The sequence below is a fragment of the Pseudomonas sp. UBA7500 genome (genome assembly GCF_002478435.1).
In the GTDB taxonomy this organism is placed as follows: domain Bacteria; phylum Pseudomonadota; class Gammaproteobacteria; order Pseudomonadales; family Pseudomonadaceae; genus Aquipseudomonas; species Aquipseudomonas palmensis.
On the sequence record NZ_DLNW01000031.1, the window covers coordinates 3436 to 92803 of the forward strand.

The following is an 89368-nucleotide window of genomic DNA, read 5'->3' on the forward strand; positions in this document are numbered from 1 at the left end:
CAGGCGCTGCTGCTCAGGCCCGCTCAGGCGCTGAAGGCGCCCGTGCTGGATCAGGCCCTGCAAGCGCTGCTGACCCACCACGATGCCCTGCGCCTGCGCTACACCCGGCAGGCCGATGGCGCGTGGGCGGCAGAGTATGGCGCTCCGACCGCAGCAGGTGAGGCGCTGTGGACCCGGACATTGGATGATGTCGATGCGCTGCAGGCACTGTGCGACACGGCCCAGCGCAGCCTTGACCTTGAGCGCGGCGAGCTGCTGCGCGCGGTACTCGCGACGCTGCCCGATGGCAGCCAGCGCCTGTTGCTGGCCATCCACCACCTGGTGGTGGATGGCGTGTCGTGGCGCATTCTGCTCGAAGACCTGCAGAGCGCCTACACCCAACTGGCCGCCGGCCAGGTGGTGAACCTGCCACCCAAGACCAGCTCGACCCAGGCCTGGGCGCAGCGCCTGCAGGCGCACGCGGCCGACCTGCAAGGTGAACTGGCCTACTGGAGCAGCGAACTGGCGGGCGCCAGTGCCGACCTGCCCTGCGACAACCCGCAGGGATCGCTGCAGAACGTGCATATGGCCCGGGCGCAGACGCGGCTTGATCAGGCCACCACCCGCCAGTTGCTGCAGCAGGCCCCGGCCGCCTATCGCACCCAGGTCAACGACCTGCTGCTGACCGCCCTGGCGCGGGTGATCGCGCGCTGGACCGGGCGCGATGAGGTGCTGATCCAGCTTGAAGGCCACGGTCGCGAAGAACTGTTCGACGACATCGACCTGACCCGCACGGTGGGTTGGTTCACCAGCATGTTCCCGGTCAGGCTCAGCCCCGTCGACAGCCTCGACGGCTCGATCAAACGCATCAAGGAGCAACTGCGCGCGGTACCCGACAAGGGCATCGGTTTCGGCGCACTGCGCTACCTGGGCGACGCGCAGGCCCGTGAAGCCCTGGCCGCACTGCCGCTACCGCGCATCACCTTCAACTACCTGGGCCAGTTCGACGCCAGCTTTGCCGACGAGCAGGGGGAGGGCGGGTTCTTCACCCCGGCCCGCGAGTCTGCCGGTGACAGCCAGAGCTCCGAAGCACCGCTGGGCAACTGGTTGTCGATCAACGGCCAGGTGTATGGCGGCGAGTTGACCCTGAGCTGGAGTTTCAGCCATCGGATGTTCGCCGAATCCAGCATCCAGACTCTGGCCCAGGCCTATACCGCTGAACTCCAGGCGCTGATTGCGCATTGCATTGCACACGATACGGCTGGCGTGACGCCTTCGGACTTCCCGCTGGCCAGGCTGACCCAGGCACAACTGGACAGCCTGCCGGTAGCGCTGGGCGATGTCGAAGACATCTACCCGCTGTCGCCGATGCAACAGGGCATGCTGTTCCATACCCTGCAGGCCCCCGAGACGGCGCTGTACATCAACCAGATCGCGGTATCGGTCGATGGCCTGGACAGTGCCCGGTTCATTGCGGCCTGGGGCAGCGTGCTGGCTCGTCACGAGACTCTGCGCACCGGCTTCTGCGCCGCGTCACAACTGGCCGAGCCGTTGCAGGTGGTGTATCGCCACGCCGAGCTGCCTGTGCGTCTGCTCGACTGGCGCGACCGCCAGGTGGCTCCGTCGGACCTCGAGGCGCTGGCTGCGGCGGACGCTGGCGAAGGCTTCGACCTGGCCACGGCACCCTTGCTGCGCCTGACCCTGGTCAGGCTCGACGCGCAGCGTAGTCACCTGCTGTGGACCTGCCACCATATCCTGATGGATGGCTGGAGCAGCTCCCGGCTGTTCGCCGAGGTGTTCATGGCGTACCACGGCCGTGCGAGCGACACCGGGGTGGGACGCTACCGTGACTACATCGAGTGGCTGGGACGCCAGTCGCAAGGGCAACTGGAGCAGTTCTGGCGCGCCCACCTGGCCGAGCTGGAAGGCCCCACGTTGCTGGCCGACAACGTGGCCCCGCAGCCGGACGCGGGGCTGGGCGGCCACGCGGCGCTGTACCTGCGCTGGGACCAGGCACGCACCGAGCACCTGCGCACCCAGGCCCAGCACCTGCGGGTGACCCCGAACACCCTGGTGCAGGCTGCATGGCTGCTGCTGTTGCAGCGCTATACCGGGCAGCGCACCGTGTGCTTCGGCGCCACCGTTGCCGGGCGCCCGGCGACGCTGGCGGGTGCCGACGAGATGCTTGGGCTGTTCATCAATACCCTGCCGGTAGTGCAGACCCCGCAGCCGCACCAGCGCGTCAGCGACTGGCTCTCCCAGTTGCAGGGGCACAACCTGGAACTGCGTGATCACGAGCATGCGGCACTGGCCGATGTGCAGCGCTGGGCCGGGCGACCGGGCCAGGCGCTGTTCGACAGCATCGTGGTGTTCGAGAACTACCCGGTGGACGAGCGCCTGCAGGAAACCAGCAACAACGACCTGCAGTTCGGCCAGGCCAGTACCCGTGACGTGACCAACTACGCCATGGACCTTGCGGTGAACCTGGGCCAGACCCTGACAGTCGAGTTCCTGTACCTGCAGAACCGGTTTACCGAGGCGGCCACCGCAGCCATTCTGGGCAACTTCGAACGCCTGCTCGGGGCAATGCTGGACAACCCGCAGGCCACGCTGGGCAGCCTGGACATGCTGACCCCGGCGCAGGCGCGGCTTCTGCAGAGGCGCAACGAGCTGGCAGCACTGCCTGTCGCGGCCCCTGGGTTGCTGGCAGACGATATCGCGGCCCACGCCGGTCGGCGCCCCGACGCTATTGCGGTGATCTGCGCCGACCAGCAACTGAGCTATGCCCAGCTCGATGAGCGGGCCAACCGTCTGGCGCAGTACCTGCTGGCACAGGGTGCGGGTGCCGAAACCTGCGTAGGCATCGCCCTCGAGCGTTCGGTGCACACGCTGGTTGCCTTCCTGGCGGTGATGAAGAGTGGCGCGGCCTATGTGCCGCTGGATATCGACTACCCGCAGGAGCGTCTGGCCTGGATCGTCGAGGACTCGGGCATGCACCTGCTGCTGACCCACAGCTCGCTGAGCCAGCGCTTCGCCGGCGTGGCCTGCACCCTGGAACTGGACCGCCTGGACCTGCATGGCCAGGCGGGCGGTTGCCCGCAGGTGGTAGTGCAGCCGGACAACCTGGCGTACCTGATCTACACCTCCGGCTCGACCGGCAAGCCCAAGGGGGTAGCGGTCAGCCACGGGCAGATCCGCATGCACTGCCGCGCGATTGCCGAGCGCTACGAAATGAGCGAGAAGACCCGCGAACTGCTGTTCATGTCGTTTGCCTTCGACGGCGCGCAGGAGCGCTGGCTGTCGACCCTGCAGGCCGGTGGCTGCCTGGTGGTGCGTGACAACCACCTGTGGACCGCCGAGCAAACCTTGCAGGTGCTTGGGGCACAGCGCATCGATATCGCGTGCTTCCCGCCGGCCTACCTGCAGCAGTTGGTGGAGTGCGCCGAGCGTCAGCACCTGCCGGCGCCACCGGTGCGCGTCTATTGCTTTGGCGGCGATGCCGTGCCGCAAGCGCTGTTCGAAGACGTCAAGCGGGTGCTGCGTCCGCAGTGGCTGGTCAATGGTTACGGGCCGACCGAGACGGTGGTCACGCCGATGTTGTGGAAGGTGCCGGCCAGCGGGCAGTGCGAGGCGGTGTATGCACCGATCGGCGAGCGGGTGGGCCAGCGCACGCTGTATGTGCTGGACGAAGACCTCAACCCGCTGCCCGATGGCGTGGCCGGTGAGTTGTACATCGGCGGCCTGGGGGTTGCGCGCGGCTACTACCGCCGCGCGGCCCTGACGGCCGAGCGCTTCGTGGCCGATCCGTTCGCCGCCGGTGCCCGTCTGTACCGCAGCGGTGATCGTGTGCGTCGGCGCGCCGACGGGGTGATCGATTACCTGGGGCGCCTGGACAACCAAGTCAAGATTCGCGGTTTTCGTATCGAGCCGGGCGAAGTTGAAGCGCGCTTGCGCAATCAGCCGGGGGTGCGTGAAGCGGTGGTGATTGCACGTGACACCCAGGGCAGCAAGCAACTGCTGGCCTACGTCGTGACCACGGCCCAGGCCGCTGGCGTGGAGCAACTGCGCGAGGCGCTGCGCAGCGAGTTGCCCGACTACATGGTGCCGGCCCATGTCATGCTGCTGCCGGCCCTGCCGTTGACGCCCAATGGCAAGCTCGATCGCAATGCCTTGCCGGCCCCGCAATTGGCCAGCCGGCCCCGGAGTGCACCGCGCAATGCGCTGGAGCGCACGCTGGCGAGCATCTGGCAGGACGTGCTGGAAGTGGACAACGTGGGTATCGACGATAACTTCTTCGAGCTGGGGGGCGACTCGCTGCGTGTGCTGAAGATGCTGTCCAGGGTGCGCGCCTGCGCCGACCTGGACATCGAACTCAAGCTGCGCGATGTGATGGCCGGGCCGACGATTGGCGAGTTGTCCGGCTATTCGACACTGCAGGAGCAGAACCTCGACCCGCTGCTGTTGCTCAACACCCCGGTCGAGCACGGACCTGCGTTGTTCTGCCTGCATGCCGGCTTCGGTACGGTGTTCGACTACGAGCCGCTGGCGCGCCGCCTGGAGGGGCGCTGCAGCGTCTACGGCCTGCAGTGCCGCATGCTGCTGGACCCTGGCTGGGTGGACGAATCGCTGCAGTCGATGGCCATCGACTATGCCCAGTACATTCGCCAGAAACAGCCCGAGGGCCCGTACCGGCTGCTGGGCTGGTCGTTGGGCGGTGCGCTGGCGAGTCTGGTGACCCAGGAGCTGGAAAGCCAGGGGCAGCAGGTGACGTTCCTTGGCCTGGTCGACAGCTTCATCCCGACGTCCTCGCCGGCGCAGCCGGACACTGACTGGGGCGAGGATCTGCGAAGCTTCCTGGGCGTGGTGCTGCAGGCAGCGAAGGCGGATCTGGCATTGCCCGCAGTGCCGGCCGGTGCGCAGGTGGCAACCTTGCACGCGCTGATCGACAGCGTGCGTGCAGGGCTGCCCAGCTCGGCATTTGCCGAGGTCGAGAGCGCGGAGCTGGCGCACACCTTTGCCGTGGCCATGCACCTGAAGGCGCTGTCGACGCGCTTGAACCAGCTGCCGCTGACAGCCGCGGGTGCCTGCTGCTGGTGGGCCGGTGCTCGTGCCGAGGGGGTACGCATCGACGGCAGCGTCGAGGACCTGGCCATCGCCGCCGGCCACTACGACATCCTCAGGCATCCGGACTGGCTGGCCAGCCTGGGCCGACGACTGACCGACGACCTGACTGTTGCTGGCTGAGCCCTGCCGCCCCTCGATCGGGGCGGTTTTTCATTTCTGTTCACTGATTGGCAAGGATAAAAGAAGATGGCCCTGGACCCTGACCTGGAAGGTTTCCTCGAGCTGGTTCAACTGGGACGCCTGAGCGGCAAGACCCGGCCCATGCATGAACTGCAGGTAGCGCAGGCGCGCAGCGACTTCGCCTCGGCCTCGGGCATCCTGGACCCTGCGCCGCCAGGCGACCTGCAGGTGGTCGAGCTGAGTGTACCGAGCCGCGATGCCCAGGCGGTGCCGCTGCGCCTGTACCGGCATGCTCGACGTGGCCCCGGCCTGCAACCGGCGATCCTGTACTTTCATGGTGGTGGCAATGTGGTTGGCAGCCTGGACTCGCATGATGCGGTGTGCCGGCGCCTGGCCAGCAGCGGTACCCATGCGGTGCTGGCGCTGGGGTATCGGCTGGCGCCGGAGCACCCTTACCCTACGGCGGTCAACGATGCGCTGGATGCCGCCGACTGGCTGGCGGCGCAGGCGACATCACTGGCTATCGACAGCCGGCGGATCAGTGTGGCGGGCGACAGCGCCGGTGCTACCCTGGCCACGGTGCTGGCACTGAGCGCACAGCAAGGCCTGTGCCGGCTTGCGCCCAGTGCGCAGTTGCTGTTCTACCCGGTCACGGACATTACCCGCGAGCGTGATTCGCATCGGCGCTATGCCGAGGACTACCTGCTCGAGAGCCAGACCCTGCGCTGGTTCTACGCCCACTACTGCCCCGACCCGGCCCTGCGCGGCGACTGGCGCGCCTCGCCGTTGCTGGCCGGGCACGCCGAGCCGATGATCCGTACCTATGTCAGCCTGGCCGAATACGACCCGCTGTTCGACGAGGGGCAGGCCTATGCCCAGCGCCTTCAGGCCTCGGGCACCGACGTGACGCTACGGGTGGAACAGGGCCTGACCCACGATTTCCTGCGCATGGGAGGGATTTCGTCGCGGGTCGCGGGGATCTATGCCGAGGTCGAGCACTGGCTGCAATCGGCCTGAGGTCCGCGGGCTGCTCAACGCAAAAAGGCGCCGAGGCGCCTTTTTTCGTGGGTGTCGATTTACCAGTCGTAGGTCAGGTTGGCGGTCACCGTGCGGCCCTGGCCGTAGGTGCACTCGAACATGCCGCTGCAGCGGGTGACATACAGTTTGTTGTCCAGGTTCTCCACGTTGGCCTGCACTTTCACGCCCTTGATGTGCAACGGGGAGCGTTCCAGGTCGTAGGAGATCATGCCGTCGTACACGTTGAACGACGGGACGTTGAATTCGCTCCAGGCATAGCTGGTGCCCGGGCTGCTGCGCACATAACGCACTCCGACGCCAAAGCCGAGGCCGACCAGGGCGGTGTCTGCCGGCATCTGGTAGTCGACCCAGGCCGAGGCGGTCAGCGGCGATACGCCGACCGGATGACGACCTTTGAGGCCATCGTTGTCCTTGGTGAACTCGGCGTCGACCCGTGATACCGAGGCGATCAGGTTGAGGTTGTCGGTCAGCGCCGCCTTGCCTTCGAGTTCAAAGCCCACCGAACGCATGGCGCCGGCCTGGTTGTTGAAGCCGGGGTTGGCCGGGTCGCTGGTCAGCACGTTCTTCTTGTCGATCTGGTAGGCCGAGAGCTGGATGAAACTGTCAGAACCTGGCGGCTGGTATTTGATGCCCACTTCGTACTGCTTGCCGGTGGAAGGCTCGAATGTCTTGCCGTCCACGTTGGCGGTGCCGGCCACCGGCTGGAACGATTCGGAGTAGCTGAAGTAGGGCGTGATGCCGTTGTCGAACAGGTAGCCAAAGCCTGCGCGGCCGGAGAACTGCTGATCGCGGGTGGTGGAGGGCTTGACGTACAGCGGGTGGTCGTAATCGATCTTGGCCCAGTCGAAGCGCCCGCCCAGGGTAAGGAACCAGCGGTTCCATTTCAGCTGGTCCTGAACGTAGACGCCGGTCTGGGTGATGGTGTCGTCCCAGGGGTTGGCGGCTGCCTGGCTGAAGTCCAGCGGCTGGCCGTAGTGCGGGTCGTAGAGGTCGATGCCTGGCGGGTTGCGGTCGTAGCGGCCGAGGAACTTGGAGTTGAAGTGGTAGTAGTCCAGGCCCAGCAGCACGGTGTGGTTGACGTCGCCGGTGTTGAACACGGCCTGGGCCGAGTTGTCGATGCCAAAGACCTTGTTGGTCTGCTTCCAGTCGATGGCGTAGCGGTCGGTGTAGCGCTGGTTGTTGACCCCCGTGGCGGGGTTGGCGATGAAGCTGTAGCCGTGCAGCACTGCGGCGAAGCGGTCATCGACGTAGGCGTAGCGCGCGTTCTGGCGCAGGCTCCAGACATCGTCGATCTGGTGGGTCAGCTCGTAGCCGAAGACGTACTGTTCACGGTCGTAGGCGTTGAGCCCGGGCTCGCCGATGAAGGTGTTGCGATCGAGCTTGCCGTTGGGGTTCTTGAATACCGTGCCCACTGCCGGCAGGCCCTGGGGCTCGGGCACGTCGTTGTCTTTCTGGTACTGGCCGTAGAAGGTCAGGCTGGTGTCGTCGTTGATGTTCCAGGTGAAGCTGGGGGCCAGCAGCATGCGCTTCTGTTCGGCATAGTCGACTTCGGAGTTGCTGTCGTTGGCCAGGCCGGTGAGGCGGTACAGGAAGGTGCCTTGCTCGTCGAGCTTGCCGCCGAAGTCGAATGCGCCGTAGCGCCGATCATAGCTGCCAGTACCCAGCACCACCTGGTGGATGGGCTCGACACCGGGGCGCTTGGAGACCATGTTGACGATGCCGCCGGGCTGGTTCTGGCCGTACAGCACCGAGGCGGGGCCCTTGAGAACCTCGACCCGTTCGAGCAGGTAGGGGTCGACCTGCAGCGCACCGCCGGTACTGCCGCCGCCATAGGGCAGGTGCAGGCCGTCCAGATACATCGGCGTGGGGCTGAAACCGCGGGAGGTGGGTTCATCGAAGGCCTTGACCCGTGCCGAGAAGCCCTCGACCTGGATGCCGGGGGTATAGCGCAGTGCCTGGGTGACGGACAGGGCGCCGCGGGCGGTCATCTCGTCCTGGGTGACCACGTTGATGGTCTGCGGGGTTTCCAGGATCGAGGTGTCGGTCTTGGTTCCGGTGGCGCTGCGTTTGGCGACATATCCCTGTACCGGCCCCCACGCCGATTCAGTGAACTTGCCTGACACCAGCGACGGTTCCAGGTTGATCTGGTCGGCATCGGCCCCCGAGCGTGCGCCGCTGAAGTAGATGGCGTTGTCCTGCACGCTGTAGCGCACACCGGTGCCTTGAAGCATGATCTGCAGCGTTTCTTCAAGCGGGTAGCGACCCTTGACGGCGTGCGCGTGCAGGCCGTTGATCTCTTCGGGGTTGAACAGGATCTGCAGGCCGGTCTGATGGCTCAGTTCCTGGATCGAGCGGCCAAGCGGGCCGGCGGGGATGTCCAGCTGCCACTCCTGGGTCTGCGCCTGTGCGGCCAGGGTGAACGCCATGCCCAGCCCGACCGCGGGCAACGTGGCTTTGAAGGCGTGGCGCAGGCGCAACGCAGTGGTCAGGGGCTGCAAGCAGTGTCGTGTTGGCATGGCGATGCTCTTGTCTTGGTTGGCTCAAGTGGTTGGGAAGGTAAGTGTCAGCAGTTTTTTTCGAATGTGGGTAAGACGCGTGACCGCTGAAAAACCGGAAATAAAAAAACTTCTCATTGCCTTTCAGGCGATGGCATCTAGCTGTCAGACGAAGTGGGCGGGGCGGGATTTAGCGCAGGGGGGTGGCAGCGCTGGTTTCAGGCCGTGGCGCGTTGCAACCGATGTGGGAGCCGGCAAGGCCGGCTTCTCCACCTGCTGCAACGCACCTGGCCTGTGGCAGGCAGGTTTGCTCAGGCCGGCTGCAGTTCGCTCACGACCTTGCCGGCGTGCAAACGGATCAGCTGGTCGGCAATGTCGAAGTAACGGTCGTCGTGGGAGATGACGATGATGGTCTTGCCCAGGCGCTTGAGGTCAGGCAACAGCTCGGTGTAGAAAATTCGCCGGAAGGTCGGGTCCTGGTCGGCCGCCCATTCGTCGAACACCAGCACCGGTCGCTCTTCCAGCCAGGCACTGACCAGCGCCAGGCGCTTGCGCTGCCCGGTGGACAGATCGGTGGTGCTGAACACGCCATCGCGAATGCTGACCTTGTGGTCGATCTCCAGTCGTCTGAGGTAGCGCGCAGCATCCTCGGGCACCGGCTTGTCACCCTGGATCACGTCGTCGAACAGGTAGTAGTCGGCAAAGATGGTGGTGAAGATCTGCCGATAATCATCGCGGTTGGCCGCCGTCACCGCCTGGCCATTGAGCTCGATGCTGCCCGACTGCGGCGCGTATAGGCCCAGCAGCAACTTGATCAGGGTGGTCTTGCCACACCCGTTCTCGCCGACGATGAACACGATGTCGCCCTGCTGGATGCTTACGTTCACCGGGCCCAGGCGGAATGGCTCGCTGCCCGGCACCGGGGCGAAACTGTAGCTCACCTGATTCAGGACCAGGCTATGCAGCGGCGTGGCCGGCTGGCTCTGGTCGTCGAGCAGCAGGTGGGGCTCGGGGGAGGAGAACTGCTTGGACAGCTCGGCAATGCGGCGGAAGGCGATCTGTGCCTTGCTGATGATCGGCAGGGTGCCGATCAGGTGCTCCAGCGGGCCCTTCATGTACAGCAGCACCAGCACAAAGCCGCTCATCACCGTCTTGTCGGCGCTGGGCCACCAGGACTGCAAGGCCAGCGCCAGGCCGATGACCACGAAGAACAGCATCGAGCCCAGGCTCTTGGCGATCACGAAGGTGTTGATGGAGCGGATCTGCGTGTCGCAGATGCGGTTGGCGGTGTTGCGGATGCCGTGCAGGAACATGCGCTGGCGGCGCGGGCGGTGGATGCGCAGTTCCTTGGCACCCTCGGCAATGGCGTTGTAGTGCTTTTGCAGGTCGTCCTCGGCTTCACGCGCGGCCTCGAAACCGCGCATGCCCCAGGCGCGGGCGACGAACTGCATCGTGGTGCCCAGCCCGATGGCCACCAGCATCACCAGGAACATCGGCCACGACAGACTCGCCAGGTAGCCCAGGCAGCCCAGGGTCACGGTGAGGGACACCGCCAGTGGCGCGAAGGCGAAGGCGAAGTCGCTGATGGTGTCGACGTCGTGGGTCAGTACCGGGATCAGCCGATGGCTGCGGTAGCGTTCGATCTGGTCGATGGGCGCAGCCAGGACCTTTTCGCCCAGTTCGCGGCGCAGCCTGGCGATGATGTGCTGGCCCACGTAGTTGCTGCCGATATCGGACAGGATGGTGCTGAGCAGGGCCATCAGGCACAGCCCGGCAAAGCCCAGCACCAGCCCCTGGGTGAGGCCGCTTTCGTTGTGCAGGGCGCTGTTGATGGTGGCCAGCAGCGCGGTGACGCTGAGGCCGCCGAGCATGCCCAGGCCGATCGACAGGCTTACCAGCGGCCAGAAGGGTTTGAGCAGGCCGAACAGTTCACTGATGGCCCCGCGAGGTTTGCTGGTCATTCGAGTCTCCCGAATCACACGTGGTTGAGGGGGCGGTCAGAGCTCGCGGGCAACGCGAAAACCCAGGTAGTCGCCGCGTACATCGGGGGCGCGGCTGTTGCGGTTGCCCGAGCGCGAGAACACCGGCGCCTCGCCCCAGTCATTGCCGCGCATGATGCGGATGTCGCAGTTGCCGGTCAGCCACGCGCTGCCGTCGGCGGGGGCGCCTTCATAGCTGGTGTTGAGGCAGTCGGCGACCCACTCGTAGACGTTGCCGTGCATGTCGTACACGCCGAAGGCATTGGGCGGGAAACTGCCTGCCGGGGAGGTGTACGAGTAGCCGTCGGCAGGCCCGTAGGTGTTGGCGTGCCGGGCGATGCTGTACTTTTTTTCGTCGTTGTCATCGAACGGGAACGGTCCGCGCGAGCCGGCGCGTGCGCCGTACTCACGCTCGGCCTCGCTGAGCATGCGGTAGGTGTGGCCGGTCTTTTTCGACAGCCACCGGGCGTAGTCCTGCACGTCGAAGTAGCTGACGCACACCGCTGGCTGGCGCGGACCCTGTTTGTAGGTCGGCTTGCTGGCGGTGCAGGCGCGCCCGGGTCGGGTGTCGCCGTCGGCGATCTTCACCCCGGTTTCGCGGATGTAGGCGTCCAGCTCGCCGGCAGTGACCTGGTAGCGGCTGATGGCAAAGGGCCTGGCGAAGGTCACGGTGTGCAGCGGCCCTTCGTCGTCCTCACGGCCGGTCTCGCCGGGCTCGGTGCCCATGGTGAAGCTGCCGGCGGGCAGTACCACCATTTCGGGGCAGTCCTTGCAGTCGGTGAATACCTGGCCCGGCTGGCGAGGGGAATCTGCCGCCTGGGCGCCCGCGCACAGTGCCAGGCCGAGCGCGGCACTGCACGACAGCTGTGCAAGGGTGCGCGACATGCGCGGGTACGGGGTTGAACGATGGTGAGGCATGGCAGGTTCCGTCAGCTGTTGGCTACAAGATGAAAGGGCGCGATCAGGCACGCAGGCGTTGGCCCAGCACGCTGATCAGGCGATCGATTTCGGCTTCGGTGTTGAGCAGGCCGGGCGCAGCGCGCACCACCGGGCCCACGTCGCGGGACACCGCATCCACCACGATGCGGTGGCGAGTCAGATACGCGGCCACCTCGTCGGCGTCCTGGCCCTTGACCCGGAAGAAGGTGAAGCCTGACGAGTGACGCGGGCTGCGCGGGGTGACCAGTTCGATCGCCTTGTACTCGGCCAGGCGTTGCTTGAGGTAGTCGTTCAGCCCGTGGATGCGCGCCTGAATCGGCGCCTTGCCTACCTGCAGGTGCAACTCGAAGGCCTTGCCCAGGGCCCAGCGGTGCTCGAAGGCGTGGTAGCCGCCGGGGCTCATGATGGTGGCGAAGTCCTCGTTCTCGGAGAACGTGGCGAAGGTCGGCACCAGGTACTTGAGCTCGGTGGAGGCAGCGCAGATGATGCCGGTGCCCCGCGGGCCGAATATCCATTTGTGGGTACCGGAGATGAAGTAGTCGCACTTTAGGTCGGCAAAGCGCATGTCTTCCACGCCAAAACCGTGCACGCCGTCGACCACATAGAGGATGCGGTCCTGCTCGTCGCGGTTGCGGTTGTGTTCGCGTACCAGCTCGCCGATGGCTCCGATGGGCAGCTTGACGCCGCTGCCCGAGTGCACCCAGGTCATGCCCAGTACCCGCGTGGACGGGCGGATCGCGGCGGCGATGTTGCCCAGTACCTCGTCGTCCGAGACCCGCTGCGGGTCGCGGAACAGGCGGATCTTGCGCACCTGGGTGCCCTCGCGGGTGGCGCGGTAGGCGAGGCTGTTGCGGGTGGAGTAATGCTCGTGTTCGGTGGTCAGGATCTCCTGGTGGGCGGCCACCTTAAGGCCGCCGTAGATCAGGCCCAGGCCCTCGGTGGTGCTGCCGGTGAGGGCGATCTGGCGTGGCTTGACCTCCAGGTAGCGGGCGGCCCAGTCGCGCACTTCGCCTTCGCGCTTCCATTCGGCCTGGGTTTCCCAGTCGACCCATTGCGCGGGGTGGCGGTCGAGTTTTGCGCGATAGTCTTCGATGGCATCGCGCACGGGCTTGGGATGGGAGGTGATCAGGAAGTTGGCGAAATGAGCGTAATCGGGGTCGAGCTCGAACAGGCTGCGAAAGCCGGCCCAGGCATCGCTGCCGTTGCCGGGCAGTGACGGGCCGGCGAGGGCGCCGGGCAACAGCTGGCTGCCCAGCGGCAGGCTGGCGGCCAGCAGGCCGGCGTACTTGAGAAGGGTGCGGCGATCGGTCATGACGGGGCTCGCTGGCGAGTCAACGGGAAGAGGCGGCTACAGGGCGGGCGGCGTTTTGCGCCTGTTCCCACACCCGCAGGAAGTTGCCGCCCCAGAGCTTGGCGATATCGGCCTCGGAGTAGCCGCGTGAGAGCAGTTCGGCGGTGACGTTGCGGGTTTCGCCCACATCGCGCCAGCCGTCCACGCCACCGCCCTCGTTGAAGTCCGAGCTGATGCCAACGTGATCGATGCCGACCTTGCGCACGGTGTAGTCGATGGCGTCACCGAACTCCTTGAGCGAGGCCGGCGGCTCTTCTTCGAGAATGCCGTACAGCTCGCTGGCGTACTGGCCGAAGCGCTGCTCGGGCCAGGCGGCGATGATCGGGTCGCCGGGCATCAGGGCCACCGCCAGGTTGGGCAGCGGCAGCAGGTCGAAGCGCGCACGCAGGGCGTTGAGCTTGTCCTGGGTCTTCTGGCTCAGGGGCTTGAGGTAGGTGGAGAAGGCCACCACCTGGATCACGCCGCCGCTGTCCTTGATCAGTTGCATCTCCTTGTCGCTGAGGTTGCGCGGGATGTCGACCATCGCCCGTGGAGCGGAGTTGGACGCCACCAGCGGCGTGCGGCTGAGCCGGGCCACCTGCTCCAGGGCCTTTGTGGACATCTGCGAGACGTCGATGATCACGCCCAGGTCGTTGAGCCGCTGTACCGCCTGGCGGCCCAGGGGCGACAGCCCGTCAAGGGCGTCGGCGGTGTCGTTGAAGAACGGCAGCGGGCGTGAGGAGTCGGCCCAGGCGTTGTTACCCACGTAGCTGAAGCCGAACATGCGCATGCCGCGCGAAGCCCACAGGTCGAGCAGGTCGAGGTCGGTACCCAGCGGGTAGGCATTGAGCATGCTGATGAACACCGCGAACTTGCCTTCGCCGTGCAGGCGCCGCATGTCCTGTGGGGTGTAGGCAACGGCCACCTGGTTGGGGTAGTCGCGCACCATCGCCATGATCGACTTGTAGCGCACCTCCTGCAGGTTGCGTGCTTCCTGCACGAAGCCTTCGGTGGGCCGGTGCGGACCGTTGGGGCCGTTCCACATTTCGGGCCAGGCAAAAATGGTCAGCGCGGCGCCGGACAGGCGCCCGCGGGCGGTCTTGACGAGGTCGAAGCGTCCGCTGCCTTCCTTGTCGGCTTCATTGCCTTCCATGCCGAAGTTGGCCGGCAGGGTGATGTGGCTGTCGAACGAGAGCAGGCGATCCTGCAGTTCATTGGCCTGCTTGACCACCTCGCGGGGGTAGCCGGCGCTGGGGCCGAAGTAGGTCCAGGCGGCCACCCCGGCACCGGCGGTGAGCGCGGTGGCCAGGCTGATGTACAAGGCTTTTTTCCAGCGTGGTGTGGTCATCGTGGTCTCAGTCAGGTTCACCGTCGAGGTTCAGGCACGAGGCCTTTGCTATCTGGTGAGGACGAGCGCAATCGGCAGAAATTTAGCCGTCGCCTGCGCCCTGTGCGGGCCGCCCGGGGCCGCTTGCTGGCTAAATTTCCCTGTGTGCACAACGTTCTAGCTTCGACAACGCCATGCTCCATGGCGCAACGCGAGACACACAGGTAGGTCAATGACGATTTCTCGACGAGGGTTCATTGCGGGTGTTGCACTGACGGGCGTGGCGGTGCCTGGGGCGCTGTACGCGCACCGCGAGCTGACACGCGAGGAATTTCCGATCACCCCCGGGGAGGCCACCGTCGACTTGCCCGATACCGCCGGCCAGCAGTTGGCCGATACCCTGCGTGGCATCTGGCAGCTGGAAGGCGGCAATGTCGGCCTGGAAGGGCTTGAACACACGTCCCTGGAGTTGTTGCTGGATATTGCTCCGCGTGGCCGCGGCCTGCGCGGATGCCTGGACACGCCCGAGCGCCTGCGCAGTGACGCCGAGCCCCGCTACCGGGTGGTGGGCGACCTGATGCCGGGTGCACCGAATGTGTTGAGCTGGCGGCTGATACCCACAGCGGACACTGCGGGGCTGGCGCGCTATGAGTGTCGCGTGCTGCTCGATGAGGTATGGGGCGATTTCGGTAACGCCGGCACTGCCACGCTCACCGGCCAGGTGCTGGACCTGCAGCGCCCGCTGGCCCTGCCCGAGCAGAACCACCGCTTTGTGGCGCGCAAGCGGACCTTCCCCGAAGCTCGCGAGCGCACCGCGCTGAACCCGACGTTGCTGGCGTGGCTGATCTCCCCCGAGCATCGCCTGTTCCACCAGTTGTGGCATGCCTCGCGGGACAAGTGGCACAAGCTGGCACCCAAGCAGCACGAGGCGTTGCGTGCCATCGGCTGGCAGCCCGGTCCGCGTGACCATGAGCGCGATGCCCGCGGCCCGCGCAAGGATCGCAACGGTTCGGGCGAGGACTTCTTTTTCATGCACCGGCACATGCTCGGTACCGCACGTTCGATGCAGGACCTGCCGTCCTGGCCGCGCTTTCCGATGCCGCAACCGGAACTGGCGCGTGACCGCGCAGGCTTTTTGCGCTACTTCGACAACCAGGATGGCAACGCCTTGCCGCCCACCTGGCTGGCGCAGGGCGATGACGAATACACCCAGTGGGTCAAGGACATCAAGAGCAGTGAGGTTTTCCATGCCAACTTCGAGCTGTGGGAGTCACGCTACAGCGACCCGCATTATCTTTCGCGCCTGACCCTGGGGCAGTTCGGCTCGGAGGTGGAACTGGGGTTGCACGACTGGCTGCACATGCGCTGGGCGTCGGTGCCGCGTGACCCGGTCAACGGTGCACCGGTGCCCTATGCGCGCACCCCGAGCGATTTTGCGCCGCGCTGGTACGGGCCCGAAAACGATTTTCTCGGCGACCCGTTCTCGTCCCACGTCAACCCGGTGTTCTGGCGCTTCCATGGCTGGATCGATGACCGTATCGAGGACTGGTACCGCGCCCATGAGCGCTTTCACCCCGGCCAGGTGGTGCGGCGCGAGGTCAACGGGGTGGCGTGGTTCGCGCCCGGGCGCTGGGTGGAGGTGGCCGACCCCTGGCTGGGCCCGATCACCCACGGTTGCAGCACGGTGCCGGGCCTGCAGGTGGGCAAGAGCGTGGAGATGGACCCGGAGACCATGAAGCTGGCGTTGCGCATCACCTACAGCGACGAAGACGGGCTGGCCAGCCTGGTTCGCCGGGTGCCGCAGCGTCCGTGGTACGCCCGTCACCTGAAGGTCAGGCAGCGCCAGGTGTAAGGCGCTGCCTGCCGGTGTGCCCTAGCGTACCTGGGGGGTTGCCTGCCAGCCGCCGCCCAGCGCCTTGTACAGCGCGATGCTGGCCTGCAGGCGCGAGCGGCGCAATTGCACGTTGTCGTCCTGGGCAGCGAACAGCGTGCGCTGGGTTTCCAGCACGGTGAGCAGGTCTTCGGCACCTGCCTGGTAGCGGCTCTGGGCAATCTGGAAGGCGCGTTGCGCCTGGGCCAGCTCTTCGCTTTGCCACTGGCGCTGCTGGTCCAGCCCGCGAATGCTGTTCAGGGCCTTCTCTACGTCGGCAAAGCCATTGATGATCGCGCCGCGGTAGGTTTCCAGCAGTTCCTGCTGGCGTGCCGTGGCCTTGTCGCGCTCGGCCTTCAGGCGCCCGCCGTTGAAGATCGGTGCCACCAGCCCGGCACCCAGGTTGTACACCGGGTTGCGCAGCATGTCGTCGACGTGGGAGGCGCCTGAACCGACGGCAGCAGTCAGGGTCAGTGCTGGCAGCATGTTGGCCCGCGCCACCTGCACATCGGCTTGCGCTGCGGCCAGCTGGGCTTCGGCGCTGGCGATGTCGGGGCGGCGGGTAAGCAGCTCGCTCGGCAGGCTGGCGGCAATGTCCGGCCAGCTCAGCCGGGCGAAGGCTTCACGATCCAGCTGCAGTTGCTGGCGCGGTTGGCCAAGCAGGGCGGCCAGGCTGATCAATGTCTGCTCGGCGTCCTGGGCCAGCAGTGGCAGCTGGCGCTGTTGCGCGGCCACCAGGCTCTTCTGCTGGGCCAGTTCCAGTGCGGTGGCGGAACCCGAGTCGTAGCGGCTCTGCACCAGGTGCAGCACGCTCTGGGCGTTGTCCAGGTTCTGTTCGGCAATGCGCTGCTGTTCGACCAGGGCCAGCCAGCGCGTGTAGTGGTCGGCCACGCCGCTGAGCAGGGTCAGCTCGACGGTGTCGCGCTCGAACTCGCTGGCTTGCAGGCTGAAGCGGGCACTGTCGCGACCGGCGCGCTTGCCGCCCCAGAAGTCCACCTCGTAGGTGGCGCTCAGGGTGGCCTGGTAACTGTTGGTGGCCTTGTTGGCGGTGCTGTTGTCCAGGGTGCTGGAGCGGTAGGCGTACATGCGCTTCTGGCGCGTGGCGTTGAGGCCCGCATTGAGTTCGGGCAGCAGCGCGGCGCCTGCGATCACGGCACTGGCCTGGGCCTGGCGCACACGGGCGACGGCACCGGCCAGGTCATGGCTGCCCACCCGCGCCTGGTCGATCAACTGGTCGAGTTCGCGGCTGCCGAAGGTGGTCCACCATTGCCGGTCGAGGGTGCCGGCCGCGTCCAGGTGTTCGGTATGCCAGCGTGGCGGTAGCTGCAGGCCGCTGTCCGGGCGCGGCGCCTGGCTGGCGCAGGCCGCGAGCAACAGGCTGGCGGCAAGTAGGGTCAATGGCGCTTTCATAGTGTGTTCATTCGCTGGTAAGGGCTGCCACCGGGTCGAGCCGGGCGGCCTTGCGGGCAGGCATGAAGCCGAAGATGACGCCGGTGACCAGGGCGCAGGCAAATGCACCGAGCACGGCGGTCAGGGAAAACGCCACGGCCACCTCGCTGAGCAGCAGCGCCCCCCCCACCAGCAGGGCCAGGCCGATGCCGGTGAGGCCGCCGACCACAGAAAGCATCACCGCCTCGGTCAGGAACTGGCGCAGGATGTCGCGCTGGCGGGCACCGGTGGCCATGCGGATGCCGATCTCGCGGGTACGCTCGCGCACGGTCATGAGCATGATGTTCATCACGCCGATGCCGCCCACCAGCAGCGAGATGGCGGCAATCGCGCCGAGCATCAGCGACAGGGTGCCCTGGGTGCGGGCTTCGGCCTGGATCATGGCGGCGTTGTTGGTCAGCTCGTAGTCGCGCTTGCCGTTGTGCAGGCGCAGCATCAACTGGTCGATGGCCTTTTCGGCCTCGTTGACGCGGCGTGCATCGGCGGCGGCAATGGCCACGTACTCTGGGTTCTGGCTGCCGAACAGGCGGATGCTGGCGGCCGAATAGGGCACCGCGATACGGTCGTCGCTGTCCTGGTCGCCTGAACTTGCGCCTTTTTCGGCGAGCACACCCACCACCTGGAAGGGCACGTTCTCGATCAGGATGTATTCGCCAATGGGGTTGGCGGCGTCCTTGAGCAGCTTTTCGCGCACCTTGTGGCCGATGACCGCGACGGCGCTGGCGTTGCGCTCGTCGGCTTCGGTGAAATAGCTGCCTTGCACCACCGGCCAGTTGAAGATGGCCGGGAAGTTGGTGTCGTTGCCGCCTACGTAGCTGGTGTAGTCGGCATTACCGTAGCGCACGCCGGCGGTGGAGCCGTTGACCGGCATGATGCGCTGGACCTGCGGCAGCCTGCCCACGGCGGCGACGTCTTCCAGGGTGATGACCCCAGGCGGTGTACGCGGGTTGGGAGCGTGGCCGCTGAGGTAGATGATGTTGGAACCGAACGCGCCCATCTGCGCCATCACCTGGCGCTTGCTGCCTTCGCCCACCGCCAGCATCACCACCACCGAGGCCACGCCGATGACGATGCCGAGCAGGGTGAGGGCAGTGCGAAAACGGTTGATCCACATGACGCGCCAGGCGGCCTGCACGGCATCGACCAGCTCGCCCTTCCAGGCCCCGGCATATTCGCTGCCGTCGGCCATGCGTTCGCGCAGGTCGACGGCCTGCAGGGCGCCCGGCGGGGCGTCCACCGGCTGGTCCAGCAGGACCGGCGCCGAGTCGCTGATGATCCGGCCGTCGCTGATCTCGATGATGCGCCTGGCGCGAGCAGCCACCGCACGGTCGTGGGTGATGAGGATGACCACGTGGCCCTGGCTGGCCAGTTCGTCCAGCAGCTTCATGACCTCTACGCCGCTGTGGCTGTCCAGCGCCCCGGTGGGCTCGTCGGCGAGGATGATGTGGCCGCCGTTCATCAGTGCGCGGGCGATCGACACCCGCTGTTGCTGGCCGCCGGACAGTTGGTGCGGGCGGTTGGCGGTACGCTGGCCCAGGCCCAGGCGCTCGAGCAGCGCAGCGGCGCGCGCGTGTCGCTCCGGCGCCGGGGTGCCGGCGTAGATCGCGGGCATCTCGACGTTCTCCTGGGCCGAGCAGGAGGGGATCAGGTGGTAGCCCTGGAACACGAAACCGAAGGCCTCGCGGCGCAGCCAGGCCAGGGCGTCGCTGTCGAGGTGGGCGACGTCCTCGCCGGCGAACAGGTAGTGGCCGCTGGTGGGGCGGTCGAGGCAGCCGAGGATGTTCATCAGGGTCGACTTGCCAGAGCCCGAGGCGCCGACGATGGCGAGGAACTCACCGGCATGGATGGACAGGTCGATGCCATGCAGGACGTCGACCCGCGGCGTGCCTGCGCCGCCGTAAGACTTGCTGATGGATTTGAGCTGGATCAGTGGCGTCTGCATTCAACCCTCGCTGCCTTCGAGGGGGCCGATCAGCAGGCGGTCGCCTTCGCTCAGGCCATCGAGGATCTCGATGTGCAGGCGGTCGCTGATGCCGGTGCGTACCTGACGTTCCTCGACGCGGCCGTTGCTGGCCACCACCCTGGCCATCTGCGTGGTGTCCCTGAGCCCGCCGTGCAGGGCGGCGATGGGGGCGGTGAGGACATTGCTGGCCTGGCTGGCCACGAAGAATACCTGGGCGGTCATCTCGGCCATCAGTGCGCTGTCGGCGTTGTCGACGTCCAGCAGTACGGTGTAGAGCACCACGCGGCCACTGCCGCTTTTGCTCGAGGTGTTCGGGCTGCCGCCGCCCTGGCCGCTTTCCCCCAGCGGCTTGGGCGGGATCGGCAGGATCTGGCGCACGGTGCTGGCCCAGCGCCGGCTACCGCCGCTGAGGGTGGTGAAGTAGGCGTTCATGCCCGGCTTGACGTGGCCGATGTCGGCTTCGGAGACCTCGGCCCACACGGTCATCGGCGAGAGCTTGGCGATGCGCAGGATCAGCGGGGTCTGCTGCTGTGCGTTGAGGGTCTGGCCTTCGCGGGCATCGACGGCCACCACGGTACCGGACATCGGCGCGTAGATGCGCGTGTAGCCCAGTTCTGCCTGGTCGCTGCGCAGGGTGGCCTGGGCCTGGCGGATCTGCGCCTGGTACATGTCGATGCGGGCCTGGGTGGCCTTGAGTTCGGCGCGCGCGGTCTGTACGTCTTCCTCGCGGGTGGCGCCATTGGCCACCAGGCTCTGCTGGCGCTGGTACTTCTGGCGGGCCAGTTCGTTCTGGGCGCGCTGTTCCTGGAGCTGGGCCTGCAGGTTCTCGATGGCGAAGCGGCTGGCATCGAGCTTGGCCTGCTGGGTGGAGGGGTCGATCTCGACCAGCAACTGGCCTTCCTCGATCGAGTCGCCGGCTTCGACGTGGATCTTGCGGATCTGCCCGGAAGCCTGGGCACCGACATCGACGTAGCGTCTGGGTTGCAGGGTGCCCAGCGCGGTGACGCTGCTTTCGATGTTGGCGCGGGTGACCGCCACGGTGGCCAGTTGGTCGTTGCCAGGCAGGGTTTTCCAGGCGACCAGCGTGCCCAGGGCGAGCAGGCCGAGGCAGCACACGAGCAGGCGGCGTTTGTTTTTCGGGCGTTTCATGCGGGCTTCCAACCAGGGGTTGATCCATGCCAGGAGGTGACGAACACGCGCTCGGCAGGCATGGAAGGCTGCAAGTTAAACGAGCGGTATTCGAGGTAATTTAGACCGGTGCGTGGCTGGGCCAGCCCGCACCAGGGCAACATGGGCGAGAGTATGACCGAGTCGCTTGATGAGAATAATATTAATTAGTGTTATTGTGTCGAGCCATACGACCCAGCGGGTTCAACCTCGGCAACGTCGCGCACAGGTACTGTTGTGGAACACTACTATCGAGAGCTGGTGAGCTTTCTGATGTCGCGCCTGGGCAGCCGCCACGCGGCCGAAGACGTCGCCCATGACGCCTACCTGCGGGTGCTGGAGCGGGCTGATTCGCAACCTATCGAGCACCCTCGCGCGTTTCTCTACCGTACTGCACTGAACCTGGTGGTGGATGGCCATCGACGCGAGCGGATCCGCCAGGTCGAACCCCTGGAGGTGCTCGATACCGACGAGCGCTGGCACAGCCCGACCCCCTTGCACGCCATGCATGGCGATCAGCGCCTGGCATTGATGCAGCGTGCGCTGGCCGAACTCAGCCCGACATGCCGCGACAGCTTCATATTGCGCAAGCTCGATGGCCTGTCGCATCAGCAGATCGCCTTGCGCCTGGGCATTTCCCGCAGCCTGGTGGAGAAGCACATCGTCAATGCGATGAAGCACTGCCGCGTGCGCATGCGCGAGTGGGAATCCTGAGCGCGGGGCTGCGATCCAGGGTGAAAGTTCGGGTTGTTCCTTGATTTATGCGCGATTCCCTACAAGTATCAGTGGCAGACCTCTGTTCAGGCGCGATGTTTGCAGCAACTTGCAGTCGTGGATTGTCGCTGTAGGGTCAAGGACGCTAACTCCCTTTACCTTCTGCCAGGTCCGGACGATGCCAAACAAATCGATGCGCATCCTGATCGCCGACGAGCACCCCAGCCAGTTGCTGCAACTGGAGAAGATGCTCAATGGACTGGGCTATTACCGCATTGCCCCGGTCGAGAGTTTCGATGAGCTGCAGCGCCTGGTGCAGGCGGCCCTGCAGCCCTTCAATCTGCTGATCGGCAACATCGATCTGGCCAGCCACGCGGGCGTGGACATGGCGCGCTTCTGCAAGGCGAGCCTGCCGATCCAGCATGCCTTGCTGTATCACTCTCAGCACCTGAAGGTACCTGCAGTACCGGTGTCACAGCGCCAGGCGGTGAGCCTGAGCCTGCCCAAGGTGCCAGACAGCGAGGCGCTGGAGTCCTTCATGGCGATCATCGATGCGCCGGTGGTAATCGATCAGATGGAACTGAGCGGTGGTCTGGGCGCCCGTACGGGCCACCTGCCGCGGCGTACCAATTTTGCCCAGACCGTGTTCTGTCGACCGTCCTGAAGCTTGTCGGGCCATTGGCCGCAGCGTTTTGCTATCCTCTTGCGTTTGCCGATTTGCGGAAACGCCCATGAGTGCCATCGCTACCCCCCGACCGTCGTTGTCACGCGCAGACCACAAGACCCTGGGCCTGGCGGCGCTGGGCGGTGCGCTGGAGATCTACGATTTCATCATCTTCGTGTTCTTCGCGCTGACCCTGAGCCAGCTGTTCTTCCCGCCCGAGATGCCGGAGTGGCTGCGTCTGCTGCAGAGCTTCGGGATCTTCGTCACCGGGTACCTGGCGCGGCCGCTGGGCGGCATCCTGATGGCGCATTTTGCCGATCACCTGGGGCGCAAGAAGGTGTTCAGCCTGAGCATCCTGATGATGGCGCTGCCGTGCCTGCTGATCGGGGTGATGCCGACCTATGCCGACATCGGTTACGCGGCGCCGCTGATCCTGCTGGGCCTGCGCATTCTGCAGGGCGCGGCGGTGGGCGGTGAGGTGCCAAGCGCCTGGACCTTCGTCGCCGAGCATGCGCCGGCCGGGCGGCGGGGCTATGCGCTGGGTTTTCTGCAGGCCGGGCTGACGTTCGGCTACCTGCTGGGCGCGCTGACCGCCACGGCGCTGGCCCAGGTGTTCACCGCCCAGGAGATTCTGGACTACGCCTGGCGCTATCCATTCTTGCTGGGCGGGGTGTTCGGCGTGATCGGGGTGTGGCTGCGCCGCTGGCTGAGCGAGACGCCGGTGTTCCTGGCGCTGCGCGAGCGGCGTGAACAACCGGTGGCCTTCCCGCTGCGCACGGTGCTGCGCGAGCACCGCCGCGCGCTGGTGCCGGCGGCCCTGCTGACCTGCGTGCTGACCTCGGCGGTGGTGGTGCTGGTGGTGATTACCCCGACGGTGATGCAGCAGCGCTTCGGCATGAGCGCGGCCGACACCTTCGCCCTGAGCGCGCTGGGTATCGTGTTCTTGAACATCGGTTGCGTGCTGGCCGGCTTGCTGGTGGACCGGGTAGGTGCCTGGCGCGCGCTGATGGTCTACAGCCTGTTGCTGCCGTTGGGAGTGGGGGCGCTGTATGCCAGCCTGATCGGCGGCTGGGGCTGGACCGGGGTGGCCTATGCGCTGGCAGGGCTGGCCTGTGGTGTAGTGGGGGTGGTGCCGTCGGTGATGGTCGGGCTGTTTCCGCCGGCCATTCGCGTGTCGGGGATTTCCTTTACCTACAACCTGGCCTATGCGCTGTGGGCCAGCACCACGCCGCTTATGCTGATTGCGCTGATGCCGTGGAGCCCATGGGTGTGTGTGGGGTTCTGCCTGCTGATGGGCACGGTGGGCCTGCTCACGGCGGTGTACTTCAGTGCGCGGGAGGACCTGCGGGCCGGGGATGAACTGGTGTTGGCGAAGGTGTGAGACCGTTTGCTCGAACGCCTTCACGAAAAAGCCCCCAGCGCCGCAAGGCGTGGGGGCTTTTTTTGTGGGCGGTACTTACATGTTCGGGTAAGTCGGGCCGCCAGCACCTTCCGGGGTCACCCAGGTGATGTTCTGCGAAGGGTCCTTGATGTCACAGGTCTTGCAGTGCACGCAGTTCTGGGCGTTGATCTGGAAGCGCTTGCTACCGTCTTCCTGGCTGATCACCTCGTATACGCCGGCCGGGCAGTAGCGCTGCGCCGGTTCGTCGTACAACGGCAGGTTGGTGCCGATCGGGATGCTCGGGTCGGTCAGCTTCAGGTGGCACGGCTGCTCTTCTTCATGGTTGGTGCTGGAGAGGAACACCGAGCTCAGCTTGTCGAAGCTCAACTTGCCATCGGGCTTGGGGTAATCGATCTTCTTCGAGTCGGCCGCCAGTTTGAGGCAGGCGTAGTCCGGCTTGGTGTCGTGCAGGGTGAACGGCAGCTTGCCGCCGAACCAGTTCTGGTCGACATAGTTGAATGCCGCGCCGAGCATCGGGCCGAACTTGTGCATCGCCGGGCCGAAGTTGCGGCTGGCGAACAGTTCTTCGTACAGCCAGCTGGCCTTGAAGCCGTCGACGTAGGCGGTCAGTTCGTCGCCACCCTCGCTACCGGCCAGCAGCGCATCGGCCACCGCTTCGGCTGCGAGCATGCCGGACTTCATGGCGGTGTGGCTGCCCTTGATCTTGGCCACGTTCATGGTGCCCAGGTCGCAGCCGATCAGCGCGCCGCCCTTGAACACCATTTTCGGCAGCGAGTTCAGGCCGCCCTTGGCCAGGGCACGGGCGCCATAGCTGATGCGCTTGCCACCCTCCAGGTACTGGGCGAGCACCGGGTGGTGCTTGAGGCGCTGGAACTCGTCGAACGGGGAGAGGTAGGCGTTGGCATACGACAGGTCGACGATCAGGCCGACCACCACCTGGTTGTTTTCCAGGTGATACAGGAACGAGCCGCCGGTGTTCTCGGTGCTCATCACGTCCAGCGGCCAGCCGGCGGTGTGGATCACCAGTCCTTGCTGGTGCTTGGCCGGGTCGATTTCCCAGATTTCCTTGAGGCCGATGCCGTAGTGCTGCACGTCGCTGGCGTTGTCCAGGTCGAAGCGCTTGATCAGTTGCTTGCCGATATGCCCACGGCAGCCTTCGGCGAACAGCGTGTACTTGCCGCGCAGTTCCATGCCGGGGGTGTATACGCCTTCCTTGGGGTTGCCTTCGCGGTCGACACCCAGGTCGCCGGTGATGATCCCGCGGACCACGCCGTTTTCATCGAACAGCGCTTCCTGGGCAGCGAAGCCTGGGTAGACTTCCACGCCCAGGTTCTCGGCCTGCTGGGCCAGCCAGCGGCACAGGTTGCCCAGCGAGATGATGTAGTTGCCTTCGTTGTGCATGGTCTTGGGCACGAACAGATCGGGCACCTTGACCGAGCTGCTGGCGTCGCGCAGCACGTAGATGTCGTCGCGCTTGACCTCGGTGTTCAGTGGCGCGCCGAGTTCTTTCCAGTCCGGGAACAGTTCGTTCAGGGCACGCGGCTCGAACACCGCACCGGAGAGAATGTGTGCACCGACCTCGGAGCCTTTCTCGACCACGCAGACGCTGATTTCATTACCGGCTTCGGCGGCCTTCTGCTTCAGTCGGCAGGCGGCGGACAGGCCTGCCGGGCCAGCGCCGACGATGACCACGTCGAATTCCATGTATTCGCGTTCCACAGGTTCTCTCCTACTCAAGGCTCATCGGTTTTTCTTTGTTGGCGGGTGTCAGGCGGTCATTTCGAAGTACCCGGGCGTGTAGCTCGGGTGATGACGGACTACACCGCTTTCTCTTGGCCGCGCATTATATCTACACCACTTGCGAGGTCCAATACAAACGTTTGTTTGAATTTGCCGCAGCCCAGTAAAATCAAAGACGCACGGCTTGAAGCTGGCTGGTTTGCCGTATTGACCGGATTGGGCGTTACGGTCAAGATACGGGCGGTTTTACGCTCGCCGTAGGCTGACCGTCGGATGCAGGAGCACCCCTAAAAACCAGGCAAAAAGCAGGGCAGTTACGCCAGGACCCGCCTTTGTAGTGGAGTTTACACGCCACGACAAACAATGACCCACGGGTTTTGCGCGCAAGCGTCGAGAACAGACTGCACAGTCAGTTGAATTTCACCTGCTCGCGTTCGTTTTTGGAGGTGCCCTTGTACCCACGCGCAATCGCCCGGTTCTGCCCAGGCGACATTCTTTTCACCGGAGAGTAACGAGGAATCCATGAAGGTTCTTGTAGCTGTCAAACGAGTGGTCGACTATAACGTCAAGGTTCGCGTCAAGGCGGACAACTCCGGCGTAGACCTTGCTAACGTCAAGATGTCCATGAACCCCTTCTGCGAAATCGCCGTAGAAGAAGCCGTGCGCCTGAAAGAGAAGGGCGTGGCGAGCGAAATCGTCGTCGTTACCGTCGGCCCGGCCACTGCCCAGGAGCAGCTGCGTACCGCCCTGGCACTGGGTGCCGACCGCGCCGTGCTGGTCGAGTCGGCTGAAGAGCTGACCTCGCTGGCCGTGGCCAAGCTGCTCAAGGCTGTGGTCGACAAGGAGCAGCCGCAGCTGGTCATCCTTGGCAAGCAGGCCATCGACAGCGACAACAACCAGACCGGCCAGATGCTGGCTGCGCTGACCGGTTATGCCCAGGGTACTTTCGCCTCCAAGGTGGAAGTGGCCGGCGACAAGGTCAACGTCACCCGTGAAATCGATGGCGGCCTGCAGACCGTTGCTCTGAACCTGCCGGCGATCGTGACCACCGACCTGCGTCTGAACGAGCCGCGCTATGCGTCGCTGCCGAACATCATGAAGGCCAAGAAGAAGCCGCTGGAGACTGTGACTCCGGACGCGCTGGGCGTTTCCACCGCCTCTACCAACAAGACCCTGAAAGTCGAAGCGCCAGCTGCACGCAGCGCTGGTATCAAGGTCAAGTCGGTGGCTGAACTGGTCGAGAAACTGAAGAACGAGGCGAAGGTAATCTAAATGACTATCCTGGTTATCGCTGAACACGAAAACGGCGCCGTTGCCCCGGCGACCCTGAACACCGTTGCTGCCGCCGCGAAAATCGGTGGCGATATCCACGTACTGGTCGCTGGCCAGAACGTGGGTGGCGTTGCCGAAGCTGCCGCGAAAATCGCTGGCGTGGCCAAGGTGCTGGTAGCCGACAACGCTGCCTATGCGCACCAGCTGCCGGAAAACGTCGCGCCGCTGGTGGCCGAGCTTGGCAAGGCCTACAGCCACGTGCTGGCACCAGCCACCTCCAACGGCAAGAACATCCTGCCGCGCGTTGCCGCGCTGCTGGACGTCGACCAGATCTCCGAGATCATCGCGGTCGAGTCGGCGGACACCTTCAAGCGTCCGATCTACGCCGGTAACGCCATTGCCACCGTGCAATCGAGCGCTGCGGTCAAGGTCATCACCGTGCGTGCCACCGGCTTCGACGCCGTTGCCGCCGAAGGTGGTTCGGCTGCTGTCGAAGCGGTTGGCGCTGCCCACGATGCGGGCAAGTCGGCATTTGTCGGCGAAGAGCTGGCCAAGTCCGATCGTCCTGAGCTGACCGCTGCCAAGATCGTCGTTTCCGGCGGTCGCGGCATGCAGAACGGTGACAACTTCAAGCACCTGTACGCGCTGGCCGACAAGCTCGGCGCCGCCGTGGGTGCTTCGCGCGCCGCGGTCGACGCAGGCTTCGTGCCCAACGACATGCAGGTCGGCCAGACCGGCAAGATCGTTGCGCCGCAGCTGTACATCGCCGTCGGTATCTCCGGCGCGATCCAGCACCTGGCCGGCATGAAGGACTCCAAGGTGATCGTTGCGATCAACAAGGACGAAGAGGCGCCGATCTTCCAGGTGGCCGACTACGGCCTGGTCGCCGACCTGTTCGAAGCCGTACCTGAGCTGGAGAAGCTGGTTTAATCCAGCCGCTTCACTTATAAAGAGCCCGGTCTTTTGATCGGGCTTTTTTATTTCGCGACGCAAGGGAGGCATGTGCATGGGGTGGCTTGGCCGAATGGCGATGGCGGGATTGCTGGGGTTTGCCTGCTTGCCCACGGCGGCGCTGGCGGTGGGCAAGTGCGAGCGTCTGGTGGCGACCGGCAGCCCCGATGCGCCGCCCTATGCCTGGCGCGACCCGCAGGACCCCAGGCACCTGATTGGCGCCAACGTCGACCTGCTCAAGCAGGTGGCGACGGAGCTTGGGCTGAAGGTCGAGGTGCTGTACGCAGGCAAGCGCAACGAGGCGCAGGATGAAGTGCGCAGCGGACGCATGGACCTGCTGGTGGATGCGCCGCTGGCCACTGAAGACTTGACCCGTGTCGACTTCATCCACCCGGCGCTGCTGCAGAACGACTACCTGGTGTGGACCCGGCACGACTCCACGCTGGCCTACGACGGCCTGGCCGATCTGCACCAGCACCAGGGCGCGATCTCGGAGAAGGCCAGGCTGACCCCGGCGTTCGCCCAGTTTGCCAAGGACCAGTTGAAGCTGGCGCCGGCGCAGAACCTGACCCAGGCATTCCAGAAGCTTTTGCTTGGCCAGGTCGACTATGTGCTGGCCGGGCGGTACGCCGGCATGGCCATGGCGCAGACCCTTGGCATGGCCAACGACCTGATCGCCCGCGGCCTGCCGTTGGATCGCCCCGGGCTGTACCTGGCGCTGTCGCACAATTCGGCGTGCAATGACGCCTGGTTGCGCGGACAGCTGGCCAAAAAACTGACAGAATTGCCGGCCTCAGGCGTGCCTCAGGCAGTACTGCAACGCAATGTCGAGCGCTGGAAGGCGCAGCTGCAGCAACCGCTCGACGCCCCCAAACAGTAGGAAGATTGTGTGAGAACTCAACCGCTTTTCGCTGCCATGGCGTTACTGGCCCTGGCCGGTTGCGCTGCCGACCCGGCGCCCCACGAGCAGATGCGCCTGTCCGAACAGGCGCTGGAGCAGGCCAAGGCCGTCGGTGCCACCGACGAAGTGGCCGAACTGAAGCTGGCCGAAGACAAGCTTGCCCGCGCCCGCAGCAACATGGCCAGCGAGTCGTACCGTGATGCGCGGCTGCGCGCCGAGCAGGCCGAGCTTGATGCGCGGCTGGCCGAAGCCCGGGTGCTGACCCTCAAGAGTCAGGAGCAGCTGTCGCTGCTGCAATCGCGGGTCAATCGTCTGCGCAAGCAGTTGGGGGAGCAACAGTGAGTTCGATCAAGCCCTTGGTGGCCGTGTTGTGTGCAGGTGTGCTGGGGTTGCAGGGCTGCGCCAGCGAGCGCAGCGAAACCGCCCTCGACCAGGCCGCCGCCAGTTTCCAGGCAGTGAAGGACGATTCCAATGTGCTACGCAGTGCGCCGCGTGACGTGATCCGCGCCGGCGAGTCGCTGGCCCGTGCCGAGCGGTTGTCCAGCTACGTGGGCAGTGGTGCGGACGTGCGCCATTACGCCTACCTGAGTCAGCGCTACAGCGAGATTGCCCGCGAGCACAGCAACCTGGTGCTCAATCAGGAGCGCCTGGCCAAGCTCGAACTGGAGCGCCAGCGCCTGCAGCTGGCCCTGCGCGAGGCCAAGCTGGTCAGCGTGCAGCAGCAGGGCAAATGGCTGGAGGCACAGATCGTCAGCCTGGCCACGACCCAGAGCGACCGTGGCCTGGTGATGACCCTGGGTGACGTGCTGTTCGATACCGGGCAGGCCGAATTGAAGAACTCCGCCAGCCGTACCGTGCTCAAGCTGGTGCAGTTTCTGCAGCTCAACCCCCGGCGCGTTGTGCGCATCGAGGGGTATACCGACAGCACCGGCACTCCCGAGGACAACCTGACGCTGTCGCGTGATCGTGCGCAGGCCGTGGCGGACATGCTGGTCGACCTGGGCGTCGACGAAAAACGCATCCAGGTCGAAGGCTATGGCGACCAGTACCCGATCGAGGCCAATGCCTCGGAGCGGGGCAGGGCGCAGAACCGTCGGGTGGAGATCGTGTTTTCCGACGAGAAAGGCCACCTGGGCGCGCCGCGCTGAGGTCGAGGTAAACAAAAAACCGGTGATAGTCACCGGTTTTTTTATGCCGCAAAGCTTGAAAAAGCCGCTGTCACACAACTGTGTAGTCGACTATTCTGGCATCTGTGCCCGTACACTTATGCACTGTTCCGGTATTCTTCGCCGACTGTACAAGAACAATTAGATAGCCCGCGTTTCGAGATCCGTCCCATGACCAATCTGTTGCTCTACCAGCGCATCGCCCAGCAACTGGCGGAAGACATCCGCCGCGGCGTCTATCAGCCCGGTGAGCGCGTACCGTCGGTACGCAAGATGAGCTCGCAGCTCAATGTCAGCCATGCCACCGTGCTGCAGGCCTATGCCAACCTCGAGGACCAGGGGCTGATTCGCGCGCGGCCGCAATCGGGCTACTACGTCCACCAGACCCCGGCCCTGACTGCGCAGACCCCGGACATCGCGCGGGTCGAGCGTCCAGGGCTGGTCACGCGCAGTAGCATCATCCAGCAGGTACTGACCGAAGCCCGGCGTGATGGGGTGTTCCCGCTGGGGGCGGCGGTTCCGCATGTGGACTACCTGCCGGTGCGCGCGCTGCACCAGCAACTGGCCAAGGTCACGCGGTTCCAGAGCCCGCGCGCGTTCAGCTACATGTTCAGCCCGGGTTTCGAGCCGCTGCGCCGGCAGATCGCCATTCGCATGCGCGACGCCGGGGTGGTGGTCGACCCGTCCGAAGTGGTGGTGACCCACGGTTGCGTCGATGCGCTGCAGATGTCGTTGCGGGTGCTGACCCGGCCAGGCGACCTGATCGCCGCCGAGTCGCCCACCTATTACGGGCTGCTGCAACTGGCGGACCTGCTGGGGCTCAAGGTGATCGAGATTCCCAGCGACCCGGCCACCGGCATCAGCCTGGAGGCCCTGCAACTGGCGGCCAACCAGTGGTCGATCAAGGCGCTGGTGCTGACTGCGCGGTTGAGCAACCCGTTGGGCGGCACCATTCCCGAGGAACGCCAGAAGCAGTTGCTGCGCCTGGCCTCGGATTTCAACATCCAGATCGTCGAGGACGATATCTACGGCGAGCTGATGTTCGAGCAAGGGCGCACCAAGGCGCTCAAGGCCTTCGACCGGCTGGGGCGGGTGATCTATTGCTCGAGCTTTTCCAAGACCCTGTCGCCGGGGGTGCGTATCGGCTGGATGATCGCGGGCAACTATCAGCAGGAAATCCAGCGACTGCAGACCTTTACCACGCACTCGGCGTGCAGTGTGACGCAGATGGGGGTGGCGGCCTACCTTGAAAATGGTGGCTATGACCGCCATCTGCGCTACATTCGCCAGGAATATCGCAAGAACCTCAGTGCCTACCAGCTGGCGGTACAGCAGCACTTTCCGGAAGGCACCCAGATGAGCCGGCCTACCGGGGGCTTCATCCTGTGGGTCAGCCTGCCGGGGCGGGTCAACACCCAGGAGTTGCATGTACGTGCCTTGCAGCAGGGCATCAGCATCGCGCCCGGGCTGATCTTCAGTAACACGGAGCAGTTCAACCACTGCATTCGTCTCAACTGCGGCATTCCGTGGAACCGCGAGGCTGAGCGGGCGCTGCTGACATTGGGGATGCTGGCCCATCAGCTTTGCCAGGAAACCGTCTCGGGCGGATACCTCTAGATCGCGGGCTTGCCAGCGACTGCAGGAACAGGGAGCATGTGCGACTCATGAATACGTCTCGTTGCCTATGAAAGCGTTGAGCTGTGCTGCCGTGATGTTGTGTGCGCTGGGCCTGTGTGCAACGGGCCCGGCACTGGCTGTGCCCGGACCGGGGCCGATACTGCTGGCACAGGCGTCGGCTGCCCCGGCACCGGACCGGAAGCCTTCGACCCAGGCCCCGGTAAAAGCGAGTGCCAAGCCACAGGCCAAGCCCAAGGCGCAACCCAAGACCAAGGCTGGCGACCCCAGGAAGACGCCGGCCAAGGCGGTAAAGTCGGGCAAGCGCAAGGCCTCCGAGGTGATTGCCGCGCCCTTGCCCAAGGCGCGCCTGGATCTGAGCCTGCCCCCGGAGATGGTCAAGGACCTGCAGCCGAGCAGTCAGGAGGAAGTCCGTGTGCGACGTCCGCTGCTGCCGTCGTTGTTCGAAGAAAAGCCTGCCGCGGACAGCCCGTTCCAGCTCAATGGCCGCTTGATCAGCAACGAAATGCAATTGCAGTTGCGCAATGATGCCCGTCAGGACATCGAGGGTGCAGCCATCGATTTCGAGTTCAAGCAATAAACGCTGCTCGACCTGCCGGTCACATTCTGCGCGGCGATATTTCATCTGAGCGGTAATTTCAAACACCTGTTTTAGCGGTTACTATCCCCATTCACCCATCATTTGTTAGGCCGAGGTCCATGTCGTCATGAACTGCCGTGAAGGCTGTGGCGCTTGCTGCATTGCCCCTTCCATCAGCTCGCCCATTCCTGGCATGCCGCACGGCAAGCCGGCTGGCGAACGCTGTGTGCAACTGTCCGAGCACAACCTCTGCAGCCTGTTCGGCCAGCCCGAACGGCCGGCGGTGTGCTCGGGCTTCCAGGCGGAGGTGGACACCTGCGGCAATGATCGCGACGAGGCGATCAGGATCATCGGTTGGCTGGAGCAAGTGACGGCGGCTTGAGTGAGTGGAACTTCGCAAACAAGGAAAACAACACGATGGGTTCGATGAAGCGGGTAGCGGTGATTTGTGGTCTGAGTGCGATGTTCATGTCGGTGGCGCAGGCTGAAGACTGGAAGGTTGCCAAGGAAGCGGATGGCATCAAGGTATCGCTGAGCGAAGTGAGTGGTTCGAACTACAAGGCCTATCAGGGCGTGACGACCATCAAGGCGCCGCTGGCCAAGGTCCGGGCGCTGCAGGAAGACGTGGCCGGGGCCTGTGCCTGGATTCACGAGTGCAAGAGCCAGAAGCTGCTCAAGCACGAGGGTGACCAGAGCTGGACCTACACCCAGTTCAATACGCCGTGGCCGGTCACCCCGCGCGATTCGATCATCCATGTAACCACCAGCGAAGGCGCCGACGGCAGCCTGACCCGCAAGCTGGAGGGTGTGCCCAAGTACCTGCCGGAAGAAAAAGGCTATGTGCGGGTGGCTGAAGTGCAGGGTTTCTGGAAGCTGGTGCCCAAGGGTGACACTACCGAGGTGACATACCAGGTGCACACCGAGCCAGGCGGCAGTGTGCCAGCGATGGTGGCGAACAAGTTCGTGGTGGATGCGCCGTTCAATACGCTCAAGGCGTTGAAGGAGCGGGCGGAGAAACCGTAACAGTTTTACTGTTGGCTGGAATATGCTTCAACTGTAGGGGCCGCCAAGGCAGGCTCCTCCTGCATGAAGCGTTACGCAACAAAAAAGGCTGCCCGAGGGCAGCCTTTCTTGTTGTTGCAGGCGAGCCGTTTGGCTTACTTGCGGTCTTCCAGTTTGACGATGTCACGCGACTCGTAGCCGGTGTACAGCTGGCGCGGACGGCCAATCTTGTACGGGCTGGAGAGCATTTCCTTCCAGTGCGAGATCCAGCCGACGGTCCGCGCCAGGGCGAAGATCACGGTGAACATGCTGGTAGGGATGCCGATCGCCTTGAGGATGATCCCCGAGTAAAAGTCGACGTTCGGGTACAGCGAGCGCTCGATGAAGTACGGATCGGTCAGGGCGATCTCTTCCAGGCGCATGGCCAGTTCCAGCTGCGGATCGTTGGTGATGCCCAGCTCGCGCAGCACTTCGTCGCAGGTCTGCTTCATCACGGTGGCGCGCGGGTCGCGGTTCTTGTAGACGCGGTGACCGAAGCCCATCAGCTTGAACGGGTCGTTCTTGTCCTTGGCCTTGGCGATGAAGGTGTCGATGTTCGAGACATCGCCAATTTCGTCGAGCATGGTCAGCACGGCTTCGTTGGCGCCGCCGTGGGCAGGGCCCCACAGTGCAGCGATGCCGGCAGCGATACAGGCGAACGGATTGGCGCCCGAGGAGCCTGCCAGGCGTACGGTGGAGGTCGACGCATTCTGTTCGTGGTCGGCGTGGAGGATGAAGATCCGGTCCATTGCCTTGGCCAGCACCGGGCTGATCGGTTTGATCTCGCACGGGGTGTTGAACATCATGTGCAGGAAGTTTTCGGCGTAGGTCAGGTCGTTGCGCGGGTACATCATGGGCTGGCCCATGGAGTACTTGTAGACCATCGCGGCCAGGGTCGGCATCTTGGCGACCAGGCGCACGGCCGAGATTTCCCGGTGCTGCGGGTTATTGATGTCCAGCGAGTCGTGATAGAACGCCGACAGGGCGCCAACCACGCCGCACATGACGGCCATCGGGTGGGCGTCGCGGCGGAAGCCGTTGAAGAACGACTTCAACTGCTCGTGCACCATGGTGTGATTTTTGACGGTGCTGACGAACTGAGCCTTCTGCTCGGCATTCGGCAGTTCGCCGTTGAGCAGCAGGTAGCAGGTTTCCAGGTAGTCGGATTGCTCGGCGAGCTGTTCGATCGGGTAGCCGCGATGCAGCAGGATGCCCTTGTCGCCGTCAATGTAGGTGATCTTGGACTCGCACGATGCGGTCGCCATGAAACCAGGGTCGAAAGTGAAGTGACCCGTGGCCCCCAACCCTCTAACGTCGATAACATCGGGACCAACGGTGCCGGTTAAAATGGGCAGCTCGACGGGGGCTGCGCCCTCGATGACCAACTGCGCTTTTTTGTCAGCCATGTGGCCTCCTATTAATGCTTGAAATCATCAGACAGACCCCCCACGCAGGGCCCGCACCACTATAGTGAGATAAATTCGAATGTCAATTTGCCTAAAGCACGGTTGTAAAGGGCTTTGGGCGCTGTTTTTCCGCGAAATTGCGGCCCGTTTACGCCTTTTGTTCGCCAAAGGCAATGCGCTATTTGGGCTAGGGCTTCACGTTGTCATTAGTAGCCTAACTGTCTATACTCGGCACCCGACCGCCAGGGGCTTTAAAGCCCGCTTTTCTGGGGTCGTCACTCCCTGGGTGGTGGGTACCTGACCAGTACACTTACCAACAACTTTGCCCTGCTTGCTAGGGGCTCTTCAGTGTGAAAAAAGCCGTGAAAAGCCAACGACCTGTAAACCTAGACCTAAGGACCATCAAACTCCCCATTACCGGCGTTACGTCATTTCTTCACCGTGTTTCCGGCATCATCCTCTTTCTGGGCCTGGGCATCATGCTGTACGCATTGAGCCAATCCCTGAGTTCCGAGGAAGGTTTTGCCGAGGTGAAGGCATGCCTGACCAGTCCGCTGGCCAAATTCGTGGCGTGGGGCCTTCTGTCCGCCTTGCTGTATCACCTGGTTGCCGGTGTGCGCCATCTGATTATGGACATGGGCATCGGTGAGACGCTGGAAGGCGGCAAACTGGGCTCGAAAATCGTTATCGCCATTTCCGTGGTGGTGATCGTTCTGGCGGGAGTTTGGATATGGTAACTAATGTCACGAACCTGTCGCGTTCGGGCCTCTATGACTGGATGGCGCAGCGCGTTTCTGCGGTCGTTCTCGCGGCTTACTTCATTTTTCTGATCGGCTACCTGGTGGCGCACCCTGGCATCGACTATGCCCAGTGGCACGCCCTGTTCTCCCATAACGCGATGCGGATCTTCAGTCTGCTGGCCCTCGTTGCCCTGGGCGCTCACGCCTGGGTCGGCATGTGGACCATTGCCACCGACTACCTGACGCCGATGGCGCTGGGCAAGTCGGCGACTGCAGTTCGTTTCCTGTTCCAGGCGGTATGTGGTGTCGCGATGTTCGCGTACTTCGTCTGGGGTGTGCAGATTCTCTGGGGTATCTGATTCATGGCTAACATTCCAACGATTTCCTTCGACGCCATCATCATTGGTGGTGGCGGTGCCGGCATGCGCGCTGCGCTGCAGCTGGCTCAAGGCGGCCACAAGACCGCCGTGATCACCAAGGTGTTCCCGACCCGTTCGCACACCGTATCGGCCCAGGGTGGCATCACCTGCGCCATCGCTTCGGCCGACCCGAACGATGACTGGCGCTGGCACATGTACGATACCGTCAAGGGTTCCGACTACATCGGTGACCAGGACGCTATCGAATACATGTGTCAGGAAGGCCCGGCTGCGGTGTTCGAGCTGGACCACATGGGTCTGCCGTTCTCGCGTACCGAAACCGGCCGTATCTACCAGCGTCCGTTCGGTGGCCAGTCCAAGGACTACGGTAAAGGTGGCCAGGCCGCCCGTACCTGCGCCGCTTCCGACCGTACCGGTCACGCGCTGCTGCACACCCTCTATCAGGGCAACCTGAAAGCCGGCACCACCTTCCTCAACGAGTGGTACGCGGTTGACCTGGTCAAGAACCAGGACGGCGCCTTCGTCGGCGTGATCGCGATCTGCATCGAAACCGGCGAGACCGTCTACATTCGCGCCAAGGCCACCGTACTGGCCACCGGCGGTGCAGGGCGTATCTACGCCTCCACCACCAACGCCCTGATCAATACCGGCGACGGTATCGGCATGGCCCTGCGTGCCGGCGTGCCGGTGCAGGACATCGAGATGTGGCAGTTCCACCCGACCGGCATCGCCGGCGCAGGTGTACTGGTTACCGAAGGCTGCCGTGGTGAAGGTGGTTACCTGATCAACAAGCACGGCGAGCGTTTCATGGAGCGCTACGCGCCAAACGCCAAGGACCTCGCCGGTCGCGACGTTGTGGCCCGCTCCATGGTCAAAGAGATCATCGCCGGCAACGGCTGTGGCCCGAACGGCGACCACGTGATGCTCAAGCTCGACCACTTGGGCGAGGAAGTGCTGCACAGCCGCCTGCCAGGCATCTGCGAGCTGTCCAAGACCTTCGCGCACGTCGACCCGGTCGTTGCACCCGTACCCGTCGTTCCAACCTGCCACTACATGATGGGCGGCGTTGCCACCAACATTCATGGCCAGGCGATCTCGCAGAACGCCGACGGCGAAGACACCATCATCGAAGGGCTGTTCGCGGTCGGTGAAGTGGCTTGCGTATCGGTTCACGGCGCCAACCGCCTGGGCGGCAACTCGCTGCTCGACCTGGTGGTGTTCGGCCGTGCGGCCGGCCTGCACCTGGAAAAGGCCCTGAGCGACGGTATCGAATACCGCGACGCCAGCGACACCGACGTGGAAGTCGCGCTGAACCGTCTGAACAAGCTCAACGAGCGTACCGACGGCGAAGACGTGGCAACCCTGCGTCGCGAGCTGCAAAGCTGCATGCAGAACTACTTCGGCGTGTTCCGCACCGGCGAATACATGCAGAAGGGTATCGAACAGCTGGCTGGCCTACGCGAGCGTATCGCCAACGTCAAGATCAACGACAAGTCCCAGGCCTTCAACACCGCGCGTATCGAAGCGCTGGAGCTGCAGAACCTGCTGGAAGTCGCTGAAGCCACTGCAATCGCTGCTGAAGTGCGCAAAGAGTCCCGCGGTGCCCACGCCCGTGAAGACTTCGAAGACCGTGACGACGAAAACTGGCTGTGCCACACCCTGTACTTCCCGGGTGAAAAGCGGGTTGCCAAGCGTGCAGTCAACTTCTCGCCGAAAACCGTTCCGACGTTCGAGCCTAAAGTCCGGACTTACTAAGGGTGGCCACTATGTTGAAAGTCGAAGTTTATCGCTACAACCCCGACACCGACTCGGCACCTAAGACCCAGGTGTTCGAAGTCGATACCGGCGGCAAGGACCTGATGGTTCTGGATGTGCTGGCACTGATCAAGGAACAGGACGAAGGTTTCTCCTATCGTCGTTCGTGCCGCGAAGGCGTGTGCGGTTCCGATGGCATGAACATCAACGGCAAGAACGGCCTGGCCTGCATCACCCCGCTTTCGGCGGTGGTGAAGAAGAACAAGCTGGTCGTGCGTCCGCTGCCCGGCCTGCCGGTCATCCGTGACCTGGTCGTTGATATGAGCATCTTCTACAAGCAGTACGAGAAGGTGAAGCCGTTCCTGCAGAACGATACCCCGGCGCCGGCGATCGAACGCCTGCAGTCCCCGGAAGAACGCGAGAAGCTGGACGGTCTGTACGAGTGCATCCTGTGCGCTTGCTGCTCGACTTCCTGCCCGTCGTTCTGGTGGAACCCGGACAAGTTCCTGGGCCCGGCCGCTCTGCTTCAAGCTTATCGCTTCCTGGCCGATAGCCGTGACACCAAGACCCAGGAGCGCCTGGCGTCCCTGGATGATCCGTTCAGCGTATTCCGCTGCCGCGGGATCATGAACTGCGTAAACGTTTGCCCCAAAGGTCTGAACCCGACCAAGGCAATCGGCCACGTACGTAACATGCTGCTGCAAAGCGGCACCTGATTCAAAAGTGTTGTACCCGTAGCACACCGAAGTGCGGGCCCTTGCCCGCACCGAGGTGCAACTTGAGCAAAGGCCAAAAGCCCGAGCTTTTACCTATGAAGATATGAGACCAGCAGGGGCGTCCGGGCTGGTACCCGGTAAATCTGCGGAACTCTCGGTGGCTTGGTTCAGTCGCTGCATACGGACTCAACTCAGCTTGCTGTGGTTCTTGCCGATCGAGGCCCCTAACCGAGGGTGACCAAGCATGCAAGAAAGCGTGATGCAGCGCATGTGGAACAGCGCCCACCTTTCAGGTGGTAACGCTGCCTATGTGGAAGAGCTCTACGAGCTCTACCTGCACGACCCTAACGCTGTGCCAGAAGAGTGGCGCACTTACTTTCAGAAGTTGCCCGCCGAAGGCAGCACTGCCACCGATGTATCGCACTCGACGATCCGCGACCATTTCGTACTGCTGGCAAAGAACCAGCGCCGCGCCCAACCGGTTTCCGCCGGTAGCGTGAGCAGTGAACACGAGAAGAAGCAGGTTGAAGTGCTGCGACTGATCCAGGCCTACCGTATGCGCGGCCACCAAGCCGCGAAGCTCGACCCCCTGGGGTTGTGGCAGCGCCCTGCGCCAGTAGACCTGTCGATCAATCATTACGGCTTGACCAATGCCGATCTTGATACGACCTTCCGTGCCGGCGACCTGTTCATCGGCAAAGAGGAAGCGAGCCTACGCGAAATCTTCGAGGCGTTGCAGCAGACATATTGCCGCACCATCGGCGCCGAGTTCACCCACATCGTCGACTCCGAGCAGCGCAGCTGGTTCCAGCAGCGTCTGGAGAGCGTGCGTGGGCGTCCTGAATTTTCCGCAGACATCCAGAGCCACCTGCTCGAGCGCGTTACCGCGGCAGAAGGCCTGGAGAAATACCTGGGTACCAAATACCCGGGCACCAAACGTTTCGGCCTGGAAGGCGGCGAAAGCCTGATTCCGATGCTGGACGAGCTGATCCAGCGCTCCGGTTCCTATGGCACCAAGGAAGTCGTGATCGGCATGGCCCACCGTGGTCGCCTGAACGTACTGGTCAACACCTTCGGCAAGAACCCGCGCGAGCTGTTCGACGAGTTCGAAGGCAAGAAGAAGGTCGAGCTGGGTTCCGGTGACGTGAAGTATCACCAGGGCTTCTCGTCCAACGTGATGACCGCCGGCGGTGAAGTTCACCTGGCCATGGCGTTCAACCCTTCGCACCTGGAAATTGTCTCGCCAGTGGTGGAAGGTTCGGTGCGTGCCCGTCAGGACCGCCGCAACGACAGCGTTGGCGACAAGGTACTGCCGATCTCGATCCACGGCGACGCGGCCTTCGCTGGCCAGGGCGTGGTCATGGAAACCTTCCAGATGTCGCAGACCCGCGGTTTCAAGACCGGCGGCACCGTGCACATCGTGATCAACAACCAGGTTGGTTTCACCATCAGCAACCCGCTGGACTCGCGTTCCACCGAGTACTGCACCGACGTCGCCAAGATGATCCAGGCGCCGATCCTGCACGTCAACGGCGACGATCCGGAAGCGGTGCTGTTCGTGACCCAGCTGGCGGTCGACTACCGCATGCAGTTCAAGCGTGACGTGGTCATCGACCTGGTCTGCTACCGTCGTCGCGGCCACAACGAGGCCGACGAGCCGAACGGCACCCAGCCGCTGATGTACCAGCAGATCAGCAAGCAGCGCACCACCCGTGAGCTGTACGCCGATGCGCTGACCCAGGCCGGTCGTCTGGATGCCGAGCGCGTCCAGGCCAAGGTCGACGAGTACCGCAATGCGCTGGACAACGGCCTGCATGTTGTGAAAAGTCTGGTCAAGGAGCCGAACAAGGAGCTGTTCGTCGACTGGCGTCCATACCTGGGCCACGCCTGGACCGCGCGTCACGACACCCGCTTCGACCTCAAGACCCTGCAGGAGCTCTCGGCCAAGTTGCTGGAGCTGCCGGAAGGCTTCGTGGTTCAGCGCCAGGTCTCGAAGATCTACGAAGATCGCCAGAAGATGCAGGCCGGTGGCTTGCCGATCAACTGGGGTTACGCCGAAACCATGGCGTACGCCACCCTGGCCTTCGAAGGTCACCCGATCCGCATGACGGGTCAGGATATCGGTCGCGGCACCTTCTCTCACCGCCATGCGGTGTTGCACAACCAGAAGGACGCCAGCACCTATATCCCGCTGCAGAACCTGTTCCCGGGCCAGCCACGTTTCGACCTGTACGATTCGTTCCTGTCCGAAGAGGCGGTACTGGCGTTCGAATACGGCTACTCGACCACCCAGCCCAATGCGCTGGTGATCTGGGAAGCCCAGTTCGGCGACTTCGCCAACGGTGCCCAGGTGGTTGTCGACCAGTTCATCACCAGCGGCGAGCACAAGTGGGGCCGTCTGTGCGGTCTGACCATGCTGCTGCCACACGGTTATGAAGGGCAGGGGCCTGAGCACTCCTCGGCGCGTCTGGAGCGTTACCTGCAACTGTGTGCCGAGCACAACGTTCAGGTCTGCGTACCGACCACGCCGGCTCAGATCTACCACCTGCTGCGTCGTCAGGTCATCCGTCCGCTGCGCAAGCCGCTGATCGTGCTGACACCCAAGTCGCTGCTGCGCCACAAGCTGGCCATCTCGACCCTGGAAGAACTGGCCGAAGGCTCGTTCCAGACCGTCATTCCGGAAATCGACAGCCTCGATCCGGCCAAGGTGACGCGCCTGGTGCTGTGCAGCGGCAAGGTCTACTACGATCTGCTGGAAAAACGCCGTGCCGAAGGTCGTGAAGACATCGCTATCGTGCGTATCGAGCAACTGTATCCGTTCCCTGAAGACGATCTGGTTGAAATCCTTGCGCCTTACACCGGTCTGAAGGACGTGGTGTGGTGTCAGGAAGAGCCGATGAACCAGGGCGCGTGGTACAGCAGCCAGCACCACATGCGTCGCATCCTGAGCCGTCACAACAAGGACCTGGTCCTTGAGTACGCCGGTCGTGACGCCTCGGCAGCACCTGCCTGTGGTTACGCTTCGATGCACGCCGAACAGCAGGAAAAACTGCTGCAAGCTGCCTTCACCGTTTAATGCCATCGCGCACCAGAAACCGAATTTAAGGAACCACTGATAATGGCTATCGAGATCAAAGCCCCTACTTTCCCGGAATCGGTTGCCGATGGCACCGTTGCCACCTGGCACAAGAAACCGGGCGAAGCCGTCAAGCGTGACGAGCTGATCGTCGACATCGAGACCGACAAGGTCGTCCTGGAAGTGCTGGCCACCGCCGATGGCGTGCTGGGCGACATCGTCAAGGGCGAAGGCGAGACCGTGCTGTCCGACGAAGTGCTGGGTTCGATCAATGAAGGCGCTGCACCAGCTGCTGCTCCGGCCGCCGCTGCCGCTGCACCTGCCCAGGCTGCCGCTCCGGCCGACGCTGGCGAAGACGACCCGATTGCTGCGCCTGCCGCACGCAAGCTGGCCGAAGAAAACGCCATCGACCTGGCCAGCGTCGCTGGCACCGGCAAAGGCGGTCGCATCACCAAGGAAGACGTCGTCGCTGCCGTCGCCAACAAGAAGGCCGCTCCGGCTGCCGCTGCTGCCAAGCCGGCCGCTGCTGCCGCTGCCCCGGTTGTCGCCACTGGCGACCGTACCGAGAAGCGTGTGCCGATGACCCGCGTGCGTGCCACCGTGGCCAAGCGTCTGGTCGAAGCACAGTCGAACATGGCGATGCTGACCACCTTCAACGAAGTCGACATGACCGAAGTCATGGCACTGCGTTCGAAGTACAAGGACCTGTTCGAGAAGTCCCACAACGGCGTGCGCCTGGGCTTCATGTCGTTCTTCGTCAAGGCTGCCACCGAAGCGCTGAAACGCTTCCCGGCCGTCAACGCCTCGATCGACGGCAGCGACATCGTCTACCACGGCTACGCCGACATCGGTGTTGCCGTGTCCAGCGACCGCGGCCTGGTGGTACCGGTACTGCGTAACGCCGAGCAGATGAGCCTGGCCGAAATCGAAGGCGGCATCGCCACCTTCGGCAAGAAGGCCCGTGACGGCAAACTGTCGATCGACGAGATGACCGGCGGTACCTTCACCATCACCAACGGTGGTACCTTCGGTTCGATGATGTCGACCCCGATCGTCAACCCGCCGCAGGCTGCAATCCTGGGCATGCACAACATCATCCAGCGTCCGATGGCCGTCAACGGCCAGGTCGTGATCCGTCCGATGATGTACCTGGCACTGTCCTACGATCACCGCCTGATCGATGGCAAAGAAGCCGTGACGTTCCTGGTGACCATCAAGAACCTGCTGGAAGACCCGGCTCGTCTGCTGCTGGACATCTGATAAACAGCTGCAGGCTGCAAGCGACAAGCTTCGAGCAGAAGCGTGTTCGCCTTGCCGCCTGCAGCTTGCCGCTTGACGCTAAAAGGAATCTTTTATGACCCAGAAATTCGACGTGGTAGTGATTGGTGCAGGTCCTGGCGGCTATGTAGCCGCGATCAAGGCTGCCCAGCTCGGCCTGAGCACTGCCTGTATCGAGAAGTACGTTGACGGCGAAGGCAAACTGGCCCTCGGCGGTACCTGCCTGAACGTGGGTTGCATTCCGTCCAAGGCGCTGCTGGACAGCTCCTGGAAGTACAAGGAAGCCAAAGAGAGCTTCAACGTGCACGGCATCTCCACTGGCGAAGTGAAGATGGACGTGGCTGCGATGGTTGGCCGCAAGGCTGGCATCGTCAAGAACCTGACCGGCGGCGTTGCCACCCTGTTCAAGGCCAACGGCGTCACTTCGATCCAGGGCCACGGCAAACTGCTGGCCGGCAAGAAAGTCGAAGTCACCAAGCCTGACGGCAGCACCGAAATCATCGAAGCCGAGAACGTGATCCTGGCCTCCGGTTCGCGTCCGATCGACATTCCGCCGGCTCCGGTCGACCAGAAAGTCATCGTCGACTCCACCGGCGCCCTGGAATTCCAGACCGTGCCAAAACGCCTGGGCGTGATCGGCGCCGGCGTCATCGGCCTGGAGCTGGGTTCGGTATGGTCGCGCCTGGGTGCCCAGGTGACCGTGCTCGAAGCCCTGGACACCTTCCTGATGGCAGCCGACACCGCTGTTGCCAAGGAAGGCCTGAAGACCCTGACCAAGCAAGGTCTGGACATCAAGCTGGGCGCTCGCGTGACCGGCTCGAAGGTCAACGGCGACGAAGTCGAAGTGACCTACACCGACGCCAACGGCGAGCAGAAGATCACCTTCGACAGGCTGATCGTTGCAGTCGGCCGTCGCCCTGTGACCACCGACCTGCTGGCTGCCGACAGCGGCGTGACCATCGACGAGCGCGGTTTCGTGTTCGTTGACGACTACTGCGCTACCAGCGTACCGGGCGTCTACGCCATCGGTGACGTGGTACGTGGCATGATGCTGGCGCACAAGGCCTCGGAAGAGGGCATCATGGTCGTCGAGCGCATCAAGGGCCACAAGGCCCAGATGAACTACGACCTGATCCCATCGGTTATCTACACCCACCCGGAAATGGCCTGGGTCGGTAAAACCGAGCAAGCCTTGAAGGCTGAAGGCGTTGAGGTTAACGTGGGCACCTTCCCGTTCGCGGCCAGCGGCCGTGCGATGGCGGCCAACGACACCGGTGGTTTCGTCAAGGTCATCGCCGATGCCAAGACCGACCGCGTTCTGGGTGTACACGTCATTGGCCCAAGCGCTGCCGAACTGGTGCAGCAGGGTGCAATCGCAATGGAATTCGGCTCCAGCGCCGAAGACCTGGGCATGATGGTCTTCTCCCATCCGACCTTGTCTGAAGCGCTGCACGAAGCCGCTCTGGCCGTGAATGGCGGTGCCATCCACGTAGCCAACCGCAAGAAGCGTTAAACAATAAGAAACCACGGCGGACGGCCCGTCGTGAGTCTTGCGTGCATGGCTCACCGCGGAAAGTCCGCCGGACTCGAACTCCCGGAGCATACCGGGGGCAAGCGGTCACAGGTGGCGCGGCACTCCACAGGAGCGCAGCGCCGAAGCGCAGTACCTAACGAAGACGGTAAAAAGCATGAATCTTCACGAGTATCAGGGTAAGCAGCTGTTCGCTGAATACGGCCTGCCAGTTTCCAAGGGTTTCGCAGTCGACACCCCTGAAGCTGCAGCAGAAGCCTGCGACAAGATCGGTGGCACCGAGTGGGTTGTAAAAGCCCAGGTTCACGCCGGTGGTCGCGGTAAAGCGGGCGGCGTAAAGCTGGTTCGCAGCAAAGAAGACGCCAAGGCGTTCGCTGCCCAGTGGTTGGGCAAGCGTCTGGTTACCTACCAGACCGATGCCAATGGTCAGCCAGTCACCAAGATCCTGGTTGAATCGTGCACTGATATCGCTAAAGAGCTGTACCTGGGCGCTGTCGTTGACCGTTCGAGCCGTCGTATCGTGTTCATGGCCTCCACCGAAGGTGGCGTGGACATCGAGAAAGTCGCTCACGACACTCCGGAAAAAATCATCAAGGCCACTATCGATCCACTGGTTGGCGCTCAGCCATTCCAGGGTCGCGAGCTGGCATTCCAGCTGGGTCTGGAAGGCAAGCAGGTTGCTCAGTTCGCCAAGATCTTCGTCGGTCTGGCCAAGCTGTTCAAAGAGCACGACCTGGCACTGCTGGAAGTGAACCCGCTGGTGATCAAGGCCGACGGCGATCTGCACTGCCTCGATGCCAAGATCAACATCGACGCCAACGCCATGTACCGTCAGCCCAAGCTGAAAACCTTCCACGACCCGTCGCAGGACGATCCTCGTGAAGCCCACGCTGCCAGCTTCGAGCTGAACTACGTGGCCCTGGAAGGCAACATCGGCTGCATGGTCAACGGTGCCGGCCTGGCCATGGGTACCATGGACATCGTCAACCTGCACGGCGGCAAGCCAGCCAACTTCCTCGACGTAGGTGGTGGCGCTACCAAAGAGCGCGTGACCGAAGCGTTCAAGATCATCCTGTCCGACAGCAATGTCGCGGCCGTACTGGTCAACATCTTCGGCGGCATCGTTCGTTGCGACATGATTGCCGAAGGCATCATCGGTGCAGTGAAAGAAGTTGGCGTTAAAGTGCCGGTTGTTGTTCGTCTGGAAGGCAACAACGCTGAACTGGGCGCCAAAGTACTGGCAGAAAGCGGTTTGAACATCATTGCGGCAACCAGCCTGACCGACGCTGCTCAACAAGTTGTCAAAGCTGCGGAGGGCAAGTAATGAGCGTCCTGATCAATAAAGACACCAAAGTCATCTGCCAGGGCTTCACCGGCTCGCAGGGTACCTTCCACTCCGAGCAAGCCATCGCCTACGGCACCAAGATGGTTGGCGGCGTGACCCCAGGCAAAGGCGGCACCACTCACCTGGGCCTGCCGGTGTTCAACACCGTGAAAGAAGCAGTAGCTGCTACCGGCGCCGACGCGTCGGTCATCTACGTACCGGCGCCTTTCTGCAAGGACTCGATCCTGGAAGCAGCGTTCGGCGGCATCAAGCTGATCGTGTGCATCACCGAAGGCATTCCTACCCTGGACATGCTCGATGCCAAGGTCAAGTGCGACGAGCTGGGTGTTACCCTGATCGGCCCTAACTGCCCAGGCGTCATCACCCCGGGCGAGTGCAAGATCGGCATCATGCCAGGTCACATCCACTTGCCAGGCAAGGTCGGTATCGTGTCGCGTTCCGGCACCCTGACCTATGAAGCCGTGAAGCAGACCACTGACGCCGGTTTCGGTCAGTCCACCTGCGTCGGTATCGGTGGCGACCCGATCCCGGGTTCGAACTTCATCGACATCCTGAAGCTGTTCCAGGAAGACCCGAAGACCGAGGCGATCGTGATGATCGGCGAGATCGGCGGTTCGGCTGAAGAAGAAGCGGCTGCCTACATCAAGGCAAACGTCACCAAACCAGTGGTTTCCTACATCGCCGGTGTGACTGCCCCAGCGGGCAAGCGCATGGGCCATGCTGGCGCCATCATTTCGGGCGGCAAGGGTACTGCAGACGAGAAGTTCGCAGCCCTGCAGGACGCCGGTGTAAAAACCGTGCGTTCGCTGGCCGACATCGGCAAGGCCCTGGCCGAGCTGACCGGTTGGGAAGTGAAGAAGTAAGCTGCGGCTGACCTTCCACGCTTCGGCAAAGGCCACCCTCGGGTGGCCTTTGTGCTTTCTGGTGTACAACGCTGCCCCCTGTAGGGGCCGGCCTTGCCGGCGAAGCAGACAGCGCGTTCTTGCATAAAAGTCGGTCATCCACGCGACATGCATATTCGCTCATCGGACAAGCACCCCTCTGGCAGTGCGTTTTGCGGCCAGATTCGTTAACCTGTGCCCTCATTTTGTGCCAGCACCCCAAAAGGGAGCTACACGCTAAACGGGTCTGCTCCATCCGGGCAGGCAGCATTTCCCTCACCCAAGGGGAAGTCCCTCTCTAAATCCCGATTTCAGAAGTGTGGTATTTCCTTAATGAAAGTCTTGAAAGGCCAGGACATCCTGGCGCTTGGTTTTATGACGTTCGCGTTATTCGTGGGCGCAGGCAACATCATTTTCCCGCCTATCGTCGGCCTGCAATCGGGCCCCTACGTCTGGTTGGCCGCCCTGGGCTTTCTGGTCACTGCCGTGGGCCTGCCCGTGATCACCGTGGTGGCACTGGCCAAGGTCGGTGGCGGCATGGACGCGCTGAGCAGCCCGATCGGCAAGGTGGCCGGTGGCCTGCTGGCGGCTGCCGCGTACCTGGCCGTAGGCCCGCTGTTCGCCACCCCGCGTACCGCGACCGTGTCCTTCGAGGTAGGTGTTGCACCGCTGACCGGCGAGAGCCCGACCGCGTTGTTCATCTATAGCCTGGTGTACTTTGCCGTGGTGCTGGCCGTGTCCATGTACCCGGGCAAGCTGCTCGATACCGTCGGGCGCTTCCTGGCCCCGCTGAAGATCATCGCGCTGGCCGCGCTGGGCATCGCCGCGTTCATGCTGCCGGCCGGCACCATGGGGGTGGCGCAACCTGAATATGTCGCCGCGCCGTTCTCCCAGGGCTTCATCAATGGCTACCTGACTATGGATACCCTGGGCGCGCTGGTGTTCGGTATCGTCATCGTCAACGCGATCCGCTCGCGTGGCGTCGACTCGCCGCAACTGATCACCCGCTATGCCATCATCGCCGGCCTGATTGCCGGTGTCGGCCTGGCGCTGGTGTACATCAGCCTGTTCCGCCTGGGTGCGGGCAGCCACGAGATCGCCGCCGGTGCGAGCAATGGTGCGGCGGTGCTGCATGCCTATGTACAGCACACTTTCGGTTCGCTGGGCAGTGGCTTCCTGGCTGTACTGATCGCGCTGGCCTGCCTGGTCACCGCCGTGGGCCTGACCTGCGCCTGCGCGGAGTACTTCAGCCAGGTACTGCCGTTGTCGTACCGTATGCTGGTGGTGCTGCTGGCCGGCTTCTCGCTGGTGGTGTCGAACCTGGGCCTGACCAAGCTGATCGCGTTCTCGATCCCGGTGCTCACGGCAATCTACCCGCCCTGCATCGTGCTGGTGGCGCTGAGTTTCTGCGGCAACCTGTGGAACTCCCAGACCCGCATCATGGCCCCGGTCATGGCGGTGTCGCTGCTGTTCGGCGTGATCGACGCGCTCAAGGGCGCCAACCTCGCTGGCTGGCTGCCGGAGTCGCTGGCGCACCTGCCGCTGAGCGAGCAGGGCCTGGCCTGGCTGGTGCCTTCGGTGGCGATGCTGGCTGTTGCCGTGGTGCTTGACCGCATGCTCGGCAAGCCGCGCGAAGCGGTCGCCTGAGTGTCGGCCGCGGCAGGCGAGGGCCACAAGCCATGATCGCCTGCCGGGCCAGCCTCTGAAGAGCCCCGCATCCATTCGGATGCGGGGCTTTTTCGTCTCGGGGCCACGTGTCTTTTTGCCGCTGGCAGCGTCGAAAGGCGGACAATGCACCATCCTGTGCCATTTCTTCGGGAGCGCCATGAGTTTCATCCAGAACAACCTGATCAACCTGTTTGCCGCCTGCTGGTTCGTTGCCTGCTGGGGCGGCTACACCCGCTACGCCAGCTGGAAGGCCCGTGATACCGCCTGCCTGGCCAGCGTCATGCACCTGTACCGCGAGGACTGGATGCGCCGCATGCTGCTGCGCGACAACCGCATCGCCGACGCCAGCGTGATCGGCAACCTGGAGCGCAACGCATCGTTCTTCGCCTCCAGCACCCTGATCATCCTGGCCGGTATCCTCACCGTGCTGGGCGCCTCGGACCGCGCCTGGTCGCTGCTGGCCGACCTGCCGCTGGTACAGCAGACATCCCAGGGCATGTCCGAAATCAAACTGTTATGCCTGGCGATGGTGTTCGTGTACGCCTTCTTCACCTTCAGCTGGTGCATGCGCCAGTACAACTTCGCCGCCGTGCTGGTGGGCTCGGCACCGATGATCGGCGAGCGTCAGGTCAGCGAGCAGGAGCGCAAGGCCTTCGCTCTGCGCGGGGCGCGGGTGATCTCGCTGGCGGCCAACCAGTTCAACTTCGGGCTGCGCTCGTACTATTTCGGCATGGCCTTGCTCAGCTGGTTCATCAGCCCCTGGCTGCTGGTGCTGATGAGCACCGGGGTAGTACTGGTGCTGTACCGCCGCGAGTTTCATTCCGACGTGCTCGACGTGATGGTCTATACCCCTACAGAGGCGCCATTGCCTGAGCCGAACAAGGAACCGGTCGCATGAGTATTCCGTTCTGGTGTGTGTTGATCAGCGCACTGCTGATCTATGTGGCGCGGGTGCCGGTGGCGCGTGCGATGAAGCAACAGGGCAGCTACGACAACCACCTGCCGCGCAGCCAGCAGGCGCAACTGACCGGCATGGGCGCCCGGGCGGTGGCGGCGCACCAGAACAGTTTCGAAGCATTCATGTTGTTCGCCGTAGGTGTATTGATGGCGCACACCACCCAGACCCAGGGTTTTCTGATCGATACCCTGGCGATCATCTTCGTGATCGCGCGGATCATCTACCTGCCGCTGTACTGGTTTGACTTTGCGTGGCAGCGCAGCCTGGTCTGGTCGATCGGGCTGATCTGTTCATTGTTGCTGATGCTCAGCCCGACCTTTCGCCAACTTCTGGCCTGACATGAAAAAACCCGACCTGAGTCGGGTTTTTTCAATAAAGCGCAGTTGCTTACTTGGCAGGTTCTGCCGGGGCGGCTTCTGGTGCTGGCGTCACAGGAGCGGCCTGGTTGTTTTCTTCTGCACGCTTTTGTTCGGCTTCAGCACTGTCTTTGGCGGCTTCGGCGTTTTCTTTGGCGGCGTCGTTCATCTTATCCTGAGCGTCGTCCATTTTCTTCTGGGCTTGCTCGGCATGTTCTTGAGCGTCCTGGGCTTTGTTTTCGCTGGCTTTATCGCAAGCAGCGAGGCCCAGGGCGGCGGCCAGCATAACGGCAAAGGCAATGGGTTTACGCATGGGGTGTTTCTCCTTGTGGAATAGAGTTGCTTGAATTATCTGAGTTCAAGTAAGCGACATAAGTTCCGCGTCGTTTGCACATATATAAGTGCCGGATCCATATAGACTTTCCCTCAGGCTTATGCAGCACCTGAGTTATTGCACAAGGAGCTGACCGTGAATGAACCGTCACCGTTGATGGCCCAGGCCGAACGTTTTCTTTCGGCGCTGCGCCATTGCCAGTTGTTGAAGATGCACGTAGAGCGTGCCGATGCCGACGGCATCACGCTGTGCCTGCCGTACTCGCCGCAGATCGTGGGTAACCCGCAGAGCGGCGCGATCCATGGCGGTGCAATCACCACCCTGATGGACACTGCGCTGGGCATGGCCACCCTGTGCGCCCTGGCCGAGTTCGAGGTGTGCCCGACCCTGGACCTGCGCATCGACTACATGCACCCGGGGCAGGCCGACAAGGCGGTGCATGGCCAGGCGCAGTGCTACCGGGTCACCCGCGATGTGATCTTCATCCGCGGCTGCGCCTACCAGGACGACCCCGACCAGCCGATTGCCCAGGTGGTGGGCACCTACATGCGCCTGGGCAAGGACATCAAGGGCGGCCTGGGCTTTGGCCGGCAGCTCAAGGCGGTGGCGCAATGATTCCCGCGGACGTGCATGCACAGCTGCGCCAGGCGCATGCCCAGGGCAACTACGCGCCATTGCTGCAACTGATCCCCTACGCCAGCCTGATCGGCATCCAGTGCAGCCGTGACGGCGACGACCTGCTGTTCTGCCTGCCGGCCAGTGCCGACAATATCGGCAACCCGTTGCTGCCGGCGATCCATGGGGGGGTGATCGCCGGGTTCATGGAACTGTCGGCGGCGCTGTACCTGCTGATTTTCAGCGAAAGCGCGAGCATTCCCAGGATCATCGACTTTTCCATCGATTACCTGCGCGCCGGCCTGTACCGCGATACCTATGCGCGGTGCCAGCTGTGGCGCCAGGGGCGGCGGGTGACCAACGTCGCGATCACCGCCTGGCAGGGCGACCCGGACCAGCCCATCGCCACGGCCCGTGCGCATTTCAAGATCAAAGAACTGCCCGTGCCCTTGAAATAGATATGCCAGCCCCCATCTGCTGTTCATCCCGCCACGAAAGGCCGGACGCTGCCCCGCGGGGGCCGTCGGCCCGAGTGACTACTGCCATCAGATCGGAGTGTTGAAGACCATGAGTGTGGAAACTCAAAAAGAAACCCTGGGCTTCCAGACCGAGGTGAAGCAGCTGCTGCACCTCATGATCCATTCGCTGTACTCGAACAAGGAAATCTTCCTTCGCGAATTGATTTCCAACGCCTCCGACGCCGTCGACAAACTGCGCTTCGAAGCCCTGGCCAAGCCCGAGCTGCTCGAGGGCGGCAGCGACCTGAAGATTCGCGTGAGCTTCGACAAGGCGGCCAACACCGTCACCCTGGAAGACAACGGCATCGGCATGAACCGCGATGACGTGATCACCCACCTGGGCACCATCGCCAAGTCCGGCACTGCCGACTTCATGAAGAACCTCACCGGTGACCAGAAGAAAGACTCGCACCTGATCGGCCAGTTCGGTGTGGGCTTCTACTCGGCGTTCATCGTCGCCGACCAGGTCGATGTCTACAGCCGCCGCGCCGGTACTCCGGCGAGCGAGGGCGTGCACTGGTCGTCCAAGGGCGAGGGCGAGTTCGAAGTCGCCACCGTGGACAAGGCCGAGCGCGGTACGCGCATCGTGCTGCACCTGAAAAAAGGTGAAGACGAATTCGCCGATGGCTGGCGCCTGCGCAACATCATCAAGAAGTACTCCGACCATATCGCCCTGCCGATCGAACTGCCCAAGGAAGCGACTGCCGCCGAAGGCGAAGAGCAGCCGGCCATGGAGTGGGAAACCGTCAACCGTGCCAGCGCGCTGTGGACCCGTCCGCGTACCGAGATCAAGGACGAGGAATACCAGGAGTTCTACAAGCACATCGGCCACGATTTCGAAAACCCGCTGGCCTGGAGCCACAACAAGGTCGAAGGCAAGCTGGAGTACACCTCGCTGCTGTACGTGCCGGCCCGTGCGCCGTTCGACCTGTACCAGCGTGAAGCGCCACGCGGCCTGAAGCTGTACGTGCAGCGCGTGTTCGTGATGGACCAGGCCGAATCGTTCCTGCCCTTGTACCTGCGCTTCATCAAGGGTGTGGTCGACTCCAACGACCTGTCGCTGAACGTGTCGCGCGAGATTCTGCAGAAAGACCCGATCATCGATTCGATGAAGTCGGCGCTGACCAAGCGCGTGCTGGACATGCTCGAGAAGCTGGCCAAGAACGAGCCTGAGCAGTACAAGGGCTTCTGGAAGAACTTCGGCCAGGTGCTCAAGGAAGGCCCGGCGGAAGACTTCGCCAACAAGGAGAAGATCGCCGGCCTGCTGCGCTTTGCCTCCACCCACGACGACAGCGGCGAGCAGAGCGTGTCCCTGGCCGACTACCTGGCACGTGCCAAGGAAGGTCAGGACAAGATCTACTTCCTCACCGGCGAGTCCTACGCGCAGGTACGCAACAGCCCGCACCTGGAAGTCTTCCGCAAGAAAGGCATCGAAGTGCTGCTGCTGACCGACCGCATCGACGAGTGGCTGATGAGCTACCTGAGCGAGTTCGACGGCAAGGGCTTCGTCGACGTGGCCCGTGGCGACCTGGACCTGGGCAAGCTGGACTCCGAGGAGGACAAGAAGGCTCAGGAAGAAGTGGCCAAGGACAAGGAAGGCCTGGTCGAGCGTCTGAAAGCCGCGCTGGGCGATACCGTCAGCGAAGTGCGCGTGTCGCACCGCCTGACCGATTCGCCGGCGATCCTGGCCATCGGTGAACAGGACATGGGCCTGCAGATGCGCCAGATCCTCGAAGCCAGCGGGCAGAAGGTGCCGGACTCCAAGCCGATCTTCGAATTCAACCCGGGTCACCCGCTGATCGAGAAGCTGGACAACGAGCAGAGCGAAGACCGTTTCGCCGACTTCTCGCATATCCTCTTCGATCAGGCCGCCCTGGCGGCGGGCGACAGCCTCAAGGATCCGGCGGCGTATGTGCGTCGACTGAACAAGCTGCTGGTCGAACTGTCGGCGTAAGCAGTTGCAGGAAAGCCCGCTTCGGCGGGCTTTTTTCATTGTGCAAGGAGGGGTTCATGAGCAACGTGACGATCGAGTCGCTGGTGTACAAGCTTGACGGCAAGGTGTACGAAAGCCGCCTGGTGTATACCCACGGCGCCAAGGAACAGCCGGGCCTGGTGATGGCGCCGAACTGGATGGGCATCGGCGAGGGCGCCGAGCGCATTGCCAGGGAGGTGGCGGCCCAGGGCTATGTGGTGCTGCTGGCTGACCTGTATGGGCAGACGCTGCGCCCATCCAACATGGATGAAGCGGGGGCGGCGATGATGCCGCTGAAAAATGATCGGGTCGAGCTGCGCAAACGCATGAAGGCGGCGCTGGATCAGTTGCTGGGGCAATCGAAGGCAGTGCTTGCGCCGGGCAAGCTGGCCACCTTCGGCTTCTGCTTCGGCGGTTGCTGCGCACTGGAGCTGGCCCGTGAAGACCAGCGTCTGCGCGCTGCGGTGTCGTTCCACGGTACGCTGGACACGCCGCTGCCGGCCCAGGAGGGCAAGGTGTCGGCAGCGTTGCTGGTGTTGCACGGTGCAGCCGACCCGCTCGTGCCGCGCGAGCAACTGCCTGCCTTCGAGGCCGAGATGGATGCGGCCAAGGCTGACTGGCAGCTGGTGAGCTACGGAGGTGCGGTGCATTCGTTCACCGACCCCGCAGCGAACGTGCCAGGCAAGATGAAGTACGACGCCAGGACGTCCAAGCGCGCGTTCCAGGCGATGCACAACCTGCTGCGGGAAGTGTTCCAGGCCTGATGGCCTCTTCGCTGGCAAGCCCGCTCCTGCCTCTGTAGGAGCCGGCCTTGCCGGTGAATCTCAAGGCAACTCGATTCGCCCGATCTCGCCCGGTACCACCGGCCAATCCCCGGCCGCCCAGCGTGCCCGTGCCTGCTCGATCAGCGCCGGGTCACTGGCGACGAAGTTCCAGTTCATCCGCCGCGGCCCGTCCAGTGCGTCGCCGCCAATGATCACCAGGTGGCATTCGCTGTCGGCGTACAGGCTCATCGCGTCGCCTTCGGGCAGCACCACCAGGCTGCACGGCTCCAGTGGCTGATCATCAAGGCTCGCCTCACCGTCGAGTACATAAACCGCCCGTTCAGCGTGTTCGGCGGGAATCAGCAGCGTGCTCGCCGCCTGCATGCGCACCTCGGCATACAGGGTCGCTGACAACACCGGCACTGGCGAGGTCAGGCAAAACCCCGTGCCCGCGATCATGCGGATACTCACCCCCAGCGCATCGCTGCTCGGCAAGCTGGCCGCCGGGTGATGGCTGTAGTGCCCCGGCCCCTGTTCGTGATCCTTCGGCGAGGCCAGCCACACCTGCAGCCCGTGCAGGCGCTTGGGCTGACCCAGCAGCTCCGGCGGGGTGCGCTCGATATGCGCCACGGCGCTGCCGGCGGTCATCCAGCTCACCTCGCCGGCACTCACGCGCTGATCCGAGCCCAGGCTGTCCTTGTGCTGCAACTGGCCTTCGAACAGGTAGGTGAGGGTGGACAGGCCGATGTGCGGGTGCTGGCGAATGTCCATGCCACGCCCGGGCGGGTAGTCGGTCGCCAGCATGTGATCGAAGAACACGAACGGCCCGACGCTGCGCCGCCGTGCCGAAGGCAGCGGGCGCAGGATGGGTTGGCCTTCGACGGATTCGGCGCGCGGGCGGATTACCAGGGGAGGGTTCATCAGGGGCACCAGGGCGATGGAAATAATTGGAAGCATAACCTGCCCGGTGCCCGGGCTGAACCGTTGCGCCCGGCGGCAGGTCTACCCTGGGTCAATTGCACAAGGGGATTGCGATGTGGGCCAGGACGCTGGGGTGCCTGTTGCTGTCGGTGACGCTGTCGGGCATAGCCCAGGCGCGGGAGTACCGCTACAGCGACGCGCACCTGCATTATGTCGATTTCTTTCAGGAAAGCGCCGGCATGGACGAGTTGCTCAAGGCCATGGATGCGGCGCGTATCGATCAGTCGATGATCTCGGGTGTGGCGGTGGCCAAGAAATGGCATGAAGACGAGCCCAAGCGCCCGCGCTACTACGCCGGCGATGATGCCGCAGCCTACTGGTACAGCGCCACCGACATCTATGTGGCAGCGGCGCTGCAACAGTTGCCCGAGCAGCAGCGCCAGCGCTTTCACCCGTTTCTGACCGGCTTCAACCCGGTGGACAAGAACGCGGCCACCCATATCGAGCGCATGCTCGAGCTGTTTCCCGGCCTGTGGCAGGGCATCGGCGAAGTCTTCACCCGCCACGACGACCTGACGGCGTTGACCAGCGGCGACACGCCACGGGCCAACAACGAGGCGCTGGGCCTCATCTATCAGCTGGCGGCCAGGCACGACATGCCGGTGCTGATCCACTCCAACATCACCTCCAAGCGCGAACGCAACCCGCTGTACCTGGAAGAGATCGAGCAGCCCCTGCGCGAGCACCCCGATACCCGTTTCATCTGGGCCCACGCCGGCACCAGCATGGAGATTCACCGCCACCAGACCCAGCTGGACTTTCTGCTGCCGACCCTGACGCGCATGCTCGAGCGTTATTCGAACCTGTACATCGACCTGTCGTGGAGCGTGCTCCAACCCTACCTGCTGGACGACAAGGGCGTGCCACGGCCCGAATGGGTTGCGCTGGTGGAGCGCTTCCCCGAGCGTTTCATGCTCGGTTCCGATGTGGTCGGCCGCTTCGCCAGCCTGGGCGAGCAACTGCACGGGTTCGACCGGTTTCTGGATGCCTTGCCCGAGGCCGTGGCGCACAAGGTGGCCAAGGACAACTTTCTCGCGGTACTGCCCAGGTCACGCTGATGTCATCAGCCTGTCATGCAAGCCCCATAGCCTGCCGCCATCAACCTGATGGAGAGCAGTATGTCGAAGAGTCGTTTGGGCGCCATGGCCGCGCTGATGCTGGTGAGTGCGGTGGCCGGTGCAGAGGTGCGGGTGCAGGGGCCGGTGGAGTACGGCGTGTTCCAGACCCGCCACCAGGACTTCCAGCCCGGTGAACGGGTATTGACCCAGACCAGCCAGACCCTGGAGCACACCGACCGAGTGCCGGCCCGTCTTGGCAGCAAATTCGGCCTGCGCTATCGCCTTGAAGGCAAGGTGGCCGAAGACACGCCCCTGACGCTGCTGTACCTGACCCCCGGGGTGATCACCCCCGACGGCCAGCGCCATGACAAGTTCGAGGTGGTGCAGAAGCTGGTACCGGGGGCCGCGCAGGATGTCATGGCCTATGAATTTACCGAGCACCACGAAGTGGTACCGGGCCAGTGGCACTTCATGGTGTTCCAGGGGGACCGCCTGCTGGCCGAGCAGCGCTTCATCGTGCAATGAGGCATGCGCCGCCTGCGCTCGCAATGACAAGGCGTTTTGATATCACTTTTTCGTCTTACGCAAAAATCTCAAGGGCCGATACCTTCTAATAAGCACGTCAGCTGCATGACCGATGCAGCGCTTTTGGAGGGAACCGGAAGATGAGCTTGAGACGTTTGAACATTGCGCCGCGGGCAGGTCTGGGGTTTGGTCTGGTAGCGTTGCTGGTGTTTGCATTGGGGGCCTTCTCGCTCCTGCAGATGAGCAGCATGCGCCAGCAGTCCGAACAGGTCGACAGCAACTGGCTGCCCAGTGTGATCTCTGTGGGACAGATCAGCCAGGACATGTTCCGGATACGGGCGCTGACCCTGCGCCTGCTGCTCAACAGCGACAACGCCGCGCAGCAGCAGACCCATTCACGCATCGAGCAGATCAAGGGCGAGCTGGGCAAGGAACAGCAACGCTACCAGGCCCTGATTGCATTGCCCGAGGAGCAGGCGCTGTTCGACCGCTACCTCAAGCTCGAGCAGCAGTACCTGAGCTATCAGGCACGGGTAGCGCAGATGGCCCTGCAGGGCCAGACAACGGAGGCGGTGGCGTTGGTCAACGGTGAGATGAACCAGCTGGCCGATCAGCTCACCACCACCCTCAACGAGCTGATCGCCCTCAACAACCATCACGCCAACATGGCCACCGAGCTTGCCGGCACGGTGTACGAGCGTGCCCGCGTGTGGGTGGTCGGCCTGCTGGTGGCCGCACTGGTGCTCACCGTGGTGCTGGCGCTGACCCTGACCCGCAGTATCGTGCGCCCGCTGGCGCAATCGCTGCAGGTGGCCGAGGTGGTCGCCACCGGCGACCTGACCCCGCAGATCAACGTGGAGGGCAGTGACGAGCCGGCGCGCTTGCAGGCGGCCCTCAAGCAGATGCAGCAGAGCCTGCGCGATACCATCGGGCGTATTTCCGATTCGTCCAACCAGCTGGCCTCGGCGTCCGAAGAGCTCAGCGCAGTGACCGAGGACGCTACCCGCGGCCTGCACCAGCAGACCCAGGAAATCGAGCAGGCCGCCACCGCCGTGAACCAGATGACCGCCGCGGTGGAAGAGGTGGCGAGCAATGCGGTGGCCACCTCCCAGGCCTCGACCGAGTCCGATCGCATTGCCCGTCAGGGGCGCGAGCAGGTGCGCCTCACGGTAGCGTCGATCGAGGCGCTGGCCGATGGCGTTACCGCCAATGCCGCGGAAGTCGGGCAGTTGGCCGAGCAGGTGCACGGCATCACCAAGGTGCTGGATGTGATCGGTTCGATCGCCGAGCAGACCAACCTGCTGGCCCTGAACGCGGCCATCGAGGCGGCGCGGGCGGGGGATGCCGGGCGCGGTTTTGCAGTGGTGGCCGACGAGGTACGGGCACTGGCTCATCGTACCCAGCAGTCGACACGGGAAATCGAACAGATGATCGGTGGCATCCAGGAGGGTACCGACCGGGCGGTGGAGGGCATGCAGCAGACCAACCAGCGTGCCCAGGGCACCCTGGATGGCGCGCATGCGGCGGGTACGGCGCTGGAAGAGATTGCCACGGCCATCAGCCTGATCAACGAGCGCAACCTGGTGATCGCCAGTGCGTCCGAGCAGCAGGCACAGGTGGCGCGGGAGGTGGACCGCAACCTGACCAACATCCGCGACCTGGCGCTGCAGAGCTCGGCGGGGGCCAACCAGACCAGCGCGGCGAGCCAGGCGTTGTCGCAGCTGGCCATCGAGCTCAATACGCTGGTGGGCAGGTTTTCGGTGTAACGCCTTTGGCCTTGCCGGCGAATTGCTCCGAAAGCCGCAAACAAAAACGCCCCGAACCAGTCGGGGCGTTTCTACAGCAGGGGCGAGCCCTTGCTTACTTGCCAGCCCAGCGCTTGAGCACCAGGGTGGCATTGGTGCCGCCGAAACCGAAGCTGTTGCTCATCACGGTGTCGATCTTGGCATTTTCGCGGGTTTCGCGCAGAACTGGCAGGTCGGCCACTTCCGGGTCCAGCTCGTCGATGTTGGCGGAGCCGGCAATGAAGTTGCCTTCCATCATCAGCATGCAGTAGATCGCCTCGTGAACGCCGGCAGCGCCCAGCGAGTGGCCCGACAGGCTCTTGGTGGAGCTGATGGCCGGGGCCTTGTCGCCGAACACTTCACGCACACCCTTCATTTCGGCAACGTCACCGACCGGGGTCGAGGTGCCGTGGGTGTTCAGGTAGTCGATCGGGGTGTCGACGGTGGACAGCGCCTGCTGCATGCAGCGGATCGCGCCTTCGCCACTTGGGGCAACCATGTCGTAACCGTCGGAGGTCGCGCCGTAGCCAACGATTTCGGCGTAGATCTTCGCGCCACGGGCCAGAGCGTGCTCCAGCTCCTCGACCACTACCATGCCGCCACCGCCGGCGATGACGAAACCGTCACGGTCGGCATCGTAGGCGCGCGAGGCTTTTTCCGGGGTGTCGTTGCGCTTGCTGGACAGTGCGCCCATGGCGTCGAACAGGAACGACTGGCTCCAGTGCTCTTCTTCACCGCCACCGGCGAACACCACGTCCTGCTTGCCCATCTGGATCTGTTCCATCGCGGTACCGATGCAGTGCGCGCTGGTGGCGCACGCCGAGGCGATGGAGTAGTTCAGGCCCTTGATCTTGAACGGGGTGGCCAGGCACGCCGACACGGTGCTGCTCATGGTGCGGGTAACGCGGTATGGGCCGACGCGCTTGACGCCTTTTTCGCGCAGGATGTCCAGCGCTTCCATCTGGTTCAGGGTCGAGGCGCCGCCGGAACCGGCGATCAGACCGGTGCGCGGGTTGGACACCTGCTCTTCGCTCAGGCCCGAGTCCTTGATCGCGTCCTGCATCGCCAGGTAGGCGTAGGCGGCTGCGTGGCCGACGAAGCGATAGACCTTGCGGTCGATCAGCTCTTCGAGGTTGAGGTCGATGGAACCGGAAACCTGGCTGCGCAGCCCCATTTCCTTGTATTCCGGGTTGAAACGGATGCCCGGACGGCTTTTACGCAGGTTTTCGGAGACGGTCTCTTTGTCATTGCCCAGGCACGATACGATGCCCAGACCTGTGATTACGACGCGGCGCATGCGAATAACCCTTAGAAATTTTCAGTGGAGGTAAATACACCGACCCGAAGGCCTTCGGCGGTGTAGATCTCGCGGCCGTCGACGCTGACCGAGCCATCAGCGATGGCCATGTTCAGCTTGCCTTTCAGGACGCGCTTGATGTGGATGTTATAGGTGACTTTCTTGGCGGTCGGCAGTACCTGACCGAAGAACTTCACTTCGCCCGAACCCAGGGCCCGGCCACGGCCTGGCAGGCCTTGCCAGCCCAGGAAGAATCCGACCAGCTGCCACATGGCATCCAGGCCCAGGCAGCCTGGCATCACCGGGTCGCCTTCGAAATGGCAGGCGAAGAACCACAGGTCTGGACTGATATCCAGCTCGGCGACCAACTCACCTTTGCCGTACTTGCCACCCTCTTGGCTGATGTGCGTGATGCGATCCACCATCAGCATGTTAGGGGCGGGCAGTTGCGCGTTACCTGGGCCGAACAGCTCACCGCGACTGCAGCGCAGCAGGTCTTCCCGGGTAAAGGCGTTTTGTTTGGTCATGCGAGCTCCTCAATAGTCACCGTGCGGCACGGGGTAGATCTTCCCGACCGACCCAAAAGCCTCAGGCTTGGGGCGGCAGCCTACACATAGACTATTGCGTTGTAGTGAAAGTCACAGCACAGGGGACGAAGATGTACACTTGTGCACTGAAATTTTTATGACAAGCCCGGCAAGGGCCCGGTTCAGTCTGTAAGACTGCCGCACTTTAGCATTTATCGCCAGTCACAGATGCCTGTGCGGGCAGCCAGCGATGCAGAATCTGCTGCAGATCAATGCGTTTGAACGGCTTGGTCAGGTAGTCGTTCATGCCGGCGGCCAGGCAGCGTTCGCGATCGCCCTGCAGCGCGTTGGCAGTCAGGGCGATGATCGGCATGGCTGCGGCATGGGGGATCTGGCGAATGCGCCGGGTGGCCTCGTAGCCGTCGATGACCGGTAGGCGGCAATCCATCAGCGTGGCGGCAAAGCGCTGGCGGCTGGCCAGCGCCACCGCCTGGGCGCCATCGGCGGCCACGCACACCTCGAACCCCAGGCTGCGCAGCATGGCCTGGGTCACGGCCTGGTTCACCGGGTTGTCCTCCACCAGCAGGATGCGTCGGCCCTGGCCAGGGTCACTGTTGTCGGCCCTGGGCGCAGGCAGCGTGGGGTTCTGCTGCATGCATAGCGCCAGCGGCATTTCCAGGGTAAAGGTCGAGCCCCTGCCTTCACGGCTTTCGGCACGCAGCGTGCCGCCCATGCGCTCGGTCAGGGTGCGGGCGATAGACAGCCCCAGGCCGGTACCGCCGTAACGTCGTGAAATAGAACTGTCGGCCTGCTGGAAGGCCACGAACATGGTTTCCAGGCGCTCGCTGTCGATACCGATGCCGGTATCGCGCACCGCACAGGTGAACCAGATCAGTTGTCGGTCCAGTACCTGCCAGCGCGGTTCGATCTGCACGCTGCCGTGTTCGGTGAACTTCAGCGCATTGCCGATCAGGTTCACCAGCACCTGGCGGATGCGGGTCGGGTCGCCGGCCACGCGCAACTGTTCCATGCCCGGCGGCAGTGGCGCCAGCAGCAGCAATCCGCGCTGCTGGGCGACGTGCTGGAACGACTGCGTGCAACTGCCCAGCAGCTCGGCCAGGTTGAACTCGATGTGCTCCAGCTCCAGCGTCGTGCGCTCGATCCGCGAGAAGTCGAGGATGTCGTTGATCACCTTGAGCAGATGGCCGGTGGACTCGCTGGCCACGGCCGCGTACTCGCTCTGTTCTTCGCTCAGCGCGGTGGTCTGCAGCAGTTGCAGCATGCCCAGCACCCCGTTCATGGGGGTGCGCAGCTCGTGGCTCATCATCGCCAGGAAGTCCGACTTGGCCTTGTTCGCCTGTTCCGCTTCCTCGCGGGCCTGGATCAGCTGGGCGATAGCCTGTTGCTGCTCGTGGCTGGCCTGTGCCAGGCCGCTGGCCAGGTTGTTGATGTGGCGGGCCAGGTGGCCCAGCTCGCTGTCGTCGACCACCGGCAGCGGCGCATTGAAGTCGCCTTTCTGGATGGCCTTGACCGCGTGCCCCATGTCGCTGATCGGACGCGACAGGCTACGCGCCAGGCGCCGTGCGAGGATGAAGGTGAACAGCAGGGCGAACAGGGCCAGGATCGCGGCCTTGATCACGATTTCCTGCTGGCGCTGGTTGAAGGCGTCATCGGACATGCCCACGATCACCCGGCCCAGGTAATCGTCCTTGCGGGTCGAGGCCGAGCCACCGTTGTGCAGGAAATCGCTGTCCAGAAAGATCCGCTGCAGGCGGATAGGCGCCTGGAACACCTCGACCTGTTGGGGACGGTTCTCGTGCTCGTCGGCCTGCTCGACATACACCAGGATGTGGTTTTCGCTGTCCTGCACTTCGAGAAAGCGCACATGCGGGATGGTCAGGGTGGCGCGCATCAGGCTCTCGAGCACTTCGTCATTGCCCGAAATGACCCCGTATTCCGAGGCCGGTGCCAGCTGGTTGGCGATCAGCTGGCCGGTATGGTTGAGCTCCTGGCGCAAGTCCTGGATGCGTACGAAGGTGAAGAAGCTGATCAGCAGCAACGTCAGCAGCAGGGCCGGCCCCAGGCTGATGATCTGGGTGCGGGTACTGATGTCCCAGGTCAGTTTTTTCATCGGTGCTTCTCTCCTGCGGCCACGGCCTGTTGTGCGGCCACCGGGTCTATCGCCTCGATGCCCAGGGCTCGGGCCACCTGCTGGTTGCCGGCCACGCGAAATCGCTCGGGGTACAACGTCCGCGGCCAGGCCGCCGGCGGCTGGTCGAGCAGGCGGTCGAGCACCGCCAGCCAGTCATGCTGGTCGCTCAGGGTACTGGCCAGCCCGCCGGCGCGCACGAACCCGGCATTCGGACCGATCAGCGGGACCTGGCGTGCATAGCTGCTCAGCAGCAGGTGCTTGGCCGTGGTGGCGTTGTACAGCAGTGGGTCGTCCAGGCCCAGTAGCACATCGCTGTTTTTGAGCACGGCCTGCAGCGGCCGATTGTCACGCGGGTCGGGCCAGGCCTGGGCGATGATCTCAAGGCGCAGCGCCTTGGCCGCCTGGCGCAGCTCGTCGAGCAGGAACCGGCTGTTCTCGGTATATAGCACACCAATGCGCCTGGCCTGGGGCAGCAGGTAGTGGGCCAGGCGCAACTGGCGCGCGGGCGGCGGGTCGCTCCACAGCAGGCTCAGGTAGGACGGGCGTCGGTCGCCCAGGTGCCGGCTGGCCTGTACCCGGCTGACCCGCAAGGCCAGCGTCGGCGGGCCTTCGGGCTGTTTCAGGCGCCAGTCCAGTGCGGCCAGGTCGAGCAGAATCAGGCGCGTGCCCGGCTTGAGCCTGTGCCCGGCAGGCAGTTCTGACACGGCGGTGAAGCGCACGTGATCGGTGGGGCGCTGCGCGCGCAGGGCGGTGACGAAGTCGCGCACGCCTGCATTGCCCTGGGCGGCGGTAACCAGAATGTCTGCGGCCGCCAGTGCGCTCAGCGGCCACGCCAGCATCAGCACCAGGCAAGCGTGCAGCAGGCGCATCAGAATTCCAGCTCCGCGCTCAGGTACAGCACCTGCCGGCTGTCGTAGCGGTTCTGCCAGTTGCTGGTGGGCTCGTCATCCAGGCGTTGCTGAAGCATCCCGGCCAGCTCCAGGCTGGCGTTGCGGATGGGGATGCGCCTGGCCACGCGCAGGTCGACACGCTCGAAGCGGTACTGGTTGAGGGCGTCGTCGCCGTAGTAGAACACTGCGCTCGACCAGCCTCGGCCCCAGTCGCGCAGCCAGCCGGCCGAGCCGCTGTTGCGTGCGCTGAGGTGGCGGTCATCGGGGTTGCTGGCCCAGGCATCGACATAGGCGTAGGTCAGGCGCAGGCGGTCGGCACTGCGCAGTTGCCAGTCCAGTTGCGCCTCGCTGCCGGTGAAACGCGCCTTGTTGGCGTTGCTGGCGATGGGCCGGTTGTTGCGCAGCGGTTCGCTGACCATGCCGGTGAGCTGGTCATGGAACAGCTTGATGTCCAGGCTCAGGCCGATTTCGCTGAAAAAGCCGTTGTAGCCCAGCTCCTGCGAGCGCATGCGTTCCTGGTCGAGGTCGCCCGGGCCGCGGGTGGTGACGAAGTACTCGGCGTGGCGCTGGCCGAAAGCGGCCGGGCGCAGGTTGTCGACGCGGTAGCTCCAGTTGACGTTGTTCTCGAACATGTCCGGCGAGCGTACCGCCTCCGAGTACACCGCACGCAGGCCGTGGCGCGGGGTGATCAGGTAGTTCACGGCCAGGCGCGGGGCCAGCGAGCTGCCCGCCAGCCGGGTATCCTCGAACATCGCGCCGCCCTGCACGATCCAGTGTTCGTCGGCGCGCCACTCGAGCTGGCCGAACAGGCGCCAGGTGGTGTCGTCGAGGCTGCCATCGTAGTAGGTCTGCGAGTCGGCCCGGTCGTAGCGGTAGGCGACGCCGCTGACCAGGCGCAGGCTGTCGCTCAGGCTCAGGGTGTCCTGCAGCTCCAGGTCCAGGCGGCTTTCGCGGGTACTCTGGTCGATGTCGCCGCACACCGGGTTGGCACCGCCGTTGTGCCACTGCTGGCGGACCTCGCGGGCCAGCGCCTGCTCCTGGTCGCTGCCGGGAGGAATCGGTGCGTCGATGTTGCGGGCCAGGCGTTCGGTATAGCCCGGGTTGAGCCGCCACAGCTGCGCCAGTTGCGGGCTGAAGGCGATGGCCGCATCGCACGCGCGCCACACCTGCTGGCGATCCCAGTGCAGCGCCGAACCCTGCAGGTACAGGCTGTGCCGCGGGTCCAGGTCGATGTTCCAGCGTACCGAGGCGGCGTAGTCCTTGGCATTCACGTCGGCGTTCGCCCCTGCGCCGCTAACGCCGGGGAACACCGGGGTATAGGCATAGGGGCGCTGCTCGCTGCCTTCCTTGGCGGAAAACTGCCAGTCCAGGCTCTGCTCGGCGTTCAGCGCATGGCTGGCGCTCAGGCTCAGGCGGTTCAGGCGGCGGCCATCGCGGTAGTGCTGGCCCTGCGCGTTGTGGTCAAAGCCGTCGTCCTGCTGGCCCGACAGCGACAGGCGCAGGTCGCCGCCGTCCCAGCCCAGGCCCTGGCTGGCGTACCAGTCGTCGATGCCGCGCTGGCCGCGGATCACCTTGAGCCGCGTGCCATGGCTGTCGGCCGGGCTGCGGGTGAGGATGTTGACCACCGCCATCAGTGCATTGGCGCCATAGCTGACGGTGTTGGGCCCGCGGAACACCTCGATGCGCTCGATATCCTCCAGTGCCAGCGGGATATCGCCCCAGTCCACCGTCGCCAGCCCCGCGCGGTACACCGAACGGCCATCGACCAGCACCTGCATGCGCCGCGCATCGTTGACGCTGCTGCCGTGGTAGTTGGCCGCCGGCTGGTTGCCCGCGCCGTAGCCGACCATCATGCCGGGCACCAGGCGCAGCAGTTCGGGTACGTTGCGCGCGCCGCTGGCGCGGATCAGCTCACTGTCGAGCACGCTCATGCTGCCGGGCACCGCCGCCGGCGACTGCCTGAGGCGGGTGGCGGTCAGGATCTGCGGCAGCGCCTGGCTGTCGACGAACAGGTCGTCCGCCACCGCCGGACCGCCCAGCAGGGCAGTCAGCAGAACCAGCGGGCGCGAGGGGGGAGGGCCAAGATGCACGGCGCGGCCTTGATGGCGGGTATCGAGCGGGCATGTTAACCGAGTAGCCGGCTTTTTCCAGCGATCAAACCCGCATTGCTGCGGTCCAATCGCACATCTGGCGCTGGCCGTGGCCTTAACGCTCCGTATAATGCGGGGGTCGCCACTTTATTGGTTTTAACGGATTGGATATGACTGAACAGCAGCCTGTTGCAGTTCTTGGAGGCGGGAGCTTTGGTACCGCCGTGGCGAACCTGCTGGCCGAGAATGGTGTCGAGGTACGGCAGTGGATGCGCGACCCCGAGCAAGCCGAGGCCATGCGCAACAACCGCGAAAACCCGCGCTACCTCAAGGGCGTGAAGATCCACCCGGGCGTCGAGCCGGTCAACGACCTGCTGGCCACCCTGCAGGCCTGCGAGCTGATCTTCGTCGCCTTGCCGTCCAGCGCCCTGCGCAGCGTGCTGGCGCCCCATGCCGAGCTGCTGAGCAACAAGCTGCTGGTGAGCCTGACCAAGGGCATCGAGGCGCATACCTTCAAGCTGATGAGCCAGATTCTCGAAGAGATCGCCCCACAGGCGCGCATCGGCGTGCTCTCCGGGCCCAACCTGGCCCGCGAGGTGGCCGAGCACGCGCTGACCGCCACCGTGGTCGCCAGCGAGGACGAGCAGCTGTGCCAGCGGGTCCAGGCCGTGCTGCACGGGCGTACTTTCCGTGTCTATGCCAGCAACGATCGCTTTGGCGTCGAGCTGGGCGGCGCCCTGAAGAACGTCTATGCCATCATCGCCGGCATGGCGGTGGCGCTGGGCATGGGCGAGAACACCAAGAGCATGCTGATCACCCGCGCGCTGGCCGAGATGACCCGCTTCGCCGTCAGCCAGGGCGCCAACCCGATGACGTTCCTGGGCCTGGCGGGTGTCGGCGACCTGATCGTCACCTGCTCCTCGCCCAAGAGCCGCAACTACCAGGTCGGCCATGCCCTGGGCCAGGGGCTGAGCCTGGACGAGGCGGTCAACCGCCTGGGCGAGGTGGCCGAAGGGGTCAACACCCTCAAGGTGCTCAAGGCCAAGGCCGAGCAAGTGCAGGTGTACATGCCGCTGGTAGCCGGCCTGCATGCCATCCTGTTCGAAGGCCGGACCCTGAGCCAGGTGATCGAGCTGCTGATGCGCGGCGAGCCGAAAACCGACGTCGACTTCATTTCCACCAGCGGTTTCAACTGAATTACAGGAGCAGGGCATGAACGAGTCCCCAAAACAGGCGCAGCGCGAATCGATCATCTTGCGTGTGCTGTGGATGCTGGTGTTCCTACTGGTATGGCAACTGGCCGAGCTGCTGCTGGGTGGCCTGGTGGTGGTGCAACTGGTGTACCGGCTGATCTACGGCGCACCCAGTGCCAGCCTGATGAACTTCGGCGACAGCCTGAGCCAGTTTCTGGCCCAGATCGGTCGCTTCGGCAGTTTCCACACCGACCAGAAGCCCTGGCCGTTCGCCGACTGGCCCACCCCGCGCGCGCCGGAAGGCGAAGCCGCCCACAGCGTGCCGCCTGCGCCACACCCGGCGCGTGACGAAGAGCCCAAGCTGTGAAGCTGTGGGTACTGCGCCACGGTGAAGCCGAGCCCCGCGCCAACAGCGACGCCGAACGCCGGCTGACCGCCCACGGTCGCGAGCAGGTGCTGCGCAGTGCCGCCCAGTTGCTCGGCTGCGCGCCGCAGGTGATCCTGGCCAGCCCCTATGTACGCGCGCAGCAGACCGCTGCGCTGGTCCACGAGGCGCTGGGTTTGGACAAGCCGGTGCAGACCGTGCCCTGGCTCACCCCCGAAAGCGACCCGCAGCAGGTCATCGCCGAGCTGGACAGGCTGGGGGTGGAGCAGGTGCTGCTGGTCAGCCATCAACCGCTGGTGGGCACGCTGGTGTGCCTGCTCGAGCATGGCCATCGCAAGGACCCTGCACCCATGGGCACCGCCAGCCTCGCCGAACTCGACGGCGACCACCCCCTGGCCGGGCTGATGACACTGCGCAGTCTCACTCCCCCCTGATCGCCAACCACGACAAGGAATGCTGCATGAGCCTCTGGAAAACCCAACCCGATATCGACCAGCTCAACGCCCGCCAGAAAGGCACCATCGGCGAAGTGCTGGATATTCGCTTCGAAGGCTTCACCGACGACTCCCTGAGCGCCAGCATGGTCGTCGACCAGCGCACCCACCAGCCGTTCGGCCTGCTGCACGGCGGCGCCTCGGTGGTGCTGGCCGAGAGCGTCGGCTCCATGGCCAGCTACCTGTGTATCGACACCACGCGCTTCTATTGCGTGGGCCTGGAGATCAACGCCAACCACCTGCGCGGTGTGCGCAGCGGGCGCGTCACGGCCACTGCCCGGCCCGTGCACATTGGCCGAAGCACCCATGTGTGGGACATCCGCCTGAGCACCGAAGACGGCAAGCTCAACTGCATCTCGCGCCTGACCATCGCCGTCATCGCGCTGGGCGACAACCCACCGGCGACCTGATATTTCTACCAGTTGTTGCCCATGCCCTGCCTTGCTAGCGTGCCCCCAGGACCCATCGGGGGCGCGAACAGGAGTTTGGCGATGAACACACCGGATCCGGAAATGGCAGGCTCGGCCTACTTCTACGACATCGTGCGCCAGGTCGAGCGTGCCCAGGCGCTGGATTTTGCCGAGTACAACGTGCTCAAGGACAGCGCCGAGGCCAAGCTCGACGAGTTGATGCGACGCCTGGAGGGGCTGCGTGAGCTCAGGCAATTGCGCGAGACGGGCCGCCTGATGGGGCATCAGTTGCAGGCCACCTGCCTGGCACTGCGCCGGGCCGAACTGAGCCGCGAGCACAAGCGCAAGGCACGTGATGCGCTCGAGTACCAGTTGCTGTACCTGCAGGCCTGCCTGCGCCGTTCGATTGCCGGCTTCGACGCGAATTGACCTGATCGTCGTGCTCCCTGGCCTGTACGGATGTTGCCGGGTGTTGCCGCGGCGGGGAAAATGGCCCGATTCCCCTTCGCGGACAGGCGACCATGACGCAGCAGATCTTCTTCGCCCATGCCAACGGCTTCCCCTCGGCCACCTACGGCAAGCTGTTCGCTGCGCTGGCCCCCGATTATCACGTCACCCACCTGCCGCAGCACGCGCACGACCCGCGCTTTCCGGTCAACGACAACTGGCAGAACCTGGTCGATGAACTGATCCATCACCTGGAGCAGCAGCCCGAGCCGGTGTGGGGGGTCGGGCACTCGCTGGGCGGGGTGCTGCACCTGCACGCGGCGATGCGCTGCCCGCAGTACTACCGTGGGGTGGTGATGCTCGATTCGCCGGTGCTGACCCGAGCTGACGAGTGGCTGATCCAGCTGGCCAAGCGATTTGGCTTCATTGACCGCATCACCCCGGCCGGCCGCACCCTGGGACGCCGCGAGGCGTTCGCCGACCGCGAGAGCGCCCGGGCCTACTTCACCGGCAAGGCGCTGTTTCGCCAGTTCGACCCCGACTGCTTCGAGGCTTATCTGGAACATGGCCTGCAGGACGAGGGCGAGCAGTTGCGCCTGCGCTTCGACCCGGCCACCGAGATCAGCATCTATCGCAGCCTGCCCCACGTAAGCCCCGGCCCGGCCCGCCAGCTGACGCTGCCGCTGGCGATGGTGCGTGGCAGCCAGAGCCGCGTGGTACGCCGCCACCACGCGTATGCCGTGCGCAGCATGCCCAGGGGCGAGTTCCACAGCCTGCCGGGTGGGCACATGTTTCCGCTGGAGCGCCCGCATGACACCGCGAGCCTGATCAAGGGCCTGTTCGATCGCTGGCAGGAAGCGGTGCAATGAGTGGCGTGGAGGAAGTGCGCCTGAACCTGGGGCACATCGAACTGGCGGCGCACCTGTTCGGCCCGCAGCAGGGCATCCCGGTAATCGCCCTGCATGGCTGGCTCGACAACGCCAACACCTTCGCGCGCCTGGCGCCCCGGCTGCATGGGCTGCGCATCGTGGCACTGGACCTGGCCGGGCATGGCTATTCAGACCATCGGCCGGTGGGCGCCGGCTACGCGCTGTGGGACTACGCCCACGACGTGCTGCGGGTAGCCGAGCAACTGGGCTGGCAACGGTTTGCCCTGCTCGGGCACTCGCTGGGGGCGATCATCTCGGTGATCCTGGCCGGTGCCTTGCCCGAGCGGGTCACCCGCCTGGCGCTGATCGACGGGGTGATCCCGCCCGGCGCCGGCCCCCAGGACACGGCCGAGCGCATGGGCATGGCCTTGCAGGCGCAGTTGCGCCAGGGCGGCAAGGGCAAGACCGTCTACCCGACCCTGGAGCTGGCGGTGCAGGCGCGCATGCAGGGCATGGTCGCGGTCACCCGCGAGGCCGCCGAGCTGCTGGCCCAGCGCGGCCTGATGCCGGTGCCGGGTGGCTACACATGGCGCAGCGACAGCCGCCTGACCCTGCCGTCGCCGCTGCGCATGAGCGAAGAGCAGGCGCTGACCTTCGTGCGCCGCATCGCCTGTCCGACCCAACTGGTGGTGGCCGCCGACGGCATGCTGGCGCGCAACACCCCCCTGCTCGAACAGCTACCCTTCAAGCTGGAACAGCTGCCGGGCGGGCATCACCTGCACCTGAACGACGAGTCGGGCGCCAGCCTTGTTGCAGACTGTTTCAATCGCTTCTTTGCCATTTCTTGACTTGCGGCGGGCAACTGTCGAGGCTTGGCGGGTTGAACAGGGAGACAACCATGACCAAGCGCGACACCGTTGCACCTTTTTTCGCCATCGAGGCCTTTAGCGCCATGGCCCGCCAATGAGTATTTCGCGTCTGATTCGAACAGGCCTTGCCGGCCTGGCCGTGCTTGCCAGCACACCACTGATGGCCGATCAACTGCCGATTCCGGTGGATGCCAAGGTAGTGGGCCAGACCAGTGCGCAGGAACTGGAGCAGGAACAGGAGCGGGTGTACCCCCTCGGTTCGCTGCGCAAGATCAGCAATGTGGTACGCATGGAGGGCAAGGTCGAGGGCCGCGGCAAGGTCAGCTATGCCACCTACCAGCTGCCGGCCGAGCGCAGTGCCAACGAAGCCTTTACCGCCGCTCGCGAAGCCTTGCAGACCGCAGGTGGCTATCCGCTGTTCTGGTGCCAGGGGCAGGACTGCGGTGAAAGCAGCCTGTGGTCGGCGCAGCTGGCCGGGCGATTCAACCTGACCGGTGCCGACAATCAGCAGGCGTTCATTCTGTTGCGCCGCTCCGGCGCCTCCAGCGACACCCTGGTTGCGCTGTACAGCATCACCAAGGGCAATCGGCGCGCGTACCTGCATGTCGAGGAGTTTGTGGCCAACGCACCGCTGGGCGAGGTGTTGCCCACGCCGGCCACCGTGCAGCGCGAACTGCTGAGCACCGGCAAGCTCGACTATGCCGACCTCAAGGGCGAACCGCAGCCGGCCTGGGTCAACCTGCTGTCGCGCAGCCTCAACCTGAACAGTACCTTGCGTGTGACCCTGACCGGCGCCCAGGCCGAGGCCTGGCGCGAGCAACTGGTCAAGGCCGGGGTGCGCGCAGCACGGCTTGAAGTGGGTACGCAGCCGGCTGCCGGGCTGCATGTCGAACTGATCCGCTGACCGGGGCCGCTATGCTCAACAACGATCGCCTGCTGGTGCAGATCATCCTTATCGGCTTGCTGGGGGCCGGTCTGTGGGTCATGGCCCCGTTCATTTCCGCGCTGCTGTGGGGGGCGATCCTGGCCTATGCCAGCTGGCCGCTGATGCGCCTGCTCACGCGCGTGCTCGGCGGGCGCGAAACCCTCGCGGCGAGCGTACTGACGGGCGTATGGATGCTGCTGGTGGCATTGCCGCTGGTGTGGCTGGGCTTCAACCTGGCCGACCATATTCGTGATGCCACCGCGTTCGTGCGCGACGTGCAGGTCGACGGCCTGCCCGATGCGCCGGACTGGCTGGGCGGCATACCCTTCGTGGGGGAGCGCCTGGTCGGCTTCTGGGACACCCTCGACCAGCAGGGCGCGGCCATGCTGGCGGCGATCAAGCCACACCTGGGGCAGGTGGGCAACTGGTTGCTGGCCCGCAGTGCGCAGATCGGCGGGGGGATTCTCGAACTGACCCTGAGCCTGGTGTTCGTGTTCTTCTTCTACCGTGACGGGCCGCGGCTGTCGGCCTTCGTGCTGCGCCTGCTGAACCGCCTGATCGGCGAGCGCGCCGAATACTACCTGGACCTGGTGGCAGGCACCGTGCAACGGGTGGTCAACGGCGTGATCGGCACCGCAGCGGCGCAAGCCCTGCTGGCGCTGATCGGCTTCCTGATCGCCGGGGTGCCGGGCGCGCTGGTGCTGGGCCTGGTGACCTTCCTGCTCAGCCTGATCCCCATGGGGCCGCCGCTGGCCTGGGTGCCGGCCACCGCATGGCTGGCGTGGCAGGGCCAGTACGGCATGGCGGTGTTCCTGGGGATCTGGGGCACGTTCATCATCAGTGGCGTGGACAACGTGCTCAAGCCCTACCTGATCAGCCGGGGCGGCAACCTGCCGCTGGTGATCGTGCTGCTGGGGGTGTTTGGCGGGTTGCTGGCGTTCGGCTTCATCGGCCTGTTCATCGGCCCCACGCTGCTGGCAGTGGCCTACAGCCTGCTGCTGGACTGGACCCGCAGCGAGCCGCAGCACCCGCCGCGGGCCTGATCGCACCGGCCTGGCTGGCCGGGCCGCCCTTGCCAGGCGCCGGCCCTGCCGGCCAACGGGGCGTCCCAGCCATGCCGATTCGCTCTCTTTACGCATTCTTTATACCCAACCCTCGCTAGCCCTCTCGCCCCTTTACGCCCCCCCTCCCGACAATCACCGTCAGCGGCACCGTGCCGCGGGACGGAGATTCTTCATGAGCATTCTGGACGGGGTGTCACTGCTGCTGGCAGTGGCGTTGTTTGTGTACCTGATGGCCGCGCTGCTGCGCGCCGATCGCGGTTAGGAGCAGCCATGCACAGTTACGATTACGCATTGCTGCTGGCCTTTTTCGCCCTGGTGCTGCTGCCGGCGCCCTGGCTGGGCCGCTTCTACTACAAGGTGATGGAAGGCCAGCGCACCTGGCTGAGCCCGCTGCTGGGGCCGGTGGAGCGGGGCTGCTACCGGCTGGCCGGGGTCGACCCTGCCACCGAGCAGAGCTGGAAGACGTACGCCCTGGCGCTGCTTGCCTTCAACCTTGCAGGCTTCGGGCTGCTGTTTGCCGTATTGCTGCTGCAAGGGCACCTGCCGCTGAACCCGCAGCACCTGCCCGGCCAGGAGTGGTCGCTGGCGTTCAACACCGCCGTCAGCTTCATGACCAACACCAACTGGCAGTCCTACAGCGGCGAAGCCTCGCTCAGCTACCTGAGCCAGATGCTCGGCCTCACCGTGCAGAACTTCGTCAGCGCCGCCACCGGCCTTGCCGTGCTGGTCGCGCTGTGTCGTGGCATTGCTCGACGCTCGGCCAGCACCCTGGGCAACTTCTGGGTCGACATGACCCGCGCCACCCTCTACGGGCTGCTGCCGCTGTGCCTGCTGCTGGCGCTGCTGCTGGTATGGCAGGGCGTGCCGCAGACCTTCACCGATTATGTGCATGCACTGACCCTGCAGGGCGCCGACCAAGTGATCCCGCTGGGCCCGGCTGCCAGCCAGATCGCGATCAAGCAGCTGGGCACCAACGGCGGCGGCTTTTTCGGGGTGAACTCGGCGCACCCGTTCGAGAACCCCAGCGCCTGGAGCAACCTGTTCGAGGTGGCCTCGATCATCCTGATTCCGGTGGCCCTGGTGTTCACCTTCGGCCACTACGTCAAGGACCTGCGCCAGAGCCGGGCGATCATCGCCTGCATGCTTGCGCTGTTCGTGATCGGCGGCGCCACCGCGCTGTGGTCGGAGTACCAGCCCAACCCCACCCTGAACAGCCCGCTGGTGGAGCAGACCGCGCCGCTGGAAGGCAAGGAGAGCCGCTTCGGCACCACCGCCAGCGTGCTCTGGAGCGTGACCACCACCGCGGCCTCCAACGGCTCGGTGAACAACATGCACGACAGCCTCAACCCGCTCAGCGGCATGGTCGCGCTGGTCAACATGATGGTCGGCGAGGTGATTTTCGGCGGCGTCGGCGCCGGGCTCTACGGCATGCTGCTCAACGTGCTGATCGCGGTGTTCCTGGCCGGGCTGATGATCGGTCGTACCCCTGAATACCTGGGCAAGAAGCTGCAGGCCCGCGAGGTGCAACTACTGGTCGCCACACTGCTGGTGATGCCGGTGGGCGTGTTGGTGCTCGGCGCGCTGGCCACCAGCCTGCCGGGGCCTGCCGCCGCGGTCAGCAACCCGGGCCCGCACGGCTTCAGCCAGTTGCTGTACGCCTACACCTCGGCCAGTGCCAATAACGGCTCGGCGTTTGCCGGGCTGGGCGCCAACACCACCTTCCACAACCTGATGATCGGCCTGGGCATGTTGATCGGGCGCTTCGGCTACATCCTGCCGGTGCTGGCCCTGGCCGGCAGCCTGGCGCTGAAGAAGAGCGCGCCGGTGGGCCAGAACAGCTTCCCGACCCATGGCCCGCTGTTCGTCACGCTGTTGCTGGTGACCATCCTGCTGATCGGTGGCCTGACCTTCCTGCCGGCCCTGGCCCTGGGCCCGGTTGCTGAATACCTGAGCCTGGGCTTGTGAGGAGCCGACCATGAACCTGCCTGTTTCCGAAGTGAAGGCGGCCCCGTCCGCCACTGCCCGCACCACCTTCGCCGCGCTCTGGCGTCCGGCCCTGGTGCAGGCATTCGTCAAGCTCGACCCGCGCCAGCTCAAGCGCGCCCCGGTGATGCTGGTGGTGGAACTGACCGCTATCTTCACCACCCTGCTGTGCCTGCTGCCCAGCGACGTACCCACCGGCGTATCGGTGCAGATCGCCGTGTGGCTGTGGTTCACCGTGCTGTTCGCCAACTTCGCCGAGGCCCTGGCCGAAGGCCGTGGCAAGGCCCGCGCCGACAGCCTCAAGGCCGGCAGCCAGGGCCTGAACGCGCGGCGGCGCATGGCCTCGGGCGAGTTCGAGGTGGTGCCGGCCAGTGACCTGCGCAAAGGCGATGTGGTGCGTGTGGATGCCGGGGAGATGATCCCCGGTGACGGCGAGGTGATCGAAGGGATCGCCGCGGTCAACGAGGCGGCAATCACCGGCGAGTCCGCACCGGTGATCCGCGAGTCTGGCGGCGACCGCTCTGCGGTCACCGGCAACACCCGGCTGGTGTCCGACTGGCTGCTGGTGCAGATCACCAGCAACCCGGGCGAGTCGACCCTGGACCGCATGATCGCCCTGGTCGAGGGCGCCAAACGCCAGAAGACGCCCAACGAGGTGGCCCTGGACATCCTGCTGATCGGCCTGACGCTGATCTTCCTGGTGGTAGTGGTCACGCTGCAGCCCTTCGCGCACTTTGCCGGTGGCAGCATCCCGATGGTGTTTCTGGTGGCCTTGCTGGTGACCCTGATCCCCACCACCATCGGCGGCCTGCTGTCGGCCATCGGCATCGCCGGCATGGACCGACTGGTGCGGCTCAACGTGATTGCCCGTTCGGGGCGTGCAGTGGAAGCGGCCGGCGACGTGCACGTGCTGCTGCTGGACAAGACCGGCACCATCACCTTCGGCAACCGCCGTTGCAGTGCGGTGCACGCCGCCCCCGGCATCACTGTCCGCGAGCTGGGCGAGGGCGCCTTGCTGGCCTCGCTGGCCGACGACACCGCCGAAGGCAAGTCGATCGTCGACTACCTGCGCCAGTTGCATGACTTCACTCCACCCGACGCTGCACACCTGGTGCCGGTGGCCTTCAGCGCCGAAACCCGCCTGTCGGGCGTCGACTTCGGCGCCCAGCGCTACCGCAAGGGCGCGGTGGATTCGGTACTGGCGTTCGTCGGCATGCAGCGCCTGGACCTGCCGGCCGCCCTGGCCCGTGAAGTCGACCGCATTGCCCAGAGTGGCGGTACACCGTTGCTGGTGTGCGTGGACAAGCGCCTGCTGGGCGTTATCCACCTCAAGGACGTGGTCAAGCCCGGCATTCGCGAGCGCTTCGCCGAGCTGCGCAAACTGGGCATTCGCACCGTGATGGTGACCGGCGACAACCCGCTGACCGCCGCGGCGATTGCCGCCGAGGCCGGGGTCGACGACGTGCTGGCCGAGGCCACGCCGGAGAAGAAGTTGGCACGCATTCGCCAGGAACAGAACGACGGGCGCCTGGTAGCCATGTGCGGCGACGGTGCCAACGACGCCCCGGCGCTGGCCCAGGCGGATGTCGGCATGGCCATGAATGACGGCACCCAGGCGGCCCGCGAGGCGGCCAACATGGTCGACCTGGACAGCGACCCGACCAAGTTGCTGGATGTGGTACAGGTGGGCAAGGAGCTGCTGGTGACCCGTGGCGCGCTCACCACCTTTTCCATTGCCAACGACGTGGCCAAGTACTTCGCCATCCTGCCGGCGCTGTTCGCTGCGATCTACCCGCAGCTGGGCGTGCTCAACCTGATGCAACTGGCCAGCCCGCAGAGCGCCATCGTCTCGGCGATCGTGTTCAACGCGCTGATCATCGTGGTGCTGATCCCGCTGGCGCTGCGCGGGGTACGGGTGCAGGCCGCCAGCGCTGCCCACCTGCTGCGGCGCAACCTGCTGATCTACGGTCTGGGCGGGCTGCTGGTGCCGTTCGTGGGGATCAAGCTGATCGATCTGGCGCTCAATGCGCTGCACCTTGTGTGAACTGGGAGATGAACATGACGACGCTAGTACGCCCGGCCCTGAGCCTGATTGTGCTGATGACCCTGATCACCGGCGCGGTGTACCCGCTGGTGGTCACCGGAGTCGCCCAGGTGGCGTTCCCCGAGCAGGCCAACGGCAGCCTGCTGCGCGACGACAGTGGCCAGGTGCGCGGCTCGCGCCTGCTGGCCCAGCCGTTCAGTGGCGCGGGCTGGTTCCAGCCGCGGCCCTCGGCGGCCGACTATGCCACGGTGTCCAGCGGTGCCAGCAACCTGGCGCCGAGCAACCCGGCGTTGGCCAAACGCGTGGGCGAGCAGGCCCAGGCGCTGTATGTGCCGGCACAAGGCCCGGTGCCGCTGGCGCTGCTGACCACCTCCGGCAGCGGCCTGGACCCGCACCTGCCGCCAGCAGCCGTGGCCTATCAGCTGGCGCGGGTGGCAGCGGCGCGGCAATTGCCGCTGCCCACCTTGCAAGCCCTGGTGGAGCAGTCCACCCTGCACCCACTGGTGGGGCCGCCGGTGGTCAATATCCTGGCCCTGAATGCGGCCCTCGACCAGCTCGCACCTGCTTCGAAATAAGGACGTGTGTCGACCATGAGTGATTCTGAACGCGCCGATGCGTTGTTGGCCGAGTTGCCGCGCGAGGGGCGCGGCCGGCTCAAGGTGTTCCTGGGCGCAGCGCCCGGCGTAGGCAAGACCTACGCCATGCTGCAGGCCGCCCATGCGCAGTTGCGCCAGGGGGTGAGGGTGTTGGCGGGCATCGTCGAAACCCATGGGCGCAGCGAAACCGAGGCGCTGCTGGGCGGTTTGCCGCAACAGCCGCTGGTGCGCTCCGAGTACCGTGGCGTGCAGTTGGAGGAAATGGACCTGGACGGCCTGCTCAAGGCCGCCCCGCAACTGGCGCTGGTGGACGAGCTGGCCCACAGCAACGCACCCGGCAGCCGCCACGCCAAGCGTTGGCAGGACGTGCAGGAGCTGCTGTCGGCCGGTATCGACGTGTACACCACGGTCAACGTGCAGCACCTGGAAAGCCTCAATGACCATGTGCGCGGCATCACCGGCGTGCAGGTGCGCGAAACGCTGCCCGACTGGGTGCTGCAGGAAGCCTTCGAACTGGTGCTGATCGACCTGCCGCCGCGCGAGCTGCTCGAACGCCTGCGCGACGGCAAGGTGTACGTGCCGGAGCAGGCGCGGGCGGCGATCGATGCGTTCTTCACCCAGACCAACCTGACGGCCCTGCGCGAGCTGGCGATGCAGACCGCCGCCGCCCAGGTCGATGCCGACCTCGCCCACGGCTACCGCAGCCTGGGCCAGGATGCGCCGGCGCTGCGTGGGCGCCTGCTGGTGGGGGTGGATGGCGATGCCCAGGCCGAGCGCCTGGTACGTCATGCCAGCCGCGTGGCACAGCGCCGCCACCTGCCCTGGAGCCTGGTGCACGTGGACAACGGCCGCCTGCGCGACGAAACCGCACGCCAGCGCCTGCAGGCCGCCCAGCAGCTGGCCGAGCGGCTGGGCGGCGAAGTGGTGGTGCTGCGCGCCGGCGAGGTGGCCAACACCTTGATCCAGCATGCGCTGGAGCGGCGTGCGAGCCTGGTGCTGGTGGGCCAGTCGCGTGATCGGCTGCGTCGGCGCTGGTTCGGTGCCGGTGTGGCGGCGCGCCTGTTGCGCGAGGCCCACGGGCTGGAAATCAACGTGCTCGACCGCGACGCACAGCCAGAACCGGTCAGCGCGCCGGTGGCGCGAGCCTGGGCCTGGCGCCACTACCTGCTGGCGCTGCTTGCCACCGTGCTGGCCAGTGCACTGGCCTGGGGCGTGGCCGGGGTGCTGGCGCTGCCCAACATCTCGCTGGTGTTTCTGGCAGCAGTGCTGCTGGTGGCGGTGCGCAGCAGCTTGGGCCCGGCGCTGGTGTGCGCCGCGCTGTCGTTTCTGGCCTACGATTTTCTGTTCATACCGCCGAATTTCTCGCTGAGCATCCAGCGCGAGGAGGACGTGCTGACCCTGGTGTTCTTTCTGCTGATGGCCGCCCTGACCGGCAACCTGGCGGCGCGCCAGCGGCGTCAGTTGCAGGCGCTGCGCGAAACCCAGGAGCAGACCGGCCAATTGCTGGACCTGACCCGCCGGCTGACCGCAGCTACCGACCGCCAGGCGGTGTTCAATGCCGCCAGCCACCACCTGGAGGGCTGGACGGACGTGCAGATGTGCCTGCTCGAACGCGATGCCGAAGGTCGCCTGCAGGTGGCCAGCGGCGGTGCCCTGCAGTTCAATGACACCGAGCGGGCGGCCGCCGACTGGGCCTGGCAGCATGACCAGGCCGCCGGCCTTGGCAGCGACACCTTGCCCAACGGGCGCTGGTGGTGGTGGCCGCTGTCGGTGGAGGAAGGCCCGCTGGCCCTGCTGGGCGTACGCCCGCGCGAGGGCCAGGTGCTGACGGCCCAGCGCCGGCGCCTGCTCAAGGCCCTCAGCCAGCCATTGGCCCAGGCCCTGGCCCGGGCGCGGCTGGCCGATCAGCTGGAGGCGGCACGCCTGCACGGCGAAACCGAGCAGTTGCGCAGTGCCTTGCTGGCCTCGGTGTCCCACGACCTGCGCACCCCGTTGACTGCCATGCGCGGCAGCATCGACAGCCTGCTGGCACTGGGTGAGGCAATCAGTCAGCACGACCGTCGCGAGCTGCTCGAAGGCACCCGCGACGAGGCCGAGCGCCTGGACCGTTACATCCAGAACCTGCTCGACATGACCCGCCTGGGGCATGGCGGGCTCAAGCTCGCGCGCGACTGGGTGGCGCCGACCGACATCGTCGGCAGCGCCCTGAGCCGCCTGCGCGTGGTGCTGGCCCCGTTGCAGTTGCGCACCGAGGTGCCGGCAGAGTTGCCGCTGCTGTTCGTGCATGCCGCACTGATCGAGCAGGCCCTGATCAATGTGCTGGAGAACGCGGCACGCTTCTCGCCGGCCCACGGGCGCCTCGAACTGCGGGTGAGTGTGGAAGGCGAGCAGCTGTGCCTGGCCGTCGCCGACGAGGGCCCGGGGATTGCGCCGCAGGACCGGGCGCGCATCTTCGACATGTTCTACACCGCTGCGCGCGGGGACCGGGGCGGGCAGGGCACGGGGCTGGGGCTGGCGATCTGCCAGGGCATGATCGGCGCCCATGGCGGGCAGATCCGTGTAGAGGACGGCATCGATGGCCGTGGCACCTGCATCACACTATGCTTGCCGCTTCCGGCCCAACCTGAACTGGACAGCGAGACCCCATGAGCCAGACCGCGACCGTGCTGGTCATCGACGACGAACCGCAGATCCGCAAGTTCCTGCGCATCAGCCTTGGCTCGCAGGGCTACAAGGTGCTGGAGGCGGGCACCGGTGCCGAGGGCCTGAGCCAGGCGGCGCTGGGTCGGCCGGAGCTGGTGGTGCTCGACCTGGGGTTGCCCGACATGGACGGGCAGCAGGTGCTGCGCGAACTGCGCGAATGGAGCCAGGTGCCGGTGCTGGTGTTGTCGGTGCGGGCCAGCGAAGTGCAGAAGGTCGAGGCGCTGGACGGCGGGGCCAATGACTACGTGACCAAGCCGTTCGGCATCCAGGAGTTTCTGGCGCGGGTGCGCGCGTTGCTGCGCCAGGTGCCCCAGGCGGTGGCCGAAGAGTCGGCGCCGCGCTTCGGCCCGTTGACCGTGGACCTTGCCTACCGGCGCGTGACGCTGGCGGGCGAGGAGGTGGCGCTGACCCGCAAGGAGTATGCGTTGCTGGCGCAACTGGCGCGTCACCCGGGGCGGGTGATCACCCAGCAGCAGTTGCTCAAGGATATCTGGGGCCCCACCCATGTGGAGGACAGCCACTACCTGCGCATCGTGGTGGCGCATGTGCGGCAGAAACTGGGGGACGACCCGACGGCGCCGCGGTTCATCGTGACCGAGCCGGGGGTGGGGTATCGGTTGATCGGGCCGGAGCAGGCTTGAGGGCCTCTTCGCCGGCCTAGCGCCTCTCGGCCTCATAGTTGTCCAGCGTATCGCGTGCAATCTCGCGTCCCAGCGCGATCAGCTCCGGCGCCTTGTAGAACTCGAAGAACCGGCACACCCGCTTGGGCACGTTGATCAGTACATCCGGCGGGTAGCCGGCGATCTTGTACTGCGCCAGCGACGTCTGCATCACCTCGAAGCTCTGGTTGATCAGGTCCAGCAGCGAAGCCGGGCCCACGTTGTCGACAATGAACGAGCCGGCCGCCGATTTCGGCGCGCCGTCAGTCTCGGGCGCCGCCGAGGGCTGCTGCGCCTCGGGCTCGGCCGCATCGCTGAGCCACGGGTTGGGCGCCGCCTGCTCGATGCGGATCAGCCCTTCGGCGGCCTTGCGCCGGAACGGCAGGTGCGAGCCCAGCGAGTTGATCAGGTTGTCGAAGCGCAACTTGAACGCCGCCGGCCGCTCGATCACCGGCAACTGGTAATGCTTCTGGTTGGTGGAGTTGAGGTTCACCGCGACGATCAGGTCGCAGTGGCTGGACACCACCGGGATGATCGGCAACGGGTTGAGGATGCCGCCATCGACCAGCATGCGGTTGCCCTGCACCACCGGGGTGAACAGGCTGGGGATCGCCGCCGAGGCGCGCATGGCCTGGTGCAGGCAGCCTTCCTGGAACCAGATCTCCTGCTGGTTGGTGAGGTCGGCCGCCACTGCGGTGTAGGGGATGCGCAGGTTCTCGATGTTGACCTCGCCGACGATCTTGCGGATCTGCCCGAACACCTTCTCGCCGCGAATCGCGCCCAGCCTGAAACTCACGTCCACCAGGCGCAGCACATCCAGGTAATCCAGGCTCTCGATCCAGCGTCGGTATTCGTCGAGCTTGCCGGCGGCGTAGATGCCGCCGATCACTGCGCCCATCGAACAGCCGGCAATGCAGGCGATGTCGTAGCCGCGCCGCTCCAGCTCCTCGATCACGCCGATGTGTGCATACCCTCGGGCGCCCCCCGACCCCAGCACCAGTGCTACGCGTTTGCTCATGGTCGTTCCTTGCGGCTGTTCTGCTCGTGGGCCTAACAATGCACCCATTCAGGGCTGTGCTTCAATCGTGACAAGCGCTGGGCTACGCTGAGCAGGGCACTTTTCAGCGTGCGTGCCGTCGAAGTGCCACCCCGAACATTTTCCTTTTGAGGTAACACCGATGAAAGCCTGGATCTGCCTGCCCCTGATTGCCCTGGTACTGAGCGGCTGCGCCGGCAAGACGGCGTACCGGGACAGCTGCGCCAATCAGCTGGATTCGGCCTGGAAGGAGCTGGACCTGGCCAAGGCCGAGGGCTTCGCCGGCACGGTCAGCTATTCCAAGGCCCTGTCGCTGCTGACCGGCGCCAAGACCCAGCAGCAGTTCGAAGCCTTCGAAGGCTGCAGCAACAAGGCCGAGAAGGCACGCTTCTACATCCGTGAATCGCGCGCCGGGCGCTGAGGGAGGACCAGGCCATGTCGGCAATGCTCGACCATGTGATCGCCCAGGTGCTGACCCTGCACGTGCGCCTGCTGGCCTGCCAGGCGCGCCTGGCGGCCAATACCGACAGTGAGGCGCTGCATGACCTGCGTACCAGCGTGCGTCGCCTGCGCAGCCTGCTGCGGCCCCTGCGCGGGCTGCCGGGGGTGGACAAGCTGGAGGATGCTGCCGCCGAGCTGGGGCGCCTGACCACTCCGCTGCGCGATCGCGAGGTGCTGGCCGCGCAGTTGCTCGAACGCGGGCTGCCCGAGGTGGCCCGCCAGCAGCTTGGCGACCCGGCCCGCACCTTTGCCCGGGTGGCGGCCAGCGCCGAGCTTGCGCGGCTGCTGGCGATCATCGATGCCTTCCCGATGTTCCTGCGCGCGGCCCAGCGCCAGGGCCTGGTACGCCGCCTGGAGGCGCGGGTGGGCAAGCGCCTGCACAAGCAGTGGCGCAACCTGCAGGCTGCCATGAACGACCCGGCGCACGACCGCCACCGCCTGCGCCTGCTGATCAAGCGGGTGCGTTATGGCGCCGAGGCCTATCCACAGCTCGAACGCCTGCGCCCGGCCCTGCGCCGCGGGCTCAAGCGCGCCCAGGGCGATCTGGGCGACTGGCACGACCTGTTGCAGTGGCTGTTGCAGGCCGAGCAGCAGCCTGGCCTGGCGCCCTGCGTGGCGCACTGGCAGGCGCAACAGGCGGCGGCCGAGCAACGTGCCGACCGCACGCTGGAGACACTGCTGAGCGAAATCCAACGTCGATAAGTCGCGTGTTTGGCGCAAATGCGGCCTGTGCGCGGCGCGGCGGCTGGTTAACATCGCCACATTTGCCCACTGGTCGAGGTCCCGATGAATTTTTCCCAACTGCTCACCGCCGTGCGCCTGCAGCCCCAGGCGGTGACCATCCCGGCCGAATGGGCCCAGGGGCGTGCCTGTTTCGGCGGGCTGATGGCGGCGCTGGTGTACGAGGCCATGCACGCCAAGGTCGCCCCGGACCGTCCGGTGCGCTCGCTGGCCATCACCTTCGTAGGGCCGGCCGAGCCTGGGGTGCCGATCAGTTTCGAGGTGGAGCTGTTGCGTGACGGCAAGGCGGTCAGCTCGCTGCTGGGGCGCGCGGTACAGAATGGCCAGGTGGTGACCCTGGTGCAGGGCAGTTTCGGTGCCGGGCGCGATTCGGTGGTGCAGGTGTCAGGGCTGGCGCCGGTGCCGATGAAAAGCCTTGCCGAGTCCAGCCCCGAGTTGCCCTTCATCAAGGGCGTGACCCCCGAGTTCATTCGCCACCTGGCCATGCGCTGGGGCATTGGCGGCTTGCCGTTCAGCGGTAGCCGGTCACGCGAGATGGGCGGCTGGGTGCGCCTGCGCGGTGAGGATGTGGTCGAGGAGCCGGTGACCGAAGCCCACCTGCTGGCGCTGGTCGATGCCTGGCCACCGGCGTTGATGCCGCACCTGAGCACGCCCGCTGCCGGCAGCACCCTGACCTGGACCATCGAGTTCGTGCAGCCGGTGGCCAGCCTGACCACCCTGGACTGGTGCCAGTACTGCGCCCAGATCGACTACGCGCGTGACGGCTACGGCCATGTGGCGGCCGCCTTGTGGAACGGAGCCGGTGATTTGCTTGCCATCAGCCGCCAGACGGTGACCGTGTTCGCCTGAATCACTGGCGCTGGCGCTCCACCGCCACACCGGCCAGCAGGCCGATGACGCCGACGGCCAGGGTGCCCAGGTCGGCGTCGAGCGCGCCGCTCAATACCAGCAGCGCGCCGATGGCCAGCAGCGGCAGCGCAATCAGCTGCAGCGCGATGTTGGTGGGGGTACGAGGGGCGTGATGCCAGTGGGGCAGGTGAAACATGTGCTTGTTCATCACGGTTCTCCTCAAGGTGCAAAACGGATAACCCAAGCGTAGTTTGGCCCCCGCCAGGGGGCCAATTGCGCGCGGCTATCGCGTTTATAGCTTGAGTTGACCGATGGCCTTGTTCAGCTCGCCGGCCAGGGTGGCCAGTTCGCTGCTGGTGGTGGCCGAATCGACGGTCTGCTGCACGGTCTCTTCGGTCACGTCGCGGATGCTCACCACTGCGCGGTTCATCTCTTCGGCCACCTGGCTCTGCTGTTCGGCCGCCACGGCGATCTGGGTATTGCTCTCGCGCATCTGCGCCACCGCGCCGGTGATCTCCGCCAGGGCCTCGCCGGCTTCCTGGGCCTGCTTGACGCAGTCGTCGGCCTTGAACGAGCTCTCGGTCATGAACTCCACCGCATCGCGGGTGCCGGCCTGCAGGGCAGAGACCATGGTGGTGATTTCATCGGTGGAGCTCTGCACGCGCTTGGCCAGGTTGCGCACCTCGTCCGCCACCACCGCGAAACCGCGGCCCAGGTCGCCGGCACGGGCCGCCTCGATCGCCGCGTTGAGGGCCAGCAGGTTGGTCTGTTCGGCGATGCTGTGAATCACCCCGACCACGCTGTTGATCTTCTGGCTGTCCTCGGCCAGTTGACGGATCATCTCGGCCGTCTGCTGCACGCCGGTGGAGAGCCCCGAGATCGACGACTGCACGCGGCTGACCACGTCCTTGCCGCTGCCGGCCAGGGTGTCGGCGCTTTGCGACAGGTCGCGTGTGGCGCCGGCATGCTGGGCGATGTGGTAGACGGTGGCGGTCATTTCGTTGATGGCGGTGGCGGCCTGGTCGGTTTCGCTCTGCTGGCCGAGCATGCCGTGGCGCACCTCGTTCATGCTGGCGGCCAGGCGCGCGGCGCCGGCATCCAGCTGCGCGGCGGTTCGCGCCACGGTGTTGACCACGCGGTGGTAGGTGGTCTGCATGGCGTTGAAGGCGCTGGCCATCTGGCCGATCTCGTCGCCGCAGGACAGCGGCACCCGTGCCGACAGGTCACCGGTCTTCTCGACGTGCAGCATCACGTCCTTGAGGATGTTGAGCTGGCTGAGCAGGAAGCGGATCAGCAACTGCGAGGCGCACAGCATGGCCAGCATCAGGATCAGTACGCACACCGCATAGTTGACGAAGCGGTCGGTGAACACCTGCGCCATGCTCGGGGCCTGGGCCAGTACCGCGATCTGCTGGCCATCGCGCTGGATGACCTGCGCGCCGATCAGCGGGTCGCTGCCCAGCAGCGGCATGCCGTTCAGCTCGACCCAGCCCTGGGCAGTGGCCAGGGCCGGCAACGCCTGGCCATCGAAGGTGGGCGCCTGCCCGGGTGTGAAGCTGACCCAGGTGGCGTTCTGCGGCAAGGCCTGGCCGGCGGGCCAGGCGGCCAGCAGGCGGGCTTCGGATTGCACCCGGGCCTGGGCCGTCTCGGCCCTGGCGCGGGTTTCCAGGTGCACCGCATACAGCACCACGAACAGGGTTGTGACGAAGGCGACTGCGTTCACCGCCCAGAACTTGTACTTCAGTGAGATATTGCTGAGCCAGGCACCCATGGATAGGTCTTCTCTGATTGAGCGGAAACAATTTGGCAAGGTGCCATCAGTGTGCCAGCCAATTCAAAGACAAATCTTGATATGCGTCAAACTATGTCGGGGAGCCCGAAGAAGCGCCGGGCGCAGTCGCTGGTGTGCGCAGCCACTTGCTCGGGTGTCTCGCCCCGGTGCAGGGCCACTTCGCGCAGCACTTCGGGCAGGTAGGCCGGTTCGTTGCGACCGCTTTTGGGTTTGGGGCGCAGGGTCCGGGGCAGCAGGTAGGGGGCGTCGCTCTCCAGCATCAGGCGGCCAGTGGGGATGCTGGCAACCAGCGGGTGCAGGTGGGTACCGCGACGTTCGTCGCAGATCCAGCCGGTGATGCCGATGTGCAGGTCCAGGTCCAGGTAGCTGAACAGGGCGCTGCGCTCGCCGGTAAAGCAGTGCACCACGGCGGCTGGCAGGCGGTCGCGGTAGTCCTTGAGAATCTGCAACAGGCGTTCGTTGGCATCACGCTCGTGCAGAAACACCGGCATCTGCAGCTGCACCGCCAGCGCCAGTTGTTCTTCCAGGGCCTTTTCCTGTTGCGGGCGCGGCGAGAAGTCGCGGTTGAAGTCCAGCCCGCATTCACCCACCGCGTGCACCCGTGGCTGTTCGAGCAGCGCGCGCAGATGGCGCGCGGTGTCGCTGTTCCAGCTGCTGGCATCGTGGGGGTGTACACCGGCCGTGCTGAACAGGCGCCGGGCCTGCGGGTCGAGTTGCTCGCACAGGTGTAGCGCGGCTTCGCTGCCGGCCAGGCTGGTACCGGTCACCAGCATCTGATGCACCCCGGCGGCCTCGGCACGCTGCAAGATGGCCTCGTGCTTGCCGTCGAAACTTGGGTTGGTCAGATTGACGCCGATGTCGATGAGTTGCATGGTGCTACCTCAGGTTGTGCGGCAAAAGCGCTTGGCAGCGCCGAAAAATACCAATAACGCCAAGAACTTCAAGAAGTTGTCGCGGTCTTTTGCGGTCAATTGTCACGGACCGACCGCTCATTATGGCGTCAAATACTCAATCGCGGCCCTTTGCCGGAGACCGGATGACGCGATCACTTTGGCTTTTTTTGCTGTGTGTGGGCCTGCTGTGCGCCGGCCCGGCCCACGCACGCCTGCCCGGCCCGCAGCAGGCGGTGCCTGCGGCCAAGGTGCGCGACCTGGCGCAGATCCGTGAAAGCCGGGTGTTGCGCGTGCTGGTCAACCAGAGCCGCAACAGCTCCGGCGAGGTCAAGGGCCAGCCGGTGGGCATCGAATACCATCGGCTGATCGCCTTCGAGCACTATCTCAACGGGCGTGCCCGTGACGGTCAGCAGATCCGCCTGAAGATCATCCCCAAGGCCAAGGACCAGTTGATTGGCGCATTGCAGCGTGGCGAGGGCGATCTGGTGGCGCCCGGCGAGCTGATCGATTTGAGTTCCACCCGCGGGGTGATGGCCAGCGACCCCGTGCTGGAGAATGTGCCGCTGGTGCTGGTGGGGCGCAAGGGCGAACGGACCTACCAGCGCGTCGAGCAGCTTGCCGGCCGCACCGTGACCCTGACCAGTTCGAGTGCGGCAGGCGATACCCTCCACGAAATCAACCAGCGCCTGGCCCTGCGCAAGCTGGCGCCGCTCAAGGTGGAATGGGCGGACCCCAGCCTTGCGGTGGAGGATGTGCTGGAAATGGTGCAGGCCGGCATCTTCCACCTGACCGTGGTCGAACAGCCGATTGCCCGGCGCTGGGCGCAGGTGATGCCCAAGCTGCTGGTGCAGCGCAAGGTGCAGCTGGCCCAGCCCGAGGCGATGCATTGGTACGTGCGCCGCGACGCGGCGATGCTGCACGCCAGTGTCGATCGCTTCCTCAAGGGGTATCACGCCCCGGCCGATCAGGATGTGGCGTTCGAGCGTATCTACCGGCGCCTGTACAAGGTGCATTACCCGCTGGCCCAGGCCAACCGCCAGCGCCTGGAAAAACTGCGGCCGGTGCTGCAGCGTCACGCCCAGGCCCAGAACCTGGACTGGCTGAACCTGGCGGCACTGGCGTTCAAGGAGTCGGCCCTCGACCCGGCGGCCAGGGGCGCAGGTGGCGCCCATGGGCTGATGCAGATCACCCCCGGTGCGGCGCAGCGGGTGGGGATCAGCGATATCGCCAATGTCGATGGCAATGTACAGGCCAGCGCGCGCTACCTGGCACTGATCCGGCGCAAGTTCTTTTCCAGCAACCAGCTCAACGAACGCGAGCGCATGGCGTTCGTGCTGGCCGGCTACAACCTGGGGCCGGAGCGGGTTCAGGCCATGCGGGCCGAGGCGCGGCGACGCGGCCTGAACCCCAACCAGTGGTTCTTTCAGGTAGAGCGTGTGGCGCTCGAGCAGGTGGGAATGGGGCCGGTCAGCTATGTTAATAGCGTCAACAAGTACTTTCTGGCATTCGACCGCGAACGCGACGCGCTGGAAGCCCGGGGACGAAAAGTGGCCTCACGCAAGTAATCGAAAATTACGATTTGTATGTGCAGATAATCGCGATTTTAACATTTGAAAATATGATTAAGATGGCGACCTCTACCACACACCTGCATCGCTTAAGGAAGACAGCATGAACGCCATCAACTCCGTATTGTTCACCCGCGCCGGCTGGGGCATTACCGTACTGCGCATCTTCATCGGCATCATCTTCATGGCCCATGGCTCGCAGAAGCTGTTCGGCCTGTTTGGTGGCGGCGGGCTGGCAGGCACCGCGCAGTACATGGAAAGCCTGGGGCTGACCCCGCCGACACTGATGGCGGCGCTGTCCGGTGGGGCCGAGTTCTTCGGCGGGCTGGCACTGGTCATCGGCCTGCTGGCACGCCCGGCGGCCCTGGCGCTGGTGGGGTTGCTGCTGGTGGCGATTTTCTCGGTGCACATCGGCAACGGTCTGTTCATGGCCAACAACGGCTATGAGTTCGCCCTGGCGCTGCTGGGTGGCGCGATTGCGGTACTGGTGGAAGGGGCGGGCAGGGCGTCGGTGGACCGCATGATCGCCAAGTGAGCCTTGGCGTTGTGGCACAAAAAGGGCCTGCATTGCAGGCCCTTTTTTGTGCCCGACCCGGCTGCTTGCTTCTGCGGCAACGCAGGCGCCTTCAGGGGCGCCGGCAGGTGCAGGAACCGGCGTCGCCGTCGAATGCGAGAAACTCGCTTGTTTTTCCGGCGTCCGGGTCGTTTATCAGACGATGGCATTGTTGACAGCCGGGCCGGCGCTTCTCTAGGATGCTGGCTTGCGCCGATTTAAACAGCTACTTGCGGGGCGCAGGAAGACCACCAGCAGGTCGTCCGAATACCGCTAAAGCGCTGGTTCGGTGACGCCTCGCACCGCAGCCCAGCGGGATCTGCGAGGCACAGAGAAGTACACCATGAGTTGCCCACGTACCAGCGTTTGCCTCACCCCTCTCCCTACCAGCCAGGCGGCTCGCACGCCGCGCATTCTGCTGAGCGGCAAACACCAGCCGACCCTGCTGCGCTACCTCGATGGCTGGCCCCGCCCCAAAGGCCGTGCCACGGCGTTCCTGATCCAGTTCGCCGACTCCTGCGAAACCCTCGCCCGGTTCGGCAACGACCGTTTCGACCTGGCCGTGGTGCAGGCGCCCTCGAGGGCCGATGCCGCCGAAGTGATCCACCACCTGACCCGCGTCGCCCGCCAGGGCTTGATCACCCGCGCCTGATCGCTCAGGGGTACTCGATCTCGACGATGTACACCGTCTGTTCGCCAGTCGGTGTCTGCACCCGCACTTCAGCGTCCAGCGCCTTGCCGATCAGGGCGCGGGCCAGGGGCGAATCGATGCTGATCAGGCCCAGTTTCAAGTCCAGCTCGTCGGGCCCGACGATGCGGTAGCGCGATTGTTCGCCGTCTTCGTTCTCGACCGTGACCCAGGCCCCGAAGTACACCTTGTTCGGGTCGCTGGGCCGTTCGCTCACCACTTTCAGGTTTTCCAGGCGCTTGGTCAGGAAGCGCACGCGGCTGTCGATTTCGCGCAGCATCTTCTTGCCGTAGGTGTACTCGGCGTTTTCCGAACGGTCACCTTGCGCTGCTGCCTCACTGACCGACTGGGTCACCTGGGGCCTGCGCACATGCCACAGTTCATGCAGCTCGGCGCGCATGCGCGCCTCGCCCTGTGGGGTGATCAGTGCGGTGCCGGCAGTGCGGGGCGGGCGGTATCGGCTCATGGGCTTCCAGGCTCGGGTAGGTAGCCGCCGAGTCTATCAGCCCTCGCGAAGCACTGTCAGCGGGCTGGCATTGAGCGCCCGGCGCGTGCCGAATACCCCCGCACCCCCCACCAGCAACGCACCGATCACCGGCAACAGCAGCAGCCACGGGTGCGGGCTCCAGTGCAGGTCGAATGCGTAGCGGTATAGCAGCAGGCTGATCAGTTCGGTGCCCAGCGCCGCGAGCAGGCCGCTGGCGGCGCCCAGCAGGCCGAACTCGATGCGCCGGGCCTTGACCAGCAGGCTGCGGCTGGCGCCCAGTGCCCGCAGCAGCGCACCCTGGTGGATGCGCTCGTCCAGGGTGGCCTGCAGCCCGGCGAACAACACGGCCAGGCCCGCCGCCAGCACGAACAGCAGCACATACTGTACCGCCAGGGTCACCTGGGCCAGGATGCTGCGCAACTGCTCCAGCAGCGCATCGACCTGCAGGATGGTGGCTGCCGGGAACGCTCGCGACAGGGCCACCACCTGCTGGTCGTGGCCTGGGGCCAGGTAGAAGCTGGTGAGATAGGTGGTCGGCAGGTCCTGCAGGGTGCCGGGCTGGAAGATCATGTAGAAGTTGGGCTGGAAACTGTCCCAGTTGACCGTGCGCAGGCTGCTGACCTGTACCTGGCGCTCCAGGCCACCGATGCTGAAGGTCAGGGTGTCGCCCAGCTTGAGCTTGAGGCTCTCGGCCAGCTGCGCCTCCACCGACACGCCGGGTAAGGCATCGGCCGTTGGCTGTGCCTGCCACCACTGGCCGGCGCTCAAGGTGTTGCCCTGGGGCAGGTCGGCGGCCCAGGTCAGGCTCAGGTCGCGCTGGACGGCGCGGTCACCGGTGGATTCCTTGCTGACGATCTCGCGCACCGGCTCGCCATTGATGAGCGTCAGGCGCCCGGGAATCACCGGGAACAACGGCGCGGCATGGACCGAGAATTCGTTCAGGCGCTGGGCGAAGGTGTCCTTGTCGTCCGGCAGGATGTTGAGCACGAAATAGTTGGGAGCATCCTTGGGCAGCTGGTTCTGCCAGGTGTCGAGCAGCTCGGTGCGCAGCAGGGCGATCAGGGCCATGGCCAGCAGGATCATGCCGAAGGCCAGCGACTGGCCTGCCGCCGCCAGCGGATGCTTGAGCAGTTGCCCCAGGCCCAGGCGCCAGGCCAGCGGGGCGCCGGCCAGCAG

78 protein-coding genes are annotated in these 89368 nt (G+C 64.8%); 55 read left to right on the forward strand and 23 right to left on the reverse strand.

The window, feature by feature from the left end; all coding sequences use genetic code 11:
* Both B4I46_RS14700 and B4I46_RS14705 read left to right on the forward strand, forming a co-directional pair.
* Positions 1 to 5223: non-ribosomal peptide synthetase (locus B4I46_RS14700; protein ID WP_286900727.1), on the forward strand; the 5223-nt coding region annotated here is incomplete at its 5' end.
* Positions 5224 to 5289: 66 nt separating this feature from the next.
* The gene (locus tag B4I46_RS14705; protein ID WP_054915659.1) at positions 5290 to 6240 is read left to right on the forward strand and encodes an alpha/beta hydrolase; all 951 of its coding nucleotides are present in this window, start codon (positions 5290 to 5292) and stop codon (positions 6238 to 6240) included.
* 59 nt (positions 6241 to 6299) lie between these two features.
* Here B4I46_RS14705 and B4I46_RS14710 read toward each other — a convergent pair whose 3' ends face one another.
* The 5 genes from B4I46_RS14710 to pvdM all read right to left on the reverse strand — a co-directional run bounded on the left by B4I46_RS14710 (position 6300) and on the right by pvdM (position 14352).
* Entirely contained in the window at positions 6300 to 8777 is a 2478-nt protein-coding gene (locus tag B4I46_RS14710) for a TonB-dependent siderophore receptor (protein ID WP_043863163.1), read from the reverse strand.
* A 290-nt stretch (positions 8778 to 9067) separates the two neighbouring features.
* The gene (locus B4I46_RS14715; protein ID WP_058541855.1) at positions 9068 to 10717 is read right to left on the reverse strand and encodes a cyclic peptide export ABC transporter; all 1650 of its coding nucleotides are present in this window, start codon (positions 10715 to 10717) and stop codon (positions 9068 to 9070) included.
* A 36-nt stretch (positions 10718 to 10753) separates the two neighbouring features.
* Positions 10754 to 11620 carry a formylglycine-generating enzyme family protein gene (locus tag B4I46_RS14720; protein ID WP_286900796.1) on the reverse strand — a complete coding sequence of 289 codons (867 nt, stop codon included), beginning with the start codon at positions 11618 to 11620 and terminating at the stop codon, positions 10754 to 10756.
* 76 nt (positions 11621 to 11696) lie between these two features.
* The gene (locus tag B4I46_RS14725; protein WP_236176412.1) at positions 11697 to 12986 is read right to left on the reverse strand and encodes an aminotransferase class V-fold PLP-dependent enzyme; all 1290 of its coding nucleotides are present in this window, start codon (positions 12984 to 12986) and stop codon (positions 11697 to 11699) included.
* A 19-nt stretch (positions 12987 to 13005) separates the two neighbouring features.
* Positions 13006 to 14352, reverse strand: a complete 1347-nt coding sequence (pvdM, locus tag B4I46_RS14730; RefSeq protein ID WP_286900731.1) for a pyoverdine-tailoring dipeptidase-like protein PvdM — start codon at positions 14350 to 14352, stop codon at positions 13006 to 13008.
* A 211-nt stretch (positions 14353 to 14563) separates the two neighbouring features.
* Between pvdM and B4I46_RS14735 the strand changes: the two genes are divergently transcribed.
* Positions 14564 to 16183 carry a hypothetical protein gene (locus B4I46_RS14735; protein ID WP_058541857.1) on the forward strand — a complete coding sequence of 540 codons (1620 nt, stop codon included), beginning with the start codon at positions 14564 to 14566 and terminating at the stop codon, positions 16181 to 16183.
* Positions 16184 to 16204: 21 nt separating this feature from the next.
* On the opposite strand, the gene B4I46_RS14740 is transcribed toward B4I46_RS14735, so the two are convergent.
* From B4I46_RS14740 to B4I46_RS14750, 3 genes are read right to left on the reverse strand one after another with little or no spacing between them, the layout of a single operon-like run.
* A complete protein-coding gene (locus B4I46_RS14740) occupies positions 16205 to 17611 on the reverse strand; it encodes an efflux transporter outer membrane subunit (protein ID WP_236176411.1) in 1407 nt (468 codons plus the stop codon).
* 7 nt (positions 17612 to 17618) lie between these two features.
* Positions 17619 to 19592, reverse strand: a complete 1974-nt coding sequence (locus B4I46_RS14745) for a MacB family efflux pump subunit (RefSeq protein ID WP_286900733.1) — start codon at positions 19590 to 19592, stop codon at positions 17619 to 17621.
* Complete coding sequence (locus tag B4I46_RS14750; protein ID WP_078480445.1) at positions 19593 to 20762, reverse strand: efflux RND transporter periplasmic adaptor subunit; 1170 nt, start codon at positions 20760 to 20762, stop codon at positions 19593 to 19595.
* A gap of 255 nt (positions 20763 to 21017) precedes the next feature.
* On the opposite strand from B4I46_RS14750, the gene B4I46_RS14755 reads away from it, so the two are divergent.
* From B4I46_RS14755 to B4I46_RS14765, 3 genes are all read left to right on the forward strand, one after another.
* Positions 21018 to 21494 carry a sigma-70 family RNA polymerase sigma factor gene (locus B4I46_RS14755; protein WP_043863155.1) on the forward strand — a complete coding sequence of 159 codons (477 nt, stop codon included), beginning with the start codon at positions 21018 to 21020 and terminating at the stop codon, positions 21492 to 21494.
* A 178-nt stretch (positions 21495 to 21672) separates the two neighbouring features.
* On the forward strand, positions 21673 to 22158 hold the full coding sequence (locus tag B4I46_RS14760; RefSeq protein WP_058541859.1) for a response regulator: 486 nt from the start codon (positions 21673 to 21675) through the stop codon (positions 22156 to 22158).
* Positions 22159 to 22225: 67 nt separating this feature from the next.
* Positions 22226 to 23539 (forward strand): MFS transporter, encoded by a 1314-nt coding sequence (locus B4I46_RS14765; RefSeq protein WP_043863153.1) that lies wholly within the window; start codon positions 22226 to 22228, stop codon positions 23537 to 23539.
* A gap of 75 nt (positions 23540 to 23614) precedes the next feature.
* On the opposite strand, the gene B4I46_RS14770 is transcribed toward B4I46_RS14765, so the two are convergent.
* Positions 23615 to 25279: an electron transfer flavoprotein-ubiquinone oxidoreductase gene (locus tag B4I46_RS14770; protein ID WP_043863152.1), complete on the reverse strand. Its 1665-nt coding sequence runs from the start codon at positions 25277 to 25279 to the stop codon at positions 23615 to 23617.
* Positions 25280 to 25822: 543 nt separating this feature from the next.
* Here B4I46_RS14770 and B4I46_RS14775 point away from each other — a divergent pair.
* The 9 genes from B4I46_RS14775 to B4I46_RS14815 all read left to right on the forward strand — a co-directional run bounded on the left by B4I46_RS14775 (position 25823) and on the right by B4I46_RS14815 (position 32828).
* Positions 25823 to 26572, forward strand: coding sequence for an electron transfer flavoprotein subunit beta/FixA family protein (locus B4I46_RS14775; protein WP_043863151.1), 750 nt, complete (start codon positions 25823 to 25825; stop codon positions 26570 to 26572).
* A complete protein-coding gene (locus tag B4I46_RS14780) occupies positions 26573 to 27502 on the forward strand; it encodes an electron transfer flavoprotein subunit alpha/FixB family protein (RefSeq protein ID WP_043863150.1) in 930 nt (309 codons plus the stop codon).
* Between the two features lie 94 nt (positions 27503 to 27596).
* Positions 27597 to 28403, forward strand: coding sequence for a substrate-binding periplasmic protein (locus B4I46_RS14785; RefSeq protein ID WP_244988700.1), 807 nt, complete (start codon positions 27597 to 27599; stop codon positions 28401 to 28403).
* Between the two features lie 9 nt (positions 28404 to 28412).
* Positions 28413 to 28766, forward strand: a complete 354-nt coding sequence (locus B4I46_RS14790) for a DUF4398 domain-containing protein (RefSeq protein WP_043863148.1) — start codon at positions 28413 to 28415, stop codon at positions 28764 to 28766.
* Positions 28763 to 29572 (forward strand): OmpA family protein, encoded by an 810-nt coding sequence (locus B4I46_RS14795; RefSeq protein WP_043863147.1) that lies wholly within the window; start codon positions 28763 to 28765, stop codon positions 29570 to 29572. Before B4I46_RS14790 ends, B4I46_RS14795 begins: the two co-directional genes overlap by 4 nt.
* Before the next feature lie 189 nt (positions 29573 to 29761).
* The gene (locus tag B4I46_RS14800) at positions 29762 to 31207 is read left to right on the forward strand and encodes a PLP-dependent aminotransferase family protein (protein WP_078480451.1); all 1446 of its coding nucleotides are present in this window, start codon (positions 29762 to 29764) and stop codon (positions 31205 to 31207) included.
* A 67-nt stretch (positions 31208 to 31274) separates the two neighbouring features.
* The gene (locus tag B4I46_RS14805) at positions 31275 to 31805 is read left to right on the forward strand and encodes a hypothetical protein (protein WP_043863145.1); all 531 of its coding nucleotides are present in this window, start codon (positions 31275 to 31277) and stop codon (positions 31803 to 31805) included.
* A gap of 127 nt (positions 31806 to 31932) precedes the next feature.
* Positions 31933 to 32187 (forward strand): YkgJ family cysteine cluster protein, encoded by a 255-nt coding sequence (locus tag B4I46_RS14810; RefSeq protein WP_043863144.1) that lies wholly within the window; start codon positions 31933 to 31935, stop codon positions 32185 to 32187.
* A gap of 35 nt (positions 32188 to 32222) precedes the next feature.
* On the forward strand, positions 32223 to 32828 hold the full coding sequence (locus tag B4I46_RS14815; RefSeq protein ID WP_286900742.1) for an START domain-containing protein: 606 nt from the start codon (positions 32223 to 32225) through the stop codon (positions 32826 to 32828).
* Between the two features lie 134 nt (positions 32829 to 32962).
* Here the strand turns inward: B4I46_RS14815 and gltA are convergent, their stop codons facing one another.
* Positions 32963 to 34252 (reverse strand): citrate synthase, encoded by a 1290-nt coding sequence (gene gltA / locus B4I46_RS14820; protein ID WP_043863142.1) that lies wholly within the window; start codon positions 34250 to 34252, stop codon positions 32963 to 32965.
* 350 nt (positions 34253 to 34602) lie between these two features.
* Between gltA and sdhC the strand changes: the two genes are divergently transcribed.
* The 12 genes from sdhC (at position 34603) to B4I46_RS14880 (ending at position 48918) form a co-directional block, all read left to right on the forward strand.
* Positions 34603 to 34989, forward strand: coding sequence for a succinate dehydrogenase, cytochrome b556 subunit (sdhC, locus tag B4I46_RS14825; protein ID WP_088515660.1), 387 nt, complete (start codon positions 34603 to 34605; stop codon positions 34987 to 34989).
* Positions 34983 to 35351, forward strand: coding sequence for a succinate dehydrogenase, hydrophobic membrane anchor protein (gene sdhD, locus B4I46_RS14830; RefSeq protein WP_043863140.1), 369 nt, complete (start codon positions 34983 to 34985; stop codon positions 35349 to 35351). Before sdhC ends, sdhD begins: the two co-directional genes overlap by 7 nt.
* A gap of 3 nt (positions 35352 to 35354) precedes the next feature.
* Positions 35355 to 37127 carry a succinate dehydrogenase flavoprotein subunit gene (gene sdhA, locus B4I46_RS14835; protein ID WP_043863139.1) on the forward strand — a complete coding sequence of 591 codons (1773 nt, stop codon included), beginning with the start codon at positions 35355 to 35357 and terminating at the stop codon, positions 37125 to 37127.
* Between the two features lie 11 nt (positions 37128 to 37138).
* Complete coding sequence (locus B4I46_RS14840; RefSeq protein WP_043863138.1) at positions 37139 to 37843, forward strand: succinate dehydrogenase iron-sulfur subunit; 705 nt, start codon at positions 37139 to 37141, stop codon at positions 37841 to 37843.
* A 244-nt stretch (positions 37844 to 38087) separates the two neighbouring features.
* Positions 38088 to 40919, forward strand: a complete 2832-nt coding sequence (locus B4I46_RS14845; RefSeq protein ID WP_043863137.1) for a 2-oxoglutarate dehydrogenase E1 component — start codon at positions 38088 to 38090, stop codon at positions 40917 to 40919.
* A 42-nt stretch (positions 40920 to 40961) separates the two neighbouring features.
* On the forward strand, positions 40962 to 42179 hold the full coding sequence (gene odhB / locus B4I46_RS14850; RefSeq protein WP_054915668.1) for a 2-oxoglutarate dehydrogenase complex dihydrolipoyllysine-residue succinyltransferase: 1218 nt from the start codon (positions 40962 to 40964) through the stop codon (positions 42177 to 42179).
* Between the two features lie 94 nt (positions 42180 to 42273).
* Complete coding sequence (lpdA, locus tag B4I46_RS14855) at positions 42274 to 43710, forward strand: dihydrolipoyl dehydrogenase (RefSeq protein ID WP_043863135.1); 1437 nt, start codon at positions 42274 to 42276, stop codon at positions 43708 to 43710.
* A 175-nt stretch (positions 43711 to 43885) separates the two neighbouring features.
* Positions 43886 to 45052 carry an ADP-forming succinate--CoA ligase subunit beta gene (sucC, locus tag B4I46_RS14860; protein WP_043863134.1) on the forward strand — a complete coding sequence of 389 codons (1167 nt, stop codon included), beginning with the start codon at positions 43886 to 43888 and terminating at the stop codon, positions 45050 to 45052.
* Positions 45052 to 45936: a succinate--CoA ligase subunit alpha gene (gene sucD / locus B4I46_RS14865; RefSeq protein ID WP_038613108.1), complete on the forward strand. Its 885-nt coding sequence runs from the start codon at positions 45052 to 45054 to the stop codon at positions 45934 to 45936. Before sucC ends, sucD begins: the two co-directional genes overlap by 1 nt.
* A 351-nt stretch (positions 45937 to 46287) precedes the next feature.
* Positions 46288 to 47601, forward strand: coding sequence for a branched-chain amino acid transport system II carrier protein (gene brnQ / locus B4I46_RS14870; protein WP_043863133.1), 1314 nt, complete (start codon positions 46288 to 46290; stop codon positions 47599 to 47601).
* Positions 47602 to 47779: 178 nt separating this feature from the next.
* Entirely contained in the window at positions 47780 to 48520 is a 741-nt protein-coding gene (locus tag B4I46_RS14875; RefSeq protein ID WP_054915669.1) for a DUF599 domain-containing protein, read from the forward strand.
* A complete protein-coding gene (locus B4I46_RS14880) occupies positions 48517 to 48918 on the forward strand; it encodes an MAPEG family protein (RefSeq protein ID WP_286900758.1) in 402 nt (133 codons plus the stop codon). The genes B4I46_RS14875 and B4I46_RS14880 overlap by 4 nt, the downstream gene beginning before the upstream one ends.
* Positions 48919 to 48967: 49 nt before the next feature.
* Here the strand turns inward: B4I46_RS14880 and B4I46_RS14885 are convergent, their stop codons facing one another.
* Complete coding sequence (locus B4I46_RS14885) at positions 48968 to 49249, reverse strand: hypothetical protein (protein WP_043863130.1); 282 nt, start codon at positions 49247 to 49249, stop codon at positions 48968 to 48970.
* 177 nt (positions 49250 to 49426) lie between these two features.
* Between B4I46_RS14885 and B4I46_RS14890 the strand changes: the two genes are divergently transcribed.
* From B4I46_RS14890 to B4I46_RS14905, 4 genes are all read left to right on the forward strand, one after another.
* Positions 49427 to 49885, forward strand: a complete 459-nt coding sequence (locus B4I46_RS14890) for a PaaI family thioesterase (RefSeq protein ID WP_286900798.1) — start codon at positions 49427 to 49429, stop codon at positions 49883 to 49885.
* Positions 49882 to 50343: a PaaI family thioesterase gene (locus B4I46_RS14895; RefSeq protein WP_043863128.1), complete on the forward strand. Its 462-nt coding sequence runs from the start codon at positions 49882 to 49884 to the stop codon at positions 50341 to 50343. The genes B4I46_RS14890 and B4I46_RS14895 overlap by 4 nt, the downstream gene beginning before the upstream one ends.
* Before the next feature lie 109 nt (positions 50344 to 50452).
* Entirely contained in the window at positions 50453 to 52357 is a 1905-nt protein-coding gene (gene htpG / locus B4I46_RS14900; RefSeq protein WP_286900761.1) for a molecular chaperone HtpG, read from the forward strand.
* A gap of 56 nt (positions 52358 to 52413) precedes the next feature.
* The gene (locus B4I46_RS14905; RefSeq protein WP_116053355.1) at positions 52414 to 53139 is read left to right on the forward strand and encodes a dienelactone hydrolase family protein; all 726 of its coding nucleotides are present in this window, start codon (positions 52414 to 52416) and stop codon (positions 53137 to 53139) included.
* A gap of 60 nt (positions 53140 to 53199) precedes the next feature.
* On the opposite strand, the gene B4I46_RS14910 is transcribed toward B4I46_RS14905, so the two are convergent.
* Positions 53200 to 54060 (reverse strand): pirin family protein, encoded by an 861-nt coding sequence (locus tag B4I46_RS14910; protein WP_286900765.1) that lies wholly within the window; start codon positions 54058 to 54060, stop codon positions 53200 to 53202.
* Positions 54061 to 54173: 113 nt separating this feature from the next.
* Between B4I46_RS14910 and B4I46_RS14915 the strand changes: the two genes are divergently transcribed.
* The 3 genes from B4I46_RS14915 (at position 54174) to B4I46_RS14925 (ending at position 57469) form a co-directional block, all read left to right on the forward strand.
* Entirely contained in the window at positions 54174 to 55178 is a 1005-nt protein-coding gene (locus B4I46_RS14915; protein ID WP_253087365.1) for an amidohydrolase family protein, read from the forward strand.
* 60 nt (positions 55179 to 55238) lie between these two features.
* Entirely contained in the window at positions 55239 to 55703 is a 465-nt protein-coding gene (locus B4I46_RS14920; RefSeq protein ID WP_043863123.1) for a DUF3859 domain-containing protein, read from the forward strand.
* A 140-nt stretch (positions 55704 to 55843) separates the two neighbouring features.
* The gene (locus B4I46_RS14925) at positions 55844 to 57469 is read left to right on the forward strand and encodes a methyl-accepting chemotaxis protein (protein ID WP_043863122.1); all 1626 of its coding nucleotides are present in this window, start codon (positions 55844 to 55846) and stop codon (positions 57467 to 57469) included.
* Between the two features lie 94 nt (positions 57470 to 57563).
* On the opposite strand, the gene fabB is transcribed toward B4I46_RS14925, so the two are convergent.
* The 5 genes from fabB to B4I46_RS14950 all read right to left on the reverse strand — a co-directional run bounded on the left by fabB (position 57564) and on the right by B4I46_RS14950 (position 64443).
* Positions 57564 to 58784 (reverse strand): beta-ketoacyl-ACP synthase I, encoded by a 1221-nt coding sequence (fabB, locus tag B4I46_RS14930; protein WP_054915677.1) that lies wholly within the window; start codon positions 58782 to 58784, stop codon positions 57564 to 57566.
* Between the two features lie 11 nt (positions 58785 to 58795).
* Positions 58796 to 59311 (reverse strand): 3-hydroxyacyl-[acyl-carrier-protein] dehydratase FabA, encoded by a 516-nt coding sequence (fabA, locus tag B4I46_RS14935; RefSeq protein WP_043863120.1) that lies wholly within the window; start codon positions 59309 to 59311, stop codon positions 58796 to 58798.
* A gap of 205 nt (positions 59312 to 59516) precedes the next feature.
* Entirely contained in the window at positions 59517 to 61442 is a 1926-nt protein-coding gene (locus B4I46_RS14940; RefSeq protein ID WP_286900773.1) for an ATP-binding protein, read from the reverse strand.
* Positions 61439 to 62332, reverse strand: a complete 894-nt coding sequence (locus tag B4I46_RS14945) for an ABC transporter substrate-binding protein (protein WP_286900775.1) — start codon at positions 62330 to 62332, stop codon at positions 61439 to 61441. Before B4I46_RS14945 ends, B4I46_RS14940 begins: the two co-directional genes overlap by 4 nt.
* A complete protein-coding gene (locus B4I46_RS14950) occupies positions 62332 to 64443 on the reverse strand; it encodes a TonB-dependent receptor plug domain-containing protein (RefSeq protein ID WP_043863117.1) in 2112 nt (703 codons plus the stop codon). The genes B4I46_RS14945 and B4I46_RS14950 overlap by 1 nt, the downstream gene beginning before the upstream one ends.
* A gap of 170 nt (positions 64444 to 64613) precedes the next feature.
* On the opposite strand from B4I46_RS14950, the gene B4I46_RS14955 reads away from it, so the two are divergent.
* The 15 genes from B4I46_RS14955 (at position 64614) to B4I46_RS15025 (ending at position 79066) form a co-directional block, all read left to right on the forward strand.
* On the forward strand, positions 64614 to 65639 hold the full coding sequence (locus B4I46_RS14955) for an NAD(P)H-dependent glycerol-3-phosphate dehydrogenase (RefSeq protein ID WP_043863116.1): 1026 nt from the start codon (positions 64614 to 64616) through the stop codon (positions 65637 to 65639).
* 16 nt (positions 65640 to 65655) lie between these two features.
* Positions 65656 to 66003 carry a DUF4389 domain-containing protein gene (locus tag B4I46_RS14960; protein WP_043863115.1) on the forward strand — a complete coding sequence of 116 codons (348 nt, stop codon included), beginning with the start codon at positions 65656 to 65658 and terminating at the stop codon, positions 66001 to 66003.
* Positions 66000 to 66455, forward strand: a complete 456-nt coding sequence (sixA, locus tag B4I46_RS14965) for a phosphohistidine phosphatase SixA (protein WP_100634700.1) — start codon at positions 66000 to 66002, stop codon at positions 66453 to 66455. Before B4I46_RS14960 ends, sixA begins: the two co-directional genes overlap by 4 nt.
* Before the next feature lie 26 nt (positions 66456 to 66481).
* A complete protein-coding gene (locus tag B4I46_RS14970) occupies positions 66482 to 66925 on the forward strand; it encodes a hotdog fold thioesterase (protein WP_043863113.1) in 444 nt (147 codons plus the stop codon).
* Positions 66926 to 67006: 81 nt separating this feature from the next.
* Positions 67007 to 67354 carry a hypothetical protein gene (locus B4I46_RS14975; protein ID WP_286900779.1) on the forward strand — a complete coding sequence of 116 codons (348 nt, stop codon included), beginning with the start codon at positions 67007 to 67009 and terminating at the stop codon, positions 67352 to 67354.
* A 92-nt stretch (positions 67355 to 67446) separates the two neighbouring features.
* Positions 67447 to 68241: an alpha/beta fold hydrolase gene (locus B4I46_RS14980; protein ID WP_054915681.1), complete on the forward strand. Its 795-nt coding sequence runs from the start codon at positions 67447 to 67449 to the stop codon at positions 68239 to 68241.
* Positions 68238 to 69089 (forward strand): alpha/beta hydrolase, encoded by an 852-nt coding sequence (locus B4I46_RS14985; protein WP_100634702.1) that lies wholly within the window; start codon positions 68238 to 68240, stop codon positions 69087 to 69089. The genes B4I46_RS14980 and B4I46_RS14985 overlap by 4 nt, the downstream gene beginning before the upstream one ends.
* Positions 69090 to 69204: 115 nt before the next feature.
* Positions 69205 to 70014, forward strand: coding sequence for a DUF4892 domain-containing protein (locus B4I46_RS14990; protein WP_043863109.1), 810 nt, complete (start codon positions 69205 to 69207; stop codon positions 70012 to 70014).
* An 11-nt stretch (positions 70015 to 70025) separates the two neighbouring features.
* Positions 70026 to 71078, forward strand: a complete 1053-nt coding sequence (locus B4I46_RS14995; RefSeq protein ID WP_286900781.1) for an AI-2E family transporter — start codon at positions 70026 to 70028, stop codon at positions 71076 to 71078.
* A 193-nt stretch (positions 71079 to 71271) separates the two neighbouring features.
* The gene (kdpF, locus tag B4I46_RS15000; RefSeq protein WP_043863107.1) at positions 71272 to 71361 is read left to right on the forward strand and encodes a K(+)-transporting ATPase subunit F; all 90 of its coding nucleotides are present in this window, start codon (positions 71272 to 71274) and stop codon (positions 71359 to 71361) included.
* An 8-nt stretch (positions 71362 to 71369) separates the two neighbouring features.
* Positions 71370 to 73064: a potassium-transporting ATPase subunit KdpA gene (kdpA, locus tag B4I46_RS15005; protein WP_054915683.1), complete on the forward strand. Its 1695-nt coding sequence runs from the start codon at positions 71370 to 71372 to the stop codon at positions 73062 to 73064.
* A 10-nt stretch (positions 73065 to 73074) separates the two neighbouring features.
* Positions 73075 to 75126 carry a potassium-transporting ATPase subunit KdpB gene (gene kdpB, locus B4I46_RS15010; RefSeq protein WP_286900783.1) on the forward strand — a complete coding sequence of 684 codons (2052 nt, stop codon included), beginning with the start codon at positions 73075 to 73077 and terminating at the stop codon, positions 75124 to 75126.
* A gap of 14 nt (positions 75127 to 75140) precedes the next feature.
* Positions 75141 to 75701: a potassium-transporting ATPase subunit KdpC gene (gene kdpC / locus B4I46_RS15015; RefSeq protein ID WP_054915735.1), complete on the forward strand. Its 561-nt coding sequence runs from the start codon at positions 75141 to 75143 to the stop codon at positions 75699 to 75701.
* 15 nt (positions 75702 to 75716) lie between these two features.
* Positions 75717 to 78371 (forward strand): sensor histidine kinase, encoded by a 2655-nt coding sequence (locus B4I46_RS15020; RefSeq protein ID WP_043863104.1) that lies wholly within the window; start codon positions 75717 to 75719, stop codon positions 78369 to 78371.
* The gene (locus tag B4I46_RS15025) at positions 78368 to 79066 is read left to right on the forward strand and encodes a response regulator (protein ID WP_043863103.1); all 699 of its coding nucleotides are present in this window, start codon (positions 78368 to 78370) and stop codon (positions 79064 to 79066) included. The genes B4I46_RS15020 and B4I46_RS15025 overlap by 4 nt, the downstream gene beginning before the upstream one ends.
* A gap of 16 nt (positions 79067 to 79082) precedes the next feature.
* Here B4I46_RS15025 and B4I46_RS15030 read toward each other — a convergent pair whose 3' ends face one another.
* A complete protein-coding gene (locus tag B4I46_RS15030) occupies positions 79083 to 80102 on the reverse strand; it encodes a patatin-like phospholipase family protein (RefSeq protein ID WP_043863102.1) in 1020 nt (339 codons plus the stop codon).
* 160 nt (positions 80103 to 80262) lie between these two features.
* Here B4I46_RS15030 and B4I46_RS15035 point away from each other — a divergent pair, with 160 nt between their 5' ends.
* The 3 genes from B4I46_RS15035 to B4I46_RS15045 all read left to right on the forward strand — a co-directional run bounded on the left by B4I46_RS15035 (position 80263) and on the right by B4I46_RS15045 (position 82211).
* The gene (locus tag B4I46_RS15035) at positions 80263 to 80541 is read left to right on the forward strand and encodes a hypothetical protein (RefSeq protein WP_043863101.1); all 279 of its coding nucleotides are present in this window, start codon (positions 80263 to 80265) and stop codon (positions 80539 to 80541) included.
* A gap of 14 nt (positions 80542 to 80555) precedes the next feature.
* On the forward strand, positions 80556 to 81323 hold the full coding sequence (locus B4I46_RS15040; RefSeq protein WP_043863100.1) for a CHAD domain-containing protein: 768 nt from the start codon (positions 80556 to 80558) through the stop codon (positions 81321 to 81323).
* Between the two features lie 84 nt (positions 81324 to 81407).
* The gene (locus tag B4I46_RS15045; RefSeq protein ID WP_253087370.1) at positions 81408 to 82211 is read left to right on the forward strand and encodes an acyl-CoA thioesterase; all 804 of its coding nucleotides are present in this window, start codon (positions 81408 to 81410) and stop codon (positions 82209 to 82211) included.
* Position 82212: 1 nt separating this feature from the next.
* Here the strand turns inward: B4I46_RS15045 and B4I46_RS15050 are convergent, their stop codons facing one another.
* The 3 genes from B4I46_RS15050 to B4I46_RS15060 form a co-directional block, all read right to left on the reverse strand.
* A complete protein-coding gene (locus B4I46_RS15050; protein ID WP_286900791.1) occupies positions 82213 to 82419 on the reverse strand; it encodes a hypothetical protein in 207 nt (68 codons plus the stop codon).
* Between the two features lie 84 nt (positions 82420 to 82503).
* On the reverse strand, positions 82504 to 83982 hold the full coding sequence (locus tag B4I46_RS15055) for a methyl-accepting chemotaxis protein (RefSeq protein ID WP_054915686.1): 1479 nt from the start codon (positions 83980 to 83982) through the stop codon (positions 82504 to 82506).
* A gap of 86 nt (positions 83983 to 84068) precedes the next feature.
* Complete coding sequence (locus tag B4I46_RS15060) at positions 84069 to 84875, reverse strand: TatD family hydrolase (RefSeq protein ID WP_043863097.1); 807 nt, start codon at positions 84873 to 84875, stop codon at positions 84069 to 84071.
* A 164-nt stretch (positions 84876 to 85039) separates the two neighbouring features.
* On the opposite strand from B4I46_RS15060, the gene B4I46_RS15065 reads away from it, so the two are divergent.
* The 3 genes from B4I46_RS15065 to B4I46_RS15075 all read left to right on the forward strand — a co-directional run bounded on the left by B4I46_RS15065 (position 85040) and on the right by B4I46_RS15075 (position 87669).
* Positions 85040 to 86461 carry a transglycosylase SLT domain-containing protein gene (locus B4I46_RS15065; protein ID WP_043863096.1) on the forward strand — a complete coding sequence of 474 codons (1422 nt, stop codon included), beginning with the start codon at positions 85040 to 85042 and terminating at the stop codon, positions 86459 to 86461.
* A gap of 106 nt (positions 86462 to 86567) precedes the next feature.
* Positions 86568 to 86999 carry a DoxX family protein gene (locus tag B4I46_RS15070; protein ID WP_043863095.1) on the forward strand — a complete coding sequence of 144 codons (432 nt, stop codon included), beginning with the start codon at positions 86568 to 86570 and terminating at the stop codon, positions 86997 to 86999.
* A gap of 361 nt (positions 87000 to 87360) precedes the next feature.
* Entirely contained in the window at positions 87361 to 87669 is a 309-nt protein-coding gene (locus tag B4I46_RS15075) for a hypothetical protein (RefSeq protein WP_054915688.1), read from the forward strand.
* Between the two features lie 4 nt (positions 87670 to 87673).
* Here the strand turns inward: B4I46_RS15075 and greB are convergent, their stop codons facing one another.
* Both greB and B4I46_RS15085 read right to left on the reverse strand, forming a co-directional pair.
* On the reverse strand, positions 87674 to 88171 hold the full coding sequence (gene greB, locus B4I46_RS15080; protein WP_043863093.1) for a transcription elongation factor GreB: 498 nt from the start codon (positions 88169 to 88171) through the stop codon (positions 87674 to 87676).
* A gap of 36 nt (positions 88172 to 88207) precedes the next feature.
* Positions 88208 to 89368, reverse strand: a 1161-nt coding sequence (locus B4I46_RS15085) for an ABC transporter permease (protein ID WP_349681954.1), incomplete at its 5' end; no start/stop codon positions are given.

Coding starts and splice junctions, on each gene's coding strand:
- gltA (WP_043863142.1), bottom strand. CDS start 34,252: ATGGCTGACAAAAAAGCGCAGTTGGTCATCGAGGGCGCAGCCCCCGTC.
- B4I46_RS15045 (WP_253087370.1), top strand. CDS start 81,408: ATGAATTTTTCCCAACTGCTCACCGCCGTGCGCCTGCAGCCCCAGGCG.
- pvdM (WP_286900731.1), bottom strand. CDS start 14,352: ATGACCACACCACGCTGGAAAAAAGCCTTGTACATCAGCCTGGCCACC.
- greB (WP_043863093.1), bottom strand. CDS start 88,171: ATGAGCCGATACCGCCCGCCCCGCACTGCCGGCACCGCACTGATCACC.
- htpG (WP_286900761.1), top strand. CDS start 50,453: ATGAGTGTGGAAACTCAAAAAGAAACCCTGGGCTTCCAGACCGAGGTG.
- B4I46_RS14815 (WP_286900742.1), top strand. CDS start 32,223: ATGGGTTCGATGAAGCGGGTAGCGGTGATTTGTGGTCTGAGTGCGATG.
- B4I46_RS14975 (WP_286900779.1), top strand. CDS start 67,007: ATGAACACACCGGATCCGGAAATGGCAGGCTCGGCCTACTTCTACGAC.
- B4I46_RS14780 (WP_043863150.1), top strand. CDS start 26,573: ATGACTATCCTGGTTATCGCTGAACACGAAAACGGCGCCGTTGCCCCG.
- B4I46_RS14765 (WP_043863153.1), top strand. CDS start 22,226: ATGAGTGCCATCGCTACCCCCCGACCGTCGTTGTCACGCGCAGACCAC.
- B4I46_RS14890 (WP_286900798.1), top strand. CDS start 49,427: ATGGCCCAGGCCGAACGTTTTCTTTCGGCGCTGCGCCATTGCCAGTTG.
- sdhD (WP_043863140.1), top strand. CDS start 34,983: ATGGTAACTAATGTCACGAACCTGTCGCGTTCGGGCCTCTATGACTGG.
- B4I46_RS15060 (WP_043863097.1), bottom strand. CDS start 84,875: ATGCAACTCATCGACATCGGCGTCAATCTGACCAACCCAAGTTTCGAC.
- sucC (WP_043863134.1), top strand. CDS start 43,886: ATGAATCTTCACGAGTATCAGGGTAAGCAGCTGTTCGCTGAATACGGC.
- B4I46_RS14985 (WP_100634702.1), top strand. CDS start 68,238: ATGAGTGGCGTGGAGGAAGTGCGCCTGAACCTGGGGCACATCGAACTG.
- B4I46_RS14995 (WP_286900781.1), top strand. CDS start 70,026: ATGCTCAACAACGATCGCCTGCTGGTGCAGATCATCCTTATCGGCTTG.
- B4I46_RS14980 (WP_054915681.1), top strand. CDS start 67,447: ATGACGCAGCAGATCTTCTTCGCCCATGCCAACGGCTTCCCCTCGGCC.
- B4I46_RS15075 (WP_054915688.1), top strand. CDS start 87,361: ATGAGTTGCCCACGTACCAGCGTTTGCCTCACCCCTCTCCCTACCAGC.
- B4I46_RS14785 (WP_244988700.1), top strand. CDS start 27,597: ATGGCGATGGCGGGATTGCTGGGGTTTGCCTGCTTGCCCACGGCGGCG.
- B4I46_RS14845 (WP_043863137.1), top strand. CDS start 38,088: ATGCAAGAAAGCGTGATGCAGCGCATGTGGAACAGCGCCCACCTTTCA.
- B4I46_RS15070 (WP_043863095.1), top strand. CDS start 86,568: ATGAACGCCATCAACTCCGTATTGTTCACCCGCGCCGGCTGGGGCATT.
- B4I46_RS14715 (WP_058541855.1), bottom strand. CDS start 10,717: ATGACCAGCAAACCTCGCGGGGCCATCAGTGAACTGTTCGGCCTGCTC.
- B4I46_RS14885 (WP_043863130.1), bottom strand. CDS start 49,249: ATGCGTAAACCCATTGCCTTTGCCGTTATGCTGGCCGCCGCCCTGGGC.
- B4I46_RS15035 (WP_043863101.1), top strand. CDS start 80,263: ATGAAAGCCTGGATCTGCCTGCCCCTGATTGCCCTGGTACTGAGCGGC.
- lpdA (WP_043863135.1), top strand. CDS start 42,274: ATGACCCAGAAATTCGACGTGGTAGTGATTGGTGCAGGTCCTGGCGGC.
- sdhA (WP_043863139.1), top strand. CDS start 35,355: ATGGCTAACATTCCAACGATTTCCTTCGACGCCATCATCATTGGTGGT.
- B4I46_RS14810 (WP_043863144.1), top strand. CDS start 31,933: ATGAACTGCCGTGAAGGCTGTGGCGCTTGCTGCATTGCCCCTTCCATC.
- fabA (WP_043863120.1), bottom strand. CDS start 59,311: ATGACCAAACAAAACGCCTTTACCCGGGAAGACCTGCTGCGCTGCAGT.
- fabB (WP_054915677.1), bottom strand. CDS start 58,784: ATGCGCCGCGTCGTAATCACAGGTCTGGGCATCGTATCGTGCCTGGGC.
- odhB (WP_054915668.1), top strand. CDS start 40,962: ATGGCTATCGAGATCAAAGCCCCTACTTTCCCGGAATCGGTTGCCGAT.
- B4I46_RS15040 (WP_043863100.1), top strand. CDS start 80,556: ATGTCGGCAATGCTCGACCATGTGATCGCCCAGGTGCTGACCCTGCAC.
- B4I46_RS14910 (WP_286900765.1), bottom strand. CDS start 54,060: ATGAACCCTCCCCTGGTAATCCGCCCGCGCGCCGAATCCGTCGAAGGC.
- B4I46_RS14920 (WP_043863123.1), top strand. CDS start 55,239: ATGTCGAAGAGTCGTTTGGGCGCCATGGCCGCGCTGATGCTGGTGAGT.
- B4I46_RS14990 (WP_043863109.1), top strand. CDS start 69,205: ATGAGTATTTCGCGTCTGATTCGAACAGGCCTTGCCGGCCTGGCCGTG.
- B4I46_RS15065 (WP_043863096.1), top strand. CDS start 85,040: ATGACGCGATCACTTTGGCTTTTTTTGCTGTGTGTGGGCCTGCTGTGC.
- B4I46_RS15030 (WP_043863102.1), bottom strand. CDS start 80,102: ATGAGCAAACGCGTAGCACTGGTGCTGGGGTCGGGGGGCGCCCGAGGG.
- B4I46_RS14925 (WP_043863122.1), top strand. CDS start 55,844: ATGAGCTTGAGACGTTTGAACATTGCGCCGCGGGCAGGTCTGGGGTTT.
- B4I46_RS14905 (WP_116053355.1), top strand. CDS start 52,414: ATGAGCAACGTGACGATCGAGTCGCTGGTGTACAAGCTTGACGGCAAG.
- B4I46_RS14915 (WP_253087365.1), top strand. CDS start 54,174: ATGTGGGCCAGGACGCTGGGGTGCCTGTTGCTGTCGGTGACGCTGTCG.
- kdpA (WP_054915683.1), top strand. CDS start 71,370: ATGCACAGTTACGATTACGCATTGCTGCTGGCCTTTTTCGCCCTGGTG.
- B4I46_RS14805 (WP_043863145.1), top strand. CDS start 31,275: ATGAAAGCGTTGAGCTGTGCTGCCGTGATGTTGTGTGCGCTGGGCCTG.
- kdpF (WP_043863107.1), top strand. CDS start 71,272: ATGAGCATTCTGGACGGGGTGTCACTGCTGCTGGCAGTGGCGTTGTTT.
- B4I46_RS14880 (WP_286900758.1), top strand. CDS start 48,517: ATGAGTATTCCGTTCTGGTGTGTGTTGATCAGCGCACTGCTGATCTAT.
- B4I46_RS14710 (WP_043863163.1), bottom strand. CDS start 8,777: ATGCCAACACGACACTGCTTGCAGCCCCTGACCACTGCGTTGCGCCTG.
- B4I46_RS14940 (WP_286900773.1), bottom strand. CDS start 61,442: ATGAAAAAACTGACCTGGGACATCAGTACCCGCACCCAGATCATCAGC.
- sucD (WP_038613108.1), top strand. CDS start 45,052: ATGAGCGTCCTGATCAATAAAGACACCAAAGTCATCTGCCAGGGCTTC.
- brnQ (WP_043863133.1), top strand. CDS start 46,288: ATGAAAGTCTTGAAAGGCCAGGACATCCTGGCGCTTGGTTTTATGACG.
- kdpB (WP_286900783.1), top strand. CDS start 73,075: ATGAACCTGCCTGTTTCCGAAGTGAAGGCGGCCCCGTCCGCCACTGCC.
- B4I46_RS14745 (WP_286900733.1), bottom strand. CDS start 19,592: ATGCAGACGCCACTGATCCAGCTCAAATCCATCAGCAAGTCTTACGGC.
- B4I46_RS15055 (WP_054915686.1), bottom strand. CDS start 83,982: ATGGGTGCCTGGCTCAGCAATATCTCACTGAAGTACAAGTTCTGGGCG.
- B4I46_RS14800 (WP_078480451.1), top strand. CDS start 29,762: ATGACCAATCTGTTGCTCTACCAGCGCATCGCCCAGCAACTGGCGGAA.
- B4I46_RS15050 (WP_286900791.1), bottom strand. CDS start 82,419: ATGAACAAGCACATGTTTCACCTGCCCCACTGGCATCACGCCCCTCGT.
- B4I46_RS14895 (WP_043863128.1), top strand. CDS start 49,882: ATGATTCCCGCGGACGTGCATGCACAGCTGCGCCAGGCGCATGCCCAG.
- B4I46_RS14775 (WP_043863151.1), top strand. CDS start 25,823: ATGAAGGTTCTTGTAGCTGTCAAACGAGTGGTCGACTATAACGTCAAG.
- kdpC (WP_054915735.1), top strand. CDS start 75,141: ATGACGACGCTAGTACGCCCGGCCCTGAGCCTGATTGTGCTGATGACC.
- B4I46_RS15025 (WP_043863103.1), top strand. CDS start 78,368: ATGAGCCAGACCGCGACCGTGCTGGTCATCGACGACGAACCGCAGATC.
- B4I46_RS14960 (WP_043863115.1), top strand. CDS start 65,656: ATGAACGAGTCCCCAAAACAGGCGCAGCGCGAATCGATCATCTTGCGT.
- B4I46_RS14705 (WP_054915659.1), top strand. CDS start 5,290: ATGGCCCTGGACCCTGACCTGGAAGGTTTCCTCGAGCTGGTTCAACTG.
- B4I46_RS14760 (WP_058541859.1), top strand. CDS start 21,673: ATGCCAAACAAATCGATGCGCATCCTGATCGCCGACGAGCACCCCAGC.
- B4I46_RS14720 (WP_286900796.1), bottom strand. CDS start 11,620: ATGTCGCGCACCCTTGCACAGCTGTCGTGCAGTGCCGCGCTCGGCCTG.
- B4I46_RS14740 (WP_236176411.1), bottom strand. CDS start 17,611: ATGAAAGCGCCATTGACCCTACTTGCCGCCAGCCTGTTGCTCGCGGCC.
- B4I46_RS14725 (WP_236176412.1), bottom strand. CDS start 12,986: ATGACCGATCGCCGCACCCTTCTCAAGTACGCCGGCCTGCTGGCCGCC.
- B4I46_RS14970 (WP_043863113.1), top strand. CDS start 66,482: ATGAGCCTCTGGAAAACCCAACCCGATATCGACCAGCTCAACGCCCGC.
- B4I46_RS14875 (WP_054915669.1), top strand. CDS start 47,780: ATGAGTTTCATCCAGAACAACCTGATCAACCTGTTTGCCGCCTGCTGG.
- B4I46_RS15020 (WP_043863104.1), top strand. CDS start 75,717: ATGAGTGATTCTGAACGCGCCGATGCGTTGTTGGCCGAGTTGCCGCGC.
- B4I46_RS14735 (WP_058541857.1), top strand. CDS start 14,564: ATGACGATTTCTCGACGAGGGTTCATTGCGGGTGTTGCACTGACGGGC.
- B4I46_RS14750 (WP_078480445.1), bottom strand. CDS start 20,762: ATGAAACGCCCGAAAAACAAACGCCGCCTGCTCGTGTGCTGCCTCGGC.
- B4I46_RS14955 (WP_043863116.1), top strand. CDS start 64,614: ATGACTGAACAGCAGCCTGTTGCAGTTCTTGGAGGCGGGAGCTTTGGT.
- B4I46_RS14840 (WP_043863138.1), top strand. CDS start 37,139: ATGTTGAAAGTCGAAGTTTATCGCTACAACCCCGACACCGACTCGGCA.
- B4I46_RS14945 (WP_286900775.1), bottom strand. CDS start 62,332: ATGCGCCTGCTGCACGCTTGCCTGGTGCTGATGCTGGCGTGGCCGCTG.